Origin of the sequence: Pseudomonas sp. B20 (assembly GCF_020515755.1) — a bacterium.
In the GTDB taxonomy this organism is placed as follows: domain Bacteria; phylum Pseudomonadota; class Gammaproteobacteria; order Pseudomonadales; family Pseudomonadaceae; genus Aquipseudomonas; species Aquipseudomonas syringae.
The window spans coordinates 400,416-513,175 of record NZ_JAHPJG010000001.1; the positions used below are offsets into that span (position 1 = coordinate 400,416).

Consider the following 112,760-nt stretch of genomic DNA (forward strand, 5'->3'; position numbering starts at 1 on the left):
CCGGTCTGGGCCATTCGCCTCAGGCCGTCGCCATTGTGCTTGCCGTCTGGGGGCTGATTGCCACGCCTGCACCGGTCGCCTGGGGTCTCTGGTTGAGCCGCACGCTGCCCGACGATGCCGAGGCGGGCGGTGGCCTGATGGTGGCGACCATTCAACTGGCGATCACCGCCGGGGCCGGCATCGGCGGCGCGCTGTTCGACAGCCTCGGTTGGTGGAGCCCGTTCGCATTCGGTGGCGTGTTACTGGCGTGTTCGGCCGCGCTGGCCTGGACGGCACGCGACAACGCGTCCGTGCAGGAAAGCAACACCGGTCAGGGCCGGGCAGATAAACGCGGGTCAATTTCTCAACGAGGTAACACGCCATGAAAAAGATTCTTTTGATGCTTGGGCTTTTAATCAGCTCATACGCTGCGACAGGAGCAGACATGTCTCACGGTGCCGATAATTTCTACACAAGCGACAAGGTCGTTGCGCAAAAAGTGCTATTCAACAACCAGTACAAGATGAAAGTCGCGGGCAATCTTTTTATACCCAAAGGTTCGAACCCGAACGTTAAAGCTCCGGCAATCATCGTCGGCCATCCGATGGGGGCGGTGAAGGAGCAAAGTGCCAACCTGTACGCGCAGAAACTGGCCGAGCAGGGTTTTGTCACCTTGTCGCTGGATTTGTCGTTCTGGGGCGGGAGCGAAGGCCAGCCGCGTAACGCCGTTTCACCGGATATCTACGCCGAAGACTTCAGCGCCGCAGTGGACTTCCTGAGCACGCAGACCTTCGTGGACAAAAAACGAATCGGCGTGCTGGGGATTTGCGGCAGCGGCAGCTTTGTCATCAGTGCCGCGAAGATCGACCCGCGCATGAAAGCCATCGCCACGGTGAGCATGTATGACATGGGCGCCGCCAACCGCAACGGCCTGAAACACTCGCAGACGCTGGCGCAGCGCAAGAAGATCATCGAGCAGGCGGCACTGCAGCGCGACGTGGAATACAGCGGCGGCGACACTGCGTATACCAGCGGCACGGTACACAAACTGACTGACACATCCGGCCCGATCGAACGCGAGTTCTACGATTTCTATCGCACGCCACGGGGCGAGTTCACGCCCGAAGGCCAGTCCCCCGAGTTGACCACTCACCCGACGCTGACCAGCAACATCAAGTTCATGAACTTCTATCCGTTCAACGACATCGCGACCATCTCGCCACGCCCGATGTTGTTCATCGCCGGTTCAAAGGCGCACTCTCTGGAGTTCAGCGAGGAAGCGTACAAACTGGCCGGCCAGCCCAAGCAACTGATCATCGTGCCGGAAGCCGGGCATGTGGATCTGTACGATCGGGTCGATCTGATCCCGTTCGACAAGCTGGGCGAGTTTTTCAAGAACAACCTGAAGTAGTCCGCCAGAAAACACTACGCATGAAAAGGCCCTGCACAAGCAGGGTCTTTTCTTTATCAGTCACTGATCGCGCAGGTGAATGCCCAGCCCCTGCCGGCCTGTTGCAAGATCAGCGCGCAATGTCAGTGCCGGGATCTCGTAGTCACCGTCGTTCTGCCTGCGAAAGGGCAAGGGCTCGAGGGTGAACAGGGTATCCAGGCGGTCGCCGTAGTCGGCGCAAATCCGCGCAAAGGTTGCGCTGTCCACCTTGCCTGCCCGGTACACGGGGAAGGGCGCGAGCACATCGAAGCCTGGATAGAACAGGATGCCGTGCTGGATAGGAAAGAGCACATCGTTCAGCGCCCCGTTTACGCCCCGCTCGCTGTAGTGGGACTTCCAGCCGCCCATGGTCACCGTCAGCATGGCGCGCTTGCCTGCCAGCGTTCCTTCACCGTAGCGATCACCCCAGTGCTGGTCGCTGTGCTCGCCCACGCCGTAGGCGAAACCACAGGCGTACACCCGCTCTATCCAGCCTTTCATGATCGCGGGCATCGAAAACCACCAGAGTGGAAACTGAAATATGACGGCGTCTGCCCAGAGCAACCTGGCTTGTTCGGCCTCGATGTCCGGCGGCTGGATACCGGCGGCAAACACGCGTTGCGACTCAAGGGCAGGGTCAAAGCGGCTGTTGTTCTCAAGGCCGGGTGCATCGTTGGCGTCGATGATCGCCTTCCAGCCCATCTGGTAAAGGTCGGACACCTGCACCTGATGGCCGTTGTTCTGCAGATGATCGACTGCGAAGTCTTTCAACGACCCGTTCAGCGAGCGCGGTTCGGGGTGGGCGTAGACAATAAGTACGTTCATGGGGGGCTCCGGTTTGTCTGTAATGGGGCAACGCTACAGACTCGCTCGGGTATGCTGGAAATCAATCTCCCAAACACATGGTATGTGCATGAACAATACCTTGCGGCGTATCGACCTCAATCTGCTGGTCACGCTGGATGCACTGCTCTCGGAGCAGAACGTGACCCGCGCGGCGCATCGGCTGAACCTGACTCAGCCGACGGTCAGCCTGCAATTGGGCAGGCTGAGGCAGGTGCTGGAGGATCCATTATTGTTGCCGGGACCGCGGGGCATGACCCCGACCGCGCGGGCTGAGGAACTGCGCGAACCGCTCCGTCAGGCACTTGCAGCGTTGGAGTCAGCCTTGCTGCCCGGCCGGGATTTCGATCCGGCAACGGCCGATCACACCTGGCGCGTGGCTGCCAGCGATTACGCGACCATCGCGTTGATATGGCCGTCGCTCGGCAGGCTGCGCAGTAGTGCACCAGGCACACGTCTGGCCCTGTTGAACAAGCACCCTGTCAGCCTGGCCGCAGATCTTGAAAGCGGTCGGCTGGATCTGGCGTTGCACACCCGCGAGGAGGCGCCGCCCAAGCTGCGCCAGCGGTCGTTGATCCATGAGCGTTATGTGCTTGCTGGCCGGCATGATCATCCGGACCTTGTGCAACCCGTGTCGCTGACACGTTTCTGTGAGCTGGAGCATGCGGTCATGTCTCCCAACGGCGGTGGCTTCGCCGGCAGCACCGATCAGGCCTTGGCGGCGCTGGGGTTAAGCCGGCGGGTCGTGTTGTCGGCGCCGCATTTCGGCTCGCTGGTGTCGGCATTGACCAGCAGCGACCTGGTTGCCGTAGTGCCTGAACGGCTGGTGCGCAATCAGCCGACGCTTGTGGTTCAGGAACCGCCGCTTTCGATTCCCGGGTTTGAAATGCTCATGTTATGGCCAGAGCGTTTGCACCGTGATCCGGCTCATAGGTGGTTGCGAGAACTGATGGTCTCGGCCATTGATTGAGCCGTGCGGCGCTCACGATTCAAGCCCGCAGCCTGCGCTCGCGCAACGCACTCAAACACTCGCGCCCCGCAGCCTCGGCGGTTTGCATGACCGTCTGGCTGTTGTCCTCGGTGATCCAGGTCAGCAGCCGCACCTGACCCGTCGCCTGGCTGCCGCCATGCATGCGAGACAGGGTTTCGCGCTGCTTGAGCATGGCTTTCATGCGGGTGGCGAGCATGAAGATATCGTCGATGAAACCGTCTTCGACGTTGTCGTGATGCTCGATGCCCAGCCCCGTGGCGTCGTGGTCGATACGCAAATGGTAGTGCATGGCCCCGGTTGCATCCTCGCTGCCGAACAGCGCGATGACGAAGCCTTTGCCCAGCAGCGAGTGCAAGGCGTGCTGGATGATTTCCTGCACATCGGGGGTGATCTGTCTGACTTCGCGGCTCATGTAACGACTCCTGACCTGATGAGTAGTGCAGGCAGTATTCAACGACGGGATGTAAAGCGCGGTCCGGGCCAGGTAATGCTGGGTAAAGACCGCCTTGTTCATGCTGTAAAAGGTCCGCCTCAAAAGGTCTGGCCCAGCGAGAACTGGAACACTTGGGTCTCGGCGTCTTCGGGCTTTTTGATCGGCACGGCGAGGTCGAAGCTCAGGGGGCCGAGCGGCGAGTACCAGGTCACGCCGACGCCGACCGAACTGGCCATCTGGTCGATATTGATGTTGCCGCAGTTCTGCGTGGTGGTCAGGTAGCACTTGTCGGCGTAAACCGTGCCGAAGTCCCAGAACAGCGAGGTGCGCAGGGATTTCTGGTCTTTGACGAAGGGCATCGGGAAGAGGTATTCCATGCCGCCGGTGATCAGGATGTTGCCGCCCAGGGCTTCGGTGTCGCGGTCGGAATAGTAGATCTGCCCCTGACTGGCGTAGGTGCCGGTGGCCGGGGTATTGCGCGGCCCCAGCGTGCCGTCCTTGAAGCCGCGCACCGTGGCCTGGCCGCCCGCCGTATAGTTTTCGTAGAAGGGCAGGCCGTCGGTATCGCCGTAACCGTTGCCGTAGCCGAGTTTGGTATGCAGGCGCAGCGAGGTGGTGTCGCTGAGCGGCAGGAAGGTCTGGCCGTTGTAGTCGAGTTTGTAGAACTGCAGGTCACTGCCCGGCACGGTGCTGGTCAGGGTCAGACTTTGCGAGTGCCCGCGGGTGGCCAGTACGCCCTTGTTGAGGGTCGATTCCGACCAGCCGACGCTGGCCTTGAGGTTGGTGAACGCATCACCCTCGCGCTCAATGAAGTCGTAGATCTCGTCAGCGCTGTAGCTGCCGGCGTCGAGGGTGTCACGCTGGATCGACAGCCCGTAAGTCAGGCGCGATGTTTCGCTGATCGGATAGCCGAGATTGACCCCTGCGCCCACGCTGTTGAGCGAGTAGTAGGAGACCTCGTCGTCGTCATCGTAATACTTGCTGTAGTCGGTCGCGTTGTAGAAAACGTTGTAGCCCAGGCTCACCCCGTCAGGCGTGAAGTACGGGTTGGTGAACGCGAAGTTGTACTTGGTCTGGTACTCGGAGCGGGTCATGCCGAGGCTGGCGAAGTTGCCGGTGCCGAGGATGTTGTTCTGCGAGATGGAGCCGCCGAGTATCAGCCCGGCGCTTTGCGAAAAGCCCACGCTGGCGGTGATGTTGCCCGAGGCCTGTTCTTCGACGGCGTAGTTGATGTCCACCTGATCGTCGGTGCCGGGGACCGCTGGCGTTTCGACGTTCACTTCCTTGAAGAAACCGAGACGCTCCAGGCGCACCTTCGACTGGTCGATCAGGTAGGTCGAGGCCCAGCCGCCTTCCATCTGGCGCATTTCACGGCGCAGCACTTCGTCGGCGGTCTTGGTGTTGCCGCGAAAGTTGATGCGGTTGGCGTAGGCGCGCTTGCCGGGGTCGACCACGAAACTGATATCAACGGTGTGATCGGCATCGTTGGCTTTCGGCAAGCCGTTGACGTTGGCGAAAGTGTAGCCATCGTTGCCCAGACGGCGGGTGATCAGGTTGGTGCTGTCAGTCATGACCTTGCGTGAAAACACCTGGCCCGGTTTGACCAGAATCAGTTGTTCGAGCTGGTCCTTCGGCACTTTCAGGTCGCCGCCCAGTTTGACGCTGCCTACCGTATACCGGTCGCCTTCGGTGATATTGACGGTAATGAACACGCCTTTCTTGTCAGGCGTCAGCGACACCTGAGTCGAGTTGATATCCATGTTGATGTAGCCGCGGTCCAGGTACCAGGAGCGCAGTCGCTCCAGGTCGCCGGAAAGTTTTTCGCGGGCGTACTTGTCATCGTTCTTGAAAAACGACAGCCAGTTGCTGGTCTTGAGCTGAAACTGATCAGCCAGCTGTTCATCGGAGAACACGGTGTTGCCGACCACGTTGATGTGCTGGATCGACGCCACCGTCCCTTCGTCGATGGTGATTTTCAGGGCGATGCGGTTACGTGGTGCAGGCAGCGCCTCGGTATCGACCGAGGCACTGTAGCGGCCCTGGGAGACATATTGGCGTTGCAGTTCATTGCGCACGCCCTCCAGCGTGGCGCGCTGGAATATCTCGCCTTCAGTGAGCCCCGACTGCTTGAGCCCCTTCATCAGGTCGTCGGTGCTGATGACCTTGTTGCCGACAATCTCGATACTGGCGATAGAGGGGCGTTCGACTACATTGATCACCAGCACATTGCCATCGCGTGCAACGTTGATGTCCTGAAAGAAACCGGTCTTGAACAGTGAGCGCGACGCGTCGGCCAGGCGCTGCTCATCGGCCTGATCGCCGACATTGAGCGGCAGCGCAGCGAATACGCTTCCTGCTGATACGCGTTGCAGGCCGTTGACGCGGATGTCCGAGATGGAAAAAGTGTCGGCGTGTGCCAGCGGGACGCTGAATAACAGGCAGAACGATAGAAGCAGACGCGAAGAAATCATCAAACCCTTTCCAGAAAGCTGCGACAAAGGCATTTGAGCGCTGCCGATGACACGCCAGAAAGGGCCGGTCCGGCGGGCGCTGTTGGCTGCGCAGCATAGGGCGAGGGCATGTTGGGGACGGTTAACGCCGTGTAAGGTTAGGTAAAGATCATCGAGCCCGGCTGACACGCCGCAGCAGCGCCGGGATAATCGGCAACCACCAATCAAGGGCCTGCCATGACTTCCGTATTGCTTGTCGACGATGACCGGGAACTGACGGAAATGCTCAGCCAGTACCTGACCCGTGAAAGCTTCGACGTGACCTGCACCAACAGCGCTGAAGAGGGCGAGATTGAAGCCTTGTCCGGGCGTCACGACATTGTCGTGCTGGACATCATGATGCCGCGCATCTCCGGGATCGAAGTGCTGCGGCGGATCCGCGCGCAAAGCCAGGTGCCGGTGATTCTGCTGACCGCCCGCGGCGACAATATCGACCGTATTTCCGGGCTGGAACTGGGCGCCGACGATTACGTGCCCAAGCCCAGCTCGCCGGGTGAGCTGGTGGCGCGTCTGCGGGCGATCATGCGCCGGGTGCGTGCGGTGTCGGTAGTTGATGCGGTCAGGGATGTGATTCAGGCCGGAGAGCTGATGCTCTGGCCAGGCAAGCGTGAAGCGCGCTGGCAGGGCGTGACGCTTGAACTGACCGGCAACGAGTTCTGCCTGCTCGAAGAGCTGGCGCGGCATGCCGGGCAACTGGTCAGCAAGCAGAACCTGTCGATGAACGCGCTGGGACGGCCGCTGGCTCGCTACGATCGCAGTATCGACGTGCACATCAGCAGCATTCGCCACAAGCTCGGTCCGCGCAACGATAACCAGAGCTGGATACAGAGCGTGCGCAATCTGGGCTATATGTTGATCACGCCATGAGGCCGAACCGGTTGTTCTGGAAGCTGTTCCTGGCGTTCTGGCTGGCGACCAGCCTGACTTTCATGGTCGGTGCCGGCCTGTTCATATTCACCCAGTCAGGGCGAGGCGATCCGTCGTTCAGTACGGTGCTCGACAACGAGGTGCGTATTCTTCAGCAGTCGGGCATCGCCGCAGGGCAGGCGTTGCTCGATGCCTGGCAGCCGGAGGGGCAAGGCAGGGTCGGCCTGTACGACAGCCAGGGGATGCTGCTGGCGGGCGGGCCGCTGGAGAATCCTCGCTTCGAACTCGCCGTGCACACGCGCGAAGGCGCACTCGTGCATATCCGCTCTACCCAGCGGCCCAACCATGACGATCAACCCTCTCACCTCAATCCGCTGATCACCGGCACGGTCATGAGTGCGCTGTTCAGCTGGTTTCTCAGCAGCTATCTGGTGGCGCCGCTGATGAAGTTGCGGGAGGCGATGGGCAAGGTCGCCAGAGGCCGTTTCGACACACGGGTGAAGCCCGACATGGGCCGGCGGCGCGATGAAATCGTCGACCTTGCCGAGGATTGCGACCGCATGGCCAATCAGCTCAAGGTCATGGCCGACTCCCAGCAACAACTGCTGCATGATATTTCCCATGAGCTGCGTTCGCCGCTGACGCGCATGAGTGCCGCCATCGGCCTGTTGCGCCAGGAGCCGACCCAACTGGACATGCTCGAACGCATTGAGCGCGAATCGGAGCGCATGGACTCACTGATCGAAGAATTGCTGACCCTGGCGCGCATGCAGAGCGATGTCGAAAGCCTGACCCGCGACCAGGTCGATGTCATCAGCCTGCTGGCGGCCATCGTCGAAGATGCCGAATTCGAGGCCGGACTGAAGCAGTGTCGGGTCAGGCTGCAGGCTCCCGGGTCGTTCGTCGCTCAGGTCGACAGCGAACTGCTCTACCGGGCCTTCGAAAACGTGATCCGCAATGCCGTTCGCCACACGGCGGTCGGCACGGATGTGGTGGTGGTCGCCAACGTTCAGGCCCAGCCGCTGTGCCTGATGGTCAATGTCATCGATCAGGGGCCGGGTGTGGACGAGGCGTGCCTGCAACGGATTTTCCAGCCCTTCGAGCGCGGTCCGGAGAATGCCGCGCAGGGCTTTGGCCTGGGCCTGGCCATCGCCCTGCGGGCTATCGAAATGCACGGCGGGCAGATCGCCGCACGCAATCGGCCGGGCGGCGGTCTGGTGGTCGATGTGCTGCTGCCGGTGTCGTGACGGCACTCGATGGCCGTCCCTCGGCGCGTTGCTCAATGCTCAGCGCAACGGCGCCTGCAGACTGGCCCTGAGCCCGCCCTCCGGACGATTGTCGAGGCTCACGTTGCCGCCCATCAATAGCGCGACTTTTTCCACGATGGCCAGCCCCAGTCCCACGCCTTGATCGTTGCCACGGCTGTAGAACGGCTCGAACAGGCGTTCGCGCTCCTGCTCATCGATACCAGGGCCCTGATCGTCGACGTTGAGCCGGAAGCAATGCTCACTGAACGTCAGCCCCACCGTGACCTGGCCGCCCTCGGGGGAGAAGTTGACGGCATTGGTGATCAGGTTGTGCAAGGCGATGTCCAGCGCGGGAAAGTCCACCGTTACGTCGCGGCTGGCTTCACTGCATTCAAAGGACAACTCCAGATGCTTGCTCAGCACCCACGGGGTCAATTGCACCAGACTGTCGCGCACAGCGCTGACCAGATCCACCGCCACCTTGCCCGCTGGCGAAGGACCGGGCTCCAGGCGCGCAATGGTCAGCAACTGGTTGACCAGCCGCGTGGTGCGGTCCACGCCGATGATCAGGTAGCCCAGCGACTGTTGCCGCTGCGCTTCGTTGTGCGCTTCCAGTACGTTTTGCGCGTGCACACGCAGGACCGCCAGAGGCGTGCGCATTTCGTGGGCCGCATCGGCAATGAAGCGCCGCTCGCGTTTGAGCAGGTCCTGAATCTGTCCCAGCAGGCGGTTCAGGGCGGCCTGCATGGGTTCCAGTTCGGTAGGCAGGGCGTTGAGCTGCAGCGGGTGCAGAGCACCGGCGTTACGGCCGCGCAGGGTATTGGCGAAATCGGCCAGCGGCCTCAGCCCCCAGCGGATCGCCAGCCAGATGGCGATCATCAGCACCAGACTGCCGATCAGGTTCGGCAAGACTGTGTGACGCACAATGCGATTGACCAGATCCGAGCGCACGTCATCGCGCTCACCGACCCAGACCAGCAGACCATGCTGCTCGTCCCTGAGCACGAAGGCTCGCCATTGATGGCCGGCCATGTCGTTGAAATCACTGAACCCGGTGCTCTGTGGCGGATGAGTGAAGGTCGGGGCGCTGGCAGTGTGTACCAGCGAGTTGTTGTCCTTGTCCCAGACCTGAAAGGCGATCTTGCCCTCGTAAGGATGGCCGTCCACACGTGGTTCAGCCTGGGCGAGGGCCTGATTGAAGGCCTGATAGAGCTGCGCATGTTCCTTGCGCTCCATGGGCATGCGCATCACGCCTTCCAGCAGCCTCGCGTTCTGCGCCAGTTGGGCATCGTAGATTTCCGCGATTTCGTGATTGCTGTCATGCACGTTGAACAGCGTCAGTACCAGAAGACCACTCAGCAGCAGGCCGATGATCAGGGTCAGTGTGCGGCGGCGTATCGACTTCAAGAACGCTCCTCCACCAGATAACCCACGCCTCGAATGGTACGGATCAGGGTGCTGGAAAACTTTTTGCGCAGATGGTGAATGTGCACTTCGAGGGTGTTGCTTTCGGCCTCTTCGTTCCAGCCATAGAGCAGCTGCATCAGCCGTTCGCGGGTCATGACCCTGCCTGGCGGCGAGAGCAATTCATACAGCAATTGGTATTCCTTGGGCGTCAGGGCAACTGCGGCATCGTGATAGCTGACCTGTTGCGTGCTGGGGTCCAGGCGATGCCGTTGTGTTCGATCAGCACCTTGGCACGCCCGGCACTGCGGCGTAGCAGGGCGCGCAAGCGGGCTTTGAGCTCGGACACATCGAAGGGTTTGACCAGATAATCGTCAGCGCCACTGTCCAGGCCGATAATCCGGTCTTCGGTGGCGTCGCGTGCGGTCAGGATCATGACCGGCAGCGTCGAGCCGCTGTGACGCAGTCGACGCAGTACTTCAAACCCACTCAGCGTCGGCAGGCCGACGTCGAGAATGGCCAGATCGAAGCTCTCGCTGAGCAGGGCATGCAGGGCGCTGCTGCCGTCCTTGATCCAGTCAACGGTGTAGCCTTCCCGGCTGAGTGCCTGCTGAATGCCTTCGCCCAGTGCAACGTCGTCTTCGATAAGCAGCAGACGCATGGTGTCTCCGTCAGTTGAGCTTCTTGTTCACGCTGGTGAGCAGCGACTGGATGTCTTTCCTGCGCCCGGCGTCGGCCTCTTCACGGCCCGGACGGGGTGGTGCCTGCAACGCCTTGTTCAAAGCTTGCTGTGCTTGAGCATAGTTGCCCTGATCGAACTGATGTTGCGCCGAGAAAAATAGCGTATCTATGCCGTTCGGGTTGATTTTCAACGCTTGCTCCAGCAATTGCCCGGCCTTGGCCGAGTCGCCGAAGCCTATCGGCCAACCCGGAACCTTGTCATACAGCGCTGCCAGGCTGGTGTAGGCCGAGCCCTGCAAGGCATTGGCGTCCAGGGTCATGGCCTTTTCCAGGTCGGCCTTTGCCTGTTTGGCTTTGCCCAGCGCGCCAAGGCCGCCTTGTGCCCCGGCCCAACTGCTGGTGACGATGCCCGACCAGATCCACGCTTCTGCTGCGTCAGGACGATCCTGAGTGAAGGCCGTGGTTTGCGTGGCCAGCTTCTCGAATGCATCGACACGCTGCTTCTCGGGCAGGCCGTACTGAATATGCGCCCATTCCTTCTGGATACCGGCCAGACGCTGCTGGTCGGGTGCATCGAGTGCCCAGAGCGGCAGGCTGATCAGGCTCATGACGACGAAAGCGATTCTTTTCATGGTATGTGCTTCTCTTGCGCAATGGGTGAACTGTGGTGGCGGATCAACGGGAGATGCTTGCGCAGGCCCCGGTCCACGAGGGTCGGCAACAGGCTGTTGAGCCTGACGAAAAAACGCTCCGGCCACCCCAGGTAAAGCTCTCTGCGGTTACCTGCAATGGCCTGGAGCACCGCTTGGGCGACGTCTTGCGGGTCGTCGACTGCCGAACTCAGCGCGTCGTTCAGTGCCTGTGCTGCGGCGCTGTTCATGCTGGTCCGGGTGGCGCGCGGGGCGACGTACAGTACGCCCACCCGGGTGTCGGCCAGCTCGCGACGCAGCGCTTCGGAAAACCCTCGCAACGCAAACTTGCTGGCGCAGTAGGTGGCATACCCGGCATGGCCGATGGAGCCGTAGGTAGAACCGACGTTGACCACCATGGCTTCGCTGGCCTGCTTGAGCACCGGCAGCATCAGGCTGGTCAACTGGATCGGGGCATGCACATTAAGGGTCAGCATGGAATCGATGTCGCTGGCCGACAGTTGTTCAAGCATCGCGAAATGGTTGGTGCCCGCCGCATTGATCAGCAGGTTGACGCCAGGCACGGCACCGACCGCGCGGACCACTTGCTGACGACCCTGTGCCGTGCACAGGTCCGCCTCGACCCAGTGCAGGTTGGCCGGGTAGAGTTCGAGCAGCTGACGCAGCGGATGCACATGGCGCGACACTGCCAGCACCTTGGCGCCCTGGCTGCACAATGCTTCGGCAATGGCCAGACCGATGCCGCCGCTGGCACCTGTGAGGACGACGTGCGCGTCAGGCAGCCGCATGAGCCGACTCCTTGTGCGTGGTCAGGGCAGCGCCCGGCAACTCGCGAAACATATCGGTGTACAGGCGGTAAACCATGCGCGACGCATGAATCACGGCCTGTTGATCGTCCGGATCGTCGACCTTGTCCATCAGTGTGCGGAAGGTTTCCATGTGGCCGATGTCCAGGCTGCCGTGAGAACTCAGGTAGCTGAACGCTTCTGGCCCAAGGCCGAGCCCTTCGCGCATGCTGTCTGCTGCGTGCGTGGCCAAGGCAATGCTGGTGCCTTCCAGCACATTGACCATGCCGAACAGGCCCACCGGGTTGCCGCGTGCGATGAGGTCATAAAGGTAGGCGACCATCAGCTCGACAGGCGCGCCGGGTTGGCCGTTTTCCACGGCGTCAGCCTGACCGCCGCAGGCACGCAGGTCGTTGAGTACCCACTTTTCATGCCCGTATTCGTCCTCGATGTACTCACAGACGGCCGCGCGCAGCCATTCCATGCGCGCCGGAAGCCGCGCGCCGCAAGCCATCATCAACGGCACGGTATGGCGCACGTGGTAGTAGGCCTGAGTCAGAAACGCCCGGTAACTTTCCAGGCTGACCTGGCCGGCCATTGCCTGGCGGATGATCGGCAGATTGAACAGGGTTTCGCGTTGTTCCTGGGTCGCATCCTGCAGGGTCTGAAAAAAACTCATGACAAGGCACCTTGGGTCAGGTTGGAGGGAGTGAAAAGGGTTTGATAGCGTTCAAGAATGGCCTCGCGGCGAGGCCGGCCATTCGCGGTAGACAAGCCGTTTGCGGAGCTGAAAGGCTCGTCTAGGCGGGTCCAGCTCGTGACGCGGGCGTAATCGGGCAGCGCCTGATTGGCCTTGTTGACGGCCTCGTCGATCTGCAGGTCAGTGGTGCCGGGGCGCGATGGCCAGAGCAGGGCGTGATTGGACGGCAGAGCCTCGCCATATACGAACGCCTGGGCAATGCAGAGGCTCTGGGTCAGTTCGGCTTCGATCCATTCCGGATTGACGTTGCGTCCGAAGCTGGTCACGAACTGATGTTTCTTGCGGCCTTTCAAGTACAGGTAGCCGTCAGCATCGAGCTCACCCAGATCGCCGGTAGGCCACCAGGCCGGTGCGGGTGTCGTGTCGCCCAGATAGCCGAGCATCGGACTGCCGGCCACCAGCACTTCGCCGTCAGCCGCCAGGCGCAGCCAGATGTGCGGCAGTGGGCGACCGACGCTGCCGGCACGCTGGGCGTCCGGTCGATTGAGGGTGATGACCGAGGCGCACTCCGACAGGCCATAGCCCTCGAAGACCGGCAGGCCTGCCGCTTGAGCGCGCGACAGCAGATCGAGGCTGACGCGCGCGCCACCGACTGCAGCGAAGCTCAGCATCGACGCATCGAACGCGCCCGCTTCGCAGGCCGTCACCAGCAGCAGCAACAATTGCGGAACCAGAATCATGCTGTCCGGGCGGCGCTGTTGCAAAAACATCAGCAGACGCGAGGCGTCGACGCCACTGGCACCCTGGATACCCAGTTCCTGCTGGCTTGGCAGGCTGATGCGTGCGCCGGCATACAAGGCCGCATAACAGCCGATGTTTTCCAGCAGGATCGCCAGCGGCAACAGGCTCAGATGGTGTACAGGTCGCACCGACTGACTGGCTTCATGAAGCCCGCGAGCGACCCGGAGGATGCTGTCGGCACTCAGGCACACGCCCTTGGGGGTGCCCGTGGTGCCCGAGGTAAAGGTCAGTTTGGCGGTGCCCACCGGCATGTACGCTTGCTCGGCAGCGCGGCGTTGCCAGAATGCGCCGTGTTGTCTGTAGTCAGAGGCCTGCAGCTCTTGGGCGAAGAGCGACCCGGTAATCACCGTGTCCGCCTGGCTTCGTTCCAGGCAATGCCGTCTTTGAGTAAGGCTGAAGAACGGCGGCAGCGCCACGCAGCTCAGGCCTTCGAACAGCACCGCCAGGTCCCAGAGCAGGGCGTCGGGGCTGTTGTCCAGCATCAGCGCCACGATCCGCGCATTGGCGACGCGCAATTGTTCGCGGCGCTGCGTAATCTCCTCGACCAGTGCGGCGTAATCCAGCGTCCGGTCTTCGCCTTGCAGGGCGATGGCGCGGGGCTGCTCATCGGCCAGCGTCTGCAGTCTTTGCCAAAAGGCTTCACGTTCATGCGACATGGCAATCAGGCTCCAGTGTCTGTGGCAGTCCAAAACGTTCGAAAATGCCCATGCTGCTCAGGTGCAGAAAACCGGCACGGATATCGCCGACATGCACGCTGGGCCGTGAGTCGTAATATGAGCCCCAGGTGTGACGCCCTTCGCCCAGACGGGCCGGATCGGCAGCGCACAGCGTGACCGGATTCAGGCCCAGACGATTGAAGCTGTTGACCAGGGCCGCATTGCCGGTAAAGGCGACCCATTCAAACCCGCTCATCGCCAGCAACCAGGTCACTGTGATGATGCTCAGTCGAGCGCTGCCCAGGCTGTTGGCCGCCAGGTTGCCGACTTCGACGATGCCCTGGCGCTCGATCAGGCGGCCTGCCGCAGCGTTGACCTGCTGTTCGATGGGCGCATCCAGATAGTTCTCCAGAAACAATGTGCCGGCGCTGGCGTGACGGATACCGGCCACGGCACACAGCGCGCCGCTGCCGTCCTGGAGCCCGAAAAGCTCCGGCATGAATTGCCTGACGTCGGCGTTGTGGGCTTTGCGAAATTGTTGCTGAACGAACAGTTCCAGAGGTTCACGCTGCTGTTCATGCGCCAAGGCGCGGAAGAGGGTCAGGGTGGGTGCCCCGGTATTGCCAAAACTCAGCGGTAGACGAATGTTCGAATCGATATCAGGCATTGGCGAGGCTCCTCCCCCGGTCAGCGAGTAGGGTGGAGTATCGAAGCGCTTTCTTAACCGAATCTGAAGGTAGACAAAGAAATCACGACCTTCGATTTTCTGCGCGCAAGAGGGGGGAAATATCGGCGCGAGGTGCGAGATGGCGGCGTTGTCCGGCAAACTTGCGACTGGCCTTTATTCGCCCGTTGGTAAACAAAATCGGCCTTTGGTGGTAAAGAAACTCGGCCCCGGCGCTCGAAACCGTTACGCTATGCAGCTGTATTTTTGTTTTTCGTCGAGGTAGCACCCGTGTTTTCCGAATTCGCCCTGCACGAACGCCTGCTCAAAGCTGTGGCCGAGCTTAAATTTGTCGAGCCTACGCCCGTGCAGGCGGCCGCCATTCCGCTCGCACTGCAAGGGCGCGACCTGCGGGTGACTGCGCAAACCGGTAGCGGCAAGACCGCCGCATTTGTGCTGCCGATCCTCAACCGTCTGATCGGCCCGGCCAAGGTTCGAGTCGACATCCGTGCGGTGATCCTGCTGCCGACCCGTGAGCTGGCTCAGCAGACGCTCAAGGAAGTCGAGCGCTTTTCGCAGTTCACTTTCGTCAAGGCCGGTTTGATCACCGGTGGCGAGGACTTCAAGGTTCAGGCCGCGATGCTGCGCAAGGTGCCGGACATTCTGATCGGCACGCCGGGTCGTCTGCTGGAGCAGTTGAACGCAGGCAATCTGGACCTCAAGCACGTTGAAGTGCTGGTACTGGACGAAGCCGACCGCATGCTGGACATGGGCTTCTCCGAAGACGTCGAGCGTCTGGCCGGCGAATGTGCCGGTCGTGAGCAGACCATGCTGTTCTCGGCGACCACCGGCGGCGCTGGCCTGCGGGAAATGATCGGCAAGGTGCTCAAGGATCCGCAGCACCTGCAAGTCAACAGCGTCAGCGAGCTGGCTTCCGGCACACGCCACCAGATCATCACTGCTGATCACAATGTGCACAAAGAGCAGGTCCTCAACTGGCTGCTGGCCAACGAGACTTACCAGAAAGCCATTATCTTCACCAACACCAAGGCCATGGCCGACCGTCTGTATGGCCGCCTGGTGGCGCTGGAATACAAGGCGTTCGTGCTGCACGGCGACAAGGACCAGAAGGACCGCAAGGCGGCCATCGACCGTCTCAAGCAAGGCGGCGCGAAAATCATGGTCGCCACCGATGTGGCGGCTCGTGGCCTTGATGTTGAAGGTCTGGACATGGTGATCAACTTCGACATGCCACGCAGCGGCGACGACTACGTCCACCGCGTCGGGCGTACCGGCCGTGCAGGCAGCGACGGTCTGGCGATCTCGCTGATCTGTCATGGCGACTGGAACCTGATGTCGAGCGTGGAGCGCTACCTCAAGCAGAGCTTCGAGCGTCGCGTCATCAAGGAAGTCAAAGGCACCTACGGCGGGCCGAAGAAGGTCAAGGCCTCCGGCAAGGCGGTAGGCGTCAAGAAGAAAAAGACCGACGCGAAGGGTGACAAGAAGAAGGTCGCGGCCAAAGGGCCAACCAAACGCAAGACGGTCAACCGTCCCAAGTCCGACCTGGTCAGCCAGGACGGCATGGCCCCGCTGAAAAAACGCAGCACCCCGGCTCCGGCTGCCGAGTGATTGCCGTGATCGCTCCCGTGCATTCGGGAGCGATCAACCTCTTTACAGTACTGACAACGCCTCGTTACACCGTCCGCCAGCTTCTCTGAACCGTCATACACCTCGCAGGTCACACCCTTTGAGTCGCATGCCCGTGGCTGGAGGTCATGGGTGATCATTACATGCTGGACGGAGGTGTAGAAAAATGACTTACAACTGGGACCTTATCGAGCGTTTGCTGCACGATGTGCAGAACAACGGCACCCCACCGACATCCACTGAATTCGAGACATTGCTCAATCGCAGCTACATCGAACCGCGTCCTCGCGAGGAAGGCGGAGATGGCTCGACGTACATGCTGACAAAGCGCGGCGCAAGCCTGTTGGCTTTGATCGACAGCAGCATTCCGGGGAATGACCACCCACGCCAGGTGCTCAATGAACAGGCCGGCGACCCCCTTGACCCCGCGCTCTTCGACACCATCGCCAAAAAGCCCCAGATCGCATAGAACGGCTTACCCACGCGGAGCACGGGTACGATAGTTGTAGAGCTATCGTTCCTCACGCTCCGCGTGGGAATGCATTGGGTGACGCTCCGCGTCACGATTCTGCGCCGCGCCGCGCACTCAAGGCAGTACGCAGAGCGTCCGGGACGGCATACCCACCCGGAGCACGGGTACGATAGTTGAAGTGAGAGGGCTACCGGATCACTTCTGCGACTTCAGGCAATCGAGGTCGGTGAAGTCCTTGCGCATGTCGGCGATGCGGCTCAGCAGTTTGGCGCGCTGTTCCGGCGTGCTCAGGGCGGTGATGTCGACGATCAGCGATATCGCGGCCTTCTCGGTCTGGTCGTAGGCCTTGCGGTATTCAGGGGTCCAGAACGTCTCGCGGTCCTGCAATAGCGCGGCGATGCGTTGCGGGAAGTCGCTGGCCTGACGCTGCTGCACCGTGGCCAGGAACAGGTTTTGCCAGCGTGTACGGTTTTCAATCCAGGCCTTGTTCTGTTCGCCCAGCGATGCAGACCAGGCCTGAATGCGGTCTTTCTGCGCCTGATTGAGCTTGCCGACCCACGGCGTCACGCGTTTCTGCATACGGTCGGCACGCTCTGCAATCTGGCGTTCCAGTGGCTGGTCGAGGTATTTGTTTTCGCGCTTGCGCTGATCCTTGGCGAACGATTCCTGCATCTCCTGCACTTGCTTGTCGTCAAAGCGCGACAGCAACTCTACGGCAGATGGAGTGATTTCCTTCGAGATCTTGGCGATCGCCTCTTTGGCTTCGCTGGTACGAGCCTGCAGCCCTTCATACGTCACCTGGTCGGTCTTGACCATGTCTTCGAGTTTGTCCAGCCAGGTCAGGTATTCCGGCAGCTGGGTGCTGCAGTGCCAGCTCAAATGTTGCTTGAGGCGCACGTCCAGCCAGCCTTTCTGTTCCGAATTCATGTCCAGGTAGTCGCTGAGCGTCCACGGAATGATCACGTCGAGGTTGCGATACGCCAGTCCTACCTGATTGCATCCTGCGAGCAGTGCAACGGTCATCAACAGCGTGACGAATGCTTTGAATAAAGACTGCATGACATCTCCTTGGCGTACTGACGTGCAGTAGAGGAGCGTAGCGTCTGGCAGTTCAACCGGTTTGGGCCTTTAAAAGAATGAACGCACCGCTTTGAGGGTAAACGTCCCGTCACAGCGTGCGTTGTGCCCGCTGTAAACGCTGCAATCGCCGCCGCTCAGGCTGGAGCCGCTGTAGATGAGGTTCATGTCGATGCCCAGCCAGGGGCGTGACAGGTTCAGCGACCAGTCGTTGAAGCCGTTGATCAACCCGCCGTCGGCGGCGGACTGCGGGGTATCGAACTGGTGATTGGCGTACTGCATGCGCACCCCGACGCCGAGTTGCTCGATGGCGCCCAGATCGACGAATACCGTACTGTCGCGGGTGCCGACATCATTGCTGAAGGCCGCGCCGATCCGGCTGTCGCGCATACGCAGGCCGGCATAGAACTCGTGGCTGTCGATCTGGCTGGTGTCGGGGTAACTGTAACGAATCATCCCCAGCTCGTAGCCAAGGGTGTTATCGAAGGGCTTCTTGAAGCCCATGTAGGAATCGAGCTCCATTCCGGTATCCGAGGCCAGGCCCATATTGGGGGCCCATTGTCCGAAGTAGAAACCGCTCTCGTGGGTCAGGTCCATGCCGCCATGAAAGGAGCCGGAACCGCCGGTGGGCGTTACCAGACCCTGGGCCATGCTGCGCGTAGGCGTGGTGGCAAGTTTCAGGTCGAAGTCGCCCAGATCCCGCTCCAGAACCTGGGCAGAGACGGACTGACAAACAAGCAGGGCACTGAAAGACAGCACGTGTAAGCGATGGCTGAGCATGGCTCACTCCTTGATCTGCGAGGAGTGTGGTCAGGGATGGCGTATCGAAAATGGCTCAGGAGCCGACACAAGCCGCGAGCTAGAGCCTCGCAAGCATACCGTCGAAATGAGCTGAGGGCGGACCGTTCGTCGATCCGTTGTGTGTCAGTTGGCCGCAGTGGTGCGCGCAGAGGGGATGATCAGCCCGCGAATCACCACCAGCGCCTGCTCGAACGACGGGTAGCCGCTCTTGGCGACGTCCAGTTGGGCGTATTCGGACTGGTAACGTTCTGCAAGCTTTGGATCGCTGACACTCAGTTGCTGGGAGAGCAGGGCGATGGCCAATGGATGCTTGTGTTTCGCGGCGGTTTGCAGCAAATCGATGATCTGTTTTTGGTCGGCCTGCTGGCGAATCAGCAAAACGGCCTGATAGAACTCGGCTTCGCCCGACGCGTCGTCAAGTGCGGCGCGGCGCAGCATGGCTCCGGCCAGCTCATAGTTTTCGCGGTTGTCTTCGCTGATCAGCAGTTTGGCCTGCAGCATGTCGTTCTGATACAGCAGGTGCTCTGCCCGGCAGGGGCTGTCGGTGAGCTGACTGTCGTTGGGGCCGTTTTCGCAGTGGTGCGACGCGCAGCCGCCAAGGTAGACAAGTGCACCGAAAAGCATCCAGTTCTTCATTCGAGCATTCCGCAAAGAAGATAACGTCCAGAGCGTGATCCAGCTCGTGGTCATTGTGATATCAGAGGAGAGAGTAGCAGCGTGACCGGAAGAATATCCAGCGAAGGATGGTCAATCTAGCGCCTTGAGCGTCAAGGCGCGTAGAGATCGACAGGCAGGACGCGGTTTTACTTTTTACCGAGATTGATCTGCTTGGAAGGTGCGAAGGTCTGGCCACTCACGCCTTTGGCAATTTGCTGGATTTCACCGCCGGACTTCAGGAAAGCTGCAATCTGCGCGTTGATCGAGTCGCTCGTTTCAACGGCTGGGGCGGGTTTGGCTTTCGAGTGGGATGCTTTGATACGCATGGCTGCCATTTACCTTCATAAACGTAATACGGCCAGCCAGAGTACAGGAAACGCTTGATTATTGCTTGGTGAATATGGCATTCGCCCGAGCCGGGCCTGCACCCGGTGGCTTGCCGGATTTATTCGAAATGGCGCTAACCGACTGTTTTCAGATATAAATTTTCGACGAGACGCGGCGCCGCCGCCCGGCAAGGCCGGTCGATGGGGGGCCGGGAAACTGACGAGTGGAGGCAGCATCGCCACCTTCGGCCACGCGACGCGAACCCGGACTCAAAGTCGGGTAGAATGCCGCCCACGTAATGAGGGTATCTGGAAATGGCTTTAATCGGGCGCTACAACAGCTTGCAAATCGTCAAGCACACGAACTTCGGTCTGTATCTGGACGGTGCGCAGGATGGTGAAATCCTGCTGCCCAATCGGTACATCCCCAAGGACGTTCCTACGGAAGATGAAGACTGGCTCAATGTGTTCGTCTATCTGGACAGCGAAGACAAGCTGCTCGCCACCACTGAAAAACCCAAGGTGCAGGTCGGTGAGTTCGCCAGCCTTAAGGTGGTTGAAGTCAACAGCATCGGTGTGTTCCTCGACTGGGGCCTGCCCAAGGACCTGTTGCTGCCGTACTCCGAAGAGAAGCGCACCCTGCAGGCCGGTGATTACTGCGTGGTTCACGTCTACCTCGACAAGCACACACGGCGCATCACCGCCACTGCGCGTCTGGACCGCTATCTGGACAAGACTCCCGCCAATTACAGCGTGGGGCAGGAAGTCGATCTGCTGGTCGCCGAAGCGACCGACATGGGCTTCAAGGCGATCATCAACAACAAGCATTGGGGCCTGATTCACAAGAACGAAGTGTTCAAGTTCATGCGCGCCGGCAAGCAGGAAAAAGGCTACATCAAGGAAATCCGCAGCGACGGCAATATCAGCCTGAGCCTGCAGCCCGTCGGCGCAGAGGCCGCAAGCAGCCTGAATTCGAAGATTCTTGCCAAGCTGCGCGAGAACGACGGCACGCTGCCGGTCAGCGATAAAAGTGATCCGCAAGTCATCAGCGGTCTGTTTGGCGTCAGCAAGGGCAACTTCAAAAAGGCCATTGGTGCGTTGTACAAGCAGGGCCAGATAGTGATTCACGCCGACCGTATCGAGCTGGTCTGATACGACGTCGCCGCCTGGGTGCCTGAGCTGCAATTGATGTGAGCTGCAATCGACGAAGCTCGCGGTACCTCAGGCCCAGGTGGCGAGCGCGTCTATTTCCTGGCTCAGGCGCTCGAACGGCAAGGTGCCGTTGAATACCCGCGCGTCTTCCAGTGCCTCGTCACTGCGTCGCAGCAGCACCACCGGCACCGCTCTCAACCCAAGCTTCTGCGCCAGTTGCTGGTCGTTCATCACGGCCTTTTCGAAATGGCCGGCGTTGAGTGCCTGCTCCATCGCTTGCCGATCCAGTCCGGTGGTGGTGGCCAGGTCGAGCAACGTGTGCGTCTCGCCGATATCCAGCCCCTTTTCGAAAAAAGCCCGGTAAGCCTCTTTGTGGAAGGCTTCAAAACTTCCCGCGTTCCTGGCAAACGCCGCGGCTTCCAGCACCTTGCGGCTGCGCGGCTGAACGCTGGGCATCTTCATCATCACCTGACGCCTGTCGGCCATCGGCAGCACTGACCGGGACCAGGTTTCACGCAGATAATCGGCACTCGGGTCGAGCAGTGCCAGCGGATCGGGGCGCAGTTCAAAGGCATGCCAATTGAATTCGAGCCGTTCACCGTAGGTTTGCTGAAGCTGTTCCAGGACGGCCAGTTGCAGGTAGCAGAAGGGGCAGACGTAGTCGCTCCAGACATCTATTTTCAGGGGACCAACAGTGTTCATGTGCTTGAAACTCCATAACGCTCGTTAACACTGACTCCCTTAACCTTTTAAAAGTCCTGAAGTTGGATGGATCAATGTCTACCTTTGGTCGGTCATACCCTCAAGCGGGCATTCCCGGACCTGAAACTTCATCAAGGACGCGCCATGAAAAGAATACTGATCGCTTACTTCGGCACATTGCTGGCGTTTCTGATCCTCGACGGACTGTGGCTGGGCGTGTTGATGGGCCCGACCTACCGTGAATGGCTCGGACCACTGATGCTCGATACGCCGGTATTGGGGCCTGCCATCGCGTTTTATCTAATGTACGGAGCGGGGGTGGTGTTTTTCGGCGTCATGCCTGCGCTCAGAGTGCAACGACTGAGCCACGCGACATTGTGCAGCGGTCTGCTGGGGCTGATTGCCTATGGCACCTATGACCTGACCAACTGGGCTACCTTGCAGGGCTGGCCGGCGCAGCTGGCGCTGGTGGATCATGCGTGGGGCACGGTGGTGTCGGCGCTGGCCGGTACGGCGGGCTATCTTGCTGTGCGTAAATTTGCATGAAGCGGTGTGCCGGAATGAGCGTTGCCGACACGCAACGCTCACCCGGCACAGTACGGGAACGCAGCGGCTAATCTGCCGCTGGGTTTACAGTTACTTCTGCAGGAAGCTGGCAAAACTCAGGTTGCTGCCCTTGGGGCGCATGTCCTTGAGGAAAGAGTCCTTGTCGGCGCTCAGCTCCAGGCTGACGGTCGGTTTGCGCTTGTCAGCATTGCGCACTTCAAGGCCTTCCATGTGATCGCGCATGAAGACCGTGGTCACTTTCAAATGCAGCAACTGGTCGGTTTCAGGCGTGTGCAGCAGCAGGTGCAGCCACTCGTACTGACCTACTTGCAGGCGCGGGACAGGCAGGTCGAACCACCAGATGTTTCTTTTGTGGTCCAGCACGGCGAAATGCGTGTTGTTGACGCCCAGCACTGCACCACCCAGATCCTGGTTTCTGCGTGCGATGGCCAGCTTTTTATCGAGTTTCATAACGTTCCTGTGAATCGGTGTGTTCAGCGTGTCGGCCCTGCCGGACAACGGTGGCGCGCATTCTCGCACAAACTCTGCTGCAAGCCTGCCCCAATGCACGGCAGATGAGCGGCAATGGCGGCCCGAAAAATAGTTGAAACTCTTCGCCACCGGCACAGGTCAATCTTTTGTCGAGTACGACATCCGATCCAGTGCGGTCTTCAGACCCAGGAGATTTCCGATGAGCAGCACCAGCGATAAAGCCAAAGGTATGGCCAACGAAGCAGTTGGTAACGTCAAGCAGGCTGTTGGCAAGGCTACCGACAACGACAAACTGCGGGCTGAAGGCAAGGTACAAGAGCTGAAAGGCGAAGGCCAGCAGGCAAAAGGCGAAGTCAAGGACGCGATCAAGAAGGGCGTGGACAAGGCTTGAGTCGATTGTTTCCGGCGCTTTGGCGCCGGGAGCAGGCATTACCGATAACGGTCATCCACGGATGGCCGTTATGCTTTCTGCTCTGCGGGACTGAAACCTTTCATGGCCTGTCCAGTCAATGTGCCATCGGCATTCGTGTATCGGCTTCGTCAGCGCGATACGTCATTCATGAGATGCCGGTTTTCAGGATGTAAGGTTTTCCAGTAAGGGAGCGAGAGGAAGCGCCATGATTTTCCCCCATTTGCGTAAATTGAAAGTCGGCAAAGTGCTGGTGAGAACCGTCAACGAGTTCCTCGATGACGAGATGTCCACCTATGCATCGGCACTGGCTTACCAGATGCTGTTTTCTCTGTTTCCGTTCCTGCTGTTTCTGATCGCGCTGATCGGCTTTCTGCATCTGCCGGACTTTTTCTCCTGGTTGCGACTGCAATCGGAATTCCTCTTGCCGCCGCAGGCACTCGAACAGGTCAACCCGGTCATCGACCAGTTGCAGCAGTCCAAGGGCGGCTTGCTGTCGATCGGTATCGTCATCGCGCTGTGGACCGCTTCAGCGGGTGTGCGCCTGATGATGAGCGCCATGAACGCTGCGTACGACGTCGTCGAAGGGCGTCCTATCTGGAAACGTCTGCCGCTGTCGATTCTCTACACCGTAGGCATTGCCGGCATGTTGCTGGCAGCAGCAGCTTTCATGGTGCTCGGGCCGCAGGTCATGAACTGGATTGCCGCGCAGATCGGCATGGAAGACTTCATCGTGACGCTGTGGACGATTCTGCGCTGGCCCGCGATCATTATCCTGCTGATGGTCGCTGTGGCGCTGATCTATTACGTGATGCCGGACGTCAAACAGGAGTTTCGCTTTATCACTCCAGGCTCGGTGCTGGCCGTGGTGGTGTGGATCGTTGCTTCCCTGGCTTTCGGTTTTTACGTCAAGACATTTGCCGATTACAACGCCATGTACGGCAGCATCGGCGCGATCATCGTGCTGTTGCTGTACTTCTATATTTCGGCAGCGGTGCTGTTGCTGGGTGCGGAAATGAATGCGGTGATCGAGCACATGTCCGCCGAAGGCAAGGACGCAGGCGAGAAGGAAGCCGGTGACGGCCTGGGCGAGGAAAGCAGCGAGACAGGCAAGCAGCATGTCTCCGGTCTGGGCCGCGACCATTCGGTGCCGCTGCAGAAGGCTGACGAGGCCTGATCGCTTTGTGTGGCAAGATCGCTTTTTAAGTCGGCAAGGGACACGCAGTCATGATCCACAAAATCCTGAAAATGGGCGATGAGCGCTTGTTGCGCATCGCCCCTCCGGTGCCCGCAGAGATGTTCGGCAGCAGCGAGCTCAATACGCTGATCGCCGACATGTTCGAGACCATGCACAGCGTCGGCGGTGTGGGGCTGGCGGCACCGCAGATCGGCATCGATCTGCAACTGGTGATTTTCGGTTTCGAGCGCAACGAGCGCTATCCCGACGCCGAGGCGGTCCCGCAGACGATCCTCATCAACCCGCTGATTACCCCGCTGGGCCCGACGCTGGAAGAGGGCTGGGAAGGGTGTCTGTCAGTGCCCGGATTGCGCGGCATGGTGGACCGTTATCAGAGCATTCGTTACGAAGGCTTCGATCCTCAGGGCCAGCCCATCGAGCGTGTTGCCCAAGGCTTTCACGCGCGGGTCGTTCAGCATGAATGCGACCACCTGATCGGTCGGCTTTACCCGTCGCGCATCACTGATTTCAGCAAATTCGGTTTCATGGACGTGATGTTTCCGGACATGGACCCCAATGCCGACGAGTGATGGTCGTGTTGCGCTGCGAAGCCGTCAGGCTTCGCGGCACAGTGCGATCAGCGGCTTGCTGCGGCTGTAACGCATGAACCGTTCGCCCAGGGCCTGTGGCAGACGCTGTGCCGTCTCGAACCCTGAGCGTTGGTAAAAGCCCAGCAGGTCCGGATGGCAGAACAGCCACACCGGCCCGCCCAGCGGCTGCAATGCCGCTTGGATCAGGCCTCGCGCCACTGCCTGTCCACGCAGCGCCGGCGCCACGAACAGCCCGGTCAGCCAATGCCCCTCTGCGACAGGCGTCAGGCACAACGCACCAATGATTTCTGCCTGCTTTGCAACCCACGCCTGGCCCTTGCTGGCAGCGCGCATTGACGACTGGTGCTCGCGGTAGAACTTGCCCAGCAACGGGCGACACTCATCAGGTAGCGGGTAGAACTGGATTTCGGACATCGCGGCTGCGCTTGAAATAGGGGCCCTGCATCATACAGAGGCTCAAGCCGTGACAACTAATCGGCGCAGGCTGGTGTCGATACTTTCAGACCTGTTTCTTCCGCGCCATTTGAGGTGAGCATGAAATCAATAACACGACTACTGGGCTGTTCACTTCTGGCGCTGGGCCTGCTGGGGCAGACCGCGACAGCGGCTGAAAAAACCAAGCCTATCCAGTTTGGCGCGCTGACCTGGGAAAGCGGCAGCCTGATCACTGAAGTCCTGCGTACCATTGTCGAGAAGGGTTATGGCTACCCGACCGATACCCTGCCCGGCAGTACCGTCAGCCTGGAAACCGCGCTGGCGAAAAATGACATTCAGGTGATCGCCGAAGAGTGGACCGGACGCAGTCCGGTGTGGGTCAAGGCTGAAGAGGAAGGCAAGGTGCTCGGCCTGGGCAACATCGTCAAAGGTGCGACCGAAGGCTGGTGGGTGCCCGAGTACGTGATCAAGGGCGACGCCGCCAAAGGTATCAAGCCGCTGGCGCCTGACCTGAAGTCTGTCGCGGACCTGGCGCGCTACAAGGACGTCTTCAAAGACCCGGAATCGCCGGACAAGGGCCGATTCCTCAACAGCCCGAGCGGCTGGACTTCGGAAATCGTCAACACGCAGAAACTCAAGGCTTATGGCCTGGCCGACAGCTTCGTCAACTTCCGCACCGGCTCGGGCGCAGCATTGGACGCCGAGGTCGCATCGTCCATCCGGCGCGGCAAGCCGGTGTTGTTTTACTACTGGTCACCTACGCCCCTGCTGGGCAAGTACAAGCTGATCAAACTGGACGAGCCGGCCTTTGACGCTGAAGCCTGGAAAACCCTGACCGACGCCAGCAACCCCAATCCGCGCGGCACGTCTTCGCTGGCGGCAACGCTGTCGATCGGCGTATCGGCAGAATTCAGCAAGCAATACCCTGAACTGGTGAGTGTCTTCAAAGGCGTGGATTTCCCGATTGACCTGCTGAACAAGACCCTGGGCGAAATGAGTGACAAGCATGAGGATGCCAAGGTCGTGGCTGCACGCTTTCTCAAGCAGCATCCCGACGTCTGGAAAGCCTGGTTGCCTGCCGATGTGGCGGAACGGGTCAGCAGCGGTCTTTGATTATCGCCCAGCTGAATGACACGCGGCGCATAGCTGATAACGGCATCGATGACCGGTATGCGACGCGCCGGGTGGTAAAGCCCCGCCGAGCTGATAAGTTCAGGTCTGGGTCAATCGATGCTCGGGAGGCGTCATGACTGATCACGTTCGGGGCTCGCGCGGTACTTGGCAGACCTGCCTGGCATTGCTGGCCTGTCTGTGCCTGGACGCGATGCATCCGGCCAGCGCCGAAGAGGCCGACGACATGGCGCTGGCCCTGGTGGAACAACGAAACCTGGGCGAAGGTCTCGCCTGGCTGGGGTATCAGGTCGCCTCGCGCACGGCCACGTTTGCCGGTATCGTGCAGGCTGTCGGCAAGACTGAAGCGCAGGAACTGGTACAGAAGGAATTGCAGCGCCTCAAGCCGGAATATCAGGCGCAGTGGGACCGCAACCTGGCAGCCGCTTATGCTCATGCCTTTACCGCCGAGGAATTGCGTTCGCTCAATCAGGGCGAGGATTCGCCTGCATTGGGGAACAGATTCAGGGCGAGAAATACCCAGGTCAGCACCGATATGAAAGCCCGATCATCGGAGCTGCTGGGACAATTTGTCAGTCGTGCGCTGGGCAATGCCGAGGCAGCACTGCGACGCTGACAGCTATTTTGACGAGACGAGGCAAAGAACATGGACGCATTCATGCAGGCAGCATTCGATGAGGCACAACTCGGGCTGAAGGAAGGTGGAATCCCTATCGGTTCGGTCATTGTCCACGGCGGAAAAATCATCGGTCGAGGCCACAACCGTCGTGTACAAGAGGGCAGTGCAACGAAGCATGGCGAGATGGATGCGCTGGAAAATGCCGGTCGCCAGCCGGCCAGTGTTTACCGTGACTCGGTTCTCTACACCACGCTTTCGCCTTGTGCGATGTGCAGCGGTGCGATCCTGCTCTACGGCATTCGCAAAGTGATCATCGGTGAGAATGCGTCATTCATGGGCGAGGAAGAACTGCTGCGCTCGCGTGGCGTGCAGATCGACGTGCTGGATAACCCTGAGTGCACACACATGATGAAAGACTTTATCGCCAGCAAGCCCGAACTGTGGAACGAAGACATCGGCGAGTGAATCCCGCGTCTTGTCAGCCCCACGCTCCGCGCTCATCGTAAATCTGACTGCTCATCGTACCAATGCTCCGCATTGGCATGCAGTTCGTGACGCTCCTGCCTTAAAGTGCGGTTTGTGCCACTAATGTGCCTTTAACGGTGATAACCTCCTCTCATCTTTATCACGGTATGCACATACCCAGCCGTTTACCTGGCCATTTTCGGAGCCCGATATGTCGGTCCAGCAGCGCAACAACGTCAATATTTCAGGCGACGGACCGATCACTCTGATTTTCGCTCATGGATTCGGCTGCGATCAGAACATGTGGCGTTTTATGGCGCCGCACTTCGCAGAGCGCTTCAAGGTCGTGCTGTTCGACCTGGTGGGCAACGGCAATTCGGACGTATCGGCCTGGTATCCGCACAAGTATTCGTCGCTCAAAGGCTATGCAACCGACTTGCTGGAGGTGGTCAACGAGTTCGCCGCAGAGGGGCCGGTGGTGCACGTCGGTCATTCGGTCAGTTGCATGATTGCCGTGCTGGCCGAGCTTCAGTCGCCCGGCCGGTTCGACGGTCACATCATGATTGGTCCATCCCCGCATTACCTCAACGAGAAAGATTACCTGGGTGGATTCAATCGCGCCGATGTCGACTCATTACTTGAAACACTGGAAAGCAATTATCTTGGCTGGTCGAGCACCATGGCGCCGACACTCATGGGCGCCTCGGATCGACCTGAACTGAGTGAAGAACTCGCCAACAGTTTTTGTCGCACCAATGCCGAGATCGCCAGACAGTTTGCCCGCGTGACGTTTTTATCCGACCATCGTGCCGATGTCGCGCAACTCAAGAGCAGAACACTCATTCTGCAAAGCAGCGACGATATGGTGGTGCCAGTCGAAGTGGGTGAATATTTGCACCGCGTCATTACCGACAGCACCCTGCGCATGATCGACAACGTAGGGCATTACCCGCACATGAGCGCAGCCCAGGAATGCATTACTGCGATGAATCAGTTTCTGGCCTCTTACGAGAGCGCCGCACATGACCGTTGAACAGGTGAGTCTGCCTGTCACGGAAGACCTCTACGAGCATGCGCCCTGTGGTCTGTTGATCACGTTGCCCAACGGCACTATCGAGCGCGCCAACCTGACGTTTTGCCGATGGCTGGGGCTGGAGCGCGACGCTGTTGTGGGCCGCCGCTTTCAGGAACTGCTGAGTCTGGCAGGCAAGGCCTTTCTGCAGACTCACTGGGCGCCCACGCTGCAGTCGCAAGGTTCAATTGCCGAGGTCAAGGTCGAGCTGATTCATGCCGATGGCCGCCCCATTCCGATGATGCTCAATGCCGTACGCCGCGAGTACCCGTCGGGGTATCTGCATGAAGTGGCCGTGTTCCTGGCCGAAGAGCGCAACAAGTACGAGCGCGAACTGCTGGCTGCCCGCAAGATCGCCGAAGAGCTCCTGCAACAGCAGATGACCGTGCAGAGCGAGCTGACCTCGGCGCGCAATCGCTTGCGTCTGGCGCATGCCGAGGCGGAGATCCGGGCTATTTTTGCCGAACAGATGATTGGCATCGTCAGCCACGACCTGCGCAACCCGCTGGCCGCGATCAAGATGGCTGCCGGGCTGCTGGAACGCACACCGCTCGAGTCGCGCCAAGAGCGGATTCTGGGACACATCAACCATTCCACCGACCGTGCCGATCGCATGATTGTCGACCTGCTGGATTTCACCCACGCCCGGGTCGGCAGTGGCATTACCGTCGTACCTCAGCCTGTCGATTTTCACGCAGTCGTCGCCCGGGGCGTCGAAGAGCTGCGCCAGGTTTTCCCGGATCGGGTGCTGACCCATCGCAGCGAAGGGCAGGGCGCGTGTTCGGCTGATCCTGACCGCCTGCTGCAGATGCTTGGCAATCTGGTCAGCAATGCCATCAATTACGGCACCGACGACGGCGAGGTTTTGATTACGTCGTCGTTCGACACCTGGATGATCAAACTGTCGGTGCACAACGTGGGTGAGCCGATACCCATGGAGAAGGTAGACGACCTGTACGAGCCCGTCGTACGCGTAGTCAGCGACAGTGACGAGACGCGCACCGTCGGGCTCGGCCTGTTTATCGTGCGCGAGATCGTTCGAGCCCATCTGGGCGATGTGACGGTTCGTTCTTCGGCTGAAGAAGGCACGACCTTCACCGTGGCGTTTCCGCGTCCCCCGGCGAAAACCGAGGTTTGATCAGGTTTCATGCAGATTGACGATCAACCCGTGTTATTCACGGGTGCAGAAAAATCGTTACAGTCCTAAACTAACGTGCTGCGTCATCACATCAAGGCTCATACAGGTTCTACATGCGGCGATCCATTTCAAATGATGTGGCCACGATCAGTCGGATCAGCGCGGTGCCGGCCATCCTGCAGGTCATTGCCGAATCCACCGGGCTGGGCTTCGCCGCCGTGGCGCGTGTAACCGAAACCACCTGGACGGCCTGTGCGGTCCTGGACACGCTCGATTTCGGTTTGAAACCCGGCGGCGAGCTCGAGCTGAGCAGCACCATCTGCCACGAGATTCGCAGCTCCCACAAGGCTGTGGTGATTGATCATGTCGCCGAGGACCCGCTGTTCTGTACGCATGAAACACCACGTCTGTACAGTTTCCAGAGCTATATCTCGGTGCCGATCTTTCTTTCCGACGGCTCCTTTTTCGGCACCATCTGCGCGCTGGATCCCAAGCCGGCGAAGCTGATCGGTACGCCCATCGAAGCCATGATGGTGTCGTTCGCACGTCTTCTGGCGCTGCAGATTGAGGCCGAGGAAAACCTGCAACAGGCGCGTGAAGACCTGCTCGCCGAACGTGAGGTGGCTGAGCTGCGCGAGCAGTTTATCGCCGTGCTGGGGCACGACCTGCGCAACCCGCTGTTTGCCATCAATGCCAGTGCCGAATTGCTGTTGCGTCGTCCGCTGGATGAAAAGGCCCAGCAGGTCGTGCAACACATCCTGACCTCTGGCCAGCGCGCCTCGCAGTTGGTCGATGACGTGCTCGATTTTGCCCGAGGCCGCATGGGTCATGGCATTCCTCTCAGTATCCATGAGGCGCCCGGCCTGGATAAAACCCTGGAGCATGTGATTTCAGAGGTGCAGCGCGTCCACCCGTCGCGGCCGATTCACTCGAACATAGGCGAGCTGGAGCGTATCCGCTGCGATCACGAGCGGATCGCGCAATTGCTCTCCAATCTGGTGTCCAACGCGATCAGCCATGGTGATGCCGAGAGCCCGGTCGAAGTGACGGCAGGCGTGCATGGCGAGGTGTTTGTGCTCAGCGTTACCAATCAGGGGGAGCCGATACCTGAATCGGTTCGTGCGCAACTGTTCCTGCCGTACTCAAGACCCATCACCGACGAGCCGCAAGCCGGGCTCGGACTGGGCTTGTACATCGCCAGCGAGATAGCCATTGCCCATGGAGGTACGCTTGAGGTGTGCTCGACGCGCGAGCAGGGCACGGTCTTTACCTTCAGCATGCCGTTGAAGTCTGCGTAGGCACCCTGCGCCAGCCTGTGCCTTTTGAGCGCACAGGCTGCTCATCAAGTGCTTTTTTGGGCTCCGCAAACCTTGGGCTGCAGGCCGTTGCGTCGTTCGGCTGCGACAGCCCTGACCATCCTTGTTACAAACTCTCCCAGCGCTTTGCTTGCTCATCGGCAGTGTCGCGTCGAACCTGAGGCCCGGGTTGCCATCAAAGGCCTGAGCCTTAACGGTTACTCCGAAGTTTTCACTTTGCCCAGAGGTAGTGATGAACAGTTTTGTGCGCAATCTTGTCGGCGGCGTGCTTGTTGCGTCATGCAGCATCGGTGCGGTCCAGGCGCAGACGCTGCCAAACAGCACCCTCAACAACGGTGCCAGCAGCAACCCCTATAACAGCCCGATTCACCGTGCCAACCCCAACAGCCGCCAAGGCACCGAGTCCAGCGTGCCACCGTCCCGAGGCCCCAACATCGCGCCGCCGGTGCGCAAGCCCACTCTGGAAAACGGTGGCATCGGCAACGGCTACCCTACGCGCCAGAACACGCCACGTCCTTCTACTACTCCGATAACCGACCCCAAGCGCGGCAACTGAATTTTCAACCCGGCGAACCATTGCGGACGTCGACTCAATGCATAAGGAAACGCTCATGCTTAGAAAAACCCTGATCGCGACATTGTGTACTGCAGCCATTCTGAGCCTGCCACTGACGGCCAGCGCCGCTACGGAGTCCTACAAAAGCGAACTGGGCACCGTCACGGTGACGCCTGTTGTCGAAGGTCTGGATCATCCATGGGCGCTGGCCTTTCTGCCTGACAGGCAAGGCATGCTGGTGACAGAGCGTTCCGGCAACCTGCGCGTTGTGTCGGCGGATGGCAAATTGTCTGCACCGCTTTCCGGGGTGCCGCAAGTCTGGGCGCAAAAGCAGGGCGGTTTGCTCGATGTGGTGCTGTCACCGGACTTCGCCAAGGACCGCATGGTCTATCTGACCTACTCCGAGGGCAGCGGCAAGACGGCCGCCGAGGGTGATACCGCCGGCACTGCCGCAGGGCGTGGTCGTCTGTCCAAGGACATGACCCGTCTGGAAGACTTCGAAGTCATCTTCCGCCAGGAACCGAAACTGTCGGTGGGCAACCACTTCGGCGCGCGGATGGTCTTCGATCGCGACGGTTACCTGTTCATCGCGCTGGGCGAAAACAATCAGCGCCCCACTGCGCAGGATCTGGACAAGCTGCAGGGCAAGATCGTGCGCATCTATCCGGACGGCAGCGTACCGAAAGACAACCCGTTCGTGGGCCAGAAGGGCGTACGCCCCGAGATATGGTCCTATGGCCATCGCAATCAGCAGGGCGCCGCGCTCGACCCCTGGACCGGGACGTTGTGGACCAACGAGCATGGTCCCAAGGGCGGTGATGAGCTGAATATCATCGAGCGTGGCGCAAATTATGGCTGGCCGATCGCGACCCACGGTATCGACTACTCGGGTCAGCCGATTTCGGAGTCCAAGGGCAAGGTTGTCGAAGGGACCAAAATTCCGTTCCAGGTCTGGGAAGTGTCGCCGGGCCTCAGTGGTATGGCGTTCTATGACCACAGCCTTTTCAAGGCATGGGATCACAGTGTATTCATCGGTGCGCTGGCCACTGAAGAGTTGATCAGGCTGCAGTTCGAGAATGACAAGATCGTCCATGAAGAACGTCTGTTGAAAGACATGAAACAGCGCATACGGGATGTGCGTCAGGGGCCGGACGGTTACTTGTATCTGTTGACCGACGACGATAAGGGAAGTCTGCTGAAAGTGGGCTTGGCTCAGTAATAAACTGTTAACCGCTTGAAAAAGAAAATTCCCACAATGCTGTGGGAATTTTCTTATTAATTGCTTGCGGTGGTAACCGGTAAAGCAGTCGGATCAATTATCCTTTGCGTCACGTACCACTTCGCCCGTCTTGGCATCAACGTCGTAGTTCCACTCCACACCCTTGGCGTCTTTCAGTTCGATCTGATAGATCAGGCGGCCGGTGCGGTCCTTGTCCAGTTCGGTATCGCTGACCGTGAAGCCCTGGTGCTTGGCAACGGCCTGTTTGTTGAACTGTTCGAAGTCACCCAACGCCTGCGACTTGTACAGGCGGATCACTTCATCGGGACCAACGTCAGCCTGGGCGGCACCTGCAACAGCAGTGAGGGCAACAGCGGCGAAAACGGCAGGCATAAGTTTCATGGGGTATTCCTTTCTGATTGATCTGTCTTGATTGATTCATCACACGCTGATTGGTTCAGCGGTTTTGTTGAACTCAGATTATCCGCGCTTACTTAATTCACGCTTAATTATTCAAGTGTGCGAAGCGTTTTGAAGCCGGTCTCGCTCTGCTGATTCGTAAGTAAAGTTTTCCCCTGCACTTCGTTTACAGGCAACGCATCACGTAAAGGTTGAAAAAAACCGGCAGTGAACGTAAAAGGTTGGCCCCCTGCCGGAAGGTGCGTCGCGTCTGTCCAGGCATCTGTCCTTGCGGAGTCTGCTCGATGAGAACGCCTTACCGACCTGCCATGCGCCACGCTTGGCGATTGTTACCGTTGGGTATGGCGGTTGCCTCGCCGTTGCTGGCCGCAGAGGCGCTCAGCCTGGATGCGGTCAACGTCACTGGGTTCAGCGAGCCGGAAAGCACCGGCGACTATAAAGCTGAGCGGGCATCGATATTCGGGTTAGATCAGGCTTCACTGCTCGATACGCCTGCCTCGGTGTCAGTGTTCAGCGCTGCGTTGATCAAGGACCGTCAGGCAAAGCTGCTGAGTGAAGTGCTGCGCAACGATGCGTCGGTCGGCGACGGCTATGCCCCGGTGGGCTATTACGAAAACTTTGTGGTGCGCGGGTTTTCGTTGAACGCGGCCAACAGTTATCGCATCAATGGCCGCAGCATTGCCGGTGAGCAGAATGTAGCGCTGGAGAACAAGCAGCAGGTCGAGTTGCTCAAGGGGCTTTCCGGCCTGCAGAGCGGCGTGGCCGAGCCCGGTGGGGTCATCAATTATCAGACCAAACGGGCGCAGGACGTTCGCTCGGTCACGGTCTCTACCAACGAACATGGCGAACGCTACATCGCGACCGACGTCGGTGGCTGGTTCGGCAGCGAGCAACAGTTTGGCCTGCGCGCCAACCTTGCCCACGAAGACATTCGTTCGTATGTCGAACACGCCGATGGCCAGCGCGATTTTGCCTCACTGGCGTTCGACTGGAACATCAGCGAGCGCGCCCTGCTGCAACTCGATGTCGAGTACCAGACCAAAGAGCAGCGTTCGGTGCCCGGTTATCAGCTTCTGGGCGGCACTGCGCTGCCTCACGATGCCTCGCCACGTAAATTGCTGGGCTACCAGAACTGGTCCAATCCGGTCGGTATCGACTCGCTGAACATGAACGGACGTTTCGAATATCGCTTCAATGACAGCTGGAAGGGCAGTCTCAGCGCGTCACGCAGTCGCGTGGTCATCGATGACTACAGTGCCTTTGCGTGGGGGTGCTACGGCTCGGCCAGTTGCGCAGGGCAAGCGGTGCCTAACCATTTCAGTGCCGAGGGCGGTTATGACATCTATGATTTCCGCAGCCCTGACGATACGCGTCGCAACGATGAAGTCGAAGCGGCCATGTCCGGCACATTCACTACCGGATCGCTGGGGCATGAACTGACCTTCGGCAGCAGTGCCTACCGCCGCACGGTCGATACGCGCGGGACCTTCAACGAATTCGTCGGCTCGGGCAATATCAATGAGGCACCTGAGCAGGTGGCACCCTCGACCCTGGCGCTTGCACATACCGAGCGCCGCCTGGACAGCCGCCAGTACGGGCTGTTTGCCACCGACCGGATCAGCTTCAACGAGCACTGGCAAACCGTGCTGGGCGGACGCGGGGTGCGGCTCGACGAGCAGACGTTCAACGAGGACGGCAGCGATGCACGACACACCGAGCGCTATGTGTTTCTGCCCCAGGCGGCGCTGATCTACAAGCCGGTGGACAATGTTTCGCTCTACACCAGCTACAGCAAGGGCCTGTCGCTCGGCGGGACGGCAGCGTGGTTCACCACCAATGCCAGTGAAATTCTTGCGCCGACCGTGTCCCGACAGCTGGAAGCAGGCATCAAGTATGACTGGCAGCGCATGAGCCTGACCGCCGCAGTGTTTCAGGCCCGCCAGGCCTACCAGTATTCCAGGCCCAACGATGACGGTACGTTCACTTACGTACAGCAAGGCGAGCAGAAAAACACCGGCCTTGAACTGGGGGCAAGTGGCTGGGTGACTGACCGCCTGCAGATATCCGCCAGTGCGGCGGCCATCCGGGCGCGCGTTGAAGACAGCGGCACCGACGCCTATGACGATCACCAGGCCCTCAATGTGCCCAGATACCGTGGCACCCTGCAAGCCGACTACAGCCTGCCGGTGCCCGGGCTCGCGTTGCTCGGCGGCGTGCAGTACAGCGCCAGCAAGTACGCTGACCGTGAAGGCACCGTGCAGGTCAATGACTACGCACTGTTCAATATCGGCAGCCGTTACAGCACCCGAATCAGCGGCTACGACACCGTTCTGCGCCTGACCGTCGACAACTTGTTCGACAAACGCTACTGGCGTGATGCTGGAGAGTATCTGGGCGACGACTACCTGTTCATGGGCGCGCCCAGAACGGCGAGACTGTCGGCCTCCGTCAACTTTTAGCGAAGGGCTCTGGTACGCGGAGCATCGGCACGCCAGTCGAGATGATCGTTCCGCGCGCTTCGGCGTGGGAATGCAGTCCGGAATGGCATGCGACGCAGAGCGTCGCACGATAGTTGCGATGATCGTTCCTCACGCTCCAGCGTGGGAATGCAGTTCTCGACGCTCTGCGTCGTCAAGAGGACGCAGAGCGTCCGGAAAGGCATGCGACGCGGAGCGCCGCACGATAATCGGATTATCCGTGCAGACCGACGCAGAGCGGCTCACGATAGTCGGGATCATCGTTGCCGCCACAGGCCTCAGCTCCGTATCAGTGCGCCCGCAAGCTTTGCTATTCTTCGCGCCCTGTGAGCGTCAGGCGCTCTTTTCAGCCATGTTTCGGGGGCTTCATGACGGCCATCGTTCAATCCACTCCGCAACCTTTCACCAAAGGCGACTACAAGACCCTGAGTCTTGCGGCGCTGGGTGGGGCGCTGGAAATCTACGACTTCATCATTTTCGTGTTCTTTGCGCTGACCCTCAGCCAGCTGTTCTTTCCCCCGGACATGCCCGAGTGGCTGCGTCTGCTGCAAAGCTTCGGGATCTTCGTGACCGGCTATCTGGCGCGCCCGCTGGGCGGGATTCTCATGGCGCACTTCGCCGACCGGCTGGGCCGCAAACGCGTGTTCAGCCTGAGCATTCTGATGATGGCCCTGCCTTGTCTGCTGATCGGCGTCATGCCCACTTACGCACAGATCGGCTACTGGGCGCCGCTGGTCCTGCTGGCGCTGCGCATCCTGCAAGGAGCCGCTGTGGGCGGCGAAGTGCCAAGCGCCTGGGTATTCGTGGCAGAACACGCGCCCAAGGGGCACCGCGGCTATGCACTGGGCGTACTGCAAGCCGGTCTGACATTCGGATACCTGCTGGGTGCACTGACCGCAACATGGCTGGCGCGGGTCTTCAGCCCTGGCGAAATTCTTGACTGGGCATGGCGTATTCCGTTCCTGCTCGGTGGCGTATTCGGTGTGGTGGGCGTCTGGTTGCGCCGCTGGTTGAACGAAACCCCGGTGTTCATCGCCCTGCATGCCCAGCGTGAACATCTGCCGGCGCTGCCACTTGGCCAGGTGCTACGCGATCATCGCCAATCCTTGCTGCCTGCTGCGCTGCTGACCTTTGTGCTGACCTCCGCAGTGGTGGTCCTGGTGGTGATTACCCCGACCGTCATGCAGCAGCGCTTTGGTATCAGTGCCAGCGACACCTTTGCTCTGAGCGCAGTCGGCATCGTGTTTCTCAATATAGGCTGCGTGCTGGCAGGCATGCTGGTCGATCGTATCGGCGCCTGGCGCGGCATCATGTTCTACAGCCTGCTGATGCCGATGGGCATCGGCGTGCTTTACACCAGCCTCATCGAGCAATGGATGCCGCTGGGTATCGCCTACGCGATTGCCGGGCTGGCGTGCGGGATTGTCGGTGTGGTGCCGTCGGTGATGGTCGGACTGTTCCCGGCGAACATCCGGGTGTCAGGCATCTCGTTCACTTACAACATCGCCTATGCCTTCTGGGCCAGCACCACGCCATTGATGCTGATTGCCCTGATGCCCTGGAATATCTGGGTGTGCGTGCTGTATAGCCTGATCATGGGCGCCACGGGCCTGATGACCGCTGCAGTATTCGGCCTGCGCCGTGGCGTGGTGGTGGATGACCTGGCAAGCGGTAAAGCCGGATAACTCCGGGGCGGGGGGCGCGGCGACCGCTGTTCTCGCACACACCGGCAATGCCCGCTGCTCACCTCTTGTGTGGGGTGAGTGGCAACTCGAATATGGCCGGAAAGTTCCGGGCGGCAGACGCATTCAATTGTAACAAGTGATTGTAATTCCGTTTAGTCAAGTCTATCTTGCCCGTCTCTATAGTGTTTGCGTTATTTATCTAATGCGCTGTTGGTTCGTGCCTGCGCGAAATATTTTTCAGGCGAACCACTCATGATGTCGATAAAAAGGAATGCGTAATTATTCTGTATTTGCTGTAGGAGTTTTCCTCGGTATTTAAATATTAAAGATTTTTCTTACAGCTTTCAGCTTTCAGCTTTGTTGCGAAGCTTTGAGGGCTATATCGTGTTAATGCAAAACAAGACTAAATAAAATGATTTCTGTGCCGATTTACTGTTTGGGTCATGGAAGACGAATGTAAGAAACATCCTACAAATTTGCCTGTTAGGCAAAATGATGGCGAGGGGAAGTATCATGTGGGTGACAATGAGAGAGCAGGAGGTTCTTGGCCTGTTGTTGCAGGGATGTACGAACAAGGAAATTGCCAGGCAGCTCAGTATCAGTGACTACACCGTTCGCGATCACGTATCTTCGCTGCTAAGAAAGAATCAGGTAAGGACGCGTGCCGAGCTCATGGCCAGGTGCGTATCTCTATTGCTTCCGGGGAACACTGCCCGACCCCCTACATCTGTCGGATTGCGCAGCGAACCAGCACATACATAATGTGTCTTGTCGCAACCTGTAACTTGTTAATGCAATGAGCACTGCTGACGTTTGGCGGTGCAATCAATAATACCGTGCTGCTCTGTGACTGCCGTCAGCCACTGCTTCCTGGCTGTCTGCAGAAAGGAATATTCGAAACCTGCTCGCACGACGAACTGTAAACAATAAAAAAGGAGCCACTCATGACTGTTTGTTTTGTTCGGGGCGAGCCAGGTGCCGACACGTCGTTGCGGCTGGACCCACTGCAGCCCGGCTTTAATACGACAACGGACTTCCAGCATCTGGCAACCCGGCAGTCCGCGCTTTCCGTAGCGCAACTGGCCGAGCAACAGGCAAAGCTGTCCGGACCTGTCGGCCTGTTTGCCAAACTCTGTAGGCAGCTTCGTTCGCATGGGCGTCAGTCACCCTTGCTCGAAGACATTGCCCGGCTTGAGGGCCGCAAGCGTCAATGGCTGGCCGAGCGCGCCGTACAATTTGCACTCGGCCTGCACGGCCGTCGGTCAGAAGCCGAGAACCCGTTCAAAGGCCTGGTGCGCGAAGACCTGTGCTGCATCGTATTCGATGATCCATCGCCGCACACGCTGGTCGAGCGTTATGCCGCCAGCGAAGCGCTGCGGGCTCAGGACAGTGAGTACTTCGTCAAACTCATAGCCACCACGCGCAATACCGTCGAACGGCGAATCGTCTTTCATGGTCTGCTCGAACACTTCGACCGGCTGTTGCCCATCGAGAAGAGCATCTATCCATTGAACTATCGCACTGTTCAGCAAGCACACCTCGATCATGAAGAAGCCCTCTACGGCGCACTGATAAAGCAGCAGCCCATCGGCACATTGCTTGAGAGGCATACGCCTGAGTGGCTGTTGGATAATCTGTCCGCATTTGAATTTTCCATTGACCGAGAGTGTGTCGGGTAGGTGGCGGCAAGGCGTATCAAGCAAGTCTGAGAAGTCACTATCATTTAGTGGGTGTTGATATCGGTCGGTGGATGTGGTTTTACAAGCGATTTAGGTTTTGTCTAATAAAAGATTTCAAGCTCAGTGCGCGGTGAATGATAAGGAATAGCGTTTTTAAGGCGTACACGAGTCGAGCTGTATTCAGATTGACCCAGGTATGCCAGGTGATACTGATCAATTTAATAGCTTGGGGTTCAGCTATGCATCGGATGTTTTGATAAAACACCAAGCTGTCAATGGACCTTGGCAAAGCAAACCTGCCGGGCCAGAAACAGTCACCTTTCATTTAACGTATTGATTGTCAATCCCTGGCGATAACCGCCAGGGATCTTTCGGGGCAGGAGCCAACGTCATGCGAGTCATAAGTTCCGGAGCAGATGCACTGATAGCCGCGCAACAACTTGACGATAAAAGAGCGGCAAAAAACATGCGCTCAATTGCCAATCCCACCCTCCGATCAACCTCTCCAGACTCTGCGGTGACCATCAGCGGCCAGGCCCTCCTGAAACACAGGGTGTTTGGGTTCGCGGACTCTGCTCGTTCTGCGCCCATGCTAGGAAAAGCCGAATGTGGAATGTCCATGCCCCAGGCATTTTTTTTAACCCGGGATGATCGGAGTCTGTTGGGTGACGTTTACGGTTGGGCGAGTGATCAGGGAGCTGATTTGAGCTATGTCGATGACCTGGCGTTTCAGTTGGCTTCTTACAGGGAGAGTGATGATGGAGGGATAATGCTTCGTCATAACCAGGGCAAAACATATGACATGGAAGGCCACAAGGTGTTCTACAGTTTTACCGAGCCGCACGCGGCCACCGCCAAACGTATTACCGAAAGTGATGGGTTAAAAACAACGCGGCTGGATCAGGGGTTCGTTCGCTTCATCACTGACAAGGACTACGGGTCCATAGGTCACAATAATTTTGAGTTCATGGAAAAAGTCATCAACAGGTTTTCAACGGCGGGGGAAAGGGACGAGCAACTGGGTGCAGACTTCACTACTTATAAAAGCCAGAAGAGTGACTACATAAGGACGCTGTCCAAGGAAAAATACACGCCGGGCGAAGGAGACTCTCAAGAAACGGTCGCCGTAAAAAAATCCACCAAACCCAAGGAAATAACACTGGAAAGCCTGCGTAACGATATGCGCGAGACGTTTCTGAAAGCGATGGGGGTCAAGAGTCTCTCATCCCTGTTCGACATGCTGTTCAAGGACAAGCGTTGACGGATCAGGCCTGTGCGCCAAGCGACTGGAGTTCTGGCGGCGCATCCTGAGGGCTGGCGACGCGGTTGCGGCCGGTGCTTTTGGCCAGATACAGCGCCTTGTCTGCTTCATGCAGCCACGACGACGCATCCGGCATTTCAGGGGAGTAGGCGGCAATGCCGATACTGAGGCTGACCTTGAGATCGCAATGCAGGGTATAGGTCATTTCGTCTATCGCCATGCGCAGGCGCTCAAGGATTTCCTTTGCTTGAAGCAAACTGGTGTCGGGCAGAATGACGCAGAATTCATCGCCGCCACAACGCCCGATCAGATCGGAATCGCGCAGGTTTTCTATCAGTGCTTCGCTGATGCTTTGCAGCACCGTGTCGCCCATCAGGTGGCCGTAAGTGTCGTTGATGACCTTGAAGTGATCGATATCGATCAGCGCGATGACGCACTCCTGATACGCGCCCTGGTTACTGGCGTACTTAAGGTCAAGCAGGTCCTTCCACGCGCCATGATTGAGCAGGCCGGTGAGGCTGTCGGTGCGGCTGACCTTGCGCAGGATGTTGCGGTGTTCCCATAACTTGAGTGTGACCTGATGGCTCAGCCAGCCAATGAAAATAGGGTAGGTCACCAGTACCGGAAGGCAGGCGTAGATCTGCGCCATGTTGCCATGCAGATTGACGACAGGGTCGAGCGCGGCCAGCGAAATCAGCACGCCCAGTGCCTGCATGCACAGGCCTTGCAGCATCAGACGTGGCCCGGCGGCGGCCATGTTATGCATGGCCATCATGGCGAGCACCGTAACCCCGGGAACTGCGCTGAAACCCATCGCGCCAACCCAGAAACCGCCCATCATCGAATCGAAAAGCAGATTGCGCCATTCAGCCTGGTAAGGCTCGCGCGACGTTCTTGCGAGCTGGTAAGCAACATGCGGCCACACCAGGCTATAGAGCAGTGCCAACAACCACGCCCAGTGTGCTGCATTCACGTAATACAAAGAAACAGCGACCGTCACAAAGCCAACGCTGACACCGAAGCATCTCGGGGCGTAGATCCGCTTGGCGAATGCCATCCCTCTGCGGTGATAGGTGCTCATAGATTCTTACCGGACATTACTTTCGAATCGGTCAGAAATCGACACCGCTTGACCGAAAGGCTGGAGTTTGAGCGTTCACTAGTGGCAAGGGAAGAGTATTTTGCCGAGGGGTGTCAAATAGCTACATATTGAGGAAAGGTTACTGTTTAAAAGTCAATTAAATGACAGAAACAGTGCTAAAACCTGTTCAAAAATATGACGAAATATACAATTTAATACACCGCTAATAACCGGGGCAGGGTGTCTGGTTGTTGGCATACACACTGCCCGGCGAGTTCAGTAACGCGACGGTCAGGCGGTTATAACGGTGCCTTGTTTTTCTGAGTGCTGGTCATCCATGCAACGGCAATGGACAGCAGCGCAACAACAGCGGCGACATACCCTACGGCACCCAGGCCCAGGTGCTCGATGGTAAGGCCTCCGATGATCGATCCCAGGCCGATGCCGGCATTGGCGGCCGAGACATTCAAGGTCCCTGCCAGTGCCTGGGCCTGAGGCGCTGCTTTCATCACCCTGATCTGGCAGATCGGAAACAGCGCCGTATGTGCGATCCCCCAAATCACCAGCACCACGGCCAGCAGCGGCATGGAGCCTGCGGCGGGTACGCTTGCGGTCATGCCCAGTGCGAGCAGCAGCGCAAAGGCCATGGTCGAGCCGAGCGGGCTGCGGTCCACATAACGTCCACCCAGGGCATTACCGATCAGGCCGACCGCGCCGAAGCCCATCAACCACCAACCCACTTGAGCCGATTCGATGCCCGCGATGCGTTCCAGTGTGTCAGCCAGGTAGGTATAGGCACCGAACATGGCCGTGAACAGCAGGATGGACAGCAGCAGGTTGGCGAGGAAAAACGGATCCCGGAGAATTTTTGCCTGCTCGGCGAGGCCGACCTTTGCAGTAGGTTCGATACGCGGCATCGACAGTGCCAGCAACAGGGCCATCAACGCTGACAGCAGCGTCAGCGCCCAGAATGCGCCGCGCCAGCCCACGGCATCGGCAAATACCGTACCCAGCGGAATACCGAACAGCATGGCAGCCGAGATGCCGAGGTACACCTGCGCAACAGCCTTGCCAGCGCGTTTCGGTCCGGCCAGCAGGCTTGCCGTTTCACTGGCGGTGCCCCAGAACACCGGCAAGGCCAGTGCCGGAATGAACCTCGCCAGCGCCAGCACCCAGATATTGCTCGACACCGCCGCCAGCGCGTTGGAGGCGGCGAAGATCAGCAGAATGACGATGAACGTACGCTTGCGGTCCAGGTGCGAGAGCATGGCCGTCAGCGGTGGGCCAAAGAGCATCACCGTGAAGGCGAACAGCGTCACCAGCAAGCCGGCAGTAGAAATGGAAATTCCCAGATCACGGGCCATTGAAGGCAACAGACCAATGATGAGAAATTCAGTGGTGACGATCACGAAGCCGGCGAGGGCCAGAATCGCGATGGACAAGCCGGCGCCGGTCGAGCTTTCGCCGCGAGCGCCGGAGGCAGTGGTTTCCAGAGAAGGCATTGTGCAGACCCATTAAAAATAAGTCCGCCAGCTTATTGCAGAAAAGAACTTCTATCTTTGCCAAGTTTTCCCTTTGTTGTGGACTGGAATTCACTAATAAGGGTTTCTTGGGCGATCTGCCAGGGTTCAGGCCCTGGTCGAGCGGTTATCCGGCGTGTTGCGGGTGGATTGAGCCACATCGGACCGGCGGACCGGTCCGCAGATCACTGGCCTATGACAGTCTTCACCAGCGCAGCATGCTCTTTCGGATTCTTCGCATTGGAGACCACGTTCAGCACGGCTGCGCGGCTACCCGATGCAGCGACGATCGATGTGCTCAGCACCTGAGCGTCACTCATGGTCGCCGAGGTGTCCAGTTGACGCACACCAAGACCGTTCTTCTTGACGATCTTCTTGTCGCCCAGCTTTTTGAAGTCCTTGTAGCCGGTACTCTGCTGGGCAAGGATGCCGGTGACCAGCCCATCAAGTACTGCGCCGTCGTTATCGTTGGCCTGCACGCCCATTGGCATAGGTGTTTCGGTAACGATCAGCACGCGCTTTTCGGCCGCATTGGTGTAGAGCGACCCCGTCACACCCTGAGCCTTGGCTTTTGCATCAATCTCGGGCATCTCGCCCTGCACGTAGCCCGCAGGGATGGTGAAGGCCAGTTTGCCGCCCAGCAGCGAAGCCTTTTGCACCGCAGCAGCGGGCGCAGCGGCCTGCGGCTTGGTGGCAGCCTGAACGCTGACCATGCTCTGACATGCTGCCAGTGCGACACACACAGCCATTGCCTTGAAACCGAAAGAGCGCATGGAAATTCCTTTTTGTCTGTTGATGACGGAGGCGTTTGCCTTGAGCCATGTGATTGGCCAGGCAGGTAAAAGTGCCAAAAAAAACGACCAGCCCGATCACTCCGGCTGGCCGTCGTTTTGCCGCGTTACGCTTATTCGGCGATCTGCAGCTTGCGCGACTCGGTGTAGACGTAGCGCACTTTTTCATACTCGAACGGCGAGTTGAGCTGGCCGTAACGGAAGCTGGTGACGTAACGGCGGTCAACGGCGCGCAACACGGTGATTTCCGGATGGTCGCTGCTGACTTCAGCCACGTTGAGGAAGTTGATCTGGTTTTCAGCCGTGTAGTCGAACAGCATGCCGCCGGTGTCACGCACGTTCGATGGACCGAACAATGGCAACACCAGATAAGGCCCTGCAGGGACGCCGTAGAAGCCCAGGGTCTGGCCGAAGTCTTCGCTCTGGCGCGGCAGGCCCATCATGGTCGCCGGGTCCCACAGACCGGCGATGCCGATGGTGGTGTTGAGCAGCAGACGGCCAGTGGTGTCCAGCGAGCGCTCGCCCTTGAACTGCAGCAGGCTGTTCAGCAGGTTGGAGACATCGCCCAGGTTGCTGAAAAAGTTGCTCACGCCGCTGCGCACGAAGCCGGGGGTGATGTAGCGATAGCCGTCCACGACCGGCAGAAATACCCATTCATCGAAACGGTAGTTGAAGTGGTAAACCCGGCGGTTCCAGGATTCCAGCGGATCATAGACTTCCAGCGCGTTGATGGAGGCGCGCTCGAACTCACGCTGATCCAGCCCCGGGTTGAATTGCAGCGATTTCAGCGGCTGAGTGAAACCATCAGCATCGGTCTGACGGGCCACAGTGGCCGGGTGCTGAGCCTTGTTGCTGGTATCCGCGTCAGCGGCCTGGACTGTGCCGGCACAGAGCAGAGCGGCAAGAAGTAAAAGACGTTTAGCCACGGAAAAACTCCAGCATGGCGTCGGTGTTGACGCGGTAATTAAGGTTGCCGCAATGCCCGCCGTACGGGTAAACGGTCAGGCGATCGCCAAAGGTCTTGCGCAGGAAGCCGAGGTCACCCGAGCCCAGGATCACGTCGTCGGCGTTGTGCATGACGGCAATCTTGGTGTTGCTGTGCAGGTAGTCCTTGAGCGCGTAGAGGCTGACCTGGTCGACCAGTTGCAGCAGGCTACCGCCGTCGGTGCGTGCGCGCCACATCGGGATGACCTGTTCGGTCAGGTAGCAATCGAAGTCGCACTGCAGAGCACGCTTGAGGAACGGCGTCAGGCTGGTGCCTTCGGTGATCGGGAATTTCGGTGGCGTGATCAGACCGCGACGGTTGATCAGGTCGGAGGTGAACGCGATGTCAGCCGACGAGAAGCGGAACGAGGTACCGATCAGCATCGCCATCTGTTCGTTGGTCAGGTGCTGCTTGGACTGCTGGAAGTCGAACAGCAGTGCATCGTTGAGGTCGATGTAACCCTTTTGGCGGAAGTAGCGGGTCAGCTTGGCCAACACCAGTTCGTAGAACGTGGTGGTGTTGTTGATGCCCTTGACGTTGGTCTGTACAAGTTTGTCGAGGTTGCTGATCGAGGTGTAGAGATTGACCGGCGGGTTGAGCAGCAGGACTTTCTTGAAGTTGAAGCTGCGACGGGTTTCGTCCAGCTTGCTGACGAATGCAGCATTCAGTGCGCCGAGGCTGTAACCGGTCAGGTAATAGTCGGTTACCGGCAATTGCGCCTGCTGAGCCCGAATGGCCTGCATGACGCGATAAATGTCTTCTGCATCGTCGGTGGAGACGCCAGGAGTCGCAAAGCGCGAGGCCGAGCTCATGAAGTCATAGCTGGTGGGCGAAGACAGCTGCACGACGTGGTAGCCCGCGCCGTAATAGAGCTTTTTCAGGAATTCATTGATGGTGCTGTTATACGGCGCGCCGGTGCCGGCGATCAGGAAGATCAGCGGAGCAGCGTGGTCCTGTTTGGCCAGGCGATAGTGCAACTTTTTCACCGCCCAGAAGTTGTCGGGCAGGGTGAACTCGCGCTCGGGGTGCAGGTTCAGGGTGTAAACATCCTGATCGATATCTTCATCGTCAGGCAGATCGGGGCGCAGATCGGGCGGTGTGGTCGCAATGGTCGCTTCAAACGGATTAGTCAGCGGGTAGCCATAGGTGGCAGAGTCGACGTTGGTTGCCAGAGCGGACGCACTTAAACACAAGCCACCTATAACGGTGGCGAGGCGCAGAAAACGGAGCATGACTAAATCCCTTGGGAAAGAAGTGCTGATGAGATACGCAGGCTATGACCAAGGTGTAGTGCCAAAGTGCCCCATCCACCGGTTAACCCTGTAAATATGACGGAACAATACACGTTCTTTGGATTTTGCAATGCAGATATGCGGTTTATTTTTGTATGACTCGTGTATCTGCTGCCCCAAAGCGACGTTTGCACGGCTGGTGATGATGGGCAGGCCATGGCCTGGAGACGAATTTTCCGACTTGCGGAAAGCACAAAGGAGAGCCGTAGCTCTCCTCCAATGTGGTTCACGTGCTCTTTTTATTGTTATAGGGCGGCCTGTTATTGTTGTTGGCGACCAGTCCCTTTACAGCGTTGTTGTGCGACCCCCAGCCGGGGTCAAGAGCAAACGTATTTTTTTGAGCGCTGATTCACTTTAATCACCTGCCTGCACAACGGGGTGATCCCACCGGTTCTGGAGCTACCTGACGGTAGTTTTATTGTTCTCTGTCCGGTCGCGAGGCCTTTCACTGAAAGGTCCCTGTAAAGCTGATCCACTCCAAAAAAATCTGTTAGCTGCGCCTCTGTCCGTTTTGTTCTTGTTGTGTCAGAGCCGTTACGTATTGTTTTTATTGGTTTGCTGCATCATTTGTTGTTTTTGTTGTACCAGAGATATAGCAGGACCCGTGCCAGTTTTTGAAAACTCTTTTAAATCAGTGGCTTGTGAATTCTGATGGTTGGCGCGTGGTCATAGAGCCGGAAAAAATGTTTCCGTGTTACCCGTTCGCGGTGGTGATCGTAAAGCTGCGGTAACACATCGTGTTTCCTTCGTAGCACGAGCCAGAGTGGTGCGCCGCAAGTCTGTGTCGTCTATACGACGATGGTATGGGGAAGGGCGTTCTCCTATGGGCATAAAGGTGTGCCCCTGCCGCTAATGGCCAGCTTCAGGCGTTTTTCGCTGTGCGTTGTCGTTGATGGCTCGTTGTTGTCGTTTCCCATTGCCCCAGTGTCGCAGACAGAGCATGCCTGCCTGTCGTGCAGGTCGATGATCAGGGTGGCGTTGCGGTGCGTTTGATTGCGCGTGGCAGCGATAAAAACGTGCAAGGCGCCGCGTGCCCCAAGGTCGGGCGCGAGGGCGGTCTGGAGAACAACGTTAACCATGCCCCGACAACCGTCGGTGCAAACTTCCGGGGAAGCGACAATGATGATGCGAAAAATACTGGGGGCGGGTGCCGCTCTGGTACTTGCGGTCAGCTCCACGCTGGCGATCGCCGAAACCAAGACCCTGACCATTGGCTATGTGGAAGGCTGGTCCGACAGTGTCGCGACCACCTTCGTGGCCTCCGAAGTGATCAAGCAAAAGCTTGGTTATGACGTCAAGTTGCAGTCTGTCGCCGCGGGGATCATGTGGCAGGCGGTGGCAACCGACAAGCTCGACCTCATGCTGTCTGCGTGGCTTCCGGGTACACATGGCGAGTACTACGCCAAGTACAAGGATCAGGTCGTCAACTACGGCCCCAACTTCAAGGACGCCAAGATTGGCTTGATCGTGCCTGAATACGTCAAGGCCAAAACCATCGAAGACCTGAAGACCGATGCTTCCTTCAACAAGAAGATCACCGGGATCGATGCGGGCTCGGGCGTGATGCTCAAGACCGATCAGGCCATCAAGGACTACGGTCTGGACGGCTATAAACTGCAGGCGAGCTCCGGCGCAGGCATGATTGCCGAGCTGACCCGCGCGGAGAAAGCGAAGAAATCCATTGTCGTTACCGGCTGGGTGCCGCACTGGATGTTCGCCAAATGGAAACTGCGTTTCCTGGACGACCCGAAAGGTGTCTACGGCGAGGCTGAAACCGTCGACAACGTTGGCAGCCTGGGGCTGGAGAAGAAAGCTCCTGAAGTCGTGGCCTTCCTGAAAAAATTCCAGTGGGCATCCAAGGATGAAATCGGTGAGGTGATGCTGGCGATTCAGGACGGTGCCAAACCTGAAGCGGCAGCGAAGGACTGGGTCGCCAAGCACCCGGACCGCGTCGCCGCATGGACTGCCAAATAGTCGCAAAGTGTCTGAATAGCCCTTCTCAAGGCCGTCTGGTGTTATCGCCAGACGGCCTTTTGTTTTTCTGCCCGGGAGTATTTTCCGTGTGACCGACTGCCGGCGGGTCCAGGCCGTGCGAGAAGAGGTATCTACAGCTAATGTCGTTCTAATACTAAGGTCGTCTGGAGTGCGCGCCGGACCCGACTAAAGTGCGTTACGTGACATCTCATCTGTGCTGCGAGGACAAAAACAATGAACGACAGCATTTACCTCTCGATTCAAAACAGCCCCCGTTTCAAGGAGCTGGTCTCCAAAAGAGAGCGTTTCGCCTGGATTCTCTCGGCGATCATGCTTGGCCTGTATGCGGCCTTTATTCTTTTGATCGCTTACGGACCCCATATTCTGGGGGCCAAACTAAGTCCTACTTCAACCATTACCTGGGGAATGCCGATAGGCGTTGGGCTGATTCTTTCCGCGTTCATATTGACGGCCATCTATGTTCGCCGTGCCAACGGTGAATTCGATGACCTGAACAACGCGATCCTCAAGGAGGCTCAGCAATGATCCGGCGCCTATCAGCAGCACTTGGCCTGGCCGCCTTCGCGCCGACCCTCTGGGCGGCAGACGCGTTGACGGGTGCAGTGCAGAAACAACCCCTGAACGTCGCCGCGATCGTCATGTTCGTGGTCTTCGTCGCCTTTACGCTGTACATCACCTACTGGGCATCGAAAAAGAACAAGACTGCGTCGGACTACTACTCGGCAGGTGGCAAGATCACCGGTTTCCAGAACGGTCTGGCGATTGCCGGTGACTACATGTCGGCAGCGTCCTTTCTGGGGATTTCCGCACTGGTCTACACCTCCGGCTACGATGGCCTGATCTACTCGATCGGCTTCCTGGTGGGCTGGCCGATCATCCTGTTCCTGATCGCCGAACGCCTGCGCAACCTGGGTAAATACACCTTTGCCGACGTGGCCTCGTACCGCCTCAAGCAAAAGGAAATTCGCACCCTGTCTGCCTGCGGCTCGCTGGTGGTGGTGGCGTTTTACCTGATTGCGCAGATGGTCGGTGCCGGCAAGCTGATCCAGCTGCTGTTCGGTCTGGACTACGCCGTTGCGGTGGTGCTGGTCGGTATCCTGATGTGCCTCTATGTGCTGTTCGGCGGCATGCTTGCTACAACCTGGGTGCAGATCATCAAGGCAGTGATGTTGCTGTCCGGTGCGTCGTTCATGGCACTGATGGTCATGAAGCACGTCAACTTCGACTTCAACATGCTGTTCTCCGAAGCGATCAAGGTTCACCCCAAAGGTGAAGCGATCATGAGCCCTGGCGGGCTGGTGAAAGACCCGATCTCGGCGTTCTCGCTGGGTCTGGCCCTGATGTTCGGTACTGCGGGCCTGCCACACATCCTGATGCGCTTCTTCACCGTGAGCGATGCCAAGGAAGCGCGCAAGTCGGTGCTCTACGCAACCGGCTTTATCGGCTACTTCTACATCCTGACCTTCATCATCGGTTTCGGCGCGATCCTGCTGGTCAGCACCAATCCGGCGTTCAAGGATGCAGCAGGCGCCTTGCTGGGCGGTAACAACATGGCTGCGGTTCACCTGGCCGATGCGGTCGGTGGCAGTCTGTTCCTGGGCTTCATCTCGGCAGTCGCCTTCGCCACCATTCTGGCAGTGGTTGCCGGTCTGACCCTGGCGGGTGCTTCGGCGGTTTCTCACGACTTGTATGCCAGCGTCATCAAGGCAGGCAAAGCCAACGAGAAGGACGAGATCCGTATCTCGAAAATCACCACCATTGCCCTGGCGGTCGTGGCGATCTTTCTGGGTATTGCCTTCGAAAGCCAGAACATCGCGTTCATGGTGGGCCTGGCGTTCTCGGTCGCGGCAAGCTGCAACTTCCCGATCCTGCTGCTCTCCATGTACTGGAAAAACCTGACCACCCGTGGCGCCATGATCGGCGGCTGGATGGGCCTGATCAGCGCAGTGGTGCTGATGGTGCTGGGTCCGACCATCTGGGTGCAGATCCTGCATCACGAGAAAGCCATTTTCCCTTACGAATACCCGGCGCTGTTTTCCATCGCCATCGCCTTCGTAGGTATCTGGTTCTTCTCCATCACCGACAAGTCGAAAGCGGCGGAGGGCGAGCGCGCTCTGTTCTTCCCGCAATTCGTCCGGTCGCAGACGGGGCTGGGTGCCAGCGGTGCGGTTTCGCACTAAGGCCAGGTTGTTGTGAACGAGAAGCAGCCTTCGGGCTGCTTTTTCATGGGCAATAAAAAAACCCCGCTTGAAAAAGCGGGGTTTCTTATTGGCTACATGCGCTGCTGCGTGGAGCAGCAGGTCATATCTTGCCGAGCAACACCAGAATCAGCAGGATCACCAGGATCGTACCGATGATGCCCGACGGACCGTAGCCCCAGCTGCGCGAGTGCGGGAATACTGGCAAACCGCCAACTAGCAGCAGAATCAGAACGATGATAAGAATAGTGCCGATGCCCATGGTGAGTTCCCTCTTTACATTAGTGTTAATTAACAGATGCAGTTGAAACGTCATGCCAGACGGTATGAAGTAGCCTGCTTGACTCATCCGACTCTGGGCGTTGGAGAAAGGTTCGATCTATTTTAAATAATTTATTACCTATTTGAAAATCATTTAAAATCAGGGGCTTGTCGTATTTTTTTCTGACAATAACTCGGTCTTTTTTGACCTGATGCAGTTGAATCGGTCTTAAAAACAATTGAACTAAAGACCCTGAAAAGTCTCTGTGCGACGCGAACTTTCTACCTGAGGCATGGCCCGCAAGAGGACACAATGATGGTTTATCGAGTGGCGGCGGATGCCGTGGTCGTGTTTCATCTACTGTTCATTGTGTTCGTCCTGTTCGGCGGACTGCTGGTATTGAGAAGGCCCTGGGTGGCGCTGCTGCACGTTCCAGCGGCGGCCTGGGGGACTGCGGTCGAGTTTCTGCACCTGTATTGCCCGCTGACATCGCTGGAAAACACCCTGCGCAGCAACGCTGGAGGGCAGGGCTATACCGGGGGCTTCGTTGAGCATTATCTGATCCCGCTGATTTATCCGGCCGGGCTTACGCCGGGCATACAGCTTTGGCTGGGCGGCATCGTCGTGCTGCTCAATGTGTCGGTGTATGGCCTGTTGCTGCTCCGTTATGTGGCCCGAGCCAAGCGTTCATAAGGCTGCGGTTTGCTCCAGGCATTCAGCGTCTTGATGGTGGGTTTGTGGTGCTTCTAGTGTGATTACACTCAGGCAACTCCTGCACATCACAAGGCACTCGCTATGCAAAACCGCATCATGATTACTGGCGCCGGCTCAGGTCTGGGTCGTGAAATTGCACTGCGCTGGGCACGCGAAGGGTGGCGGCTGGCACTCTCGGACATCAATGATGCCGGCTTGCAGGAGACCCTTGCGCTGGTACGCGAGGCGGGTGGTGACGGCTTCGTGCAGCGTTGCGACGTTCGCGATTACAGCCAGCTCACCGCGTTCGCCCAGGCGTGTGAACAGCGCTTTGGCGGCATCGACGTGATCGTCAACAATGCGGGGGTGGCTTCCGGGGGCTTCTTCAACGAGTTGTCGCTGGAGGACTGGGACTGGCAGATCGCGATCAACCTGATGGGGGTGGTCAAGGGCTGCAAGGCGTTCCTGCCGATGCTTTTGGCCAGCAAGGGCCGGATCATCAACATCGCCTCGATGGCAGCGCTGATGCAAGCCCCGGCGATGAGCAATTACAACGTCGCCAAGGCCGGGGTCGTCGCGCTTTCCGAGAGCCTGCTGGTCGAGTTGCATGACCAGGGGGTTGGTGTTCATGTGGTCTGCCCGTCGTTCTTTCAGACCAACCTGCTGGATTCCTTCCGCGGCCCCACGCCCGCCATGAAAGCGCAGATCGGCAGGTTGCTGGAGAAGTCGCCGATCACCGCGCGGGATATCGCCGACTACATCTTCAGGCAGGTGGGCGAAGGCGAATTCATGATCCTGCCTCACGAAGAAGGCCGCATGGCCTGGGAAATGAAACGCAAGCAGCCACAGGCGATGTATGACGAAATGACCGTCATGTGCGCCAAGATGCGCGCCAAGGCGCAGAAGGGGCATGCCTGACCAACCCGGACGCTCTGCGTCCTCTTTGCGACGCAGGGCGTCGAGAACTGCATTCCCACGCTGGAGCGTGAGGAACGATAATCGCAACTCTCTGCGTCGGTCTGCGCAGACAACTCATTATCGTGCGACGCTCTGCGTCGCATGCCGTTCCGGACGCTCTGCGTCCTCTTGTGTGGCACGGCGTTGCGTGTTCAAGGTTATCAAGGTCATGACTGCACTGTTTTCTGATAGGGTTGCGCGCATCTTGCAGCCCTGTCCCGAGAACCTTTCATGCTCAATTACCTGTGGTTCTTCCTTGCCGCTCTGTTCGAGATATTCGGTTGCTATGCCTTCTGGCTGTGGTTACGCCAGGGCAAGAGCGCGCTATGGGTGATTCCTGCGCTTGTCAGCCTGACGGTGTTTGCTCTGTTGCTGACACGTGTGGAGGCGGCTTATGCGGGCCGAGCCTATGCGGCGTATGGCGGGATCTACATTGTCGCGTCGATTGCCTGGCTGGGGCTGGTCGAGCGGGTCAGGCCCCTGGGCACGGACTGGCTGGGTCTGGCTTTCTGCGTCATCGGTGCGACCATCATTCTGCTCGGGCCGCGTTGGTCCGCCGCTTGATTAACCACAGTCGCGAACGACATTTCCCACGGATTTCGCCGGAAAGTAAGACGTTTCCTTCAGTCTTTTCCGATGCTGTTGCAGGACGTTACTGATTTGCCATCAGCGCATTGAAGCGCCGTGTCTCGCCATGCACCCTGCCTCTTTTGCGCAACGCAAGGGTGGGAAAAATGCTGGTACTGACGCGGGAAATTGGCGAAACGTTTTCCATCGGTGATGACATCACCGTGCAGATCCTGGGGATCAACGGCAATCAGGTCAGGCTCGGGATCAATGCCCCGAAAGACGTCAAGGTCCATCGCGCCGAAGTTTACAAGCGAATCGCCAGAACGCTTGCGCAACAGGCAACAACGCCGCTTCGGTGAGCGGCGTTGTCGGCAGGCTATGTTGCAGGTGAATGACCTGACTCAGGCCCTGTAAGGGCTACTCGAAAAACTCCTTCGGCACGTCGTGCTTGAGCATCAGCTGACACTGCTGGCTCTCAAGGTCGAAAAAGATCACCGCCTGGCCCTTGGTCAACGCATGACGCACGCGCAATACCCGGGTTTGCAGCGGTGTTTCGTCGCCATTATCGGTGCCCTCACGGGTGACGAAATCCTCGATCAGGCGAGTGAGGGTGTCAGGTTCCAGTTGGTCGTAGGGGATCAGCATGGCGGTTCTCGTGTCGATGAGCGGCGATGATAGAACTGCGGTGCCACGCACCGCAATTCACAGGGCCTCAACTCTCTTCGCGATTCTGCCCGATCAGGCTGTCGACCGGTGGCACACGGGTATCGGATTCCATCTGCGCATCGTGCTCGATCTGATGGCTGAAGCGCTCCAGCGAGCTCTGCGCAGGCTTGGCATCGCTGGCGAATACCGGTGGGCTGAGCATGTAGGCACCCAGCAACTTGCTCAGCGCTGCCAGACTGTCGATATGCGTGCGCTCGTAGCCATGCGTCGCGTCACAGCCGAAGGCCAGCAGGGCGGTGCGGATGTCATGCCCCGAGGTCACCGCCGAGTGCGCATCACTGTAGTAATAGCGGAACAGGTCACGACGCACCGGCAGCTCGTTGTCCACACCCAGCCGCAGCAGATGGCGGGACAGGTGGTAGTCGTAAGGACCGCCCGAGTCCTGCATCGCCACGCTGACAGCGTGCTCGCTGGAGTGTTGACCCGGCGCAACCGGTGCAATGTCGATGCCGACGAACTCGCTCACGTCCCAAGGCAGCACACCGGCTGCGCCCGTACCGGTTTCTTCGGTAATGGTGAACAGCGGGTGGCAGTCGATCAACGGCTCGGCACCGCTGTCGACAATGGATTTCAGGGCAGCGAGCAGTGCTGCCACGCCGGCCTTGTCATCCAGGTGACGGGCGCTGATGTGTCCGCTCTCGGTGAACTCCGGTAGCGGGTCGAAAGCCACGAAGTCACCGATGCCGATGCCCAGTGATTCGCAGTCGGCGCGGGTGGTGCAATAGGCATCCAGGCGCAGCTCGACGTGGTCCCAACTGATCGGCATTTCGTCCACGGCGGTGTTGAACGCGTGACCGGAAGCCATCAGTGGCAGAACGCTGCCACGGATCACGCCGGTGTCGGTGAACACGCTGACCCGGCTGCCTTCGGCAAAGCGGCTCGACCAGCAGCCGACCGCAGCCAGCGCCAGGCGGCCATTGTCTTTGACTTCCCGAACACTGGCACCGATGGTGTCCAGATGCGCCGATACGGCCCGGTCAGGGCTGTTCTGCTTGCCCTTCAGCGTGGCGCGGATAGTGCCGCGGCGGGTCAGTTCGAACGGGATACCGAGCTCTTCGAGACGCTCGGCCACGTAACGCACAATGGTGTCGGTGAAGCCGGTAGGGCTTGGGATCGCGAGCATTTCCAACAGAACTTTCTGCAGGTATTTCAGATCCGGATCGGGGATATTTGCAGGGGTCATGGATGCTCCTTATGGAACAGTTGCAAGCCACGGGCTGCAAAGGCTGATGCGCCGTTTGCAGCCGTGCCCGCAGCTGCGATCAGATATGCACAGGCAGGCTGTGCGGAAACAACAGATCGACGAAACGTTCGGCGGTGGGTTGTGGTTCGTGATTGGCAAGCCCTACGCGTTCATTGGCTTCGATGAACACGTATTCAGGCTGATCGGCGGCCGGCACCATCAGGTCCAGGCCGACGACCGGGATGTCCAGCGCCCGCGCGGCACGCACTGCGGCGTCGCTGAGCACCGGGTGCAGAATGGCCGTGACATCTTCCAGGCAGCCGCCGGTGTGCAGGTTGGCAGCACGGCGCACGGCCAGGCGCTGATCCATCGGCAGAATATCGGCGTAGTCAAAACCGGCCTCGCGCACTGTGCGCTCGGTTTCCTGATCCATCGGAATACGGCTTTCGCCATCCGTTGCTGCGGCGCGGCGTCGGCTTTGGGCTTCGATCAACTGTTTGATGGTGTGGCGGCCGTCACCGATGATTTCAGCCGGACGGCGTATCGCCGCAGCCACGACCTGAAAGCCGATCACCACGATGCGCAAGTCCAGGCCTTCATGAAAGCTTTCCAGAATCACGCGAGTGTCGAACTGGCGGGCCTGCTCGATGGCGCTCTGTACGTCGTCGATGGTGCGCAGGTCAACCGCGACGCCCTGGCCTTGTTCACCGTCCAGCGGCTTGACCACGATTTGCCCGTGCGCTTCGAGAAACGCCAGATTGTCGTCTGCGTTGCCCGCCCTTTGCTGTGCGGGCAGGCGCAGGCCGGCGGCCTTCAGGGCACGATGGGTCAGGCTCTTGTCCTGACACAGGGTCATGCTCACCGCGCTGGTCAGATCGCTCAACGACTCGCGGCAGCGGATGCGACGACCGCCGTAGCTGAGGGTGAACAGCCCGGCATCCGCATCATCCACCTGCACATCAATGCCGCGCCGATGGGCTTCCTCGACAATGATCCGCGCATACGGATTGAAGTCCGCCTGCGGGCCAGGGCCGAGAAACAATGACTCGTTAATACCGTTCTTGCGCTTGATGGCGAAGGTCGGCAGGTTGCGGAAGTTCAATTTGGCGTACAGCGCCTTGGCCTGATCGTTGTCATGCAGCACCGACAGATCAAGGTAGCTCAGGCCGCGACTCATGAAGTGCTCGATCAGATGCCGAACCAGCACTTCGCCGACACCCGGCCGCGTGCATTGCGGGTCGACGGCCAGGCACCAGAGGCTGCTGCCTTTTTCCGGGTCATTGAAGGCCTTCTGATGATTGAGGCCCATGACGCTGCCGATGATCGTTTTGCTGCCTTCGTCCTCGGCGACCCAATACACCGGGCCACCTTCGTGGCGCGGGGTCAGCAGCTCTGGATCGATGGGCAACATGCCGCGCGCCAGATACAGGTTGTTGATGGCCTGCCAGTCGTTCTCATTGTGCGCGCGGCGGATGCGGTAACCGCGAAACACACGCTGCGCCGGGCGGTAATCGCTGAACCACAGACGCAGCGTGTCCGACGGGTCGAGAAACAACTGCTGCGGCGATTGCGCCAACACCTGTTGCGGCGCTGCAACATACAGGGCGATGTCGCGCTCGCCGGGTTTTTCGTTGAGCAGGTCCTGAGCCAGCGCGGCCGGATCAGGGTAGGTGTGACCGATCAGCAAACGTCCCCAGCCACAGTGCAGCGCCAGAGGGTCTGCATCTATCTGGCTACCGTCTTCAGCGAGTCGTGCCTGCAGACGTTCGTACGAGGGCGACTGGCCGCGCAACAGGCGCTGGCTATAAGTCGTCGCGTTCTGTTTCATCGATCACAGTCCCTGTTCGCTGAGCCAAAGGTTCAGCGCTGCCAATTGCCACAGCTTGGAGCCGCGCAATGGCGTGAGCTGGCCCTCGGGATTGGTCAGCAGCTTGTCGACCATGGCAGGATTGAACAGGCCGCGGTCCTGACTGGAGTCGGTCAGCAACTCGCGCACCCAGTTAAGCGTGTCGCCCTGCAAGTGTTTGAGGCCAGGCACCGGGAAGTAGCCTTTCTTGCGGTCGATCACTTCCGAAGGAATGACCATACGCGCGGCTTCTTTCAGCACCTGTTTGCCACCGTCCGGCAGCTTGAATTTACCCGGGATGCGAGCCGACAGTTCGACCAGACGATAGTCAAGGAACGGCGTGCGCGCTTCCAGGCCCCAGGCCATGGTCATGTTGTCGACACGCTTGACCGGGTCATCGACCAGCATCACGGTGCTGTCCAGACGCAAGGCCTTGTCGACGGCAGCGCTGGCGCCTGGCTGGGCAAAGTGATCACGAACGAAATCACCGGCGGCGTCATTGGCAGTGCGCCACTTCGGCTGCACGGTCTCGGCGTATTCGGCGTAGCTGCGGTCCACGAATGCATCGCGGTAAGCCGCCACCGGGTCGCTCGCGCCGTCGACTTGCGGGTACCAGTGGTAACCGGCGAACAGCTCATCGGCGCCCTGGCCGCTCTGTACCACCTTGCAGTGTTTCGACACTTCACGTGACAGCAGGTAGAAGGCGATGCAGTCGTGGCTGACCATCGGTTCGCTCATGGCGCGGAACGCTGCAGGCAACTGCTCGATGATCTCGCGTTCCTGAATACGCAACTGGTGATGGCGCGTGCCGTAGTGCTTGGCGATCAGATCGGAATACTGGAATTCGTCGCCACGCTCGCCACCGGCGTCCTGGAAGCCGATAGAGAAGGTCGACAGGTCCTCGACACCCACTTCACGCAACAAGCCCACCAGCATGCTCGAGTCGACGCCGCCGGACAGCAGCACACCGACGTCCACTGCAGCACGCTGACGGATCGCTACCGCTTCACGCGTGCTGTCCAGTACGCGGTCGCGCCAGTCTTCGAGGGTGAGGTTTTTCTCGTCTTCGTGTGGGCCGTAGGGCAGGGTCCACCAGACTTTCTGTTCAACCTTGCCGCTGGCGTCGATACGCATCCAGCTGGCTGGCGGAAGTTTTTCGACGCCGGCCAGCAAGGTGCGCGGCGCAGGCACCACAGCATGGAAGTTGAGGTAATGGTTGAGCGCCACCGGATCAAGCATCCCGCTGATGTCACCACCCTTGAGCAGGGCAGGCAGCGAGGACGCGAAGCGCAGGCGCTTGTCGGTTTTCGACAGGTACAACGGCTTGACGCCGAGGCGGTCACGGGCGATGAACAGCTGCTTGCTGTCACGTTCCCAGATGGCAAAGGCGAACATGCCATTGAGCTTGGGCAGCATGTCTGCGCCCCAGGCGTGATAGCCCTTGAGCAACACTTCGGTGTCACCGCCGGAATGGAACTGATAGCCAAGGCTTTCCAACTCGGCACGCAATTCAGGGAAGTTGTAGATCGCGCCGTTGAAGGCCAGGGACAGGCCCAGATTGCTGTCGATCATCGGCTGCGCCGAGCCATCCGACAGGTCCATGATCTTCAGGCGACGATGACCAAGGGCAACCGGCCCCTGGCTGTGAAACCCCCACGCATCCGGGCCGCGAGGCGCCAGCTCATGGGTAATGCGTTCAACAGCGGCTAGGTCCGCTGGTTGATGGTCGAAACGTAATTCACCTGCTAATCCGCACATAAGTCCTTACCGGGTTTCCGTTGGGGAGGTGACTGAGAAAGTGCAGTCACCCAGAAACTGACCCAGTGAGGGCATGGTAGTTTTAGATCAAAAAGTTATAAGCGTTTGTTTTCAGCTGGTTGGGCTGCATTGGCTTGCGGGTTTTTCGAGCAAAGCAAACACGAGCTCGCCTTCACGAAATAAGTTGTGAAGGAATAAAAAAGATAACTCTGGGTACCTTTTTTGTATTTTTTTAACATGCGCCCAGAGTTATATTTTTGGCGTCGAATGACACGGAGGTGGGGGTGCAGAGCAGGCAATTGATAAAGGAGCTTGAAGCAGATGGATGGGTTCTGGATCGTGTTTCTGGCAGTCACCCTATGTTCAAGCATCCTGAAAAGCTTCAAACAGTCCCCATGCCGCATCCCAAGAAAGATTTGCCATTCGGAACGGTGCGGGCCATCAAAAAGCTTGCCGGGCTGGTTTAGTCCAGTTTTGCCCTGGCACCCTGTTGGAGAAAGAAAATGAAATACCCAATGTGCATAGAATGGGGAAACGACACCACTGCGTTTGGTATCCAGATTCCCGATATTCCCGGTGCCGTAACAGCTGGCGATACGTTCGAGGAAGCCCACGCTGCGGCGGTTGAGATTGCTCATATCATGCTGCAGGAGATAGCAGCCAGCGGTGGAACCATACCCAAGGCCGGAAACGTTGCCGAGCACGCCAGGAATCCCGATTTCGCAGGGATGGGCTGGGGCATGATCGAGATTGATGTAACGCCTTATCTCGGCAAGACGGAGAAGGTCAACGTTACACTGCCTGGTTTCGTGATCAGGCAGATCGATCGCTATGTGCGGGATCACAGCATCAAGAGCCGCTCGACCTTTCTGGCCGACGCGGCGCTGGAAAAACTGGGTCGAGCATGACTGCCAATCGCAGCGCTCAATACCCGGTCATCTCCAGATACCCCACGCCTTCCTGGCTCCCGCTGAACTTCACCGGCCCCTCCCAGTAGGGAATACTCACGCCCATCCAGGCGGCCGGGTTCAGCGCGTTGGTGGTGATGTCCAGGTTTCGGTCGGGGACCCTGACTCTCCAGCGGGTGGGCACTTTATGCTCGCCGATCGAGGTTTCTTTCAATGGCTCAAGGCTGATCTCGTTGGCGTGCAGCATCCGGGTGGTGCCGTCGGCGCTGATCCAGTTACCGGTCAGGTAGGGGGCACCGTTCTTGTGGCGGATGCGATAGAGCATCAGGCGATCGCCGTCTGCCAGTTGCAGGGAGAACCAGTCCCAGCCGCTCTGGTTGGCGGTCAGTGGCTGGCTGCTCCATTCCCGGTCCAGCCACGCTTTACCGGTGACCTGATGTGTTTTGCCCTCAATGACCACGCTGCCTTTGGCGTCGAAGAAGGGCTGGCTGTAGTAGTACGACGCCTGGCCCGCCTCCGATTTCTGGCTGTAGCCCTGTTCGCCCTGCAGCACCAGCGGTTTACTGGATGTCAGGTTCAGGTCGTAGCTAAAGTCTTTGCCGCTGGCCTTCAGTTGCATGGCAGTCAGTGGATCACCACTGCGGACATTGCTGGTAAAGGCCCAGTCATCGATCCACGCCGAGAAGGGGGCCAGCGTCACGTCGGCCTGACCGATGCCGCCGCGCGCATAACGCTCCGCCACATAATGACCGCTGCTTGAAGTCGCCGCCGCATGGCCGAGCCAGATCGTGCCGTCATTCCAGCCGCTGCCGGTGTGTTGGCCGGGGCGCAGGGCATTGCGAAACAACGTCCACTGCACGCCGAACTGCTGGCTTGCGTCATCCTTGAGGGTGGCGGTGATGTACCACCACTCGATACGAAAGCCGGGGTGCTGGCCGTGGTCCTGCGGGAATGAAAAGACCTTGCCCGGCGTCACCTGCGCGTAACTGTCGGCGGTATTGCCCAGTCCGGCGAATCCGCTTTCAGGTTGTGGTTTGTCGTCGCAGGCAGCGAGCAGCCCGACGACAAGCAGCGGCATCAGCCATTTACTGTTCATTGGCGAATGTCCTGAGTAGATCCGCTGGACGGCTGCGGTACAGCTTCAGCAGCGGCCAGGCCGAGGCCAGCAAGGTCGCCAGCATCGCCAGCGCCATCAATTGCAGCAGTTGCAGCGGGAACACCTGCAGCGGCAGGCGCCAGCCAAAGGCGCGAACGTTGATCACCGCATCCAGGCACCAGGCCAGCAGCAGCCCGAGTGGCAGCGCGAGCACCAGTGTCAGGACCGCCAGCAGCCAGGTCTGCCCCAGGTTGAGCAGCATCAGTTGCCGTCGCGTGACGCCCAGCGCCCATAACGGGGCGAGCTGCCCGAGGCGGCTCTGGCTTTGAGTCAGCAGGCTGATGAACAGCGCCACGCCAGCAACGCCCAGTGTCAGGCTGTTGAGGGCGGCAGTCGCGGCAAACGTACGTTCAAAGACCTGGCTCGACCAACCCTTGAGCTGGCTCTGATCGATGATGTGACTATCGTCCAGCTTGAAACGCGCTTGCAGCCGGGTGACCAGCGACGGGATTGCCGCCTGATCCACCCTCAGGTTGAAACGCACCGGCACCGATTGCGGCCAGTGGGCGAGCAGGTGCCGGGCATTGACCAGCAGATGACCCTTGGGATTGCCATAGTCGGCATAGATCCCGACGATGCGCGGGGTCCATTTGCCAGTGGGCACCGGGATGTTCAGCGTATCTTCCAGCCCCAGTTGCAGGCGGCGTGCCAATTGTTCGCTGAGCATGACCGTGTCTTCATCGCGCAAAACATTCCACGGATCACCAGCGACGGACTCCAGCAACGCCCAGTGCTGGCGATAGGTGCTGTGATCGATCACACCAAACAGGTCCGCAGGCCAGCCCTGGACTTGCACCGGCACCTGCCAGTTGGGCAGCACGGCGCTGACATCCTGTTGCTGGTTCAGCCAGGTGTTAAGCGGCCCGGCCTGCTCGGGGTTCTGCGGGCTGACATACAGTTCAGCGGTCAGACGTTGCTCCAGCCAACTGTTGAATGTCTGGCGAAAACCAGACGTCATGCTGCCTGCGCCGATGTTCGCGGCCATCGCCAGCAACAGGGCCATCAGCGCCAGGCTCAGGGCGGGTAACTGTTGACGGCAGTCTGCCAGAAACCATTGCCCGAGCACCGAGCGGCTGCGCTTCAACAGACCGCCAAGCATGGCGTCCAGCAAAACCGGCAGGGCCAGCGCGGCGCTGAGCAGCAGGGCGGACATCATCACAAACCCCAGCATCAGACTGGTGCCGAACAACAGCGCGCTCACGGCAACCACCGCGCCCAGCACCGCCACCCACGCCTGGCGCTGCAACCACCGCGCATGGGCTTGCTGCCATGCCTGGGCATCGGCCAGTGCCAGCAACGGCAGGCGCGCAGCCCGCAACAGGCTGTTGGCACCGGCCAGCAACGCGCCAAGCAGACTCAGGCCGATACCGCTCAGCCACCACCACAGACTGAGGTTCAACTGGCCGGCGACTTCCGCGCCGTACAAGCCGCGCAGGCTGGCCGCGACATCCGGCAATAACAGGCTGGCCAGCAGATAGCCGCTGACCACGCCAAAAATACCGCCCAACAGCGCCAGTGCCCCAAGTTCTACGCCCAGCGCAGCGATCAACAGACGTGCGCTGACGCCACAGGCACGCAGGTTGCGCAGCAGGCCACGGCGCTGTTCAAGGGCCAGGCCAATGGCGGCGTGGACAATGAACAGGCCGACGATGAAGGACAGTACCCCGAGTGCGTTGAGGTTCAGATGGAAGCTTTCGGTGAGGCGCTCCAGATTGTTTTCTTCGCCGCTTTTCTTGATCACCAGCAGGTCATTCAGGGCTGCCGGTAGCACGGGGTTCTGCCGGGCAAAATCCTTGGCCAGCAAGAGTGCGGACAACTGCCCTGGCTGGCCCAGCAGCGGTTGCGCAAAGCCTATGTCCGTCAGCAAAACACCGGGCGCCATGTCGGGTTTGGCGTGCAAGGGGGGCAGCGCGACGCCGGTTTCGGTCAGCGGCTGCTGGCCTTCCTCAAGCCCCAGCGCTTGCAGGGTCTGCGGCGCAATCCAGGTCATGCCCGGCGGTGTGAGAAAGTCCACGACCTGTTCGGTATTCAACGTCTGCCCGGCCAGTGCCGAGCCGGGCGGCAAGGTCACCGGCTCGATACCCATCAGTTGCAGGCGACGGTCTTCACGCCCTTGAAGCACGATACGACCTTGCAGCATGGGCGATACGGGCCAGCCTTCGCGGCGCAACTCGATGAACAATGCCTGCGGGAACAGCCCGCCGCTGCTGGCAGTGATACGGGTCTGCGGCTCGCCGCCAATCAGCTGGCTGGCACGCTGGTAGCTTTCCCGCGCCTGGCTATTGAGCGCCTGCACGCCGGTGAGCAGCGCGGTGGCCAGCCACAAGCCGGTCAGCACACTGAAAAACTGCACCGGATGACGGCGCCAATGGCTCAGCAGGGCGCGCAGCGCCCAATAGAAAACCCGCATCAGCGTTCGCCTTCGTCAGCCAGACGCCCCAGATGCAGCACCACCTTGCGCGACAGCCGCTGCGCGACGCGCGGGCTGTGGGTGACCATCAGCAGACTGGTAGGGCTGTCGGCGAGGATATCCAGCAGCAGTTGCAGCACCTCGTCGCTGGTGGCTTCGTCGAGATTGCCGGTGGGTTCGTCAGCCAGCAGCAGGCCGGGTCGGGAGGCGAGGGCGCGGCCTATCGCTACACGTTGCTGCTGTCCGCCGGAGAGTTGTTCGGGGTAACGGTCCAGCAGCGCGGCCAGGCCCAGGCGCTCGATCAAATGCGCCTGCCAGGCTGCATCAACGCGCCCGGCCAGCCGTGCCTGAAACGCCAGGTTGTCGGCTATTTTCAGGCTGCCGATCAGGTTGAACTGCTGAAACACCAGACCGATCTCGGTACGCCGCCAATTGGCCAGCTGGCTTTCGTTCATCAGGTCCAGACGCTGGCCTGCAACCTCGATGCTGCCATCGTCGACCTGATCCAGGCCCGCCACCAGATGCAGCAAGGTGCTCTTGCCACTGCCGGATTCACCCATCAACGCCAGGCTTTCGCCCTGTGCCAGATGCAGATCGACACCACGCAAGACATCCAGCGGTCCCTGTGCCGTGGTGTAGCGCTTGAATACGTTTCGCACTTGCAGCATGAGCAACCCAATCGTTCTGACAGACGCTCAAGAGTAGCGCCTGAGCGTGCTCGTAGGAAATATCGTGCGACGCTCTGCGTCGTCATGCCGTTCAGGACGCTTTGCGTCTTCTTTGCGACGCAGAGCGTCGAGAACTGCATTCCCACGCTGGAGCGTAGGGAACGATAATCTCAACTGTCGTGCGATGCTCCACGTTGGTCCTGCTTTTCAGGCGACTTCCCGCCGCCCCGAATCAGCCCGCGCAAGGCAAAGCGGTTGGGGTGACACGCCTCGGCGACGCTGCGTGGCAAGGGCAGTGGTTCGTTGTCGAGCCAGGCGGCGATCAGTTCGCCACACAACGGCGCGGTGATCAGCCCGCGCGAACCGTGACCGCTGTTGACGTACAGGCCGTCCAGCCACGGGCAGGCGAGGTCCGGCACCTGACGTGCGTCCTTGCCCAGCGCGGCATAGGCCTGCATGAATGCCTCGCGGTCGGCCAGCGGGCCGACGATGGGCAGGTAGTCCGGGCTGGTGCAGCGAAATGCCGCGCGCCCCTGCAATTGCTCTGGCGACAAATCGGCGGCCTCGAGGCGCGAGGTGAGGTCTTCCGAGATCTCCCGCAACAGCCCCAGATTGTCCAGATGATCGGCCAGGTTCGGCGTCAGATCGGTGCTGTTGAAATCGAAACTGGCGCCCAGCGTATGTTCGCCCAGGCGCGCCGGAGCCACATAACCCTCGGCGCACACCACGCTGCGCAATGCCGCGCTGGCCTGAGTCTGCGGCAAACGGGTGATCTGCCCGCGGATGCGTTTGAGCGGCAAATCGGCGCTCTGCGAAAACTGCTGGATATCAGCTGCCCCGGCCAGCACCACGACCGGAGCGCTGTCGATCAACCGTTCCTCACTCCAGACCTGCCACTGATCATCGACACGTTTCAGCTCCAGTGCTTGTTGATGAGTGATCAGGCTGATATTGGCGTGCGCAGCCTGTGCGTGACACAACGCAGGCGGATGAACCCAGCCACCTTCGGGGTAAAACAGCCCGCCACTTTTCAGCGCAACGCCGCTCTGCGCTTCGGCCGCAGGCTGGTCCAGCAGGTGCAGGAGTGATTCGGGGAAGGCCTCGGCCAGTTGTTTCTGACGCAGCGCTTCTTTGTCGTCGAAGGTCAGTTGCAGCACCCCGCAAGCGTCCCAGTCTACCCCGCGCTGCAAGCGTTCAAGCAGCCTTCGTGTATGGCCGAAACCGCTGAGAATCAACTGTGACAGCGCCGTACCGTGCGCCGACAGTTTCAGGTACAGCACGCCCTGCGGGTTGCCGGATGCTTCCTGCGCTGGTGCGGCGTGGCGCTCCAGCAGGCTGACCTGCCAACCGCGTTGCGCCAGACTCTGAGCCGTAGCGCAGCCGGCCAGCCCCGCGCCAATCACCAGCGCTTTGCGCTCGCCGCCAATCGGTGCGGGGCGGGCGAACCATGGTTTGGCGGCAGGCGGATGCGCCACGTCCTCGGGCCAGGCGATAAACGCGCCACGCAGCACTTCCCATTTGTGGCCGATGCCCGGCACGCGCTTCATCTTGAAACCTGCCGCATTTAGCGAGCGGCGCACCCAGCCGGTACTGGTGAAGGTGCCAATCGTGGTGCTCGATGTGGACAGGCGCGCCAGTTCGGCAAACAGCTCCGGGGTCCACATTTCCGGGTTTTTCGCCGGCGCAAAACCGTCGAGAAACCAGGCGTCCATCTGCCCGTCCAGTTGCGGCAGCATCTGCAGTGCATCGCCGATCAGCAATGTAAGCGTCACGCGGCCGCCCGCGAACACCAGACGCTGAAAGCCTTCATGCACAGCCACATACTGGTCGAGCAACTGACCTGCGAACGGCGACAGCTCGGGCCACAACGCGAGTGCACGCTGCAGGTCGGCGTGGCTCAACGGGTATTTCTCGACGCTGACGAACTGCAGGCGCGCATTAGCGGGCGCGCACTGGTCGAACAACTGCCAGGCACAGAGGAAATTCAGCCCGGTGCCGAAGCCGGTTTCACCAATGATCAACCGGCCGCGGTCCGGCAATTCGGTGAAGCGCCGGCGCAGGTCGTTCTGCACCAGAAACACATGGCGCGTTTCGTCCAGACCGGACTCGGTGGAAAAGTACACGTCGGAAAAATCGCGGGAACGCGGGTTGCCGTGTTCGTCCCATTCGATCTGGGCGTGGCGGGTAATGGTCATGTCGGGCTCAACAAAGGCAGTGGCGGCATTTTAGCCGTCTGCGCAGAGAAAAGTGCTATCAAGGCTGTGCGGATTGACCGATGCCTGCAATCAATGGTCACAATCTCCATCAGGCGTTCTCTGAGCCCACATCAATCAGGAGCTGTGCATGTTTGAATCCGCTGAAATCGGTCATGCCATTGACGATGAGACTTACGAGGCAGCGTTGCCGCAATTGCGCGAGGCGTTGCTCGAAGCGCAGATAGACCTGCACGAGCAGGCTGGTCGCCAGATCATCGTGCTCATCAACGGCATAGAAGGCGCAGGCAAGGGCGAGACCGTCAAGCTGCTCAGCGAATGGATGGACCCGCGCCTGATCGAGGTGCGTACCTTCGATCAGCAGACCGATGAAGAACTCGCTCACCCGCCCGTCTGGCGTTACTGGCGGCAATTGCCGGCCAAGGGCCGCATGGGGATTTTCTTCGGCAACTGGTACAGCCAGATGCTCCAGGACAGGGTTCACGGGCGCTTCAAGGACGCCGTGCTCGATCAGGCCATCAGCGGTGCCGAACGTCTGGAAAAAATGCTCTGCGATGAAGGCGCGCTGATCTTCAAGTTCTGGTTTCACCTGTCCAAAAAACAGATGAAGTTGCGCCTCAAGACCCTCAAGGATGATCCGCTGCACAGCTGGCGCATCAGCCCGCTGGACTGGCAGCAGTCCAAGACCTACGACAAGTTCGTGCGCTTCGGCGAACGGGTCCTGCGTCGCACCAGTCGCGAATACGCCCCGTGGCATGTGATCGAGGGTGTGGACGCCAACTACCGCAGCCTGACCGTCGGCCGCCTGTTGCTGGAAGGTATGCAGGCCGCGCTGAACAAGGCCGAGCCCGAGACTGCGGCGCTGACGGTCGGGCCGCTGGCGATTCACAGTAACGAGCTGACCCTGCTCGACAGCCTCGACCTGAGCCTGAACCTGAGCAAGGACGATTATCAGCAACAGTTGATCACCGAGCAGGCGCGGCTGTCTGGCAACATGCGCGACAAGCGCATGAAAAGCCACGCGCTGCTGGCAGTGTTCGAAGGCAACGATGCGGCAGGCAAGGGCGGTGCGATTCGACGTGTGGCGGCGGCGCTGGACCCGCGGCAATACGCCATCGTGCCGATCGCCGCGCCCACCCAGGACGAGCGTGCGCAACCGTATCTATGGCGTTTCTGGCGGCAGATACCGGCGCGCGGCAAATTCACCATCTTCGATCGCTCGTGGTACGGCCGCGTGCTGGTCGAGCGGGTCGAGGGTTTTTGCAGCGAGTCGGACTGGAAGCGCGCCTACTCGGAAATCAATGACTTCGAAGAGCAGCTCACCGACGCAGGCGTTGTGGTGGTCAAGTTCTGGCTGGCCATCGATCAGCAGACCCAGCTGGAGCGTTTCAAGGAGCGCGAAAAGATCCCGTTCAAGCGCTACAAGATCACCGAGGACGACTGGCGCAACCGCAAGAAATGGCCTGACTACCGCCAGGCAGTCGGCGACATGGTGGATCGCACCAGCACCGAAATCGCGCCGTGGACATTGATCGAGGCCAACGACAAGCGCTGGGCCAGGGTCAAGGTATTGCGCACCCTCAACGAAGCGCTGGAAGCGGCGTTCGCCAGGGACAAGAAGAACTGATGATCTGAGTGTTGCGGTGGCGTCGGTTTTACTCGGCGCTACCTCTTGCAACCGCCCGGCGGGCGCGTCTTCTGCCTGAGGATATAGATCGTCACCAGCACTGCGCTGGTCAGCATGAAGACCCGTGCCCAGGGTGAGGGCACCAGGTAGCACGACAGGCTGATGCTCAGCCACATCAGGCCGATGGCGTAGACCTTGCCCTTGAGCGGGATGCCGTTGCCTTCGAGGTAATCACGAATCCACGGACCGAGTTGCGGGTGGTTGACCAGCCAGTCGTAGAAGCGCGGAGAGCTGCGCGCGAAGCAGGCCGCGGCCAGCAGCAGAAAAGGCGTGGTGGGCAGCACCGGCAGGAAAATACCGACCACGCCCAGTACCACGCTCAGCCAGCCAATCGCTACAAGCAGATAGCGCACCAACTTATGACGGCTGGTGCGCGGTGAGCCTTGCGCCATAGGCGCCGACTCAGTGATGGCGGGGCTTGAGGATCGCCGGCTTTTCGTCCGGTGCCTGGCAGAGCAGGTACAGGGCGGTCAGCGCTTCGGGGATCTGCACGATCATGTCGTCCATCAGGTTGGCGTCCTGAGCGATGTCGGCGAACTCCGGCTGTTCGTCGAACAGGCCCGAACCGACCATGATCGGCAGAAGCATTTCGCTGACTTCTTCCTCGGCACTTTCAAACCAGGCGTTTTCACGCAGGAACACGCCTTCCATGAAGCCGATGCACCAGCCGCGCAGGTCGGAATCATCCGGGTCGTCGCCCAGGTCCAGATCGCACGGTAGCTCGAATTCTTCGTCCGAAGCCAGCTGGCGGGCAATGTGTGCCTTGAGGGCAATCAGCGTCGCTTCGACTTCTGTCTGTTGCGCTTCGCTGGAGTATTGCGGCGGCTCGGAGAACAGCGCGTCGATCCACTCGCGCTCCGGCACCTCTTCGGCGCAGATGGACAAAGCGGTCAGGTAGCCATGCGCGGCCACGTAGTCCAGTGCTTCTTCGTGCAGTTCATCTGCATCGAGGAAGACTTGCAGGCGGGTTAATTGCTCAGCGAAGGACATGGAAGCGCTACCTTGAAAATAAACGATGCTGGATTCTAGGCCCTGAGCGTCCGTGGCGCCAGCGCGCAGGCCAATTGCAGTTAATTTCGACCGCTCATGTCCCAGTCATCCATTGCTCCCGAGTGCTCGGGTATACTCCCCCGTTTTGCAGTGCAGCAGGATATTCCGGGGTTTTTTATGCTTGAGCAGGCACAACGCGTACTTAAAGACATCTTCGGTTACGACAGCTTTCGTGGTCGCCAGGGTGCCATTATTGAGCGTGTAGCCAGCGGTGGCGATGCGCTGGTGCTGATGCCCACCGGTGGCGGCAAGTCCCTGTGTTTTCAGGTACCGGGGCTATTGCGCGACGGGCTGTGCGTGGTCGTGTCGCCACTCATCGCGCTGATGGACGATCAGGTTGCGACGCTGGATGAACTGGGCGTATCGGCCGCTGCACTCAACTCGACCCTCAGTGCCGAGCAGCAGCGCGACCTGGCCAACCGCATCCGTCTGGGCGAAGTCAAAATGCTCTACCTCGCCCCGGAGCGTCTGGTCCAGCCACGCATGCTGTCGTTCCTGCAAAACCTCAAGATCGCCCTGTTTGCCATCGACGAAGCGCACTGCGTGTCGCAATGGGGTCACGACTTCCGCCCTGAATACCTGCAACTGGGACAACTGGCCGAGCTGTTTCCGGATGTACCGCGCATCGCGCTGACCGCCACCGCCGACAAGCGCACCCGCGAAGAAATCGTCACGCGTCTGCACCTGCAGAACGCCGAGCGCTTTCTGTCCAGCTTCGACCGGCCCAACATCTTCTATCGCATCGTGCCCAAGGAACAGCCGCGCAAACAGTTGCTGGCCTTCCTTTCCGAGCGCCGCAGCGACGCCGGTATCGTTTACTGTCTGTCACGCAAGAAGGTCGATGAGGTCGCCGTTTTTCTCAGTGACAACGGCTATCCCGCGCTGCCTTATCACGCGGGTCTGCCGTCCGAAACCCGGGCGGCCAATCAGAAGCGCTTTCTCAACGAGGAAGGGCTGATCATGGTCGCCACCATTGCGTTCGGCATGGGCATCGACAAGCCCAACGTGCGTTTTGTCGCGCACATGGACCTGCCCAAATCGCTTGAGGCTTATTACCAGGAAACCGGCCGGGCAGGGCGTGACGGTCTGCCCGCCGATGCCTGGATGGCCTACGGTTTGCAAGACGTGCTGATGCTCAAGCAGATGCTGCAGAACTCCGAAGGCGACGAGCGTCACAAGCGGCTGGAGCAGCACAAGCTCGATGCGATGCTGGCCCTGTGCGAAGAAACCCGTTGCCGTCGGCAGACCCTGCTGGCCTATTTCGACGAAGACATGCCCAACCCGTGCGGCCATTGCGACAACTGCGTCGATGGCGTGCAGACCTGGGATGCCACCGAACCTGCGCGTCAGGCGCTGTCGGCCATCTACCGTACCGGCCAGCGTTATGGCGTCGGCCATCTGGTCGACGTGCTGCTCGGCAAGTCCAACGACAAGGTAGAGAGCTTCGGTCATCAGCACCTGTCGGTGTTCGGCGTCGGCAAAGCGCGCACCGAGTCCGAGTGGCGCTCGCTGTTCCGCCAACTGGTTGCGCGTGGTCTGGCGGACATCGACCTCGAAGGCTATGGCGGCCTGCGCCTGAGCGACACGTGCCGGCCTTTGCTGCGTGGCGAAGTTTCTCTGGAACTGCGCCAGGACCTCAAGCCACAAACCACGTCGAGAAGCAGCTCCGGCAGCCCGGCCAGTCAACTGGTGCGTGGCGAAGAGCGCGAGCAGTGGGAAGCCCTTCGCGCGCTGCGGCGCAAGCTGGCCGAAGAGCACGGCGTCCCGCCTTACGTTATTTTCCCGGACTCGACCCTGCTGGAAATGCTGCGCAGCAAACCCGGATCGATGGCCGAGATGGCCAAGGTCAGCGGCGTCGGTGCGCGCAAGCTGGAGCGTTATGGCGAAGCCTTTCTCGAAGTGCTCAGCGGCAAGGCCGAGGCACCACGGGTGGTCGCCGATGTGCGTCACGAACTGATCAGTCTGGCGCGGGCGGGCATGACCCCGACGCAGATCGCCGGTCAGTTGCAGTGCTCGGAAAAGAATGTCTACACCCTGCTGGCCGAAGCCATCGGCAAGCAGCAGTTATCCATCGAGCAGGCGCTGGACTTGCCGGAGGACCTGCTGGGTGAGGTGCAGGATGCCTTTCTCGATGGCGAAGGGGAACTGCCGCCAGTGTCGGCGATTGCCGAGCAGTTTGCCGGGCGGGTGCCTGAGGGCGTGCTGTATTGCGTACGTGCAGCGCTGCAATCGGAGTTTGAGGTATAACGGCGTGCGGCGGAGCGTCACCGTCCCGTGCTTGCTTGAACATAAGGACCATGCTTAGCTCGCTAATAATTAGTTTTAATCACGAGTTTCCTTATGCCAATGACTGATGAACATCGTTTCGGGATGCAACTCGGACACCTCACGCGAGGCTGGCGTGCGGAGCTGGATCGCAGGCTGGCCGATCTTGGCCTGTCTCAGGCTCGCTGGTTGGTCTTGCTGCACCTTGCGCGCTTCACCGAACCGCCTACCCAGCGCGAGCTGGCGCAAAGCGTGGGCGTAGAAGGCCCCACTCTGGCGCGTCTGCTCGACAGTCTTGAAAAACAGGGCCTGGTGCAGCGTCAGGCGGTGCTCGAGGATCGACGTGCGAAAAAGATCCTGCTCAGTGACACGGCATTGCCCCTGATCGAAAAAATTGAAAACATCGCCAATGTATTGCGTATCGAGTTGTTCGAGGGCGTGAGCGAAGAGGATCTGCGCGTCAGCATGCGTGTGCATTCGCAGATTCTCGCCAATCTCGAAAGATCCTGAGACGAAGCTGCGCATTCTCAACCATAATCGTTAAACGGATACTGACGTCCATCTGATTACGTGAGAAGCCTGCCGTGGTTTCCATAAGGGTTCGCATGCTGAAGAGTTCACTGGCTGCTGTCGAAGGTGCAGGCCGCAAGGCGCGCGATGCGTTTGGCAAGGGCGTGTTGGCGGTTTCGTTGCTGACCTGCTCCACGCTGGCGTCCGCGTTGGGCCTGGGTGAAATCACTTTGCACTCGGCGCTCAACCAGCCGTTGAATGCCGAGATTCAGCTGCTGGAAACCGGCGGTCTGAGCAATGAAGACGTGGTCGCCCGGCTCGCATCACCCGAAGCGTTCGCCAGGGCTGGAATAGAGCGCGTGTTCTTTCTCAATGACCTGCGCTTCACGCCGGTTCTGCGTGGTGACCGCGGCGTGATCCGGGTGGTTTCCAGCAAGCCGGTCACCGAACCCTACCTGAGTTTTCTCGTCCAGCTGGCGCGGCCGAATGGCGATTTGCTGCACGAATACACGCTGCTGCTCGATCCTGCCACCTCGGCGCAAGGCCTGGCCGCCACGCGCAGCCGCAACCAGCAGCGCTCGGCGACCTCCGCTTCGGAAAGCCGCATGCCGGTCGCGCCACCGGCGGCCGTGCAGGGCAAACGCTATACGGTGGCCAGTGGCGACACGCTCAATGGTATCGCCAGCCGCTTGCAGGGACCTGGCAACAAGGTGTCGGCAAGCCAGCTGGCGGACGGTATTCGTTCGCTCAACCCGCAAATCTTCGCCGCAGGCGCCGGGTCTGCGCTTAAAGTTGGCCAGGACCTGTTGCTGCCGGACGCTGCAGTGCTGCCGACCGCCGCAGCGCCTGCCGCAAGCGCTACGGCGCCGTCGCCAAAGCCTGTCGAATTGCAGCGTACCGCCGAGCAGTTGTCGGCCGCTGCCATCGAAAACCAGCAATTGACTCAGTCACTGGAGGCGCTCAAGGCGCAGACGCAGGAATTGCAGGAAGAGATGAGTGGCAAGGACAAACAGATCATCGCCTTGCGCAGTGATCTCGCCGCTGCGCAATCCGCTGCCACGCCAACTGCCACGCCAGCTGCACCGGCAACAGTCACGCCAGCACCTGCGACACCTGCAGTTGCGCCTGCCGCGCCTGCTCAACCTGTTGCTGCATCGGGCAGCGATTCATTCCTCAGCCTACCGATACTGATCGCTGCCGTACTGATCGTGCTTTTGCTGGTGGCATTTGCTTATTCGAAACGACGTCAGCAGCGCAAGGAATCAGCGGCGCCCGCCGCCATCCCGGATGACCAACTGATCAAGCCCGCTCAGGCATCCATGCTTCCGGTGTTCGAAGTGCCCGCTGTTGCGCCGCAGCCCGTGGTCCAGAGCCCATCGACGCCGGCACCGGCCAAGCCATCGCCAGCACAACGCTCGCCTGGCGCTGCTCCGGATGCGCTGGATGGCGTGAGCATTTACATCGCCTACGGACGCTTCACCGAGGCGATGGGTATTCTGCGCAGCGCCCTGGAAACCCAGCCCGAGCGCGATGACATACGCATTCGCCTGCTGGAGTTGCTGGCGGAGCAGGGCGACGGCACTGGTTTCGTTCGCGAAGAACAGGCTGCGCTGGAGCACGGCGTCGATCCGCAGACCATTCAGGACATCCGCGATCGCTTCCCGCAGCTCAAGGCTGCCGAGATCGCTCCCGTTGCGGCGGTCGTCCCGGCTGTCGCGGTGGCAGCCAGCACATTGTCTTTCGATAAGTCCGAGCCTGAGCTCTACCTGCAGCCCGAGGCTGAGCCAGAACCCGCCGCGCAGCTGGATGAAAGCGCGGCTGCCGCGCTGAACCCGCAGCACGCCGACGAGTTTCAGTTGAACCTGGACGACCTGTCGATGGACGCCGACTGGGATCTGGTCGACCCGTTCGACAGCCCGCCGACGCGCGCCAAGCCTGCCGCTACACCAGCGCCGGCTGAAGTCGACCCCGGTTTTTCTTCGGACCTGACCCAGTTGCCGGAAGTCTTCGAGCTCTCGGACGAACAGTTCCTCAGTGATTTCTCCGAGCCCGAGGTGGTTGAGCCAGTCGAAGTACTTGCGCCATCTGCCGCCGACGGCCTGAGTGACGATTTCCTCGACAGCTTCATGAACGATGACGCTGATTTCGACCTGCTGGATCTGGAAGAACCGCCGCTCAGCCAGATCAATCAGGCGCAAGTGCTGATCGAGGACGGCGATCTCGAATCGGCCCGTGAAATCCTCCAGCAGATCATTGACGAGTCCGATGAGGAACATCAGCGCATGGCGCGCGAGCTGTTGGCCAACATCAGCTAAGTGGCGCTTTTGAGGAGCGACCGGTCTGGCGTTTAGCGAAAGATCGGTCGGATCCCCCGGCATGTCGGATAGGCCACACAACCCCAGAATTCCCCCGCGTTCTTGCCGGTGCGCGCCACCTTGATCACCATGGTTTTCCGGCAGTGCGGACACGCAGGCGCCGCAGGCTTTGCCGTGGGTGTTGGCGGCGCAGGTTGACGGGGCTTCTTGTCGGGTTTGGCGCGGCGGGTTCTGACCGGCGCTTGCGGCTCAGGCGAGTGCACTGCAGGCGTAACGGGCTCCGGGGGCTGTTGCTGGCTCGGTGTGCCTCCTGCAACCCGGCTCAATAAACCGCGCAGTGTCTTGATGAGTGATTTCAGCGCAGAGGCCGTGTTGCGTGCCATGGGAGTGCCTTGGGTCGGGTCGCGATCAGGGCAGCATGGTGCAGGCATCCTCGTCGTGGCGCAAATACCTGGTTCCGCCGCTAAGCAGGCCACGCCTTGGATAGGACGCGGAGCGTCCTGAACGGCATTACCACACGCGCCACTTATCGTGCCCATCGCTCCGCGTGGGCATGCCGTTCATGACGCTCTGCGTCATCTTTTTCCATGAATCTCCGAATGGATATTTATTATCGCCAGACAAGTTTTGGCGCCCTCAGACATGTAACGCTGTTGGCAACTGTCACTGGAAACACTAGCTAGCGCGCGAGAAAAATAAATCGCGTGCAATTAAATGGCCACTATCCAGTAACTCATCTGAACAATAAAAATAAAAACAAACCCAATGAATTCAATTATCTATCATTGAAATATATGCCCTGCGATGCATTATCCTTATGTCTTAACCTTTGTATCAGAATTGAAATAAAACTGTTGCCAAGTTTTACACTGCGGACTATGTTCTGGAATCGCTCAATCAAGAGCCAACCAGTATCAGGTGTGCAGGGATGCAAAAGTCGAAGTGGGTGAGTGTTGTCCGTTATTCGTTCAAGCCTGTAGCAACCGGCGCGTTTTGTGCGCTGTCTTTTACAGTTGGCTGCTCGGCTTATGCTGACTATGTCGAGCAGGGCAAGCCGGGTGACGCTGCCAGCTGGCGCTCGGCAGAATTCCAGAGCGACTGGGGTCTGGGCCGTATTCAGGCTGATCAGGCCTACGCCGCTGGCATCACCGGGGCAGGCGTCAAGATCGGTGCGCTGGACTCGGGCTTCGACCCGTCCCACCCGGAAGCCACGCCGTCCCGCTACCACGCAGTCACCGCTACCGGCACCTACGTTGACGGCTCGCCGTTCAGCATCACCGGTGCCATCAACCCGAACAACGACACCCACGGCACGCACGTCACCGGGACCATGGGCGCGGCGCGCGATGGCGTCGGCATGCATGGCGTGGCGTACAACGCGCAGATCTACGTTGGCAATACCAACCAGAATGACAGCTTCCTGTTCGGCCCCAACCCCGACCCGCAGTATTTCAAGGCGGTGTATGGCGCCTTGGCGGATGCCGGCGTGCGCGCCATCAACAACAGCTGGGGCAGCCAGCCGGCCGACGTGACCTACGCCACCGAAGCGGGCGTGCGCGCTGCCTACGCTCAGCACTACAACCGCGGCACCTGGCTGGACGAAGCGGCGAATGTCTCGCGCAAAGGCGTGATCAACGTCTTCAGTGCAGGCAACAGCGGTTACGCCAACGCCAGCGTGCGGGCGTCGCTGCCTTTTTTCGAGCCGGACCTCGAAGGTCACTGGCTGGCCGTGTCGGGCCTCGACAGCAGCAACGGTCAACGCTACAACCAGTGCGGCCTGTCCAAATACTGGTGCATCACCATGCCCGGTCGGCTGGTCAACAGCACCGTGCCGGGCGGCGGTTACGGCATCAAATCCGGCACCTCCATGTCCGCGCCGCATTCCACTGGCGCACTGGCACTGGTGATGGAGCGCTTCCCGTACATGACCAACGAGCAGGCGCTGCAAGTGCTGCTGACCACCGCCACCCAGCTCGACGGTTCGATTACTCAGGCACCGACCAACAGCGTCGGCTGGGGTGTGGCCAACCTGGAGCGGGCAATGCGCGGTCCGGGCCAATTGCTCGGCACCTTCGACGCTAACCTGGGCGCAGGTTTGACGGATGTATGGAGCAATAATATTTCCGATCAAGCGCTGATCCAGCGTCAGGCCGAGGACGGCGCCGAGCAGGCCACCTGGCAGCAAACCCTGATCAGCAGAGGCTGGCAGAACGGTGTTGCCAGTACCGCCAGCCAGCAGGATCAGGCCGATTACGCCACCGGCACCGCTCGCGCCGCCGCGGCTGCGCAACGCCAGTATCAGGGCAGCCTGATCAAATCCGGCGCAGGTCGCCTGATTCTGGAGGGCGCCAATACCTATCGCGGTGACACACTGGTCAATGGCGGTTTGCTGTCGGTCAATGGATCGCTGGTGTCAGCCGTGCAGGTTAATGCTGGCGGCACGCTGGGCGGCAATGGCCAGATCGGCGGGCTGACAGCGCGCAACGGCGGTATCGTCGCGCCGGGCAATTCCATCGGTACATTGCAGGTGAATGGCAATGTCACCCTCGAGCCGGGTTCAACCTACGCCATCGAGCTCTCGCCAACCGCCAGTGACCGCATCGTCGCTACCGGCAGCGCTACCGTGTCAGGCGCCAACATGACGCTGGCGCTGGAGAATGCAACGCCAGTGGCCTTGAGTGCTGCACCGGTCCAAAGCGTGGTGGGTCGCCAGTACAATGTGCTGCAAGCCGCCAATGGCATCAACGGCCAGTTTGGCAGCGTCACTTCCAATTACGCCTTCCTCGGTGGCCGACTCGACTACGCAGCCACCGGCATCGCACTGAACGTCGAGCAAACCGCCGCTTTCAACAGCGTGGCGCAAACCTCTAATCAGGCTGCTGTGGCGACTGCCGCCGAACAGCTCGGTGCTGGTAACGCGGTGTATGAAAACCTGCTGCTTACCCAGAGCGCTGCCTCGGCACGCAACAGCTTCCAGCAATTGTCCGGCGAAATTTACCCGGCCATCGGCAGCGTGTTGATCAACGATAGCCGTCAGGTTCGCGATGCGGTGGGTGAGCGCCTGGGTGCCAGCGTGTTCGGCACCGATGGCAACACTGCCGCACAAGACAACGTCTGGCTCAAAGCCCTGGGCGCATGGGGCAAGACCGACTCGCGCGACGACACCGCGGGTTACACCTCCTCGATTGGCGGGCTGCTGGCCGGTGTCGATGGCAACCTTGCCGATGACACACGTCTGGGCGTCGTCGCAGGCTACAGCGACAGCTCGTTGAACATGGGCTCCGGCACGCATTCCCGGGCGTCGGTGGACAGCTACCATCTGGGCGCGTACCTCGGCCATGAAATCGGTGCGCTGCGCCTGACCCTCGGCGCCGCACACAGCTGGCATCGCGTCGACGCGCAACGCGACGTGCAGGTCGGCGGCGCAGCGGGCAAGGAGAAAACCAAACACGATGCGCAGAGCACGCAGGTGTTCACCGAGGCGGCGTATCGCATTCACCTGCAACCCGCGACGCTTGAGCCGTTCGCCAATCTGGCCTACGTCCACCTGAACACCGATGGCTTCACCGAGAAGGGCGACGCCGCAGCGCTGTCTGCCGGTAGCGACAACCGTGATGCGGTACTCAGTACCCTGGGCCTGCGTGCCCTGAAGAGCATCGCGATCAGCGACCGTCAGAAGGTCGACCTGTCCGGCAGCCTCGGCTGGCAGCACAACCTGAGCAACACCGATTCCGAACAGCATCTGGCATTTGCCTCCGGTGGCAGCAGCTTCGCTATAGAAAGCTCGCCACTGGTGCGCGATGCCGCGCTGGTCGGTGCTCACGCCAGTCTGGCGTTGAGCAAGGAGGCAAGGATCAGCCTCGATTACAGCGGCCAGTTGGCCAGTCGTGAGAAAAGTCACGGTGTCGGCCTGAGTCTTAACTGGCAGTTCTAAGCAGTACGCAACCCTAAACCCAAAAGAACGACGCGCATGCGGATGCATGCGCGCGGAGATTCGTGCGCGTTAACTAAGGACGGTAATTTTCATGAAAGATGCATTCAGCACCCGACACACCTCTGTCAAACCCCTGAGACAAGCCATTCGGGCGGTCAATCGCGCTTCCTGCGGCGCGCTCGCCTGCTACCTGGCGACACTGGGCGTGGCTCATGCCGCACCGTATGTGGAAGCAGGGCAGGCGGGCAATGCCGCCAGCTGGCGCAGTACCGAATTCAACGCCGACTGGGGGCTTGGCGCGATCAACGCGGATCAGGCCTACGCCGCTGGCTACAGCGGCAAAGACATCAAACTGGGCATCTTCGACCAGCCGGTGTACGCCCCGCATCCGGAATTCGCCAGCCCCGACAAGGTGGTCAATCTGGTCACCAGCGGCATCCGCGAATACACCGACCCGTACATCCCGGTGAAGGCGGGCGACGCTTTCCGTTACGACGGCGCACCGAGCCTGGACTCCGGCGGCAAACTCGGTAACCACGGCACCCACGTCGGCGGCATTGCCGGTGGCAATCGCGACGGCGGGCCGATGCACGGTGTGGCCTACAACGCGCAAATCATCAGCGCCGACAACGGCGACCCGGGCCCGGAAGACGGCATCGTGCTGGGCAACGACGGCGCGGTGTATCAGGCTGGCTGGAACGCGCTGGTCAACAGCGGCGCGCGAGTCATCAACAACAGTTGGGGCATCGGCATCACTGATCGCTTCAGCAAGGGCGGTCGCGACCCTGCCTTCCCGCATTTCACCGTGCAGGACGCGCAAGTGCAGTTCGACCAGATCCGCCAGATCCTCGGCACGCGTCCGGGCGGTGCGTACCAGGGCGCTATCGATGCCGCACGCAGCGGCGTTGTCACCATTTTCGCTGCGGGTAACGACTACAACCTCAACAACCCCGACGCGATGGCCGGGCTCGGCTATTTCGTACCAGACATTGCCCCCAACTGGCTGACCGTCGCTGCCCTGCAACGGAACCCCAACGCCGCCGCAGCCGTGGCCACGCCGTACACCCTGAGTACGTTTTCCTCACGTTGCGGCTACACAGCCAGCTTCTGCGTTTCTGCACCCGGTACGGGCATCTATAGTTCTGTCCTCAACGGCACCAGCCTGGCAGACCTGACCGTCGGCTGGGCCAACAAGAACGGCACCTCGATGGCCGCGCCTCACGTCGCAGGCAGCATGGCTGTGCTGATGGAGCGCTTTCCGTACATGACCGGCGCGCAGGTCGCCGACGTCCTGAAAACCACCGCCACCGATCTTGGCGCACCGGGTGTCGACGCGCTGTACGGCTGGGGCATGATCAACCTCGGCAAGGCGGTCAACGGCCCGAGCATGTTCGTTACCGAAGCGGACATTCCTGCCGAGTTTCGTATCGACGGCGCCTACGGCGACAGCCAGTTCGTGGCTGACCTGCCTGGCGTCGGTGCGATTGTCGATGCCGGCAAACCGACCCAACGCACCTGCAGCGGGCCGCAATGCGGGCTGGACGTGTGGAGCAACGACATCTCCGGCCACGGCGGCCTGACCAAACAAGGCATCGGCACCCTGGTGTTGAGCGGGGCCAACAGCTACAGCGGGCCGACGCTGGTCAATCAAGGTCGCCTGGCCATCAATGGCTCGCTGGCCTCTGCGGTCACCGTCAACAACGGCGGCATACTGGGCGGCAATGGCAGCGTCGCAGCACTGACCGCCAACCAGGGCGGCACCGTCGCGCCGGGCAACTCCATCGGCACGCTGCAAGTGGCGGGCGACCTCAACCTGGCTCCGGGCTCGACCTACGCGGTTGAATTCTCGCCCACCGCCAGCGACCGCATCGTGGTCGGCGGCACCGCGACCGTGAGCGGCGCCAACATGGCCCTGTCCCTGGAAAACGACAACCCCGCGCTGCTCAGCAGCAACCAGACCCGCAGCGTGGTCGGTCAGCAGTTCAACGTGCTGCAGGCGACTGGCGGCGTTCAGGGTCAGTTCGGCTCGGTGACCGATAACTACACCTTCCTGGACGGCAACCTGGCCTATACCGGTACAGGCGTGACACTGGCCCTTGCACGTAACGGCGACAGCTTCGCCAGCGCCGCACAAACCGACAACCAGCGCAGCGTGGCCCAGGCCATCGAGCAACTGAGTGCGGGCAACTCGGTCTACGAGGGCATCATCCTCAGCCAGGACGCTGCCAGCGCACGCCGCGCATTCACCCAACTGTCGGGCGAAGTGCATCCGGCCATCGCCACGCAATTGATCAACGACAGCCGCCAACTGCGCGACGCCGTGGGTGATCGTCTGCGCGTAGAAGGCTTGTACGAACAGCCAGCACCGGGCACTGAAGACAACTCGGTGTGGGTCAAGGCGCTGGGTGCCTGGGGCAAAAACAGCGGCAGCAGTGACAGCGCCAGCTCGACCTCATCGCTGGGTGGCCTGTTGGCAGGCGTCGACGGCCTGATCAGCGAGCACACCCGTTTGGGCGCGATGGCAGGTTACAGCGACACCTCGCTGAGCCTGGGCGACGACACCCACTCGCGGGCTTCGGCAGACAGCTACCACCTGGGTGCCTACATCGGCCACGAACAGGGCGCACTGCGCCTCACCGCAGGCGCATCGCACAGCTGGCACCGCATCGATGTGAAACGCGACCTGCAATTCGGCGCGTTTTCCGACCGTCAGAAGGTCAAGCGCGACGCCCAGTCGAGCCAGGTGTTCACCGAAGCCGCCTACCGCCTGAACCTGCAGCCGCTGGCACTGGAGCCATTCGCCAACCTGGCTTACGTCCACTTCGACAGCGACAGCTTCACCGAAAAAGGCGGCGCCACAGCCCTCAAAGGCAGCGACGACACCCGCGACACCGTGCTCTCGACCCTGGGCATGCGCGCCGGAAACCGCTTCAACCTCAACGACACACAAAAACTCGACGTCTCCGCCACCCTCGGCTGGCAGCACAACCTGAGCGACACCTCGTCGGAACAACACCTGGCCTTCGCCAGCGCCGGCAACAGCTTCAACGTGCAAAGCGTCTCCATGGACCGCGACGCCGCCATAGTCGGCGCCCGCGCGAGCCTGGCCCTGGGCAGGGACGCACGCATCAACCTGGACTACAACGGTTTGCTGGGTGCGCGGGATAAAACCCACGGCGTGGGCTTGTCGCTGGATTGGCAGTTCTGATGGAGGATGCCTGCGGGGTGCAGTAGCCCCGCAGGCTCTAGACACCTAGCGTGCCCACCGCTCCGCGTCACATCCAAGCCATCACGGCCTGATAACTCACGAATCCAAGCTTTTGGCCAAATACCGTGAAGCGCACCGGGCAACGCTTCTGCCCGCAGGGCGTAGGAGCGAACTTGTTCGCGATCTGCCGGGAACCGGCAGTAAAACCTGTGCGTGCGATACATCCTCTGCAAACCAAGTCTCAAAGTCGGGCTATTCAAACCTCCCACAAAGTTGTTCTCACCGAACAACCCAAATCCCCAACAATCACCTCAACAAACAAAATTTGATGGCCCAATACCATCATGGTAAAACCTTGCAACAGACACTCGTCTGCACTCGCTAAGGAATAGCCATGAAAAAGACAGGGACAGGCCTCGTCGCCATACTCGCACTGCTCTGCGCCTTCACCGCACACGCCAGAGAAACCCAGGTAACAGACGCCTCAATCGTCAAAGCCATCATCCAGGAATCCATCGACAGCTACCCCGGCAACTGCCCATGCCCCTACAACGCTGCCCGCAATGGCAGTCAATGTGGCAAACGCAGCGCGTACAGCCGCGAAGGCGGCTACGCACCCATCTGCTACAAGGATGACGTCACCAAAGAAATGATCAACGACTACCGACGCCGCCTGAAAGACTGATTCGACGAGACACAATGGCCGTCACCGACATGTCACGGCCATCACCACGCATTCAACCCAGCCGAGAGGCAGGCAGCACCGCCCGCCACCAAGACCTGCCCAGACTGCGCGGACGCGCCTCAACCTGCATCTGCGGATGCGCCAACAGCATCGGCATATCCCGCAACCGTATCCACGGCTCACTGTGCCAGTGCAACATACTCACCGACAACCCCGGCCACTGCAGCATGCTCAGGTTCGGCGTGCAGTCATCGAACGGCACCTGCCCATCCCGCAACGCAGGCACCACCTCATGGGTAAGCCACTGCCGCAACCCGCGATTCTCCGCGTGATAGTGATGCACCATCATCGCGTACGCCCCCGACTCACTGACCATCAGCTCTGACTGCGCTTCGCCGTGCAGGTCGAGCGTGATCATGCGGTGCTGGTCAGCGTCCAGCTTGCGTAGGGTTCGCTCGTTCAAAGGCCAGCCGATCATGCGACCCAGATCACGGGCGCTGAACCAGGGTTGGTTTTCGAGGAGGAGGGCGATGAGCTGGCGGTTGTGGCGGTGGAAGGGGGTTGGGGTGAAACTGGCACGCACCTCGCGCGGCTGACGAGCACTTGCCCGAAATAGATTGCTTAACATGCTGACCTCTACGTATGAGCTGAAATGACGTTAAAGACCAACGCAGAGCGGGCGTAAGAAAACCCAACTGAGCGGATCAGCAAAGCCGAGATTCCCGTTCAATTAGAACGATTGGAATCTGAAGCTATGCGTGAACTCGCTGCATCTACGTTGGGTGTTTCTTAGGCACCGGCGCATACGATACCGGCGCTGGCAACGTGTCGATATCGGACAGGGGAGGGAGGGGCTGTCAGGGGTTTCCGATTTTTGGAGTGCATTGGGTCTCGGCAGCTTGGATTAAGCTTGAAGTTGTGCGAATAAGGATTGCTTGATAGTTATTTGGTTTTAGAAACTCGCGACCATTACACCGCCACAGTCGGTTGGCTAAGCCGTCTGTGCTCTGGGTTAGTGATGTGTGAAAATCTAGTTTAGCAAAGTTAATACTTGTTTTTGTTCGCTAGCCAAGGAGATTCTTTTGATGAGATTATTTGCTTAAGCATCTCATTTTTCTGCTCGCCCATTTTTCCGTAGTGAATTTCTTTATGGCATGCCGGGCAGAGAGCTGCTATAAATTGTGGGTGGTCTAAGCCGCCATCTGATAAGCGATTTATGTGGTGAGGTTCTAAATAAGGCTGTTCTTTTTTTGTGATGAAAGGAGCAGATTTCTCGCAGCTTTCACATGCCCCATTAGCTCGTCGTAACACATAGTCTTTTACTGCTTGGCTTCTAGCATACACTGTACGAATAGCCGTCATCTTGCCTTTGCTAGGCAGCGCAACGGTTGCTTCATATGCGCGATTGCGGAGTATCTCTATTTCAATTTCTTGTTGGTCTTCTTGCAGAAATTCGCTCGGGCTTTCTTCGTTTGCTAGCAGATCTATTACAGGGATTAGATGAAAGATTAAAACTTTTCGTGTAGTGCCTTCTCGATCTGGTCCGTCGGTCCACGAGATATCTGCGCATGAAAACTCACCAATGTATTGCTGTCCTTTCCGCTCATCGAGCGCTTTGAAAAGGTGTAAAGTTCGACCGGTTTCTGCGTGTTTTTGAATAGCTAAATTACCCCTAGTTAGAGTCATATCCCCAATCTGACCCTCACCGGTATACGAGTAAACACCACTCGCATCGATCTCATCCCGATACCCGTATTGTTCGCCTGACGAACCAGTGAATAAAAATACTGCAGGTGCTTTATCTGATGGTGCTATCCCGCTTTGAAAACTACCGCCGAACGGCGCATGAATCTCAGACCTTCGGTCATATATTTCTCCCTTTACGAACTCAAGTCTTGGTGATTTACGTAGATCTACGATCTCAAACCCGCGAGCACGAAGATATCCATTTGTAGGTCTACCTCCAGTAAAGTCGTGAACCGCTATGCCGGTGGCGAGAGAAACGATTTTTTTCGCAGGGTACAGCTGATCCTCAACTCGGATAGCAAACTTATGTGACCTATTCGATTCCCATGTAGCCCAATCAGGCTGCTTTCTGAGCTCTTTATCGAATTTTTTCAGTGCCTGTTCAATCGCTTTCTTTTCAACAGCTGGAATCGCCACGTTCCCATCCTTGTAGGAAAAATCTCCTACAACTGTACGAAATGGACGAGCGTCTTGGCTACCTATACGATTACCTAGGTCAGAAAATTCTTAAATGACTTTTCACATTACATAAAAAAGGCCGCCTCTCGGCGACCTTCTTTGTATATTGCTGGACTAATGCGAATCAATCCCAGCTCAAAGCCCCACCTGTCTGATACTCAATAACCCGCGTCTCAAAGAAATTCTTCTCTTTCTTCAGGTCCATGATCTCGCTCATCCAAGGGAACGGGTTGGTCGTCCCTGGATACTCTTCCTTCAAGCCAATCTGGCTCAAGCGACGGTTAGCGATGAATTTCAGGTAGTCCTCCATCATCGCCGCGTTCATGCCGAGTACGCCGCGGGGCATGGTGTCGCGGGCGTATTCGATTTCCAGCTGGGTGCCTTGCAGGATCATCTGCGTGGCTTCTTCTTTCATCTCGGCATCCCACAGGTGTGGGTTTTCGATTTTGATCTGGTTGATCACGTCGATGCCGAAGTTCAGGTGCATGGACTCGTCGCGCAGGATGTACTGGAACTGCTCGGCGACGCCGGTCATCTTGTTGCGGCGGCCCATGGAGAGGATCTGGGTGAAGCCGCAGTAGAAGAAGATGCCTTCCAGTACGCAGTAGTAGGCGATCAGGTTGCGCAGCAGCTCTTTGTCGGTTTCGACGGTGCCGGTTTCGAACTTCGGATCGGAGATCGAACGGGTGTACTTCAGGCCCCAGGCTGCCTTTTTGGCGACCGACGGGATCTCGTGGTACATGTTGAAGATCTCGCCTTCATCCATGGCCAGCGATTCGATGCAGTACTGGTAGGCGTGGGTGTGGATCGCCTCTTCGAAGGCCTGGCGCAGGATGTACTGGCGGCACTCCGGGTTGGTGATCAGGCGGTACACGGCCAGCACCAGGTTGTTGGCAACCAGCGAGTCGGCAGTGGAGAAGAAGCCCAGGTTGCGCATGACGATGCGGCGCTCGTCGTCAGTCAGGCCTTCCGGGTTTTTCCAGAGGGCGATGTCGGCGGTCATGTTGACTTCTTGCGGCATCCAGTGGTTTGCGCAACCGTCCAGGTACTTCTGCCAGGCCCAGTCGTACTTGAAAGGTACGAGCTGGTTGAGGTCGGCGCGGCAGTTGATCATCATTTTTTCGTCAACGGCGACGCGGGCGCTGGCGCCTTCGAGCTCGGCCAGGCCTTCAGCGACGTCCAGTGCGTCCAGCGCTTTCTTGGCGCGGATCAGGGCAGCGGAGTCGGCGGCTGTAACGGCGCGGGCTTCTTGTGCAGCCAGGCCACCGGCGCTGTCGAGGCGGTCCATGTTGGCTTCGTTGGCGTGGCCGGCGTTGGTCGCTTTGGCGACTACTTCGCCGTCTTCTTTATCGAATTCGTCCCAGCTCAGCATGGTGTACTTCTCCTGCTTGAGGGTCAGTCGGGTGGACTGGCCTGTTGGATCCAGAGGGGGTGTTGCTTGCTTTTAAGGTGTTGCGCGCAAGGAACATGAATTTTTGGCTTTTGAGGCCTTTGGGTCAGGAGGCGGGCGGTAAGGGTAGGTTTCCCTTACCGGCCTCTTCGCGAGCAAGCTCGCTCCCACAGTTCTAAACGCGCTGTGGGGGCGAGGTGGGTTGCCTTACTGGCAAGCCTCACAATCCGGCTCGTCGATTGCGCAAGCCTTTGGCACTGGGGCCGGGCCGGCCGGTGCTGCTTCGGTTGGACGCGGGGCGGTGATCGCCGAGTCGTCCGGGCCGTGGCCGCCGCTCGATACTGCGTTGAGCTTGCCGGTGTTGACGGTGGACTTCTCGGTGCTGGTCGCGGCCAGGGCACGGAGGTAGTAAGTGGTTTTCAGACCACGGTACCAAGCCATGCGGTAGGTCACGTCCAGCTTCTTGCCCGAAGCGCCAGCGATGTACAGGTTCAGCGACTGAGCCTGGTCGATCCACTTCTGACGACGGCTTGCTGCGTCGACGATCCACTTGGTGTCCACTTCGAAGGCCGTCGCGTAAAGCTCCTTGAGCTCCTGCGGGATGCGCTCGATCTGCTGCACCGAACCGTCGTAGTACTTCAGGTCGTTGATCATGACCGAGTCCCACAGGCCGCGGGCCTTGAGGTCGCGAACCAGGTACGGGTTGATCACGGTGAATTCGCCGGACAGGTTCGATTTCACGTAGAGGTTCTGATAGGTCGGTTCGATCGACTGCGACACGCCAGTGATGTTGGCGATGGTGGCGGTCGGTGCGATGGCCATGATGTTCGAGTTACGGATACCTTTCTGCACACGGGCACGTACCGGCGCCCAGTCCAGGGTTTCCTTCAGGTCGACGCTGATGTACTTCTCGCCACGCTGCTCGATCAGGATCTGTTGCGAATCCAGCGGCAGGATGCCTTTGGACCACAGCGAACCCTGGAACGTCTCGTAGGCACCGCGCTCGTCGGCCAGGTCGCAGGACGCCTGGATCGCGTAGTAGCTGACCGCTTCCATGGAAGTATCGGCGAACTGCACGGCAGCATCGGAGCCGTACGGGATGTGTTGCAGGTACAGCGCGTCCTGGAAGCCCATGATGCCCAGGCCGACCGGACGGTGGCGCAGGTTGGAGTTCTTGGCCTGCGGTACCGAGTAGTAGTTGATGTCGATCACGTTATCGAGCATGCGTACCGCTACATCGACGGTGCGCTTGAGCTTGTCGGTGTCCAGCTTGCCGTCGACGATGTGGTTCGGCAGGTTGATCGAGCCCAGGTTGCAGACCGCGATCTCGTCCTTGTTGGTGTTCAGGGTGATCTCGGTGCACAGGTTCGAGCTGTGAACCACGCCCACGTGCTGCTGCGGGCTGCGCAGGTTGCACGGGTCCTTGAAGGTCAGCCAAGGGTGGCCGGTTTCGAACAGCATCGAGAGCATCTTGCGCCACAGATCCTTGGCCTGGATGGTCTTGAACAGTTTGATCTTGCCTGGGTATTCGGTCAGCGCTTCGTAGTACTCGTAACGCTCCTGGAAGGCCTTGCCGGTCAGGTCGTGCAGGTCCGGTACTTCGGAGGGCGAGAACAGGGTCCACGGGCCGTCGTCGAAGACGCGCTTCATGAACAGGTCAGGGATCCAGTTGGCGGTGTTCATGTCGTGGGTACGACGACGGTCATCACCGGTGTTCTTGCGCAGCTCGATGAACTCTTCGATGTCCATGTGCCAGGTTTCCAGGTAGGCACAGACAGCGCCCTTGCGCTTGCCGCCCTGGTTGACCGCAACGGCGGTGTCGTTGACCACTTTCAGGAACGGTACGACGCCTTGCGACTTGCCGTTGGTGCCCTTGATGTACGAGCCCAGCGCACGAACCGGCGTCCAGTCGTTGCCCAGACCGCCTGCGAATTTGGACAGCATGGCGTTGTCGTGGATAGCGTGGTAAATGCCCGACAGGTCATCCGGCACGGTGGTCAGGTAGCAGCTGGACAGCTGTGGACGCAGGGTGCCGGCGTTGAACAGGGTCGGGGTCGACGACATGTAGTCGAACGACGACAGCAGGTTGTAGAACTCGATGGCGCGGTCTTCACGGGCTTTCTCTTCGATTGCCAGGCCCATGGCCACGCGCATGAAGAAGATCTGCGGCAGTTCGAAACGCACGCCATCCTTGTGGATGAAGTAACGGTCGTACAGGGTTTGCAGGCCCAGGTAGGTGAACTGCTGGTCGCGCTCGTGGTTGATCGCCTTGCCGAGTTTTTCGAGGTCGAATTCGGCCAGCACAGGGTTCAGCAGTTCGAACTTGATACCGGCGGTGACGTAGGCAGGCAGCGCCTTGGCGTACAGGTCGGCCATTTCGTGGTGGGTGGCGCTGTCGGCGACACCGAGGAAACCCAGGCCTTCGGCGCGCAGGGTGTCCATCAGCAGGCGGGCGGTGACGAACGAGTAGTTCGGCTCGCGCTCGACCAGGGTGCGGGCGGTCATCACCAACGCGGTGTTGACGTCTTTCAGCGCGACGCCGTCGTACAGGTTTTTCAGGGTTTCGGTCTGGATCAGGTCGGCGTCGACTTCCGCCAGGCCTTCGCACGCTTCGGTGACGATGGTGTTCAGACGACCCATGTCCAGCGGCGCAAAGCTGCCGTCGGCGCGGGTGATTCGGATCGACGGGTGAGCCTGGACCTGCTCTTCGGGGGCGCGAACGGCACGCTCCTTGGCGCGCGAGTCACGGTAGATGACGTAGTCGCGAGCTACTTTCTGCTCGCCGGCACGCATCAGCGCCAGTTCGACCTGATCCTGGATTTCTTCGATGTGGATGGTGCCGCCCGAAGGCATGCGACGCTTGAACGTCGCGCTGACCTGTTCGGTCAGGCGGGCAACGGTGTCATGGATGCGCGACGAGGCAGCAGCATTGCCGCCTTCAACTGCAAGAAACGCCTTGGTGATGGCAACGGTGATCTTGTCGTCCGTGTAGGGAACGACAGTACCGTTACGCTTGATCACGCGCAGTTGACCGGGGGCAGTGGCAGACAGATCCTGCTGGGTCTGGCTTGCCTGCGGCGCGCCGGTCGGCGAGTTCTCGCGAGTTGTGTCTGTTTGCATGTGTGACTCCACGTTCTTTAAGTTTGTTCGGGCATTGCTGCCCACCATTTCGTTTAGAGCAGTCAGTCGCAAGAGGCGACCAAAGGGCTCCAAAACGAAGGTGAAAGCGGGGTCTGTCGCCGCTTCCAGGTTTTGAAGCCAAAAAGGACCGGGCTATGCCCGATCCTTCGAAAATCTGATCAAGAGTGCGTGTTCGATGTTGCAAAACGTGTATGGGATGGCTCTGGCTCATGCGCGAGCGTCTTGGTGCCTAAACTGGCCTGAAGTTCAACCCCTAAGACGCAACAAAAATGCTTGAATTTCCCATTTGAGTTGTGCTGGCGTTTTTATTCAAAACCCCACATGTAGGGTGTGCCTCGTCGCTGGGCTACAAGATAATGCGTTTTGGACATGAATTGCAACGCACCGCTTGTGGATAAAGTGTGTGTAGTTTGTGTATGAATCGCACACCGTGCGTGTAGGCCGCATAACTACTGGATCGTGACCGTTTGTCACCGATTTTTGTAGGCACTGGCGATGTACTGATGATTTTTGAGGGCGCGAACCCTATCACAAAAAAACGCCGCTGCAAGGCCGTTCTGGCATGTCATGTGCTATGCCGCGTGCGGTGGCGTGTGATCCGCGCAAGGGTTGCTACACTGGCCTGCGACGTGGTGCCGCAACCCCTGCGTTGCAAAAACAGAAAGCGGTCGATAACGACAAGGAAAGATGGCTGTGGAACCACACACCTGGCACGTGCTGATCGTCGAGGATGATCAGCGACTGGCCGAACTGACCAGCGACTACCTGCAGAACCACGGCATGCGCGTGAGCATCGAAGGCGACGGCGCGCTGGCGGCGGCGCGGATCATCGCCGAGCAGCCGGATCTGGTGATTCTCGACCTGATGCTGCCCGGCGAGGACGGTTTCAGCATCTGCCGCAGCGTGCGTGAGCGTTACGACGGACCGATTCTGATGCTCACCGCGCGCACCGATGACACCGACCATATAGAAGGACTCGACACCGGCGCCGACGATTTCGTCTGCAAACCGGTGCATCCGCGCGTGCTGCTGGCGCGTATCAAAGCCTTGCTGCGCCGCAGTGAAGCGCCGCAGGTTCCGGCTGCCGAGCTGCGCCGTCTGGTGTTCGGCCCGTTGGTGGTGGACAACGCACTGCGTGAGGCCTGGCTGCGCGAGCAGAGCATCGAGCTGACCGGTGCCGAGTTCGACCTGCTGTGGCTGCTGGTGGCCAACGCCGGGCGCACGCTGTCCCGCGAAGAGATCTTCACCGCGTTGCGCGGCGTGGGGTACGACGGGCAGGATCGCTCCATCGATGTGCGTATCTCGCGTATCCGCCCGAAAATCGGCGACGACCCCATTCATCCGCGTCTGATCAAGACCGTGCGTAGCAAGGGCTATCTGTTTGTGCCCGAAGCCGCGCAGGACATGAGCGGCCACGTGTTCAGCGGCTGACCTGATGAATTCGATCTTTCTGCGCATCTACGGTGGCGTGCTGGGCGTGTTGGTGCTGGTCGCGCTGCTCGGCGTGCTGGCCCTGCATGTGCTCAACCAGTCGCGCGGCGAGCAGTACCGCGAGCGCCTGGCTCACGGCACCTTTACGATCATGGCCGACAATCTGGTGCCGCTCGATGGCATCGAACGGCGCCGCGCCCTGGCGATCTGGGAGCGCCTGCTGGGCATTCCCCTGAGCCTGCAAACCCTTGAGCAGGCTCACCTGGACAGCAGCGCACTGGGCCAACTGGCGCGCGGCAAGGTGGTGGTCGAACAGATCGGGCCGCACGCTGCCAGGGTTTATCGTCAGTTGAGCGACAAGGAGCCGCTGTTGCTGACCGGCGAAGTGCAGCAGATCACCGAACAATTGGCGCGGGCCACTATTTACCTGCTGATCGATGAACTGGTGCGCTTTCCGGTCGACGAGCAACCGGCGCGCCTGCAGGCCCTGCGCAGCGACAAGGGGTTCGGTTTCGACCTGCACCTGCTGGCGCTGGATCAGGCGGATCTGGACGATGACCAGCGCCGCCGCGTCTATGAAGGCGATACGGTCATGGCGCTGGGCAAGGGCGGCGATTCGATCCGCGTGCTGGCCGGGATCGTCGACACCAACTGGGTGCTGGAAATCGGCCCGCTGTACCAGATGAACCCTTATCCGCTGCATTGGCTGCTGCTGATCGCCTTGATGGGGCTGTGTCTGATCGGTCTGGTGGTGTACTTGCTGGTGCGGCGTCTGGAGCGACGGGTGCTGGAGCTGGAAGCGGCGGCCACGCAGATTGCCCAGGGCAGTCTGCAAACCCGCGTGCCGACCGAGGGCTCCGACTCGGTGGGGCGTGTGGCAGCGGCGTTCAACAGCATGGCCGAACACCTGCAGCGCTCATTGATGATCCAGCGCGAACTGGTGCGCGCGGTGTCCCACGAACTGCGCACGCCGGTGGCGCGTCTGCGTTTCGGTCTGGAGATGGTCAGCGACGCCGCGACTCCCGAGGCGCGGCGCAAATACATGATCGGCATGGACAGCGATATTCAGGACCTCGACAAGCTGGTCGATGAGATGCTCACCTATGCGCGTCTTGAGCAAGGCGCGCCTAACCTGAATTTCCAGCGTGTCGATCTGGATGCGCTGATTGATCAGGTGATCGCCGAACTGGCGCCATTGCGCGCCGACGTAAGGGTTTCGCGGGGCGAATGCCTGAGGGCCGAAGAGGGCGAGGCTGCCTGGGTCGAGGGCGAGCCGCGCTACCTGCATCGCGCCGTGCAGAACCTGGTGAGCAATGCGCTGCGCCATGCCGACAACGAGGTGCGCATCAGTTATCGGCTGGAGACGCAGCAGTGCCGTATCGACGTGGACGACGATGGTCCTGGCGTTCCGGAGCAGGCATGGGAACAGATTTTCACGCCGTTCATGCGCATCGATGACAGCCGCACCCGAGCCTCGGGCGGGCATGGGCTGGGTTTGTCGATCGTGCGGCGGATCATCCATTGGCATGAAGGCCGCGCGCTGATCGGGCATAGCGTCAGCCTGGGCGGGGCGTGCTTCAGCCTGACCTGGCCGCGCACGCAGGTGCCGCGTTGAGCTTGCCGTTGTTTGCCGGGCCATTTGCGCGGTTCGGGCGGACCTTGCTGACGACGGATGATGCACGCCCGGTAGTGATGTTGCCTGATCTGCTGCGCCCCGAGCGTCTTGATCAGATGCTGCTGAGTGTTTACGGGCCGCAGCTGATGCCTGATCAATTGCCGGTGCTGGTGTCACAATGGGCCAAGTTTTACTTCATGCAACTGATTCCGCCGGTGCTGGTCGCCAGCCTGGTGCATGACTGGCATTGGCCGTTGCAGCTTGAGCAGGTGGCGCTGGCGCTGGATGAGCGCGGCGTGCCGAGCGGCGTCAGGCTGGCGGGGGAGGGACGCGTCTGGCGGGGTATGCCGGTTGATCCGTTTCAGCGCTTTGCCGGATTGCTCGATGACAATCTGCAGCCCTTCATTACTTCTCTGAGCGCTTATGGCGGACTGCCGGCTGCTGTGTTGTGGAGCAGCGCCGGGGATTATCTGGAAGGCTGCCTTGCGCAACTGACCACCTGCAGTGATGTGTCGCTGGCTGCGGGGCTGGCGCTGTTAAGCGAGAAGAAAAGACCGGACGGGCACGCTAATCCTCTGTTTCAGGCCGTGCGTTATGTGCCGCAGGCGCAGGGCGGTGAACCACGCAGGCAGCGGCGTGTGTGCTGCCTGAGTCATCGGGTCGAGTGGGTTGGGCGTTGCGAGCATTGTCCGCTGCCCGGCTGATCAACCTTCGACGGCGACCAGGCTCAACAGGTGATCGTCCTGCACACTGAACTGACCGTCCAGCTCCTTGCCCGCATGCCACTCGCTGGACAGGTCGATCAGCAGTTGTAGTCGGGCGCGGCCGTCGGCGGACCATTCCAGCAGTTGCGCGTCTTCGAAGTAGAAGCGCTTGTGCACGATGGGGTAGAGCGCCTTGAACAGCGCTTCCTTGATCGAAAAGGTCAGGGTCACGCGCAGTGCGATCTGATCTTCCGGACCCGCCGCCATCTCTGCCAGCTCGGCCGCTGTCAGAATTTCCCCGGCCAGCCGCGAGGCGCGGTCGTGGCTCAGCAGGTTTTCCGTGTCCAGCCCCAACCCGCGCCACTGTTGCTTGTGCGCAACCACGGCAGCCGCCCAGCCGGTGCTGTGAGTGATCGAACCACAGACATCAGCAGGCCAGATCGGCGCACGGTCTTCGCCCACTGCTGGAACATGCAGGCGGCCATCCAGCTGACGCATGGCTTCGCGGGCGCAGAGACGACCGGCGAGGAATTCAGTCTGGCGCTTGGCAACCGAACGCTGAATGCTCGCCGGCATTTGCAGCTCACAACGCTGAAAGTCGCCGTCGACCAGCTTGAGCGGATCAAAATGCCCACTCACCAGTACCGCCCCCGGCAAGGCTTGCGGCAACGGCCAATGCCGGATCAGTTCCGGGCAGCAGGTGGGTAGTTGGGATAGTCGAGTCATGTGCGGCATTTTGCCGGGGGAATGGGTTGGAGGGAAGGGCACTAGCAGTAACTATCGTGCCGATGCTACAGCGCGCGGAACGCTAACCTATCGTGCGGATGCTACAGCGTGCGGAACGATAACCTCGACTATCGTGCGACGCTCTGCGTCGCATGCCTTTCCGGACGCTCTGCGTCCTCTTGCCGGTGCAGGGCAAAAAACTCGTCACACTTTCATCATTCCGTACTTACCAAGCAGCGATGTACCTTTCGCGCCTCTGATGATTCAAGGATGAACACATGGGCCGGAGTCGATACACCATCACCGAACCTGAAAAACCTCACTTCCTGACCTGCACAGTGGTGGAATGGCTACCGCTTTTTACCCGGCCTGTTCTGGTAGACATTCTGTTCAACGCCTGGCGCTATCAACAGGCTCATCAAGGCCTGCAGCTCTTCGGGTATGTCGTTCTGGAAAACCATTTGCACTTCGTCGCCCAAGCACCCGCCTTGGGCAAATGTGTGAACAGTTTCAAGTCTTTTACGGCCCGACAGATAATCGAAGCACTCGAGAACGCCAAGGCCCAGAGCACGTTGGAGCGCCTGCGGTTCGTCAAGCGCTTGCACAAGAGTGACAGGGTTTATCAGGTCTGGCAGGAAGGAGCTCATGCCGAGCTTGTGTGGAATGAAAAGGTTATGCGGCAGAAGCTCGATTACATTCACCACAACCCGGTAAAGAGAGGTTATGTGGACGTCGGTGGGCATTGGAGATACTCCAGCGCTCGTGATTATGAGGGGCAGCGCGGTTTGATCGATATTCAGCGCTGGTATTGACGCATAACGTGCGGAACGATGATCTCAACTATCGTGCGGCGCTCTGCGTCGCATGCCTTTCTGGACGCTCCGCGTCCTCCCAGACTCGGGTGGACGCGTAGTGTCAGCTATCGCTCAACCAAATATCTTCTTGAAAAACACCTTCATGTCCGCCCAGGAGCTCTCATCGGCGGCCTTGTCGTAGCCGATGTCCGGGCCGCCGTGTTCGCCGTGGCTGAGGCGGTCGGCGTCGGGGTTGGTGAAGCCGTGTTTGGCGCCGTCGATGCTGACGAATTTGTAGTCGGCCTTGGCGTCGTCCATTTCCTTCTTGAACGCGGTGACGTTTTCAGGGGTGACCATGCTGTCCTTGGCGCCGTGTTCGACCAGCATTGGCACCTTGATGCCCGGTTTTGCAGGAGTGTTGGTGACCAGTGCGCCGTGGAAACTCACCACGCCCAGCAGCGGTTCACCGCGGCGTGCTGCGTCGAGCACGATCTTGCCGCCGAAGCAGTAACCGATAGCAGCGATCTTTTTCGGATCGGTTTGTGGCTGCTTCTTCAATTGCTCCAGCCCGGCGTCAAAACGCTTGTTGGCGGCATCGCTGTCCTTCAGCGCGGCCTGCATGAAGGCCATCGCGTCTTTCGGGTGCTCGGTGTTCTTGCCTTCGCCGTACATGTCGATGGCCATCGCGCTGTAGCCCAGCGCAGCCAGGTCGCGGGCGCGGCGCTTGGCGTAATCGTTCAGGCCCCACCATTCGTGAACCACCAGGACGCCAGGGCGCGGGCCTTTTACAGCGTCGTCGTAAGCGTAATAGCCCACCAGCTTGGTGCCGTCGGCACTTTTATAATCGATCTGCTCGGTCTTGATCGCCGACTGGGCGAGGCCGGTCAGACCCATCATGATCATTGCAATCCACACACGCATGGTCAGCTCCTTGTTGATGTTTTGAAGTCGCAAACAACCATAGCCGATTCTGCTGCACAGGGTGTGGATGACTGTTCAGCGCCGGTTCATGCAGTGTTCAGTCGGGGTTCAGCCCGGCGCGATTACTGTTGGCCCATACCTTGACAGCGTCCCCGAGCGCAAAAGGAGTTGATATGTTGAATCTCAACAAGTTTTTCCTGGCCCTGGCTTTTCTGGGCGGCAGTGCTGCGGTGCAGGCGGGTGATGGTCGGCTTGACGTGGCCCGTATCGAATTCAGCAAGACCAGCGAAAGGCTTGACGATACCAACAGTTGGGGACACGCGCTCGGGGAGCAGGCGCATTCCAATGTCTCGGCGGGGACGCTTTATTCGCCACCGGTTTACGGCAGCCTGACGGGCACTCACAATGGTGCGCCTGTCAGCCGCGAAATCCTGCTGGGCAGCTATGATGTGACACAACACGTGCCCGTCAGCGCCCGCCTGTTGAGTACTGATGCGACGATGTCGTTTCATTCTTTGTCTTGAGGCTGCGATTGTGCCTGGGAGAGCTGCATGAAGTTGTTGGTAGTTGAGGATGAAGCGCTGCTGCGCCACCACCTGCGAACCCGTCTGACCGAAGCCGGGCATGTGGTGGAGGCGGTGGCCAACGCTGAAGAGGCGTTGTATCAGGTCGCGCAGTTCAATCACGACCTGGCGGTGATCGACCTGGGCCTGCCGGGCATCGGCGGCCTGGACCTGATTCGCCAGTTGCGCACATTGGGCAAGGCCTTTCCGATCCTGATCCTGACCGCGCGCGGTAACTGGCAGGACAAGGTCGAAGGGCTGGCGGCCGGGGCTGACGACTACGTGGTCAAACCCTTCCAGTTCGAAGAGCTGGAGGCACGGCTGAACGCCTTGTTACGGCGTTCCAGCGGCTTCATCCAGTCAACAATAACGGCTGGCCCGCTGTTGCTGGACCTCAATCGCAAGCACGCCGCCCTGGCCGAGCAGCCCTTGGCGCTGACGGCCTACGAATACCGCATTCTTGAGTACCTGATGCTCCATCACCAGCAAGTGGTGCCCAAGGAGCGTCTGATGGAGCAGTTGTACCCCGATGACGACGAGCGCGACCCGAACGTGATCGAAGTGCTGGTCGGTCGTCTGCGTCGCAAACTGGACAGCAGCGTGGCCTTCAAACCTATCGAAACCGTGCGCGGCATGGGCTATCTGTTCAATGAGCGCTGTACGTGATTCGTTCGCTTCGCCTGCGCCTGATGCTGGGCGCCGCCACGCTGGCGGTGATCTTCATGCTGCTGATGCTGCCTGCACTGCAGGGGGCGTTCAGCCTAGCGCTACGCGGAGCGATCGAGCAACGCCTGGCCTCTGATGTCACCACCATGATTTCGGCGGCTCGCGTCGAAAACGACCATCTGTTAATGCCCTCGGTATTGCCGGGCGAACAATTCAATCTGCCCGGCAGCCGTCTGCTGGGCTACATCTATAACCGCCAGGGGCAGATGGTCTGGCGCTCGTTGTCGACCGAAGGCGAGAACATCGACTACCGCCCGCAATATGACGGGCAGGGCAGCGAGTTCACCAAGATCAAGGAAATCAATGGCGATGAGTATTTCGTCTATGACGTCGAGATCCGGTTGCTCGGCGGGCGCAATGCCGCATTCAGTATCGTTGCCGTGCAACCGTTGCGCGGCTATCAGGAAACCATCGACGGTCTGCGCCGCAAGCTTTATCTGGGCTTTGGCGCAGCACTGGCGGTGCTGCTCGGGTTGCTGTGGATGGGCCTGACCTGGGGGCTGCGGGCCCTGCGCGGCTTGAGCCAGGAACTGGATCAGGTGGAATCCGGTGTGCGCGACAGCCTCAGCGAAGAACACCCCAGCGAACTGCTGCGCCTGACCGACTCCCTCAACCGCCTGCTACGCAGCGAGCGTGAGCAGCGGATCCGTTACCGCGACTCTCTGGACGACCTGGCGCATAGCCTGAAAACCCCGCTGGCGGTCTTGCAGGGCGTAAGCGAGAACATCGCCAAGCGCCCCGAGGATGTCGAGCAGGCGTGGGTGCTGCAATCGCAGATCGAGCGCATGAGCCAGCAGATCGGCTATCAACTGCAACGGGCCAGCCTGCGCAAGAGCGGTCTGGTGCGGCATCACGTGATGCTGCGACCCGTGGTCGAAAGCCTGTGCAACACGCTGGACAAGGTGTATCGCGACAAACAGGTCAAGGCCACGCTGGACCTGCCCGAGCACTGTCAGGTGCATATGGAAGAGGGCGCGTTGCTGGAAATGCTCGGCAACCTGCTGGAAAACGCCTATCGGCTGTGCCTGAGTGAAGTGCGCGTCAGCTTCACGCGCTCGACGACCGGCGATGAACTGTGCGTCGAAGACGACGGCCCCGGCGTCCCGCAGAGCCAGCGTGCGCGCATTCTCGAGCGCGGCGAACGGCTGGACCGCCAGAACCCCGGGCAAGGCATCGGCCTCGCGGTGGTCAAGGACATCATCGAAAGCTACGGCGCGCAACTGACGCTGGGCGATTCCCCAATGGGGGGCGCGGCGTTCAGGATTCATTTTCTGGCGCAGTGAGGGCAGGAGCGCGTCAAGAATCTCGCCCGACGTTTCAATTTTCTGAAGTTAAGCTCCGCGTTTGTCATCACTGAACCGATGATAATCATCACCAATTGCGTATCAGTTGCCTGGCTTCTTACGATGGGAAGCCAGCCATTTAAATAGTCGACTTAGCCACCACTTGCTACGTGCTTCGCGAATCTCTTCAATGTTTGCGAACGTGTAAGGCGCATTATTTTTTTCTTTCTGCATGAGTACGATCAAACCGCGTATGGCGAATCGGTAATGAAACATCAGATACAGTGTTAGTACTATTGAGGCGAAGCCGACTAAAAGGCCTGTGCTGGCCGCTCCGAACGTTTTGAGAATGATGCTGGAAATCAGTGTGGTCACGCCAGCTATTATTCCGCTTTGTACATTGTAGCTAGTGTGCTCTGTGATGACTCTACCATTGTGGGTCTTGAAAGGAAGTGCTTCATGGTTGAAGCGGCTTTTGACGATTATCAGGAACCCAATCAGCACAAGCAATAAAGGAAGGCACGCCCAGAGCGCTGCAGTGAAGGTATCTTGATGGAAATCATTTTTTGATACGGTGTAAGTACTTCCGACGCTTATAATGGTAAATGTTAGCAGTATGACGGCATAAAACTGCGCAGCAAAAGCAGAGAAGCGCTCGTTGACATAAATCAAAAACAGCGTGCGACCCAGAAATACAAAGAGAGAGCCCACTGCAAGCCACAGCAGAAAGGGGGATTTGGATGACAGAATAAATATAAAGAAATAAAGTAAAATAGTATTGGCGTAAAGTACTTTTCTGATTGAGCTGGGTTGTGTATCTACCATGCTGCTGCTCTCCACTGCTTTAAACGCTCCGCGATAGATTTGTCCCAGCCGGAGTCTCCCATAAAGTACTGCGCCGCCAATCCGGCTATTAGCCCGGCACCAATGATTACTACAAGTGGTGCGCTTGCTCCTATCATGACAGTGGCTATATATCCAGCGCCGAAGGCTGCGAGATTAGTAGGTTGCGTGTCTGCGGACTTATCTAAGAACTCCCCCATAGAGCTTGAACTTGTGGCATCCATGTAGGCTTGGGGGCCTACAGCCAAAGCAAATCCTATTATGTTACCACCGATAAGTTTTGGGACTCCTCGGGCTCCTTCCGAATTTAGTCGTGCAGAAGAGTTTAAAGCTTTTGCAGTACCTGTGGTCGGGATATGTACAGCCTGACCCGCATTGGCACCAAATATTCTATACCTGATCGCTTCTGCTGTTAGAGGTACTTCCAAATGAAGCATTCCGTTGATTCTTATAATCTTGAATCTGCCTTTGAACTTTTTGTTAACTTTGCTGAAGTTCTCTGAGCCTTTGGTTTTCGCCCAGGCATTCAGTTTTTTTTGTAGTCCGGACGGAAGGTCCATTAAGTCCGAAACTTTTTTCGTCTTTGAGGCCGCGGAAATCATTCCGCCTACACTGGCAGCTGTACCAGGTAGGTTGCTGGAGGAAAATAATAACGGTCCAACTACAGGAATGCTCATCGCTTCTTTTTGAAGATTCGCTAATGCCTCAGCTGAAATATCCAATCCGGTTCGCAGATTTGCAATAATATCTCTCAAGAAAAGGGCTGATGACTTCGATTCTGTTTCATTCAGATTGGCGTCTGGATCCTTTAGCTCATTGATAAGGACCATTGCAGCGCTGACATCGTCAATAGCGTAGTAGCCACCAAACGTCATGAGAGCGGAGGTTCGCGGAGTCGGCTGCTCGCTGGGAAAGGACTTTTGTCCTTGGCCAAGCAGACCTGCTTGGCTGCTGGGCCCTCGTAACATTGCTGCAGTACGAGGTAAAAGCCTTTCATCCATGTACGTCACTCCTTGTGCTGTGAAATTTATGATTTAAGGATTTCACAAAAGCTTGCATCAGTAATTCGAGATCTCGCAGGCGTGGTGGCAATTTGCCGTGCGAGTGCGTCAGGATTGGTTTGGCTGACGATATGAACTCCTTTGGAGTTCATAATTAAGACATCGCAACACGCATCAAGGGTGCCCCATTTTTTTAAAATAATGAAGAGACTAGGGCAATGATTTTTGAGCGAAAGCGTTTACGGGTGCGAGATTCAAGGTCAGACAAAGGTGTGGGAAGGCCGCTTATTCTGGCGCAGTGACCGCTTAAACCGCTTCGACCTGCGACATTTTAGTAATGCGCTACATTTGATACGCGTACTCAAACGGGAGTTTGATCAAGCGACGCGCAGAAAGGGCTTCGTCAGGCGGCGGATACCCGCCACTGTGTGCCTGTTTTTCCCATCATACGGCGGAAAACCGCCACCTCTCCTGTCGGATCCCGGCTACCGTTACCAGTGCGCGCCTTATACTGCGGGGTTTTGATATCAAAATGACTCCATGGCACGCGTATTGCTATCTATATGGCAGAGACCTGCCTTGCGCAGCTCGACAAAACAAATCCCTCCAGTGCAGGAGGGTTAGCGCTTTATAGGCTCGCGCGCATCAGGTGAAGATGCCGACGACGCCCTTGAGGAAAACTGCAATGACGACTCGTCAGCCCATCTACAAATCCCTCTATTTTCAGGTAATCGTAGCGATTGTCATCGGTATCCTGATCGGTCACTTCTACCCGGACACCGGCAAGGCGTTAAAACCGCTGGGTGACGGGTTCATCAAACTGATCAAGATGGTCATTGCTCCGATCATCTTCTGTACCGTCGTCAGTGGTATCGCTGGCATGCAGAGCATGAAGTCGGTCGGCAAGACTGGCGGCTACGCGCTGCTGTACTTCGAAGTTGTTTCGACCATTGCCCTGCTGATCGGTCTTATCGTGGTCAACGTTGTTCAGCCGGGTGCCGGCATGAACATCGACGTCAGCACGCTCGACGCTTCGAAGATCGCCGCCTACGTCACGGCCGGTCAGGACCAGAGCATCGTCGGCTTTATCCTTAACGTGATTCCGAACACCATCGTCGGCGCGTTTGCCAACGGCGATATCCTGCAAGTGCTGATGTTCTCGGTGATCTTCGGCTTCGCGCTGCATCGCCTGGGTGCCTACGGCAAGCCGGTTCTGGACTTCATCGATCGCTTCGCCCACGTGATGTTCAACATCATCAACATGATCATGAAGCTGGCGCCGCTGGGTGCGTTCGGTGCCATGGCCTTCACTATCGGCGCCTACGGCGTCAGCTCGCTGGTGCAGTTGGGTCAGTTGATGATCTGCTTCTACATCACCTGCGTTCTGTTCGTCGTGTTTGTGCTGGGCGCTATCGCCCGCGCTCACGGCTTCAGCATCTTCAAGCTGATTCGCTACATCCGTGAAGAGCTGTTGATTGTACTGGGTACTTCTTCTTCGGAATCGGCCCTGCCGCGCATGCTGATCAAGATGGAGCGCCTGGGTGCCAAGAAGTCTGTGGTCGGTCTGGTTATCCCGACGGGCTACTCGTTCAACCTGGACGGTACCTCGATCTACCTGACCATGGCCGCCGTGTTCATCGCTCAGGCAACCAACACGCACATGGACATCACGCACCAGATCACCCTGTTGCTGGTGCTGCTGCTGTCCTCCAAAGGTGCTGCTGGCGTAACCGGTAGCGGCTTCATCGTACTGGCTGCGACCCTGTCGGCCGTGGGGCACCTGCCGGTTGCCGGTCTGGCGCTGATTCTGGGTATCGACCGCTTCATGTCCGAAGCCCGCGCCCTGACCAATCTGGTCGGTAACGCTGTTGCTACCGTTGTGGTTGCCAAGTGGGTCGGCGAGCTGGACACCGACAAGCTGCAGTCCGAGCTGACTTCCGGTGGCTCCGCCATTCTGGAAACCCGCCCTGAAGACGACCTCGGCGTTGCCGAAGGCCCGACTCCAGGCGCTGCGGTGAACACCACCAAGACTGTCTGATACCCTTCAGGCCATAAAAAACCCATCTTCGGATGGGTTTTTTTATGCCTGCCGTTTATCGGAGGACTATTCCGTGCGCGTCTCGCCGCTGAACACCAGAGGCTCGCGGCAGCGACGGCACAGGTAGCGCCGTCCCTTGCGAACCATGCCGTGACGCTGCGCGGTGAACGGAAAGTCGCTGTCCGGGCACGGACAGCGGTAGATGTAACGGATCACGCTACGCCGTTTGACCGCATAGGTATGGCAGCGATTGGGCGGCAGCTCATAGACGCCGCGCATGATCAATTGCCATTCTTCGCCGTGCGGCTGAATGCTGCCACCGAACAACTGATGGGCGATCAGGTGCGCGACTTCGTGGGGCACGGTCTGGCGCAGGAAGTCTTCGGCGTTTTCCTTGTAGAGCTGTGGGTTGAAGCGCAACAGGTTTTCATGCAGATGAGCCACACCGGCCTTCTGACCGCGCAACTGGAAACTGACCACCGGGCGTTTGAAGGTGCGCTTGAAGAAGGCTTCGGCTTGTTGGTAACAGGTTTCGACGCGAGAATTGAGTTGTTCGGGCATGCTTTAGGGTTCTCCAGTGCGCCAAGTATGCCGCAATGTGGCTAAGCTCTGAACAGGCCAGCTGCCCGGTGGTCATTTTTGATCCAGTGTGGTCGCCTGTCTGAACAGTACAGGCGCAGCATATTTAACCAATGGTCGGTTACGGGTAAAATGTCCGGCTTTTCTCAAGCTATCGTCAGCGGATATTTCCATAAATGGGCACCCTTTCAGTCAATCAGAACAAACTGCAGAAACGTCTGCGTCGGCTGGCCGGCGAAGCGGTTGCCGACTTCAACATGATCGAAGAGGGTGACAAGGTCATGGTCTGCCTGTCCGGCGGCAAGGACAGTTACACCATGCTCGATGTGTTGATGCACCTGCAGAAGGTCGCGCCGATCAAGTTCGACATCGTGGCAGTCAACATGGACCAGAAGCAGCCCGGCTTCCCTGAGCACGTGCTGCCTGCCTACTTGAAAGAACTGGGTATCGAGTACCACATCGTCGAGAAAGACACGTACTCAGTGGTCAAGGAATTGATCCCGGAAGGCAAGACCACCTGCTCGCTCTGTTCACGGCTGCGTCGCGGCACGCTTTACACTTTCGCTGACGAGATCGGTGCCACCAAGATGGCGCTCGGTCACCATCGCGACGACATCGTCGAGACATTCTTTCTCAACATGTTCTTCAATGGCTCGCTCAAGGCCATGCCGCCCAAGCTGCGTGCCGATGATGGCCGTAACGTGGTGATTCGTCCGTTGGCGTACTGCCATGAAAAGGACATTCAGGCCTACTCGGACCTCAAGCAGTTTCCGATCATCCCGTGCAACCTGTGCGGCTCGCAGGAGAACCTGCAGCGTCAGGTGGTCAAGGAAATGCTGCAGGACTGGGAGCGCAAGACGCCAGGCCGGACGGAGAGCATCTTTCGCGCCTTGCAGAACGTGCAGCCCTCGCAGTTGGCCGACCGCAACCTGTTCGATTTCAGCAACCTGCGCATCGACGAAACCGCTGCGTCGCGGTTCGTCAATGTGGTCAATATCTGACGGCACTCAGTGGTTGACGGTGAACGCCAGCATGGCTGACAGCTGGCACATCGGCCGACCGCTTTCTGCGTGCCACTGGTTGAAGACGTCCTGCACGATCGCCTGATCGCGTTTGCTGCTCGGCACACGGTCGACGATATCCTGCGCGTTCAGGGCGGCCACCACATCCCAGGTCGGAATGAAGGTGTCCTTGCCGATCATGCGCAGAAAGCGCGGCGCTGACAGGCCGCCCATCTGGTTGCCGTGTTTGGCGATGTACTGCCACAGGCCAGTGATGTTATCGACCGGCCATTCGGCGATGAATTTGCCGAAACTGCCATGCTCCTGCTCGATGTCCAGAATCAGTTGCGCATTGCGCGGCACGCTCTTGAGCTTGCCCAGATGACGAATGATGCGCGCGTCCTGCATCAGCCGTTCCAGGTGATCGGCGCCCATCAGCACGACTTTCTCCGGGTCGAAGCGAAAAAACACTTCTTCGAACGCTGGCCACTTGGCGTCTACCAGGCTGTGTTTCAGGCCTGCGCGGAAAACCCGCAGGGCCATGGTCGACAGGTAGCGGTCGGCGCTGATGGCTTGCAGTTGCCTGGGTGTCTTGGGGGAGGGTAGATGAGCTTCCAGAGCTTTGGCGGAGCCGAATCGATTCAGGCAATACTCGTTCAGCCATTTGTAGTCGTGCATCGGTTCTCCAAAGAAATTCAACAGGCAGGACAAGGGTTCAGACCGACCCTTGCCCTGCAAGTTTACGATTTAACTGAAAGCATCCGGCGCTCTGCCGATTCAGCTGCGCGGCGCGTCCAGTTGCATCGCGGTCCTGGCCAGACGCTGGCCCAGGGCGCGGCACAGGTCGGTTTCATGACGGTCCAGCGCGCGCTTGCCGTCGGCACCGGCGTGATGGCTGGGACCGTAGGGCGTACCACCCCCGGTGGTTTCCAGCAGCGCCGATTCGCTGTAGGGCAGGCCCATGATCAGCATGCCGTGGTGCAGCAGGGGCAGCAGCATCGACATCAGCGTGGTTTCCTGACCACCGTGCAGGCTGGCAGTGGAGGTAAAGACGCCAGCGGGTTTACCGACCAGTGCGCCGGTCAGCCACAGGTTGCTGGTGCCGTCGAGGAAATATTTCAGCGGCGCGGCCATGTTGCCGAAGCGCGTCGGGCTGCCCAGCGCCAGGCCGGAGCAGTTTTTCAGGTCGTCGAGGGTCGCGTACAGCGCACCGCTTTCCGGAATCTCGGGGGCGGTCGCTTCGCAGTCGGCGGAAACGGCAGGTACGGTGCGCAGCCGTGCTTCCATGCCGCCCAGTTCGATGCCGCGGGCAACCTGCCGGGCCATTTCGCTGGTGGAGCCGTTGCGGCTGTAATAGAGGACCAGAATGTAGGGTGTGCTCACGGCAGCAGCTCCAGAATGTTCTCGGGTGGGCGGCCAATGACAGCCTTGTCGCCAGCGACCAGAATCGGCCGTTCGATGAGTTTGGGGTGAGCGGCCATGGCGGCGATCAGTTGCTCGTCGCTCAGGCTCGGGTCGGCCAGATTGAGTCGCTTGTAATCGTCCTCGCCGGTACGCAGCAGTTGCCGGGCGCCGATGCCCAGCTTGCCGAGCAGGTCGCGCACACGGTTGGCGTCGGGCGGGGTTTCCAGGTACAGGACGATGTCCGGCGTCAGGCCGCGGGCCTGAAGCAGTTCCAGCGCGCCGCGGGACTTGCTGCAGCGCGGGTTGTGATACAGCGTCAGATCGGTCATTTGCACGTCGCATCTTGTGTGGGGTGGCGTATTCTAACCAGCGATGGCACTGTCCGACATATCGAATGGTCAATAGTCGTGGCTTGGGTATAAGTAATTGCAGGTTGAACGGGGCGAGGAAACAAGCAAATGGCAAGGCGATTAACAGCAGCGGTAATACTTTTCGGCAGTTTGCTGCTCAGCGGATGTGGCGTGGACCTGGGCAATGATCAGAATGGCCAGAAGGTCGCCAGCGAGCGCATCAAGGGGCACTGGCTAGTGGTCAACTACTGGGCCGAATGGTGTGGCCCTTGCCGTACCGAGGTTCCGGAGTTCAATGCATTGTCCGAGCAGCTCAAGGACCAGAAAGTCACCGTGCTGGGGGTCAACTTCGACAACCTGCAGGGCGACGAACTGAAAAGCGCTGCCAATGCACTGGGCATCAAATTCACCGTGCTCGCTCAGGACCCAGCCGAGCAATACAGCCTGCCGCCCTCCGAGGCACTGCCGGTGACCTACATCATCGACGACAAGGGCAAGATGCGCGAACAACTGCTCGGCGAACAATCAGCCGCGACCGTGATCCAGAAGCTCAAGACACTGCGTGGCGAGGGCTGATCGGATCGATTTTCGACGCTTGGCGTAGCAACGAGGACGCGGAGCGTCCAGAACGGCATGCGACGCGGAGCGTCGCACGATAGTGATCGTTCCCTGCGCTCCAGCGTGGGAATGCAGTTCTAGACGCTCTGCGTCGCAAGTTACGCTGAGCTTCGGCACGATAGTTACAATCAGCTATCTTCCAGCCAGAAACGCAACGGCTTGCCCTGCGTTGGCCACAGACGCAACTGCTCGATGGGCGAGATATCCCAGCGCTGAACACTGCTCATCGCCTTGATAAAACGTTGCTCCTGCTCCATCAACGCCGGCGCACACATCTTGCGCGTCTTGCCCACCGGACCGAAACTGATGCTGTGATCGTTCAGCGTATAGGGCGCAAACCAATGGTTGCAGCCCGCATTGCCATACGCACGGCCATCGGCACCCAGCGTCATGGTCAAACGACTGTTATCGATCAACGGACGCTCGCCGATCCACTCGGTTACATAGCTGTGATCCTGCTGGATCGGCAGCGGGTCAGCAGTACAACCAACCAGCAGCGCGCCGCCGATCAGGCTCAGGAGCGCAAACTGTTTCATGCCGCTTTCTCCTGGCACTTCTTGCAGAAGTGCTTCTCGCCATCGGTTTTCCAGCCCAGCTCCGCGATGCGCGCGGTAGCGGCCGGTTTCTGCGCCTTGACGCCCAGCTTGCTCTCTACCATGAACTCGAAGTTCAGTTCGGCGGCGCAGCTGTCGCAATTCACTTTCCACTGATGAATCGCCAACTCGTCGAATACCGGGCCTTTGGCCACCGCAATCCACTGGCCGGGCGGGTTGATCAGGTGCCGGACTTTCTCGACGGTGAGGCGCATGTGCAGGCTTTTACTGCCTTTGATGGTCACCAACAACTGGTCGTTGTCGTGAATCGAGCCGCCGTTGCCGGTGACCTGATAGCGGCCGGGTGCCAGCGTGCGGCATTCGGTCAGCGTGTGCTGAGGGTTAAGCATGCTGTAGCGAAAATCGTGTTCGACCATGGGTCCTCCAAAATTGCGCGCATCCTAACATGCTCCGCCCACGCTGGAGCGTCAGGCACGAAAGGTGTCTCGCTGCACGCTCAAGCCATGACCCGCGCCTCGGCTTCCAGGCGAATGATGGCCTTGTCCAGATCGTTGAGGGCCTCTTCGGTGTGCGGAGCGTTTTGCTTGAGCAGGGTTTCGGCGCGCTGGCAGGCACTGCGCAGCTGTGGAACGCCGCAATACCGCGTTGCGCCGTGCAGGCGGTGGATGCGCTCGATCAAGGCGTGTACATCCTGATTGGCACGCGCCACACGAATGGCTTCGCGGTCGGCGTCCAAGGAGGCCAGCAGCATGGCCAGCATGTCGGCGGCAAGATCCGCCTTGCCCGCCGCCAGGCGCAATCCTTCTTCATGATCCAGCACCAGCGGCCCGACGTGCACCTCAAGCGCTTCATTCTGGCGTTCCGGCGCAGGGTTGCGCAGCGCCAGCCCGGTCCACTTGAGCACCACCTGCGCCAGTTGCCGTTCGCTGATCGGCTTGGTCAGGTAGTCGTCCATACCGCTTTGCAGCAGTGAGCGCTTTTCATTGGCCATCGCATGCGCGGTGAGGGCCACGATCGGCAGCGAACTCTGGTTGCGTTCGGCTTCCCAGGCGCGGATCGCCTCGGTGGCCTGACGACCGTCCATGCCGGGCATCTGCACGTCCATCAACACCAGGTCGAACGCTTCCTGCTGCACGGCGTTGACCGCTGCATAGCCGCCCTCGACAGCGACCACTTCAGCGCCCATGTCTTCGAGCAGGGTCTGTACCAGCAGCAGGTTGGCCGGGTTGTCGTCCACGCACAGCACTCGCGGTGCGCGGCTCGACAGTGGCGGGCCGATATCGGCACGCACCGCTCGCGGCGCGATCAGCTCGGACAGGGCTTTTTGCAGTTTGCGGGTGCAGGCGGGCTTGGCCTGCAGTTGCGTGTAGACATCGTGGACCGCCAGCTGGAACAGCGCGTGTTCGGTGGTCGGGCACAGTACCATGACCTTGCAGTTGAGGTTTTCCAGGTCCCAGATGTGCTGGCGCAGCCGTTCCGGAGAGATTTCCAGCGCCGTCACGCCAAGTACCGCCAGATCGATGGCCGCAGGCGTCTCATGCGCTGCGGTCACGCCGTTGAGCAGGTTTTCCAGGTTGTTGAACACGATGGTCTGCAGACCGCAGTCTTCCAGCTGATGCTCCAGCGCCTGGCGCGCCAGGTCATGATGTTCAAGCACTGCGGCGCGCAGGCCTCCGAGCGGAATATTGAGTGATTCTTCCTTGTCTTCACGGGCCTTGGGCAGTTTCAGGCTGATCCAGAATTCCGAACCTTCGCCCGGCGTGCTGTCGACACCGATTTCGCCGCCCATCTGTTCGATAAGGCGTTTGGAGATCACCAGCCCCAGCCCGGTACCGCCCGGTTGACGCGAAAGCGAATTGTCGGCCTGGCTGAAGGCCTGGAACAGTGCCCGCACATCCTGACTGGACAGGCCGATCCCGGTGTCCTGCACGCTGATGCGCAGTTGCGCGTGCTCTTCGGTTTCGTCCTCGAGCATGGCGCGCGCGACGATCGTGCCTTCGCGGGTGAACTTGATCGCGTTGCTGACCAGATTGGTCAGGATCTGCCGCAGACGCAGCGGATCGCCGGACAGCGCCAGTGGCGTATCGCGGTACACCAGACTGACCAGCTCCAGCTGTTTGGCGTGCGCCGCCGGGGCGAGAATGGTCAAGGTGTCCTGCAACAGGTCGCGCAGGTTGAACGGAATATTGTCGAGCACCAGCTTGCCGGCCTCGATCTTCGAGAAGTCGAGAATCTCGTTGATGATGCTCAGCAGGTTGTCGGCGGACTTCTCGATGGTGCCCAGGTAGTCGAACTGGCGCGGGGTCAGCTCGCTTTTCTGCAGCAAATGGGTGAAGCCCAGAATGCCATTGAGCGGCGTGCGGATTTCATGGCTCATGTTGGCCAGGAATTCGGACTTGATCCGGCTTGCTTCAAGCGCTTCCTTGCGTGCCAGGTCGAGTTCGATGTTCTGGATTTCGATGGTCTCCAGATTCTGCCGGACATCCTCGGTTGCCTGATCGATGCTCAGTTGCAGTTCTTCCTGCGCGTTCTGCAGCGTCGCCGCCATGCGGTTGATGCCCGACGCCAGCTCGTCCAGCTCCCGGCTGCCCAGCGGTGGCAGACGGGTTTCCAGATTGCCGTCCTTGAGTTGCGACACGGCCTGCTTGATCTGGCTCATCGGCCCGTTGATGGTGCGGCTCATGCGTACCGCGAGGGTCGCGGTAAACGCCAGCCCGGTCAGGATCAGCAGCAGGCTGGCAAACAGGCTTCGGTAACCGCGCAGCAGCGTGCCGTTATGGGAGATTTCAAGCTCGACCCAGCCCAGCAGGGTATCGGCCTCGGCAGGAATGATCGGGCTGGTCAGGTGGCGTTGACTGCCGAAGACCGGCAGCAGGTAGCGCGTGGCATCGGTACCGGTCGAGCTGAGCAACTGCGAGCCGCTGCCAATCGGCGACGGGCTGATCATGGTCGGCCCGGCGTGGGCCAGTTCCGTGCGATCGGTGTCGAGAAACGATACGGCGCGTACGTCGGTCTGCTCCAGCGTCTGGGTGGCAATGCGACTGAGCAGCACTTTGTCCTTGCGCCCCAGTGCATTGGCGGCAAGCGGCGCCAGATCCTGGGCGATCATTTCGCCGCGTTGCAGCAACTGGCTTTGCAGTTCGCTCAACTGCATCCAGGTGAAATAACCACCGAGCATCGCCGCCATCAGGCTGGCAGGCAGAATAGTCAGTAGCAGCACACGGCCTTTTATACCCAGCTTGGTCAGCACGCTCTTCCTCCGGCAATACGTATCAGTCCGTCGATATCAGGCATCGGCTGCCTTGCTGTATCGGCACAAGGGGATGAGTTTAGCTATTTACCGTCGGCATGGGCACCTAACTCTCTGCGCAGGGCAGGGCGGCAGCGGAAAAAACAGCGTTTATTCTTTTTGGGAATAAGCAGCGCACTTTGCGTGATATGGGCTTTGGCCGTTTGCCGTTATGATAGGCACCCCCCGCAGTCTGGATTGCGAAGACGCCATGACCCTGCAGTATCAAACCATTGCCGATTGCGTCGGCAACACCCCGCTGGTGCGTCTGCAACGCATGGCGGGTAACACCAGCAATACCCTCCTGTTGAAACTCGAAGGTAACAACCCCGCTGGCTCGGTAAAAGACCGCCCGGCCTTGTCGATGATCACCCGCGCCGAGTTGCGCGGCCAGATCCATCCGGGTGACACACTGATCGAAGCGACCTCCGGCAATACCGGAATCGCGCTGGCCATGGCCGCGGCGATCAAGGGCTACCGGATGATTCTGATCATGCCGGACAACTCCAGTGCCGAACGCAAGGCCGCGATGACCGCCTATGGCGCCGAGCTGATTTCGGTCAGCAAGGACCAGGGCATGGAAGGCGCCCGTGACCTGGCCGAGCGCATGCAGGCCGAAGGCCGCGGCAAAGTGCTCGATCAGTTCGCCAATGGCGATAACCCTGAAGCGCATTACACGTCCACCGGTCCGGAAATCTGGCGGCAGACGGGCGGTACCGTGACCCATTTCGTCAGCTCGATGGGCACCACCGGCACCATCATGGGCACCTCGCGCTACCTCAAGGAGCAGAATCCGGACGTGCAGATCGTCGGTCTGCAACCGATGGAGGGCGCTTCGATCCCCGGTATTCGCCGCTGGCCGCATGAATACCTGCCGAAAATCTATCAGTCGGAGCGTGTCGATCGCATCATCGACATGGGCCAGACCGAAGCCGAAGACACCATGCGCCGACTGGCCCGCGAAGAAGGCATCTTCTGTGGCGTGTCGTCCGGTGGCTCGGTCGCCGGGGCATTGCGTCTTTCCAGCGAAGTCGAAAACGCCGTGATTGTGGCGATCATCTGTGACCGAGGCGACCGTTACCTGTCGACCGGCGTCTATGATTCGCCCAACTGATGGCCAAGCACGAAAGAGGTTTGCGCTTTCAGCCTGCGGGCGGCGTTAAAACCGTACAGATTCCTGCCGGTAAAAAGCAGCGGCTGACCATCGAGCGGCTGTCCGACGACGGTCGCGGTATCGCCTTTCTCGAGGGCAAAACCTGGTTTGTCGCCGGCAGTCTGGCCGGCGAAGAGGTCGAGGCGCGCGTGCTCAATGCGCGCGGCAAGGTCGTCGAGGCGCGCACCGAGCGGGTCTTCACCGCCAGCACCATGCGTCGTGCGCCGGCCTGTGAGTATTTCGGTCGCTGTGGCGGCTGCAGTGTTCAGCATGTGCCCCACGAAGAACAGCTTGCCCTGAAACAGCGCATGCTCGCCGAGCAGTTACTGCGTGTGGCGAACGTGGTGCCGGATGAATGGGCGGCACCTTTGAGTGGTGCCGAACTGGCCTATCGCCGACGCGCGCGGGTCGCGGTTCGCTGGGATGCCAAGGGCAAAAGGCTGGATGTGGGGTTCCGCGCAGCCGCCAGCCAGGACATCGTCAGCATCGAACACTGTCCGGTGCTGGTACAGGCCTTGCAACCCATCATGAATGAGCTGCCTGGCATGCTGAAAAGTTTCAGCAAGCCGCAGGCGCTGGGTCACGTCGAGCTGTTCAGTGGGGTTGCGACTGCCGTGTTGTTGCGCCACACCGCGCCGCTTGTCGAGACCGATCTGGCGCTGTTGCAGGCGTTTTGCTCCAGGCATGGTGCGCAGCTGTGGCTGCACGGCGAAGGCGAGCCCCAACCGGCCAGCCCCGGCGATACGCTGGGCTACCGGCTGGAGCCGTGGAACCTGCAACTGGCTTGGCGACCGGGTGATTTCATTCAGGTCAACGCGGCGGTCAACACCGCGATGATCGAGCAGGCCCTGCAATGGCTGGCGCCTGCAAAAGACGAACGTGTCATGGACCTGTTCTGCGGTCTGGGCAATTTCGCCTTGCCGCTGGCGGGTCTGGCCAGGGAAGTGGTGGCGGTTGAAGGCGTTGCGACCATGGTCGAGCGTGCAGCCGTCAACGCAATGAGTAATGATCTGCACAATGTGCAGTTTTTTCAGGCGGATCTTTCCCAGCCGCTGACACATGCCGACTGGGCGGCAGAAGGGTTTTCTGCGGTACTCTTGGACCCACCGCGTGACGGGGCCTTTGAAGTGGTCCGCCAGATCAGAAAGACGGGGGGCCGGCGACTGCTCTATGTTTCATGTAATCCGGCAACTTTGGCTCGTGACGCGGTCGAACTGATCCGTCAGGGCTACCGGTTAAAACGTGCCGGAATCCTCGATATGTTTCCGCAGACGGCGCATGTCGAGGCGATGGCTTTATTTGAAATGAGTAAGTGAGCAGCGTTCACTGGAACGAGGTCGTTGCTGACAGGGAACCTCATTTAATCCGACTGGCCCGCGAATGCCGGTCCTTGCTTGCCCGGCAAGTGGCATTCGCTCAGAAGGCTGGCGACTGATGGCGCTATTCATCGCGCCGTAGGGAAGGTAAGCAGCATGGTACAGGTGAGAGCGAACCAGCCGATAAACACAGACGGCAGTATCAATCTCGACGCGTGGCTCGATCATATTGTCAGCGTCGACCTGGTCCTGGACCGGGAAGTCATGAAAAAGGCCTGTGAATTTGCCCGGGAAGCCGAGCAGACCGACAAGGCCCACAAGAATCATTGGGCAGAGGGCACCTCCAGTTTTCAGACCGGTCTGGAAATCGCGGAGATCCTGGCTGACCTAAAGCTGGATCAGGACTCGCTGGTCGCCGCGGTCATTTACCGTGGCGTGCGTGAAGGTCTCATTGCGCTGCCGGACGTCGAGCAGCGCTTTGGCGCAACGGTCGCCAAACTGATCGACGGCGTGCTGCGCATGGCCGCGATCAGCGCCAGTCTCAGCCCTCGTCAGTCATTGGTGCTCGGCAGTCAGGCGCAGGTCGAAAACCTGCGCAAGATGCTGGTGGCGATGGTCGACGACGTTCGCGTTGCGCTGATCAAGCTGGCCGAGCGTACCTGCGCGATTCGTGCGGTAAAGAACGCCGACGACGAAAAACGCAACCGTGTGGCCCGCGAAGTCTTCGACATCTATGCACCGCTGGCCCACCGCCTGGGCATCGGTCACATCAAGTGGGAGCTGGAAGACCTGTCCTTCCGCTACCTGGAGCCTGATCAATACAAGCAGATCGCCAAGCTGCTGCATGAACGCAGGCTGGACCGCGAGCGCTTCATCAGCGACGTCATGTCCCAGCTCGACAACGAACTGCAGGCCACCGGCGTGACCGCTGACATCAGCGGGCGTGCCAAGCATATCTATTCCATCTGGCGCAAAATGCAGCGCAAGGGCCTGGCGTTCAGCCAGATCTATGACGTGCGTGCGCTGCGTGTGCTGGTCCCGGAAATGCGCGATTGCTACACCGCGCTGGGTATCGTGCATACCTTGTGGCGGCATATTCCCAAAGAGTTCGACGACTACATCGCCAACCCCAAGGAAAACGGCTATCGCTCGCTGCATACCGCCGTGATCGGGCCGGAAGGCAAGGTGCTGGAAGTGCAGATCCGCACCCACGCCATGCATGAAGAGGCCGAGCTGGGCGTGTGTGCGCACTGGCGCTATAAAGGCACCGACGTCAAATCCGGCTCCAATCATTACGAAGAGAAGATTTCCTGGCTGCGTCAGGTGCTCGAATGGCATGAAGAGCTGGGCGACATCGGCGGTCTGGCCGATCAACTGCGAGTCGATATCGAGCCTGACCGCGTCTACGTCTTCACCCCGGACGGCCACGCCATCGACCTGCCCAAGGGCGCGACACCACTGGACTTCGCCTATCGGGTGCACACCGAAATCGGCCATAACTGCCGGGGTGCGAAGATCAATGGTCGAATCGTACCGCTCAACTACAGCCTGCAGACCGGCGAGCAGGTCGAAATCATCACCAGCAAGCACGGTACGCCGAGCCGCGACTGGCTGAATTCGAACCTGGGGTACATCACCACCTCACGGGCGCGGGCCAAGATTGTTCACTGGTTCAAATTGCAGGCCCGCGACCAGAACGTCGCTGCCGGCAGAACCCTGATCGAACGCGAACTGGCGCGCCTGGCGTTGCCACAGGTCGATTTCGACAAGCTCGCGGACAAGGCCAATCACAAGACTGCCGATGACATGTTCGCGGCCTTGGGCGCAGGCGACCTGCGTCTGGCGCAACTGGTCAATCTGGCTCAGCAGCAGGTCGAGCCTGATCGCGTCAATGAACAGCTGGAACTGATCCCGCGCAAGGCCACCGGCTACAAGCCCGGCAAGCGTGGCGATATTCAGATTCAGGGCGTCGGCAACCTGATGACGCAGATGGCCGGCTGCTGCCAGCCGCTGCCGGGCGATGCCATCGTCGGTTATATCACCCAGGGTCGTGGCGTCAGCATTCAC

At 59.5% G+C, this 112,760-nt stretch carries 103 protein-coding genes and 1 pseudogene (2 of these 104 cut by a window edge); 54 read left to right on the plus strand and 50 right to left on the minus strand.

What is annotated here, in order from left to right:
* Nucleotides 1-365, plus strand: partial view of an MFS transporter gene (locus tag LIX91_RS01705; RefSeq protein WP_226487891.1) — the 3' end only. The gene continues 898 nt to the left of window position 1, outside the view; the window shows 365 of its 1,263 coding nt (coding positions 899-1,263); its start codon lies beyond the left edge, outside the window; it ends in the stop codon at nucleotides 363-365.
* A complete protein-coding gene (locus LIX91_RS01710) occupies nucleotides 362-1,390 on the plus strand; it encodes an alpha/beta hydrolase (protein WP_226487892.1) in 1,029 nt (342 codons plus the stop codon). The genes LIX91_RS01705 and LIX91_RS01710 overlap by 4 nt, the downstream gene beginning before the upstream one ends.
* A gap of 60 nt (nucleotides 1,391-1,450) precedes the next feature.
* On the opposite strand, the gene LIX91_RS01715 is transcribed toward LIX91_RS01710, so the two are convergent.
* Nucleotides 1,451-2,233, minus strand: a complete 783-nt coding sequence (locus LIX91_RS01715) for an NAD(P)H-dependent oxidoreductase (RefSeq protein ID WP_226487893.1) — start codon at nucleotides 2,231-2,233, stop codon at nucleotides 1,451-1,453.
* Between the two features lie 88 nt (nucleotides 2,234-2,321).
* Between LIX91_RS01715 and LIX91_RS01720 the strand changes: the two genes are divergently transcribed.
* Entirely contained in the window at nucleotides 2,322-3,221 is a 900-nt protein-coding gene (locus LIX91_RS01720) for a LysR family transcriptional regulator (RefSeq protein ID WP_226487894.1), read from the plus strand.
* 19 nt (nucleotides 3,222-3,240) lie between these two features.
* Here LIX91_RS01720 and LIX91_RS01725 read toward each other — a convergent pair whose 3' ends face one another.
* Nucleotides 3,241-3,654, minus strand: a complete 414-nt coding sequence (locus tag LIX91_RS01725) for a hypothetical protein (protein ID WP_032703101.1) — start codon at nucleotides 3,652-3,654, stop codon at nucleotides 3,241-3,243.
* Nucleotides 3,655-3,773: 119 nt separating this feature from the next.
* Nucleotides 3,774-6,146, minus strand: coding sequence for an outer membrane protein assembly factor BamA (gene bamA, locus LIX91_RS01730; RefSeq protein ID WP_074951993.1), 2,373 nt, complete (start codon nucleotides 6,144-6,146; stop codon nucleotides 3,774-3,776).
* Nucleotides 6,147-6,362: 216 nt separating this feature from the next.
* Between bamA and LIX91_RS01735 the strand changes: the two genes are divergently transcribed.
* Nucleotides 6,363-7,052: a response regulator transcription factor gene (locus tag LIX91_RS01735; RefSeq protein WP_003412780.1), complete on the plus strand. Its 690-nt coding sequence runs from the start codon at nucleotides 6,363-6,365 to the stop codon at nucleotides 7,050-7,052.
* A gap of 11 nt (nucleotides 7,053-7,063) precedes the next feature.
* Nucleotides 7,064-8,299, plus strand: a complete 1,236-nt coding sequence (locus tag LIX91_RS01740; RefSeq protein ID WP_003418325.1) for an ATP-binding protein — start codon at nucleotides 7,064-7,066, stop codon at nucleotides 8,297-8,299.
* A 39-nt stretch (nucleotides 8,300-8,338) separates the two neighbouring features.
* On the opposite strand, the gene LIX91_RS01745 is transcribed toward LIX91_RS01740, so the two are convergent.
* The 7 genes and pseudogenes from LIX91_RS01745 to LIX91_RS01775 all read right to left on the minus strand — a co-directional run bounded on the left by LIX91_RS01745 (nucleotide 8,339) and on the right by LIX91_RS01775 (nucleotide 14,643).
* A complete protein-coding gene (locus LIX91_RS01745) occupies nucleotides 8,339-9,706 on the minus strand; it encodes an ATP-binding protein (RefSeq protein ID WP_100073588.1) in 1,368 nt (455 codons plus the stop codon).
* Nucleotides 9,703-10,364 (minus strand): annotated as a pseudogene (locus LIX91_RS01750) (response regulator). Before LIX91_RS01750 ends, LIX91_RS01745 begins: the two are co-directional and overlap by 4 nt.
* 10 nt (nucleotides 10,365-10,374) lie before the next feature.
* Nucleotides 10,375-11,016 carry a tetratricopeptide repeat protein gene (locus tag LIX91_RS01755; RefSeq protein WP_226487895.1) on the minus strand — a complete coding sequence of 214 codons (642 nt, stop codon included), beginning with the start codon at nucleotides 11,014-11,016 and terminating at the stop codon, nucleotides 10,375-10,377.
* The gene (locus LIX91_RS01760; RefSeq protein WP_003412774.1) at nucleotides 11,013-11,822 is read right to left on the minus strand and encodes an SDR family oxidoreductase; all 810 of its coding nucleotides are present in this window, start codon (nucleotides 11,820-11,822) and stop codon (nucleotides 11,013-11,015) included. Before LIX91_RS01760 ends, LIX91_RS01755 begins: the two co-directional genes overlap by 4 nt.
* A complete protein-coding gene (locus LIX91_RS01765; RefSeq protein WP_226487896.1) occupies nucleotides 11,809-12,498 on the minus strand; it encodes a TenA family transcriptional regulator in 690 nt (229 codons plus the stop codon). Before LIX91_RS01765 ends, LIX91_RS01760 begins: the two co-directional genes overlap by 14 nt.
* Nucleotides 12,495-13,976, minus strand: a complete 1,482-nt coding sequence (locus tag LIX91_RS01770; protein ID WP_226487897.1) for an AMP-binding protein — start codon at nucleotides 13,974-13,976, stop codon at nucleotides 12,495-12,497. Before LIX91_RS01770 ends, LIX91_RS01765 begins: the two co-directional genes overlap by 4 nt.
* The gene (locus tag LIX91_RS01775; RefSeq protein WP_003412767.1) at nucleotides 13,966-14,643 is read right to left on the minus strand and encodes a thermostable hemolysin; all 678 of its coding nucleotides are present in this window, start codon (nucleotides 14,641-14,643) and stop codon (nucleotides 13,966-13,968) included. Before LIX91_RS01775 ends, LIX91_RS01770 begins: the two co-directional genes overlap by 11 nt.
* A gap of 288 nt (nucleotides 14,644-14,931) precedes the next feature.
* Between LIX91_RS01775 and LIX91_RS01780 the strand changes: the two genes are divergently transcribed.
* Both LIX91_RS01780 and LIX91_RS01785 read left to right on the plus strand, forming a co-directional pair.
* The gene (locus LIX91_RS01780; protein ID WP_003402477.1) at nucleotides 14,932-16,269 is read left to right on the plus strand and encodes a DEAD/DEAH box helicase; all 1,338 of its coding nucleotides are present in this window, start codon (nucleotides 14,932-14,934) and stop codon (nucleotides 16,267-16,269) included.
* A gap of 184 nt (nucleotides 16,270-16,453) precedes the next feature.
* Nucleotides 16,454-16,756: a hypothetical protein gene (locus tag LIX91_RS01785; RefSeq protein WP_003418307.1), complete on the plus strand. Its 303-nt coding sequence runs from the start codon at nucleotides 16,454-16,456 to the stop codon at nucleotides 16,754-16,756.
* Between the two features lie 198 nt (nucleotides 16,757-16,954).
* Here LIX91_RS01785 and LIX91_RS01790 read toward each other — a convergent pair whose 3' ends face one another.
* The 4 genes from LIX91_RS01790 to LIX91_RS01805 all read right to left on the minus strand — a co-directional run bounded on the left by LIX91_RS01790 (nucleotide 16,955) and on the right by LIX91_RS01805 (nucleotide 19,629).
* Nucleotides 16,955-17,818 (minus strand): DUF6279 family lipoprotein, encoded by an 864-nt coding sequence (locus LIX91_RS01790; RefSeq protein ID WP_003425465.1) that lies wholly within the window; start codon nucleotides 17,816-17,818, stop codon nucleotides 16,955-16,957.
* A 69-nt stretch (nucleotides 17,819-17,887) separates the two neighbouring features.
* Nucleotides 17,888-18,616, minus strand: a complete 729-nt coding sequence (locus LIX91_RS01795; protein ID WP_003412762.1) for a TorF family putative porin — start codon at nucleotides 18,614-18,616, stop codon at nucleotides 17,888-17,890.
* A gap of 144 nt (nucleotides 18,617-18,760) precedes the next feature.
* The gene (locus LIX91_RS01800; RefSeq protein ID WP_058444328.1) at nucleotides 18,761-19,273 is read right to left on the minus strand and encodes a hypothetical protein; all 513 of its coding nucleotides are present in this window, start codon (nucleotides 19,271-19,273) and stop codon (nucleotides 18,761-18,763) included.
* Between the two features lie 167 nt (nucleotides 19,274-19,440).
* Complete coding sequence (locus tag LIX91_RS01805) at nucleotides 19,441-19,629, minus strand: hypothetical protein (RefSeq protein WP_002554403.1); 189 nt, start codon at nucleotides 19,627-19,629, stop codon at nucleotides 19,441-19,443.
* 306 nt (nucleotides 19,630-19,935) lie between these two features.
* Between LIX91_RS01805 and LIX91_RS01810 the strand changes: the two genes are divergently transcribed.
* On the plus strand, nucleotides 19,936-20,772 hold the full coding sequence (locus LIX91_RS01810) for a S1 RNA-binding domain-containing protein (RefSeq protein ID WP_003314497.1): 837 nt from the start codon (nucleotides 19,936-19,938) through the stop codon (nucleotides 20,770-20,772).
* A 69-nt stretch (nucleotides 20,773-20,841) separates the two neighbouring features.
* Here LIX91_RS01810 and LIX91_RS01815 read toward each other — a convergent pair whose 3' ends face one another.
* Entirely contained in the window at nucleotides 20,842-21,474 is a 633-nt protein-coding gene (locus LIX91_RS01815; RefSeq protein ID WP_100073580.1) for a DsbA family oxidoreductase, read from the minus strand.
* A gap of 144 nt (nucleotides 21,475-21,618) precedes the next feature.
* Between LIX91_RS01815 and LIX91_RS01820 the strand changes: the two genes are divergently transcribed.
* Nucleotides 21,619-22,020 (plus strand): DUF2177 family protein, encoded by a 402-nt coding sequence (locus LIX91_RS01820; protein ID WP_100073579.1) that lies wholly within the window; start codon nucleotides 21,619-21,621, stop codon nucleotides 22,018-22,020.
* Between the two features lie 90 nt (nucleotides 22,021-22,110).
* Here the strand turns inward: LIX91_RS01820 and LIX91_RS01825 are convergent, their stop codons facing one another.
* Nucleotides 22,111-22,491, minus strand: a complete 381-nt coding sequence (locus tag LIX91_RS01825; RefSeq protein WP_003314501.1) for a hypothetical protein — start codon at nucleotides 22,489-22,491, stop codon at nucleotides 22,111-22,113.
* A 220-nt stretch (nucleotides 22,492-22,711) separates the two neighbouring features.
* Here LIX91_RS01825 and LIX91_RS01830 point away from each other — a divergent pair, with 220 nt between their 5' ends.
* The 3 genes from LIX91_RS01830 to def all read left to right on the plus strand — a co-directional run bounded on the left by LIX91_RS01830 (nucleotide 22,712) and on the right by def (nucleotide 24,688).
* On the plus strand, nucleotides 22,712-22,903 hold the full coding sequence (locus LIX91_RS01830) for a CsbD family protein (protein WP_003363370.1): 192 nt from the start codon (nucleotides 22,712-22,714) through the stop codon (nucleotides 22,901-22,903).
* Nucleotides 22,904-23,129: 226 nt separating this feature from the next.
* The gene (locus tag LIX91_RS01835; RefSeq protein ID WP_003363368.1) at nucleotides 23,130-24,098 is read left to right on the plus strand and encodes a YihY/virulence factor BrkB family protein; all 969 of its coding nucleotides are present in this window, start codon (nucleotides 23,130-23,132) and stop codon (nucleotides 24,096-24,098) included.
* 50 nt (nucleotides 24,099-24,148) lie between these two features.
* Nucleotides 24,149-24,688 (plus strand): peptide deformylase, encoded by a 540-nt coding sequence (def, locus tag LIX91_RS01840; RefSeq protein ID WP_046236311.1) that lies wholly within the window; start codon nucleotides 24,149-24,151, stop codon nucleotides 24,686-24,688.
* A 24-nt stretch (nucleotides 24,689-24,712) separates the two neighbouring features.
* On the opposite strand, the gene LIX91_RS01845 is transcribed toward def, so the two are convergent.
* Nucleotides 24,713-25,123 (minus strand): GNAT family N-acetyltransferase, encoded by a 411-nt coding sequence (locus tag LIX91_RS01845; RefSeq protein WP_226487898.1) that lies wholly within the window; start codon nucleotides 25,121-25,123, stop codon nucleotides 24,713-24,715.
* A gap of 120 nt (nucleotides 25,124-25,243) precedes the next feature.
* Here LIX91_RS01845 and LIX91_RS01850 point away from each other — a divergent pair, with 120 nt between their 5' ends.
* From LIX91_RS01850 to LIX91_RS01885, 8 genes are all read left to right on the plus strand, one after another.
* The gene (locus LIX91_RS01850) at nucleotides 25,244-26,257 is read left to right on the plus strand and encodes an ABC transporter substrate-binding protein (RefSeq protein ID WP_003412751.1); all 1,014 of its coding nucleotides are present in this window, start codon (nucleotides 25,244-25,246) and stop codon (nucleotides 26,255-26,257) included.
* Between the two features lie 133 nt (nucleotides 26,258-26,390).
* On the plus strand, nucleotides 26,391-26,891 hold the full coding sequence (locus tag LIX91_RS01855) for a hypothetical protein (protein ID WP_103697257.1): 501 nt from the start codon (nucleotides 26,391-26,393) through the stop codon (nucleotides 26,889-26,891).
* Nucleotides 26,892-26,921: 30 nt separating this feature from the next.
* Nucleotides 26,922-27,359 (plus strand): nucleoside deaminase, encoded by a 438-nt coding sequence (locus LIX91_RS01860; protein ID WP_032703096.1) that lies wholly within the window; start codon nucleotides 26,922-26,924, stop codon nucleotides 27,357-27,359.
* Between the two features lie 211 nt (nucleotides 27,360-27,570).
* Nucleotides 27,571-28,392, plus strand: coding sequence for an alpha/beta fold hydrolase (locus tag LIX91_RS01865; RefSeq protein WP_003418283.1), 822 nt, complete (start codon nucleotides 27,571-27,573; stop codon nucleotides 28,390-28,392).
* On the plus strand, nucleotides 28,382-29,569 hold the full coding sequence (locus tag LIX91_RS01870; RefSeq protein ID WP_103697255.1) for a PAS domain-containing sensor histidine kinase: 1,188 nt from the start codon (nucleotides 28,382-28,384) through the stop codon (nucleotides 29,567-29,569). The genes LIX91_RS01865 and LIX91_RS01870 overlap by 11 nt, the downstream gene beginning before the upstream one ends.
* A 113-nt stretch (nucleotides 29,570-29,682) precedes the next feature.
* Nucleotides 29,683-30,867 carry a GAF domain-containing sensor histidine kinase gene (locus LIX91_RS01875; RefSeq protein ID WP_003418278.1) on the plus strand — a complete coding sequence of 395 codons (1,185 nt, stop codon included), beginning with the start codon at nucleotides 29,683-29,685 and terminating at the stop codon, nucleotides 30,865-30,867.
* Between the two features lie 250 nt (nucleotides 30,868-31,117).
* The gene (locus tag LIX91_RS01880) at nucleotides 31,118-31,441 is read left to right on the plus strand and encodes a hypothetical protein (protein WP_003418274.1); all 324 of its coding nucleotides are present in this window, start codon (nucleotides 31,118-31,120) and stop codon (nucleotides 31,439-31,441) included.
* A gap of 55 nt (nucleotides 31,442-31,496) precedes the next feature.
* Nucleotides 31,497-32,660: a PQQ-dependent sugar dehydrogenase gene (locus LIX91_RS01885; protein ID WP_003418272.1), complete on the plus strand. Its 1,164-nt coding sequence runs from the start codon at nucleotides 31,497-31,499 to the stop codon at nucleotides 32,658-32,660.
* A 93-nt stretch (nucleotides 32,661-32,753) separates the two neighbouring features.
* On the opposite strand, the gene LIX91_RS01890 is transcribed toward LIX91_RS01885, so the two are convergent.
* Nucleotides 32,754-33,062 carry a PepSY domain-containing protein gene (locus tag LIX91_RS01890; RefSeq protein WP_003418269.1) on the minus strand — a complete coding sequence of 103 codons (309 nt, stop codon included), beginning with the start codon at nucleotides 33,060-33,062 and terminating at the stop codon, nucleotides 32,754-32,756.
* A gap of 302 nt (nucleotides 33,063-33,364) precedes the next feature.
* Between LIX91_RS01890 and LIX91_RS01895 the strand changes: the two genes are divergently transcribed.
* The 5 genes from LIX91_RS01895 (at nucleotide 33,365) to LIX91_RS01915 (ending at nucleotide 40,182) form a co-directional block, all read left to right on the plus strand.
* Nucleotides 33,365-35,539, plus strand: coding sequence for a TonB-dependent siderophore receptor (locus LIX91_RS01895; protein ID WP_226487899.1), 2,175 nt, complete (start codon nucleotides 33,365-33,367; stop codon nucleotides 35,537-35,539).
* 386 nt (nucleotides 35,540-35,925) lie between these two features.
* Nucleotides 35,926-37,242, plus strand: a complete 1,317-nt coding sequence (locus LIX91_RS01900) for an MFS transporter (protein WP_046271093.1) — start codon at nucleotides 35,926-35,928, stop codon at nucleotides 37,240-37,242.
* Between the two features lie 492 nt (nucleotides 37,243-37,734).
* Nucleotides 37,735-38,004 (plus strand): helix-turn-helix domain-containing protein, encoded by a 270-nt coding sequence (locus LIX91_RS01905; RefSeq protein WP_003363345.1) that lies wholly within the window; start codon nucleotides 37,735-37,737, stop codon nucleotides 38,002-38,004.
* 182 nt (nucleotides 38,005-38,186) lie between these two features.
* Nucleotides 38,187-38,921, plus strand: a complete 735-nt coding sequence (locus LIX91_RS01910; RefSeq protein WP_226487900.1) for a hypothetical protein — start codon at nucleotides 38,187-38,189, stop codon at nucleotides 38,919-38,921.
* A 391-nt stretch (nucleotides 38,922-39,312) separates the two neighbouring features.
* A complete protein-coding gene (locus tag LIX91_RS01915) occupies nucleotides 39,313-40,182 on the plus strand; it encodes a hypothetical protein (RefSeq protein ID WP_032703095.1) in 870 nt (289 codons plus the stop codon).
* 4 nt (nucleotides 40,183-40,186) lie between these two features.
* Here LIX91_RS01915 and LIX91_RS01920 read toward each other — a convergent pair whose 3' ends face one another.
* The 5 genes from LIX91_RS01920 to LIX91_RS01940 all read right to left on the minus strand — a co-directional run bounded on the left by LIX91_RS01920 (nucleotide 40,187) and on the right by LIX91_RS01940 (nucleotide 45,791).
* Entirely contained in the window at nucleotides 40,187-41,263 is a 1,077-nt protein-coding gene (locus LIX91_RS01920) for a diguanylate cyclase (RefSeq protein WP_046271090.1), read from the minus strand.
* A gap of 299 nt (nucleotides 41,264-41,562) precedes the next feature.
* Nucleotides 41,563-42,765, minus strand: coding sequence for an MFS transporter (locus tag LIX91_RS01925; protein ID WP_003412721.1), 1,203 nt, complete (start codon nucleotides 42,763-42,765; stop codon nucleotides 41,563-41,565).
* Nucleotides 42,766-42,968: 203 nt separating this feature from the next.
* Nucleotides 42,969-43,556, minus strand: coding sequence for a hypothetical protein (locus LIX91_RS01930; RefSeq protein ID WP_003412718.1), 588 nt, complete (start codon nucleotides 43,554-43,556; stop codon nucleotides 42,969-42,971).
* 131 nt (nucleotides 43,557-43,687) lie between these two features.
* Entirely contained in the window at nucleotides 43,688-44,500 is an 813-nt protein-coding gene (locus tag LIX91_RS01935) for a VacJ family lipoprotein (RefSeq protein WP_003412714.1), read from the minus strand.
* A complete protein-coding gene (locus tag LIX91_RS01940) occupies nucleotides 44,493-45,791 on the minus strand; it encodes a hypothetical protein (protein WP_003363327.1) in 1,299 nt (432 codons plus the stop codon). Before LIX91_RS01940 ends, LIX91_RS01935 begins: the two co-directional genes overlap by 8 nt.
* 1,179 nt (nucleotides 45,792-46,970) lie before the next feature.
* Between LIX91_RS01940 and LIX91_RS01945 the strand changes: the two genes are divergently transcribed.
* The 3 genes from LIX91_RS01945 (at nucleotide 46,971) to LIX91_RS01955 (ending at nucleotide 50,026) form a co-directional block, all read left to right on the plus strand.
* Complete coding sequence (locus tag LIX91_RS01945) at nucleotides 46,971-47,825, plus strand: glycine betaine ABC transporter substrate-binding protein (RefSeq protein ID WP_003412711.1); 855 nt, start codon at nucleotides 46,971-46,973, stop codon at nucleotides 47,823-47,825.
* 234 nt (nucleotides 47,826-48,059) lie between these two features.
* Nucleotides 48,060-48,371 carry a DUF485 domain-containing protein gene (locus LIX91_RS01950; RefSeq protein ID WP_003314526.1) on the plus strand — a complete coding sequence of 104 codons (312 nt, stop codon included), beginning with the start codon at nucleotides 48,060-48,062 and terminating at the stop codon, nucleotides 48,369-48,371.
* Complete coding sequence (locus LIX91_RS01955; RefSeq protein ID WP_003363323.1) at nucleotides 48,368-50,026, plus strand: cation acetate symporter; 1,659 nt, start codon at nucleotides 48,368-48,370, stop codon at nucleotides 50,024-50,026. Before LIX91_RS01950 ends, LIX91_RS01955 begins: the two co-directional genes overlap by 4 nt.
* 121 nt (nucleotides 50,027-50,147) lie before the next feature.
* Here the strand turns inward: LIX91_RS01955 and LIX91_RS01960 are convergent, their stop codons facing one another.
* Nucleotides 50,148-50,306 carry a DUF3309 family protein gene (locus tag LIX91_RS01960; RefSeq protein WP_002552554.1) on the minus strand — a complete coding sequence of 53 codons (159 nt, stop codon included), beginning with the start codon at nucleotides 50,304-50,306 and terminating at the stop codon, nucleotides 50,148-50,150.
* Nucleotides 50,307-50,621: 315 nt separating this feature from the next.
* Between LIX91_RS01960 and LIX91_RS01965 the strand changes: the two genes are divergently transcribed.
* The 4 genes from LIX91_RS01965 (at nucleotide 50,622) to csrA (ending at nucleotide 52,885) form a co-directional block, all read left to right on the plus strand.
* Nucleotides 50,622-50,999: a DUF2784 domain-containing protein gene (locus tag LIX91_RS01965; protein ID WP_226487944.1), complete on the plus strand. Its 378-nt coding sequence runs from the start codon at nucleotides 50,622-50,624 to the stop codon at nucleotides 50,997-50,999.
* Between the two features lie 102 nt (nucleotides 51,000-51,101).
* Nucleotides 51,102-51,917, plus strand: coding sequence for an SDR family oxidoreductase (locus tag LIX91_RS01970; protein ID WP_226487901.1), 816 nt, complete (start codon nucleotides 51,102-51,104; stop codon nucleotides 51,915-51,917).
* Nucleotides 51,918-52,187: 270 nt separating this feature from the next.
* Nucleotides 52,188-52,520, plus strand: coding sequence for a YnfA family protein (locus LIX91_RS01975; protein WP_003393231.1), 333 nt, complete (start codon nucleotides 52,188-52,190; stop codon nucleotides 52,518-52,520).
* Nucleotides 52,521-52,690: 170 nt separating this feature from the next.
* Nucleotides 52,691-52,885 carry a carbon storage regulator CsrA gene (csrA, locus tag LIX91_RS01980; RefSeq protein WP_003402536.1) on the plus strand — a complete coding sequence of 65 codons (195 nt, stop codon included), beginning with the start codon at nucleotides 52,691-52,693 and terminating at the stop codon, nucleotides 52,883-52,885.
* Nucleotides 52,886-52,943: 58 nt separating this feature from the next.
* Here the strand turns inward: csrA and LIX91_RS01985 are convergent, their stop codons facing one another.
* The 4 genes from LIX91_RS01985 to LIX91_RS02000 all read right to left on the minus strand — a co-directional run bounded on the left by LIX91_RS01985 (nucleotide 52,944) and on the right by LIX91_RS02000 (nucleotide 58,039).
* The gene (locus LIX91_RS01985) at nucleotides 52,944-53,171 is read right to left on the minus strand and encodes a YheU family protein (RefSeq protein ID WP_003314533.1); all 228 of its coding nucleotides are present in this window, start codon (nucleotides 53,169-53,171) and stop codon (nucleotides 52,944-52,946) included.
* A 67-nt stretch (nucleotides 53,172-53,238) separates the two neighbouring features.
* Nucleotides 53,239-54,435 (minus strand): osmoprotectant NAGGN system M42 family peptidase, encoded by a 1,197-nt coding sequence (locus tag LIX91_RS01990; protein ID WP_003412697.1) that lies wholly within the window; start codon nucleotides 54,433-54,435, stop codon nucleotides 53,239-53,241.
* Nucleotides 54,436-54,514: 79 nt separating this feature from the next.
* Nucleotides 54,515-56,263, minus strand: a complete 1,749-nt coding sequence (gene ngg / locus LIX91_RS01995) for an N-acetylglutaminylglutamine synthetase (protein WP_003412693.1) — start codon at nucleotides 56,261-56,263, stop codon at nucleotides 54,515-54,517.
* A 3-nt stretch (nucleotides 56,264-56,266) separates the two neighbouring features.
* Complete coding sequence (locus LIX91_RS02000; protein WP_003402540.1) at nucleotides 56,267-58,039, minus strand: N-acetylglutaminylglutamine amidotransferase; 1,773 nt, start codon at nucleotides 58,037-58,039, stop codon at nucleotides 56,267-56,269.
* 284 nt (nucleotides 58,040-58,323) lie between these two features.
* On the opposite strand from LIX91_RS02000, the gene LIX91_RS02005 reads away from it, so the two are divergent.
* Both LIX91_RS02005 and LIX91_RS02010 read left to right on the plus strand, forming a co-directional pair.
* Complete coding sequence (locus LIX91_RS02005) at nucleotides 58,324-58,506, plus strand: type II toxin-antitoxin system HicA family toxin (protein WP_032699336.1); 183 nt, start codon at nucleotides 58,324-58,326, stop codon at nucleotides 58,504-58,506.
* Between the two features lie 36 nt (nucleotides 58,507-58,542).
* The gene (locus LIX91_RS02010) at nucleotides 58,543-58,947 is read left to right on the plus strand and encodes a type II toxin-antitoxin system HicB family antitoxin (RefSeq protein ID WP_025990771.1); all 405 of its coding nucleotides are present in this window, start codon (nucleotides 58,543-58,545) and stop codon (nucleotides 58,945-58,947) included.
* Nucleotides 58,948-58,963: 16 nt separating this feature from the next.
* Here the strand turns inward: LIX91_RS02010 and LIX91_RS02015 are convergent, their stop codons facing one another.
* The 4 genes from LIX91_RS02015 to mnmC all read right to left on the minus strand — a co-directional run bounded on the left by LIX91_RS02015 (nucleotide 58,964) and on the right by mnmC (nucleotide 65,376).
* Nucleotides 58,964-60,043: a lipocalin-like domain-containing protein gene (locus LIX91_RS02015; protein ID WP_226487902.1), complete on the minus strand. Its 1,080-nt coding sequence runs from the start codon at nucleotides 60,041-60,043 to the stop codon at nucleotides 58,964-58,966.
* The gene (locus LIX91_RS02020; RefSeq protein WP_226487903.1) at nucleotides 60,033-62,513 is read right to left on the minus strand and encodes an ABC transporter permease; all 2,481 of its coding nucleotides are present in this window, start codon (nucleotides 62,511-62,513) and stop codon (nucleotides 60,033-60,035) included. Before LIX91_RS02020 ends, LIX91_RS02015 begins: the two co-directional genes overlap by 11 nt.
* The gene (locus LIX91_RS02025; protein ID WP_003418247.1) at nucleotides 62,513-63,181 is read right to left on the minus strand and encodes an ABC transporter ATP-binding protein; all 669 of its coding nucleotides are present in this window, start codon (nucleotides 63,179-63,181) and stop codon (nucleotides 62,513-62,515) included. The genes LIX91_RS02020 and LIX91_RS02025 overlap by 1 nt, the downstream gene beginning before the upstream one ends.
* A 170-nt stretch (nucleotides 63,182-63,351) precedes the next feature.
* Complete coding sequence (mnmC, locus tag LIX91_RS02030) at nucleotides 63,352-65,376, minus strand: bifunctional tRNA (5-methylaminomethyl-2-thiouridine)(34)-methyltransferase MnmD/FAD-dependent 5-carboxymethylaminomethyl-2-thiouridine(34) oxidoreductase MnmC (protein ID WP_226487904.1); 2,025 nt, start codon at nucleotides 65,374-65,376, stop codon at nucleotides 63,352-63,354.
* Nucleotides 65,377-65,524: 148 nt separating this feature from the next.
* Between mnmC and pap the strand changes: the two genes are divergently transcribed.
* Entirely contained in the window at nucleotides 65,525-67,021 is a 1,497-nt protein-coding gene (gene pap / locus LIX91_RS02035) for a polyphosphate:AMP phosphotransferase (protein WP_003418245.1), read from the plus strand.
* 38 nt (nucleotides 67,022-67,059) lie between these two features.
* On the opposite strand, the gene LIX91_RS02040 is transcribed toward pap, so the two are convergent.
* Nucleotides 67,060-67,473, minus strand: coding sequence for a YbaN family protein (locus LIX91_RS02040; RefSeq protein ID WP_046271468.1), 414 nt, complete (start codon nucleotides 67,471-67,473; stop codon nucleotides 67,060-67,062).
* Between the two features lie 10 nt (nucleotides 67,474-67,483).
* Complete coding sequence (locus tag LIX91_RS02045) at nucleotides 67,484-68,071, minus strand: YecA family protein (protein WP_003314545.1); 588 nt, start codon at nucleotides 68,069-68,071, stop codon at nucleotides 67,484-67,486.
* A gap of 177 nt (nucleotides 68,072-68,248) precedes the next feature.
* Between LIX91_RS02045 and recQ the strand changes: the two genes are divergently transcribed.
* The 3 genes from recQ (at nucleotide 68,249) to LIX91_RS02060 (ending at nucleotide 73,221) form a co-directional block, all read left to right on the plus strand.
* Nucleotides 68,249-70,378 (plus strand): DNA helicase RecQ, encoded by a 2,130-nt coding sequence (gene recQ, locus LIX91_RS02050; protein ID WP_032699329.1) that lies wholly within the window; start codon nucleotides 68,249-68,251, stop codon nucleotides 70,376-70,378.
* 93 nt (nucleotides 70,379-70,471) lie between these two features.
* The gene (locus LIX91_RS02055) at nucleotides 70,472-70,906 is read left to right on the plus strand and encodes a MarR family transcriptional regulator (protein WP_003363288.1); all 435 of its coding nucleotides are present in this window, start codon (nucleotides 70,472-70,474) and stop codon (nucleotides 70,904-70,906) included.
* A gap of 95 nt (nucleotides 70,907-71,001) precedes the next feature.
* On the plus strand, nucleotides 71,002-73,221 hold the full coding sequence (locus LIX91_RS02060) for a FimV/HubP family polar landmark protein (protein ID WP_226487905.1): 2,220 nt from the start codon (nucleotides 71,002-71,004) through the stop codon (nucleotides 73,219-73,221).
* 32 nt (nucleotides 73,222-73,253) lie between these two features.
* On the opposite strand, the gene LIX91_RS02065 is transcribed toward LIX91_RS02060, so the two are convergent.
* Nucleotides 73,254-73,604: a topoisomerase DNA-binding C4 zinc finger domain-containing protein gene (locus LIX91_RS02065; RefSeq protein WP_003418240.1), complete on the minus strand. Its 351-nt coding sequence runs from the start codon at nucleotides 73,602-73,604 to the stop codon at nucleotides 73,254-73,256.
* Nucleotides 73,605-74,149: 545 nt separating this feature from the next.
* Between LIX91_RS02065 and LIX91_RS02070 the strand changes: the two genes are divergently transcribed.
* From LIX91_RS02070 to LIX91_RS02080, 3 genes are all read left to right on the plus strand, one after another.
* The gene (locus tag LIX91_RS02070) at nucleotides 74,150-77,155 is read left to right on the plus strand and encodes an autotransporter serine protease (protein ID WP_226487906.1); all 3,006 of its coding nucleotides are present in this window, start codon (nucleotides 74,150-74,152) and stop codon (nucleotides 77,153-77,155) included.
* A gap of 91 nt (nucleotides 77,156-77,246) precedes the next feature.
* Nucleotides 77,247-80,363 carry an autotransporter serine protease gene (locus LIX91_RS02075; protein ID WP_226487907.1) on the plus strand — a complete coding sequence of 1,039 codons (3,117 nt, stop codon included), beginning with the start codon at nucleotides 77,247-77,249 and terminating at the stop codon, nucleotides 80,361-80,363.
* Nucleotides 80,364-80,757: 394 nt separating this feature from the next.
* Nucleotides 80,758-81,048, plus strand: coding sequence for a hypothetical protein (locus LIX91_RS02080; RefSeq protein WP_226487908.1), 291 nt, complete (start codon nucleotides 80,758-80,760; stop codon nucleotides 81,046-81,048).
* A gap of 52 nt (nucleotides 81,049-81,100) precedes the next feature.
* On the opposite strand, the gene LIX91_RS02085 is transcribed toward LIX91_RS02080, so the two are convergent.
* The 4 genes from LIX91_RS02085 to LIX91_RS02100 all read right to left on the minus strand — a co-directional run bounded on the left by LIX91_RS02085 (nucleotide 81,101) and on the right by LIX91_RS02100 (nucleotide 87,763).
* Nucleotides 81,101-81,676: a Bro-N domain-containing protein gene (locus LIX91_RS02085; protein ID WP_226487909.1), complete on the minus strand. Its 576-nt coding sequence runs from the start codon at nucleotides 81,674-81,676 to the stop codon at nucleotides 81,101-81,103.
* Nucleotides 81,677-82,092: 416 nt separating this feature from the next.
* On the minus strand, nucleotides 82,093-83,211 hold the full coding sequence (locus LIX91_RS02090) for an HNH endonuclease signature motif containing protein (RefSeq protein WP_003418229.1): 1,119 nt from the start codon (nucleotides 83,209-83,211) through the stop codon (nucleotides 82,093-82,095).
* Nucleotides 83,212-83,377: 166 nt separating this feature from the next.
* Complete coding sequence (locus LIX91_RS02095) at nucleotides 83,378-84,625, minus strand: ribonucleotide-diphosphate reductase subunit beta (RefSeq protein ID WP_002554639.1); 1,248 nt, start codon at nucleotides 84,623-84,625, stop codon at nucleotides 83,378-83,380.
* Nucleotides 84,626-84,850: 225 nt separating this feature from the next.
* Nucleotides 84,851-87,763 (minus strand): ribonucleoside-diphosphate reductase subunit alpha, encoded by a 2,913-nt coding sequence (locus tag LIX91_RS02100; protein ID WP_003418215.1) that lies wholly within the window; start codon nucleotides 87,761-87,763, stop codon nucleotides 84,851-84,853.
* Nucleotides 87,764-88,471: 708 nt separating this feature from the next.
* Here LIX91_RS02100 and LIX91_RS02105 point away from each other — a divergent pair.
* The 3 genes from LIX91_RS02105 to fhuF are packed head-to-tail and all read left to right on the plus strand — an operon-like array spanning nucleotide 88,472 to nucleotide 91,534.
* Nucleotides 88,472-89,215 (plus strand): response regulator, encoded by a 744-nt coding sequence (locus LIX91_RS02105; protein WP_226487910.1) that lies wholly within the window; start codon nucleotides 88,472-88,474, stop codon nucleotides 89,213-89,215.
* Nucleotides 89,216-89,219: 4 nt separating this feature from the next.
* Nucleotides 89,220-90,830 (plus strand): ATP-binding protein, encoded by a 1,611-nt coding sequence (locus LIX91_RS02110; RefSeq protein WP_103696753.1) that lies wholly within the window; start codon nucleotides 89,220-89,222, stop codon nucleotides 90,828-90,830.
* Nucleotides 90,788-91,534, plus strand: a complete 747-nt coding sequence (fhuF, locus tag LIX91_RS02115; protein WP_103696752.1) for a siderophore-iron reductase FhuF — start codon at nucleotides 90,788-90,790, stop codon at nucleotides 91,532-91,534. Before LIX91_RS02110 ends, fhuF begins: the two co-directional genes overlap by 43 nt.
* Here fhuF and LIX91_RS02120 read toward each other — a convergent pair whose 3' ends face one another.
* Nucleotides 91,535-92,260: a 4'-phosphopantetheinyl transferase gene (locus tag LIX91_RS02120; protein ID WP_202950180.1), complete on the minus strand. Its 726-nt coding sequence runs from the start codon at nucleotides 92,258-92,260 to the stop codon at nucleotides 91,535-91,537. It lies immediately after the preceding gene.
* A gap of 278 nt (nucleotides 92,261-92,538) precedes the next feature.
* Here LIX91_RS02120 and LIX91_RS02125 point away from each other — a divergent pair, with 278 nt between their 5' ends.
* Entirely contained in the window at nucleotides 92,539-93,072 is a 534-nt protein-coding gene (locus LIX91_RS02125; RefSeq protein WP_226487911.1) for an REP-associated tyrosine transposase, read from the plus strand.
* 114 nt (nucleotides 93,073-93,186) lie between these two features.
* On the opposite strand, the gene LIX91_RS02130 is transcribed toward LIX91_RS02125, so the two are convergent.
* Nucleotides 93,187-93,975, minus strand: coding sequence for a dienelactone hydrolase family protein (locus tag LIX91_RS02130; RefSeq protein WP_226487912.1), 789 nt, complete (start codon nucleotides 93,973-93,975; stop codon nucleotides 93,187-93,189).
* 173 nt (nucleotides 93,976-94,148) lie between these two features.
* Here LIX91_RS02130 and LIX91_RS02135 point away from each other — a divergent pair, with 173 nt between their 5' ends.
* Genes LIX91_RS02135 through LIX91_RS02145 form a run of 3 tightly spaced genes read left to right on the plus strand, consistent with a single transcriptional unit; the run spans nucleotide 94,149 to nucleotide 96,547 of the window.
* On the plus strand, nucleotides 94,149-94,499 hold the full coding sequence (locus tag LIX91_RS02135; protein ID WP_003363261.1) for a hypothetical protein: 351 nt from the start codon (nucleotides 94,149-94,151) through the stop codon (nucleotides 94,497-94,499).
* 27 nt (nucleotides 94,500-94,526) lie between these two features.
* Complete coding sequence (locus LIX91_RS02140; RefSeq protein ID WP_003407750.1) at nucleotides 94,527-95,204, plus strand: response regulator; 678 nt, start codon at nucleotides 94,527-94,529, stop codon at nucleotides 95,202-95,204.
* Nucleotides 95,201-96,547: an ATP-binding protein gene (locus LIX91_RS02145; RefSeq protein ID WP_004416732.1), complete on the plus strand. Its 1,347-nt coding sequence runs from the start codon at nucleotides 95,201-95,203 to the stop codon at nucleotides 96,545-96,547. Before LIX91_RS02140 ends, LIX91_RS02145 begins: the two co-directional genes overlap by 4 nt.
* 102 nt (nucleotides 96,548-96,649) lie before the next feature.
* On the opposite strand, the gene LIX91_RS02150 is transcribed toward LIX91_RS02145, so the two are convergent.
* Complete coding sequence (locus tag LIX91_RS02150; protein ID WP_103696750.1) at nucleotides 96,650-97,372, minus strand: hypothetical protein; 723 nt, start codon at nucleotides 97,370-97,372, stop codon at nucleotides 96,650-96,652.
* A complete protein-coding gene (locus LIX91_RS02155) occupies nucleotides 97,366-98,391 on the minus strand; it encodes a hypothetical protein (protein ID WP_226487913.1) in 1,026 nt (341 codons plus the stop codon). The genes LIX91_RS02150 and LIX91_RS02155 overlap by 7 nt, the downstream gene beginning before the upstream one ends.
* Nucleotides 98,392-99,076: 685 nt before the next feature.
* Between LIX91_RS02155 and LIX91_RS02160 the strand changes: the two genes are divergently transcribed.
* Nucleotides 99,077-100,429 carry a dicarboxylate/amino acid:cation symporter gene (locus LIX91_RS02160; protein ID WP_100073549.1) on the plus strand — a complete coding sequence of 451 codons (1,353 nt, stop codon included), beginning with the start codon at nucleotides 99,077-99,079 and terminating at the stop codon, nucleotides 100,427-100,429.
* A 66-nt stretch (nucleotides 100,430-100,495) separates the two neighbouring features.
* Here LIX91_RS02160 and LIX91_RS02165 read toward each other — a convergent pair whose 3' ends face one another.
* Entirely contained in the window at nucleotides 100,496-100,990 is a 495-nt protein-coding gene (locus LIX91_RS02165) for a SprT family zinc-dependent metalloprotease (protein ID WP_003314586.1), read from the minus strand.
* 194 nt (nucleotides 100,991-101,184) lie between these two features.
* Here LIX91_RS02165 and ttcA point away from each other — a divergent pair, with 194 nt between their 5' ends.
* On the plus strand, nucleotides 101,185-102,009 hold the full coding sequence (ttcA, locus tag LIX91_RS02170) for a tRNA 2-thiocytidine(32) synthetase TtcA (RefSeq protein WP_046270442.1): 825 nt from the start codon (nucleotides 101,185-101,187) through the stop codon (nucleotides 102,007-102,009).
* A gap of 6 nt (nucleotides 102,010-102,015) precedes the next feature.
* Here ttcA and LIX91_RS02175 read toward each other — a convergent pair whose 3' ends face one another.
* The 3 genes from LIX91_RS02175 to arsC form a co-directional block, all read right to left on the minus strand.
* Nucleotides 102,016-102,687: a DNA-3-methyladenine glycosylase I gene (locus LIX91_RS02175; protein WP_003314590.1), complete on the minus strand. Its 672-nt coding sequence runs from the start codon at nucleotides 102,685-102,687 to the stop codon at nucleotides 102,016-102,018.
* A 99-nt stretch (nucleotides 102,688-102,786) separates the two neighbouring features.
* A complete protein-coding gene (gene wrbA / locus LIX91_RS02180) occupies nucleotides 102,787-103,392 on the minus strand; it encodes an NAD(P)H:quinone oxidoreductase (RefSeq protein WP_103696747.1) in 606 nt (201 codons plus the stop codon).
* The gene (gene arsC / locus LIX91_RS02185) at nucleotides 103,389-103,742 is read right to left on the minus strand and encodes an arsenate reductase (glutaredoxin) (RefSeq protein WP_226487914.1); all 354 of its coding nucleotides are present in this window, start codon (nucleotides 103,740-103,742) and stop codon (nucleotides 103,389-103,391) included. Before arsC ends, wrbA begins: the two co-directional genes overlap by 4 nt.
* 129 nt (nucleotides 103,743-103,871) lie before the next feature.
* Here arsC and LIX91_RS02190 point away from each other — a divergent pair, with 129 nt between their 5' ends.
* The gene (locus tag LIX91_RS02190; protein ID WP_004416738.1) at nucleotides 103,872-104,339 is read left to right on the plus strand and encodes a TlpA disulfide reductase family protein; all 468 of its coding nucleotides are present in this window, start codon (nucleotides 103,872-103,874) and stop codon (nucleotides 104,337-104,339) included.
* Nucleotides 104,340-104,509: 170 nt separating this feature from the next.
* Here LIX91_RS02190 and LIX91_RS02195 read toward each other — a convergent pair whose 3' ends face one another.
* The 3 genes from LIX91_RS02195 to LIX91_RS02205 all read right to left on the minus strand — a co-directional run bounded on the left by LIX91_RS02195 (nucleotide 104,510) and on the right by LIX91_RS02205 (nucleotide 108,185).
* Nucleotides 104,510-104,917, minus strand: a complete 408-nt coding sequence (locus tag LIX91_RS02195) for an META domain-containing protein (RefSeq protein WP_003314594.1) — start codon at nucleotides 104,915-104,917, stop codon at nucleotides 104,510-104,512.
* A complete protein-coding gene (locus LIX91_RS02200; protein ID WP_003314595.1) occupies nucleotides 104,914-105,351 on the minus strand; it encodes a hypothetical protein in 438 nt (145 codons plus the stop codon). Before LIX91_RS02200 ends, LIX91_RS02195 begins: the two co-directional genes overlap by 4 nt.
* 80 nt (nucleotides 105,352-105,431) lie before the next feature.
* Nucleotides 105,432-108,185 (minus strand): response regulator, encoded by a 2,754-nt coding sequence (locus LIX91_RS02205; RefSeq protein WP_004411261.1) that lies wholly within the window; start codon nucleotides 108,183-108,185, stop codon nucleotides 105,432-105,434.
* A 250-nt stretch (nucleotides 108,186-108,435) separates the two neighbouring features.
* Between LIX91_RS02205 and cysM the strand changes: the two genes are divergently transcribed.
* The 3 genes from cysM to relA all read left to right on the plus strand — a co-directional run.
* Nucleotides 108,436-109,338 (plus strand): cysteine synthase CysM, encoded by a 903-nt coding sequence (gene cysM / locus LIX91_RS02210; protein ID WP_003418189.1) that lies wholly within the window; start codon nucleotides 108,436-108,438, stop codon nucleotides 109,336-109,338.
* Complete coding sequence (gene rlmD, locus LIX91_RS02215; RefSeq protein WP_226487915.1) at nucleotides 109,338-110,693, plus strand: 23S rRNA (uracil(1939)-C(5))-methyltransferase RlmD; 1,356 nt, start codon at nucleotides 109,338-109,340, stop codon at nucleotides 110,691-110,693. Before cysM ends, rlmD begins: the two co-directional genes overlap by 1 nt.
* 156 nt (nucleotides 110,694-110,849) lie before the next feature.
* Nucleotides 110,850-112,760, plus strand: partial view of a GTP diphosphokinase gene (relA, locus tag LIX91_RS02220; RefSeq protein WP_011268592.1) — the 5' portion only. 333 nt of this gene lie beyond the right edge of the window; 1,911 of the gene's 2,244 nt are visible here — the first part of the coding sequence; the start codon lies at nucleotides 110,850-110,852; the stop codon falls past the right edge of the window.

Bases quoted from the DNA above. Each gene is read 5' to 3' on its own strand.
- LIX91_RS01710 (WP_226487892.1), top strand. From the start codon at position 362: ATGAAAAAGATTCTTTTGATGCTTGGGCTTTTAATCAGCTCATACGCT.
- LIX91_RS01715 (WP_226487893.1), bottom strand. From the start codon at position 2,233: ATGAACGTACTTATTGTCTACGCCCACCCCGAACCGCGCTCGCTGAAC.
- LIX91_RS01720 (WP_226487894.1), top strand. From the start codon at position 2,322: ATGAACAATACCTTGCGGCGTATCGACCTCAATCTGCTGGTCACGCTG.
- LIX91_RS01725 (WP_032703101.1), bottom strand. From the start codon at position 3,654: ATGAGCCGCGAAGTCAGACAGATCACCCCCGATGTGCAGGAAATCATC.
- bamA (WP_074951993.1), bottom strand. From the start codon at position 6,146: ATGATTTCTTCGCGTCTGCTTCTATCGTTCTGCCTGTTATTCAGCGTC.
- LIX91_RS01735 (WP_003412780.1), top strand. From the start codon at position 6,363: ATGACTTCCGTATTGCTTGTCGACGATGACCGGGAACTGACGGAAATG.
- LIX91_RS01755 (WP_226487895.1), bottom strand. From the start codon at position 11,016: ATGAAAAGAATCGCTTTCGTCGTCATGAGCCTGATCAGCCTGCCGCTC.
- LIX91_RS01760 (WP_003412774.1), bottom strand. From the start codon at position 11,822: ATGCGGCTGCCTGACGCGCACGTCGTCCTCACAGGTGCCAGCGGCGGC.
- LIX91_RS01765 (WP_226487896.1), bottom strand. From the start codon at position 12,498: ATGAGTTTTTTTCAGACCCTGCAGGATGCGACCCAGGAACAACGCGAA.
- LIX91_RS01770 (WP_226487897.1), bottom strand. From the start codon at position 13,976: ATGTCGCATGAACGTGAAGCCTTTTGGCAAAGACTGCAGACGCTGGCC.
- LIX91_RS01775 (WP_003412767.1), bottom strand. From the start codon at position 14,643: ATGCCTGATATCGATTCGAACATTCGTCTACCGCTGAGTTTTGGCAAT.
- LIX91_RS01785 (WP_003418307.1), top strand. From the start codon at position 16,454: ATGACTTACAACTGGGACCTTATCGAGCGTTTGCTGCACGATGTGCAG.
- LIX91_RS01790 (WP_003425465.1), bottom strand. From the start codon at position 17,818: ATGCAGTCTTTATTCAAAGCATTCGTCACGCTGTTGATGACCGTTGCA.
- LIX91_RS01795 (WP_003412762.1), bottom strand. From the start codon at position 18,616: ATGCTCAGCCATCGCTTACACGTGCTGTCTTTCAGTGCCCTGCTTGTT.
- LIX91_RS01800 (WP_058444328.1), bottom strand. From the start codon at position 19,273: ATGAAGAACTGGATGCTTTTCGGTGCACTTGTCTACCTTGGCGGCTGC.
- LIX91_RS01805 (WP_002554403.1), bottom strand. From the start codon at position 19,629: ATGGCAGCCATGCGTATCAAAGCATCCCACTCGAAAGCCAAACCCGCC.
- LIX91_RS01810 (WP_003314497.1), top strand. From the start codon at position 19,936: ATGGCTTTAATCGGGCGCTACAACAGCTTGCAAATCGTCAAGCACACG.
- LIX91_RS01815 (WP_100073580.1), bottom strand. From the start codon at position 21,474: ATGAACACTGTTGGTCCCCTGAAAATAGATGTCTGGAGCGACTACGTC.
- LIX91_RS01820 (WP_100073579.1), top strand. From the start codon at position 21,619: ATGAAAAGAATACTGATCGCTTACTTCGGCACATTGCTGGCGTTTCTG.
- LIX91_RS01825 (WP_003314501.1), bottom strand. From the start codon at position 22,491: ATGAAACTCGATAAAAAGCTGGCCATCGCACGCAGAAACCAGGATCTG.
- LIX91_RS01830 (WP_003363370.1), top strand. From the start codon at position 22,712: ATGAGCAGCACCAGCGATAAAGCCAAAGGTATGGCCAACGAAGCAGTT.
- LIX91_RS01835 (WP_003363368.1), top strand. From the start codon at position 23,130: ATGATTTTCCCCCATTTGCGTAAATTGAAAGTCGGCAAAGTGCTGGTG.
- def (WP_046236311.1), top strand. From the start codon at position 24,149: ATGATCCACAAAATCCTGAAAATGGGCGATGAGCGCTTGTTGCGCATC.
- LIX91_RS01845 (WP_226487898.1), bottom strand. From the start codon at position 25,123: ATGTCCGAAATCCAGTTCTACCCGCTACCTGATGAGTGTCGCCCGTTG.
- LIX91_RS01850 (WP_003412751.1), top strand. From the start codon at position 25,244: ATGAAATCAATAACACGACTACTGGGCTGTTCACTTCTGGCGCTGGGC.
- LIX91_RS01855 (WP_103697257.1), top strand. From the start codon at position 26,391: ATGACTGATCACGTTCGGGGCTCGCGCGGTACTTGGCAGACCTGCCTG.
- LIX91_RS01860 (WP_032703096.1), top strand. From the start codon at position 26,922: ATGGACGCATTCATGCAGGCAGCATTCGATGAGGCACAACTCGGGCTG.
- LIX91_RS01865 (WP_003418283.1), top strand. From the start codon at position 27,571: ATGTCGGTCCAGCAGCGCAACAACGTCAATATTTCAGGCGACGGACCG.
- LIX91_RS01870 (WP_103697255.1), top strand. From the start codon at position 28,382: ATGACCGTTGAACAGGTGAGTCTGCCTGTCACGGAAGACCTCTACGAG.
- LIX91_RS01875 (WP_003418278.1), top strand. From the start codon at position 29,683: ATGCGGCGATCCATTTCAAATGATGTGGCCACGATCAGTCGGATCAGC.
- LIX91_RS01880 (WP_003418274.1), top strand. From the start codon at position 31,118: ATGAACAGTTTTGTGCGCAATCTTGTCGGCGGCGTGCTTGTTGCGTCA.
- LIX91_RS01885 (WP_003418272.1), top strand. From the start codon at position 31,497: ATGCTTAGAAAAACCCTGATCGCGACATTGTGTACTGCAGCCATTCTG.
- LIX91_RS01890 (WP_003418269.1), bottom strand. From the start codon at position 33,062: ATGAAACTTATGCCTGCCGTTTTCGCCGCTGTTGCCCTCACTGCTGTT.
- LIX91_RS01895 (WP_226487899.1), top strand. From the start codon at position 33,365: ATGAGAACGCCTTACCGACCTGCCATGCGCCACGCTTGGCGATTGTTA.
- LIX91_RS01900 (WP_046271093.1), top strand. From the start codon at position 35,926: ATGACGGCCATCGTTCAATCCACTCCGCAACCTTTCACCAAAGGCGAC.
- LIX91_RS01905 (WP_003363345.1), top strand. From the start codon at position 37,735: ATGATGGCGAGGGGAAGTATCATGTGGGTGACAATGAGAGAGCAGGAG.
- LIX91_RS01910 (WP_226487900.1), top strand. From the start codon at position 38,187: ATGACTGTTTGTTTTGTTCGGGGCGAGCCAGGTGCCGACACGTCGTTG.
- LIX91_RS01915 (WP_032703095.1), top strand. From the start codon at position 39,313: ATGCGAGTCATAAGTTCCGGAGCAGATGCACTGATAGCCGCGCAACAA.
- LIX91_RS01920 (WP_046271090.1), bottom strand. From the start codon at position 41,263: ATGAGCACCTATCACCGCAGAGGGATGGCATTCGCCAAGCGGATCTAC.
- LIX91_RS01925 (WP_003412721.1), bottom strand. From the start codon at position 42,765: ATGCCTTCTCTGGAAACCACTGCCTCCGGCGCTCGCGGCGAAAGCTCG.
- LIX91_RS01930 (WP_003412718.1), bottom strand. From the start codon at position 43,556: ATGCGCTCTTTCGGTTTCAAGGCAATGGCTGTGTGTGTCGCACTGGCA.
- LIX91_RS01940 (WP_003363327.1), bottom strand. From the start codon at position 45,791: ATGCTCCGTTTTCTGCGCCTCGCCACCGTTATAGGTGGCTTGTGTTTA.
- LIX91_RS01945 (WP_003412711.1), top strand. From the start codon at position 46,971: ATGATGATGCGAAAAATACTGGGGGCGGGTGCCGCTCTGGTACTTGCG.
- LIX91_RS01950 (WP_003314526.1), top strand. From the start codon at position 48,060: ATGAACGACAGCATTTACCTCTCGATTCAAAACAGCCCCCGTTTCAAG.
- LIX91_RS01955 (WP_003363323.1), top strand. From the start codon at position 48,368: ATGATCCGGCGCCTATCAGCAGCACTTGGCCTGGCCGCCTTCGCGCCG.
- LIX91_RS01960 (WP_002552554.1), bottom strand. From the start codon at position 50,306: ATGGGCATCGGCACTATTCTTATCATCGTTCTGATTCTGCTGCTAGTT.
- LIX91_RS01965 (WP_226487944.1), top strand. From the start codon at position 50,622: ATGGTTTATCGAGTGGCGGCGGATGCCGTGGTCGTGTTTCATCTACTG.
- LIX91_RS01970 (WP_226487901.1), top strand. From the start codon at position 51,102: ATGCAAAACCGCATCATGATTACTGGCGCCGGCTCAGGTCTGGGTCGT.
- LIX91_RS01975 (WP_003393231.1), top strand. From the start codon at position 52,188: ATGCTCAATTACCTGTGGTTCTTCCTTGCCGCTCTGTTCGAGATATTC.
- csrA (WP_003402536.1), top strand. From the start codon at position 52,691: ATGCTGGTACTGACGCGGGAAATTGGCGAAACGTTTTCCATCGGTGAT.
- LIX91_RS01985 (WP_003314533.1), bottom strand. From the start codon at position 53,171: ATGCTGATCCCCTACGACCAACTGGAACCTGACACCCTCACTCGCCTG.
- LIX91_RS01990 (WP_003412697.1), bottom strand. From the start codon at position 54,435: ATGACCCCTGCAAATATCCCCGATCCGGATCTGAAATACCTGCAGAAA.
- ngg (WP_003412693.1), bottom strand. From the start codon at position 56,263: ATGAAACAGAACGCGACGACTTATAGCCAGCGCCTGTTGCGCGGCCAG.
- LIX91_RS02000 (WP_003402540.1), bottom strand. From the start codon at position 58,039: ATGTGCGGATTAGCAGGTGAATTACGTTTCGACCATCAACCAGCGGAC.
- LIX91_RS02010 (WP_025990771.1), top strand. From the start codon at position 58,543: ATGAAATACCCAATGTGCATAGAATGGGGAAACGACACCACTGCGTTT.
- LIX91_RS02015 (WP_226487902.1), bottom strand. From the start codon at position 60,043: ATGAACAGTAAATGGCTGATGCCGCTGCTTGTCGTCGGGCTGCTCGCT.
- LIX91_RS02020 (WP_226487903.1), bottom strand. From the start codon at position 62,513: ATGCGGGTTTTCTATTGGGCGCTGCGCGCCCTGCTGAGCCATTGGCGC.
- LIX91_RS02025 (WP_003418247.1), bottom strand. From the start codon at position 63,181: ATGCTGCAAGTGCGAAACGTATTCAAGCGCTACACCACGGCACAGGGA.
- mnmC (WP_226487904.1), bottom strand. From the start codon at position 65,376: ATGACCATTACCCGCCACGCCCAGATCGAATGGGACGAACACGGCAAC.
- pap (WP_003418245.1), top strand. From the start codon at position 65,525: ATGTTTGAATCCGCTGAAATCGGTCATGCCATTGACGATGAGACTTAC.
- LIX91_RS02040 (WP_046271468.1), bottom strand. From the start codon at position 67,473: ATGGCGCAAGGCTCACCGCGCACCAGCCGTCATAAGTTGGTGCGCTAT.
- LIX91_RS02045 (WP_003314545.1), bottom strand. From the start codon at position 68,071: ATGTCCTTCGCTGAGCAATTAACCCGCCTGCAAGTCTTCCTCGATGCA.
- recQ (WP_032699329.1), top strand. From the start codon at position 68,249: ATGCTTGAGCAGGCACAACGCGTACTTAAAGACATCTTCGGTTACGAC.
- LIX91_RS02055 (WP_003363288.1), top strand. From the start codon at position 70,472: ATGCCAATGACTGATGAACATCGTTTCGGGATGCAACTCGGACACCTC.
- LIX91_RS02060 (WP_226487905.1), top strand. From the start codon at position 71,002: ATGCTGAAGAGTTCACTGGCTGCTGTCGAAGGTGCAGGCCGCAAGGCG.
- LIX91_RS02065 (WP_003418240.1), bottom strand. From the start codon at position 73,604: ATGGCACGCAACACGGCCTCTGCGCTGAAATCACTCATCAAGACACTG.
- LIX91_RS02070 (WP_226487906.1), top strand. From the start codon at position 74,150: ATGCAAAAGTCGAAGTGGGTGAGTGTTGTCCGTTATTCGTTCAAGCCT.
- LIX91_RS02075 (WP_226487907.1), top strand. From the start codon at position 77,247: ATGAAAGATGCATTCAGCACCCGACACACCTCTGTCAAACCCCTGAGA.
- LIX91_RS02080 (WP_226487908.1), top strand. From the start codon at position 80,758: ATGAAAAAGACAGGGACAGGCCTCGTCGCCATACTCGCACTGCTCTGC.
- LIX91_RS02085 (WP_226487909.1), bottom strand. From the start codon at position 81,676: ATGTTAAGCAATCTATTTCGGGCAAGTGCTCGTCAGCCGCGCGAGGTG.
- LIX91_RS02095 (WP_002554639.1), bottom strand. From the start codon at position 84,625: ATGCTGAGCTGGGACGAATTCGATAAAGAAGACGGCGAAGTAGTCGCC.
- LIX91_RS02100 (WP_003418215.1), bottom strand. From the start codon at position 87,763: ATGCAAACAGACACAACTCGCGAGAACTCGCCGACCGGCGCGCCGCAG.
- LIX91_RS02105 (WP_226487910.1), top strand. From the start codon at position 88,472: ATGGCTGTGGAACCACACACCTGGCACGTGCTGATCGTCGAGGATGAT.
- LIX91_RS02110 (WP_103696753.1), top strand. From the start codon at position 89,220: ATGAATTCGATCTTTCTGCGCATCTACGGTGGCGTGCTGGGCGTGTTG.
- LIX91_RS02120 (WP_202950180.1), bottom strand. From the start codon at position 92,260: ATGACTCGACTATCCCAACTACCCACCTGCTGCCCGGAACTGATCCGG.
- LIX91_RS02125 (WP_226487911.1), top strand. From the start codon at position 92,539: ATGGGCCGGAGTCGATACACCATCACCGAACCTGAAAAACCTCACTTC.
- LIX91_RS02130 (WP_226487912.1), bottom strand. From the start codon at position 93,975: ATGCGTGTGTGGATTGCAATGATCATGATGGGTCTGACCGGCCTCGCC.
- LIX91_RS02135 (WP_003363261.1), top strand. From the start codon at position 94,149: ATGTTGAATCTCAACAAGTTTTTCCTGGCCCTGGCTTTTCTGGGCGGC.
- LIX91_RS02140 (WP_003407750.1), top strand. From the start codon at position 94,527: ATGAAGTTGTTGGTAGTTGAGGATGAAGCGCTGCTGCGCCACCACCTG.
- LIX91_RS02150 (WP_103696750.1), bottom strand. From the start codon at position 97,372: ATGGTAGATACACAACCCAGCTCAATCAGAAAAGTACTTTACGCCAAT.
- LIX91_RS02155 (WP_226487913.1), bottom strand. From the start codon at position 98,391: ATGGATGAAAGGCTTTTACCTCGTACTGCAGCAATGTTACGAGGGCCC.
- LIX91_RS02160 (WP_100073549.1), top strand. From the start codon at position 99,077: ATGACGACTCGTCAGCCCATCTACAAATCCCTCTATTTTCAGGTAATC.
- LIX91_RS02165 (WP_003314586.1), bottom strand. From the start codon at position 100,990: ATGCCCGAACAACTCAATTCTCGCGTCGAAACCTGTTACCAACAAGCC.
- ttcA (WP_046270442.1), top strand. From the start codon at position 101,185: ATGGGCACCCTTTCAGTCAATCAGAACAAACTGCAGAAACGTCTGCGT.
- LIX91_RS02175 (WP_003314590.1), bottom strand. From the start codon at position 102,687: ATGCACGACTACAAATGGCTGAACGAGTATTGCCTGAATCGATTCGGC.
- arsC (WP_226487914.1), bottom strand. From the start codon at position 103,742: ATGACCGATCTGACGCTGTATCACAACCCGCGCTGCAGCAAGTCCCGC.
- LIX91_RS02190 (WP_004416738.1), top strand. From the start codon at position 103,872: ATGGCAAGGCGATTAACAGCAGCGGTAATACTTTTCGGCAGTTTGCTG.
- LIX91_RS02195 (WP_003314594.1), bottom strand. From the start codon at position 104,917: ATGAAACAGTTTGCGCTCCTGAGCCTGATCGGCGGCGCGCTGCTGGTT.
- LIX91_RS02200 (WP_003314595.1), bottom strand. From the start codon at position 105,351: ATGGTCGAACACGATTTTCGCTACAGCATGCTTAACCCTCAGCACACG.
- cysM (WP_003418189.1), top strand. From the start codon at position 108,436: ATGACCCTGCAGTATCAAACCATTGCCGATTGCGTCGGCAACACCCCG.
- rlmD (WP_226487915.1), top strand. From the start codon at position 109,338: ATGGCCAAGCACGAAAGAGGTTTGCGCTTTCAGCCTGCGGGCGGCGTT.